Raw genomic sequence first — 115,343 nt, 5'->3', positions numbered from 1 at the left:
ACAAAGTGCAAGTATAAGCCATAGCCATCCAGTTTTTTTACGAACAAGCCAAAACGAAAAACAAATTGAAAAAAAGAGAATCGTATGGTCACTAGGAAATGAATTATCTACAGCATGGTCGACAAGTTTATTAACATCAGGCAATACTGCAAACGGTTGATAATTCAGATGGAATTTCCCTGCTATTTTCCCGATTACCTCAGCAATTACAAAAGCAACCATCGCTTGAATAACCATCATCCTACTTTTTCTGGATCCAGTAAACCAATAAGCTAAAATAATTAAAGCAAAAATATATACCATATATTCTGCCAAAAATACGATGGCCGGGTTTAGGAATGAATATTGTTTACCTAAATCATTAATTGTTCGAAAAATATCAATATTGAATTGAGAAAAAGACATTTCAAATCCCTCCTTTTTCACTTTAATAAAAAAAGAAAAAGGAAAACATCGAATTTCCTTACAAACATTCGTGCATTCTTACAGTTTTGTCATTTTCTCGTCACTTTGTAAATAGGTTCATCGTCTTGCCTTTTGCTATATTCATAAACTCTTATATCTACAACTACGGAAACGATAATTACACATAAAAAAGAGAAGAACCTTGGTAAGTTCTTCTCTTTTTTTATTAAATTGTAATATAATTACAGTATGTGAAATTATACTATTTTAACTTTAAAACAAATGAACTTAACGCAGGAACTTTAATTTTATTGTCATGAACAACATAAAGTGGTTTACTTCCCGCCTGCTTCCCGTCTACTAGTACTTTCCAAGGACCTTTCGATGGAAGTGTTATTTCAACAGCTTCTCTATTTGCATTGTGAGCCACCGTAAAGTATTCATTTTTATTCCCCTCTATTGTATAAGCTACAGTATTTTTCGGAGCATCAATAAATGATACATGTGTTTTTATTTGTTCTGCAGATGTCATTCGAAAAGCTGAGTACTTTTTGCGTAATTCTATTAAACCCTTCATATAATCTACTTCATTATTAAATGTTGCACGGCGCAGCCAATCCATCTGGTTAATTGAATCTGGAGATTTGTAACTATTATGATCACCGTATTTCGTCCGCATAAACTCTTGCCCTGCATGTAAAAATGGAATTCCTTGTGATGTTAATAAAATTGAAGAAGACAATTTGTGCATTTGTTTTCGCACTTCATCGCTATCACCTGAATTAGTTAACTCAAGTTTATCCCATAATGTATGATTGTCATGTGCTTCCACATAAGTTAATACCTGTTCCGGATCTTGATAGGTAGACGAATTTGTATCGTAGTCAATACCTGCCGTAATACCTTTTTTAATACGATCTTCCATGTTTTCCTTTCCATTTATAAAACCATTTTCCTTCTCCTCAAATACACTACCTTTCAATCCATCACGTATATTATCATTAAAATGAGCAATCCCTTTCATTTTCACTGCATTTTTTTGATTTGCTTTCAACTCTGCTGCAAGAGGTGTATTTAAATCCCAACCTTCTCCATGCAGTATAATAGAAGGGTTAATTTGATTAACAGCTTTACGTATTTCATTCATTGTTTCATAATCATGAATACCCATTAAATCAAAACGGAATCCATCTAAATTGTATTCTTTTGCCCAATATGTGACGGAATCTATCATAAATTTCCTCATCATTTTTCGTTCTGAAGCAGTATCATTTCCTACACCAGTGCCATTTGCAAATGTTCCGTCTTCATTGTAACGATAATAATAACCTGGAACTAACTTATGAAAATTAGATTCAGTAGCATTATACATATGGTTATAAACTACATCCATAACAACACGAAGGTTATTATCGTGCAGTGTTTGAATCATTTGCTTTAATTCAGTTATTCGAACAGTTGGCTCATATGGATTTGTAGAATAAGATCCCTCTGGAACGTTGAAATTTTTCGGATCATATCCCCAGTTATATTGTGGTTCGTTTACGTTCTCTTCATTTACTGAAGCATAATCAAATATCGGTAAAAGCTGAACGTGTGTAACACCAAGATCTTTTATATGATCAAGTCCTGTTTTTACACCTTCAGGCCCTCTTGTTCCTTTTTCTGTTACTCCTAAATATTTCCCTTTCTGCTTAATCCCACTTTCAGGTTGGATGGAAAGATCGCGTACATGCAATTCATAAATAATAGCATCTTCTGGATTTTTAAATTTAGGCTTTTTATTAGCGTTCCATTTTTTCGGATTTGTTTCTTCTAAATCAACAACTGCCCCTTTATCTCCATTTACAGAAGCAGCACGTGCATACGGATCAACGGCTTCAATCCACTTATCACCAATTTTTACCTTATATGTATAATAGAGACCTTTTTGATTCCCTTTAAGTTCCGTTTTCCAAGTGCCCTTTTCACTTTGTTGCATGTTTATTTCAGTACCTATTTTATCGTTCCATTTTTTATATGTAACTAACTTCGCTTCACTCGCAGTAGGAGCCCATACACGGAATTTTGTATGTTGTGGTGTATATATATTACCTAAATCGTTGCCACCGTAATAAAATAATTTATCAAACTCCTCACTACGAATTACTTTACCGATTTCAGTATTCGTATCAGCTACGTTTTCGATTTTAACTTTGTATGTCTGTTTTAAATCAATTTTCTGCTCCGTAATTATTTTAAACTTATTCGTAATATTCCCACTGTTTCTATCATAAGGACTAATATTCTTAATTTTAATGCCTTCAATTTCAATATTTCGTTCCTTAATATGAAACGGGACATTAGTCGTTACAGTAATTTCATGGAAACTATCAATAGATGCTTTTTGGATTGATAGATCCGATGACGGCTTAGAATTATATACTTTTTCATCACCCGAAAGAATCCATACTTCAGCACGACCATCCTTTATATTTTCAATCCAACGATCGCCACCATCTTTTTCCCACTCATTTGTACGAATGATAAATCCTACACGATTATAGTCACCATCTATATTAATCTTTGCGTACTTTCCAAATTCATCTTCACCAGTAAATTCATATGAGTTACCATTTGCATTTTCTCCCCATATCCAAAGATTCCAGTCTTTTGTATTTCCAGACTGTTCTTTGTAATGAATGATAACTTCAGTTGTTTTCGAATTTGAAATTGCCTTTACACTTTGAAAAGAGAAAACAGATGATAACATAACGATTATAGTAAGTAATAAAACTGATTTGTTAATTAATCTTTTTATCATTTGCACCACATACACCCTTTCTTTAAATAGCATGAACGTTATATTCTGCTCTTACTACATTACAACTACTTAAATTAATCTAAAAAATCTCTTTTATTTCACCCCCATATTGGCTGATTTCACATATGTATTTCAATGATCTTTTGGATACGAAAACGTTTGCATTAATGTTTTAAAAAATAGGGTTGTTTATCTCTTCATATATTTGTAAATACTAAAAGATCAGGGAAAACATTATAAAGCAACCGTTTGTTATCGCTTTCATTCTATAGCACTTCCCGTTAAAAGGTCAATATATTATTAATTTTCTGTTTTTATACACTATAAACCTTACATATTTGACGTAACTTTTAAAGATACCCTCCCTAATTATTGTTAAGTAAGTATATTTTCACTAATACATAGTTACGTAAAAAAACAGCTAATGTCCTTTAAGGATGTTAGCTGTTTTTCATAATGTAATAATAAATGAATAATAACTATATTTCTAACTTACTTAATTTTTGCTGCATCAAATGCCTTTTGTACTGCTTGAACCTCCGCTGTATTCGCACCATATTTATTTGTTGCCACTCGAATACATGCTGATCTTAATTCTTTGAAATTAGAAGTCATGTTTAACTCATCTGTATTTGCGTAATAGAAGATATCGAACATTTTATCTTCACCAATTCCTTTAACAGTTACACCGTTATGAGTTCCACCTTTTGCAATGAGATACGCAACTTTATTAATAATACTTGAGTTAAAGTGAACGCCGCCTTGATCCCATCCATTAAAATCGTTAAATTCACTGTAATCATCTGGATAAGGTACTCCAAGTGAAGATGGAACAGAAGCTGGGTTTTCCATATCACGGAAGACAGATCCAGTTTGTTCTCCCATCGTCCAGTTAAAGCTTCCATTATTTACGTATTTCTCAATAGATGTTCCCATAATATCAGATAGTGCCTCATTAATCGCACCAGATTCACCGTAATATTCAAGATTAGATTCACTAGAAGTAACAGCATGTGTAAATTCATGCCCAGCTACGTCATATGCTTTGACGATAGGATCCCCATATACAAGCATACTACCATTATTAGCACTTAATGCATTCTGCCAATTTTTCGGATCATTCGTATCTCCAGAATCCCAGGCATGTACAACTGAAACTACCTTTTGTCCCTTATTATCAAAGCTATTACGATTGTATTTATCTTTATAAAAATCAAAAACTTTTGTTGCTAAGTAATGAGCACTTACTGCTTTTGGATCGTTAAATGTTGTCGAAGTACTAGTTGCTAATGTACCAGGATAATAGCTTTCTTCTTTAGTAATATCTCTGTAATTCACATCATATGTTTCAATTCCTTGCCCTCTTGTATAATCAGCAAGAGCGTATTTGCCATTACTTTGTTTAGAAATACCAAATGAACGAGAGATACCTAAATCATCTTTTCCAGTGCCCGTTAATGATGTAAGACTGCTTTTTTTATTTTTCTTTAAGGCTCCAACTAGTTTTTCACTTGCTTTCAAGTTAGATTCTTGCACCATATTTTTTAACATATCACCATTTTGTGCATTTATTAAATATGTTCCAGACACATAGTTTGGTGTGGCAGCTTCAAATGTAACCTGGTACGCATTGCTAGCTTGTCCATTCTTTTCATCCACAAAAATAACTTCCTTAACTTCTGGCTCAGAAATAAAATTGATATCGTTCCCGTACTTCTTATAAATATATTGTTTCGCTTCATCTTTTGATAGATTGATAGGTTTTTTTAATTCTTCTTGTTTTAAATTTTGCGCGCTATCACCTGAAACACTTTTAATAACACCGTCATTATCTACGTGTGCAGTTAATTGATGGCCATATACTTCTTTTCCTTCATATGTTTGTTGTATACGTACAAGTGTAGTCCCATCATATGAACCGCGTTTTTGAAGAACTTTATAATCCACTCCTGTTTCTCCATTGACTTGCTTTGGAGAAAGGGCTTGTTTTGTTTTCTCCTTAAGAGCATCTTTTACTACATTCTCTGGTGCCTTTTGTGACGGTTGTGTAAGTTCACCTGATCGGAATGATTCCTCCTGAATTTGAACTTGTAGTTGATCTGTTTCCTCTGCATGACCTACTCCGTATGGTGCTACTGCTGTTAAAGCTAAACCTGTTGTTAATGCTACCTTAGTTAACGTCTTTTTGTTTTTCATTTTTTCACCTCGTATAATTTTTGAAATAGAAAGCTTGTACAAAGTATACTTGCTGTTTCTGTCGAAAAAAAGGGAAAATACACAATTTATGTAACATTATGCAAAATTACATAATATAAGGACGATGATATACATAAAGAACAACTTATATATGTGCAGGAATTTCAATAAAAAAAGAGCACTTTAAGGTGCTCTTCAAATACGATTATAAACTATGCATTGTGTCATTTATTAGTATATGCTCGTCTCATTTAATTGTTTATTTAACGATTTCTCTACCCAATAACCTTTTAAAAATACATCATCCAATACACCGTTATCCTCCGTTACTATTTGATTAGCAAATAAAAAAATATAGTTAAGATAATACTAGCAGGAAACATACTACTTATTTGTATTAATATTTATTGGTACTTTTTTAATTGGCACAAATAAATCAACCTTTAACTTTCCTTCTAGATCTTCCGCTACATTATTTAAGCAAAACTCTAAATTATCTCTATTATAATCTGCATCATACTCACTATTTAGTAGCCACTCTGCGTACATGTATTGATATGCTGCACTTAATTTATGAGGTTCATCATAGAACTGGTATAGAGCGTATAGACCTCCATCTACACTTTTAAATTGCACATCCTGATGTTGTTCTTTTTCAAAGTTTTCAGGTATGGTAACGCAAGCGTCATGTCGGCACATATGGCTTGCAACAAGTTCAGGATTATCTAATGAGATTCCGATAAATGATTGCTCCGGTGGATAAAGTTTATTTTCATTTGCCCACTGTAATAACCTTCCCCAGTGATCTTGTGGTTCAAAATAACTACCAGTTCGTCTTATAAAGGCTACTTTTAATGGTGGTACTTCTTTTATAACTACTTTCATTTACATCTTCTCCCCTATAAATATGTACACTGTTTATTTAGCTTTCTTTAATATTTATTCCTTCTTAAATAAAAAGAATTCTCTAATCACATAAATTTCAATTGAAGTTTAATTGATTACTACTACTAAAGTAGTATGTACTTTCATACTTTTATTTGATTTTAAATTCCTTTTAAATCGATATATTAATTGTAAGAAAATAAGAAGGTGGAGGATTTTAATTGATTAAAGGAATATACGAAGCGCATTTACCAGTGAGTAATTTACAAAAATCTATCGAATTTTATGAAAAATTAGGATTGAAGTTAGCCTGGAGCGATGAATCAACAGCATTCTTTTGGATTGAGGAAAGGAAAAGTTGGCTAGGATTATGGGCGGGCCCTGAATACGAAACAAAATATCATCCTTCTTTACGTCATATTGCATTTAGGGTTTCATATGAAGATTTAAAAGAATCATTAAATTGGTTACATTCACTTCAAATTAAAGCTGTTCCGTTTGGGAGTAATGAATCTATTGAACCTTTTGTCCGTCCACATCAAGGTAATGCATCTGTTTATTTTATTGATCCAGATGGTAATAGTTTAGAACTTATTTGTCATATTGTTGTACCTAATGCACTAAAACATATAACTGATAAATTATCTTTTAAAGATTGGGAAACACTATTAGCTGATACGTTTGAATGAATATTAGCTATAAATCATAATAGCTCACCTTTACTTTTATAACATGTATAACAATCCTGAATAATAATTTCCTATCAATTTATCATTAAATAAATGTAAAAAATGACCCTATTTATTCATTTTTCATGCGTATGTATGTACATTTGTTAATTTATTCGATATATTATGTGTATTGAATGATTACGAAAAACTTATAGGTCGCTAAAAAACACCTTATATTTTTATATCCGTGAAAACTACAAAATGTATAAAATTCCATTTGTCAAATGAATTTAATGCGGAAGGAGGTTTGTGGTTACTTCATCGGGATATAATAATCAGTTTTAAACTGATAAAAATATAGGAGGCGACATTATGTTTCGTACGATTTCAAATTTCATGAGAGTAGCTGAGATAAGAAGGAAAATCCTTTTTACATTAGCGATGTTAATTGTTTTCCGAATTGGCACGTTTATTCCAGTTCCTCATACTAACGCAGAGGTATTAAAAGTACAAGATCAAGCTAATGTTTTAGGTATGCTAAACGTATTTGGCGGAGGAGCACTGCAACACTTCTCAATCTTTGCTGTAGGTATTACACCTTATATTACAGCTTCCATCATAGTACAATTACTACAAATGGACGTTATACCTAAAATTTCGGAATGGGCAAAGCAAGGAGAAATGGGCCGTAAGAAGTCAGCTCAATTCACTCGATACTTTACAATCATTCTCGCATTCATACAAGCCATTGGGATGTCTTATGGCTTTAATAATATAGCAGGTGGACAATTAATTACAGATCAAAGCTGGACTACATACTTATTTATTGCGACAGTTTTAACTGCAGGAACTGCATTTTTACTTTGGTTAGGTGAACAAATTACCGCTAACGGAGTAGGTAATGGTATTTCGATGATTATCTTCGCAGGACTTGTTGCAGCGATTCCAAATGTTGCGAACCAAATTTATTTGCAACAATTTCAAAATGCAGGCGATCAATTATTCATGCACATCATAAAGATGGTCTTAATTGGTCTTATAATTTTAGCGATAGTTGTTGGCGTTATTTACATACAACAAGCGGTGCGTAAAATACCGATTCAATATGCAAAAGCTGTTTCAGGCAACAATCAATATCAAGGAGCAAAAAATACTCATTTACCTCTTAAAGTAAATAGTGCTGGTGTAATTCCAGTAATCTTTGCTTCTGCATTTTTAATGACGCCGCGTACAATTGCGCAGCTTTTCCCTGATTCAAGCGTATCAAAATGGATAGTTGCTAATCTGGATTTTGCACATCCATTTGGAATGACACTTTATGTCGGTCTTATCGTTGCTTTCACATACTTCTACGCATTTATTCAAGTAAATCCTGAACAAATGGCTGAGAATTTGAAAAAGCAAAATGGATATGTGCCTGGTATTCGTCCTGGTAAATCAACAGAACAATATGTAACCAAAATTTTATACCGTTTAACATTTATCGGCGCGATTTTCTTAGGTGCAATTTCAATTTTACCGCTCGTATTCACGAAAATTGCTACATTACCACCTTCTGCACAAATTGGTGGTACAAGCTTACTAATCATTGTCGGTGTGGCACTTGAAACAATGAAAACGTTAGAAAGCCAGCTTGTAAAACGTCATTATAAAGGGTTTATAAAAAAAGCGAATTAAGTAAAAAAACACAGTTGGTTATTTTTCCAACTGTGTTTTTAATTCTACTGCATCTAATTTTTCTACTAATGTACCAATGACCTTTTCCAAGTTCATTATTTTTTCTTCTAACGCTCGAATACGTTTATTGCTCTCATCTACATCATTATATTTTAAACTGTTATTAGAGACTTTGAACTGCTCTCCTAATTCGGAAGTGATATCTTCAATTGTTGATTTTTCATTATTACTGGTAGTATTTGTATTTGATTTTAATTCAAATTGAATTTCATATGTATTTCCAGTTAACTCTTTAGCTATTTGCGAAATTAAATCTTTATAAGACTTTTTAACCCACTCTTGTTGGAATTCGTTTTCAAAATAAATGATCAATGAATCTTCATTTATTCTAGCTGTCGTTTCTTTGACCCAAGTTTCATATGACGGTCTCGAAATTTTTAATTGTATTTTATCTTTTATTTTATTCCAAATTGTTTTTGATTCCTCTTGTCCGGAAGTACGTTGATTATTTTGTACGTGATGAACCTGTGCTTTAGAAGTAGCGCTTGATTCTATTTCGAACCAAATTTGATATTCTTTATCAGTTATTTTCTGTACGGTACTTGAAATTATATTTTTATACTCCCCTTCAAGCAAGTCACGATGAAACGCATCTTCACAAAAGATTATTAATTTATTATCTTCTATCGTAGCATTTGTATTTCTAATCCACGTCATAAATGTTTTCTCTGCTAATTTTGGTCTTAACGCTTTCTTTACTTCATCCCAACTACTAAGCCTTGCTTTTTGAATATCTTTCAACTTAGATGGTTCGCCATTACATAGATCAAACTGAAGTTCAAACGTCGTATTAAACATTTCTCTTAATGTATTAAATACTAATTCTTTATAATGAGATTCTAACCAGTCACGTGCAAATTCATTTGGACAATAAATTGTTAATATATCATCCTCTAAATAAAGAGTAGTATTCGTAAACCAAGTTTCATATGATGGTTTTGAAATTTGCGGTCGAATTTTTTCCTTGACTTCAGTCCAATTTATTTTCATAATAACTCCCCTCTTCTTGCAGATCTCTTTCATATAGCTTAATAATATTACGCCTTTCCAATAAATAAAGTCAATCCGTATCATGAATAAAATGAAAGCAGCCCTGCTATATACAGGACTGCTTCTTTATATAATTACATTTCTTTCTCAAATAATCTCCCTTTTCTGAAATAAGACCGGAGTGTGGATCGATTAGCTAAAAATACACCAACCAAAATGAAACATGCACCTATTCCCATTGTAGGGTTTAAAGGTTCTCCTAATATAATATATCCTACTATAATAGCAATTAACGGTGATACGTATAACCATGTTGACGGGAATACAGGATTTGTTTTTGATAAGAGCCAATAATATAATCCGTGCCCACCAATTGATCCGATAAAGATAAGATATAAAATAGGCCACTGTACACTCCAAGAAGCTAGTGTAGTTACATTCGGTTGTTCTACTATGACAGACACGATTAGTAGTAAAACGCCTCCGTAAAACATTTGAATACCATTAATAAGAAATGGCGATACACTTTGTAAATCCGAAAGTATTTCTTTTGAGTAAATAGAGCCTATTCCGTAAAATAATTCTCCTATTATTAAAACAAAACAAGCGATACTCCATATAAAACTTACTTCTTGGTGCATTCCTGGTAAAGAAACAAAAACAACGCCTATTAGCGCAATGATTAAAGCAAGAAGTTGCTCCTTTTGTAATTTTGTCTTATTTCTCTTTGTCTGTAATAACAAAATCATCATCGGTCCTGTAGCAGATAGCACAGCAGCTAGCCCTGAAGAAATATATTGTTCCGCCCAGTACAAACTTGCGAATGTCATAAACGTTAAGCAAAAACCAGCATATATAATACGTTTTGAAAATATATGTGGCATAATTTCTTTTCGCTTTAGCTTAAATATAATCATTAAGATTACTCCCGCTAGAAAGAAACGAATTCCTGCCGAAAATAATGGGGGTGCACCTGCTTCAATTCCGATTTTTATTGTTAAAAATGTTGTTCCAAAAATTATACATACTAAAATATAATTGAAAATGACCATTTTTCTTCCTCCTTTTTACTCTTAACATGAGTATAGAAGGTATGGTGTATAACAGTGTATTTATGTATATAACAGTTTCCTAAAATCGTAGTTGATTCTCTTTATATTTTCCGCTTAAATTAAATAAAAAAGAAAAAGGTGAAACCATGAAGATTGTCCTTCGTAAAGAATCCAACATACCGTATTACCAGCAAATATATATGCAAATCGTTGAAAGAGTACAAAGCGGCATGCTTTCACATGGTGACTCACTTCCATCTTTACGCTCGATGGCCGAAGATTTACAGATTAGTCTATTAACTGTTCGTAAGGCGTATAAACAGCTAGAAAAGAAAGAATATATACGAATTGAACAAGGTAAAGGGGCTTATATACAAAAACATGTAAAGAAAAATTTCAAAACAATTCCGTATAAATGGCAACAAACGAAAACGATTAATGTTATGCGATCTCAATATGCAATGAATCAGCACCGGAAATATTACGATTTTTCACAAGCGATTTTATATCCTCGTTTATTGCCAAATCCATTCTTGGCAGACGAAATGCATAAAATACTTAATAAAGACCAGATGATTCTAGCAACTTATGGACCAGTTCAAGGAGATTATGAATTGCGAGTTGAAATAGCAAATCACTTAAATGAACACCAGAAATTATTGACAGATCCATCTCAGTTATTAATTACAAGCGGAGCACAACAAGGAATTGATTTAATTGCTCAAACACTAATAAAACCTGGTGATATTGTATTAGTGGAAAGTCCTTGTTATAGTGCTGCGCTTGATATTTTCATCAATAAAGGGGCTCGAATTATACCTGTTTCTCTTGATAATTATGGAATTCGCTCTGACTTAATCGATGATATTTGTCAAAGTAAAAATCCCGTTTTATTGTATACGAATCCAACTTTTCAGAACCCAACAGGTACAGTAATGAGTAAAGAACGGAGAATGGAACTTATAGAATTGGCAGAGCTATATGAGTTTTTTATCATTGAAGATGATTCTTTCGGTGAAATATATTTTGAGGGCGTGACTGTTCCCCCTCCTATTAAAAATTTTGATACAAACGGTCACGTAATATATATAAAAGGATTTAGTAAAACGTTAGCACCAGGACTGCGTATCGCATCACTTATTGCCGATGGCCCTATTTTCGAATGGTTATATGCTGTAAAAGGTTCAATGGATATCGGTAGTCCTTTATTAACACAAAAAGCACTTCTACCATTTTTACGTGCAGAACGTATGAAAAATCATTTAGAAAAATTACGTACGGCTTTACAAATTAGACGTGATATAACGATTGATATGTTATCACCACTTAAGGAAATGCACTTTGAAATACCAAATGGCGGCTTTAATTTATGGATTACTCTTCCTGATTCGATAGATCCCTTTACCTTATTACAAAAAGTAAATGAAGTAGATGTGTCTTTTTTACCAGGTACAGCTTGTCTATTAAATCCCGAAACAAATAATAATCATTTAAGAATTAGCTATTCGATGTTAAATGAAAAAGATATGATAATTGGATTAGAGAGATTACATGATATAATGCGAAAGTTTATGCTATAAAAGCAAATACCCCAAAATATTTTGGGGTATTTGCTTTTTATTACATAAAACTCACCATATAAATAATATTTTCATTATCATTCCATTTTAATTACAATCTTACCTCTAACATGCTGACCTTCACTCAAAATATGAGCTTCTCTAATCCCTTCCTCACTAAACGGCATAACTTTACTTATAATTGGTTTTACTTTTCCATGTACAATTAAATCTGATAATGCTTCTAATTGTTTTCCGCTTGGTTTTAGCCATAAAAAACCTGATTTTATCTCTTTTACTTTTTGAATTGGTTCATGGACAATCGAAACTAATACACCACCAGGTTTTAAAATCTGAAAGCTTTTTTCTTGTACTTCCCCACCTATTGTATCTAATACAATATCAAAATCTGATAGTAATTCTTCAAATTTATCTTTTTTATAATCAATAACGAGATCTGCCCCTAAAGACTTTAAAAACTCTTCATTCTTACTACTAGCAGTTGTCGCAACAAAAGCTCCAAATGATTTTGCGATTTGGATTGCCAAACTTCCAACTCCACCAGCTCCAGCATGAATAAGTACTCGGTCATGTTCTTTTATTTTTGCGTAATCTACAAGACTTTGCCATGCAGTAAGTCCTGCAAGAGGAATAGAAGCTGCCTCTTCAAAACTCAGATTTGTAGGCATATAGGATACTAAATCCGATTTTACTGTAATGAATTCAGCATAAGAGCCCTGCCCTATATTTTCAGGTTTCGTATACACCTTATCTCCTATTTTGAAACATTCTATCTCTTCCCCAACTTCTTCAATAACTCCTGCTACATCTAGCCCTAAAATAATTGGAAATGAAAAACGCAACTGTTCTTGTAAGTCTCCTTTTCTTATTTTCCAATCAACAGGATTAATAGATGTTGCGAGAATACGTATTAATACCTCATTATTCTTAACAACTGGTTTTAAAACTTGTCTTTCTTTTAATTCTTCAACACTACCATATTGATCTATAACAATTGCTTTCATTTCCTCTCCTCCTTACTGTTTATTTTAATAACATACAAATATTTCTCAAAATTTTTTTCCTTAAATTATCATAAACTTATTTTTGGGGGTAATTATGCAAGAAACATAGAAAATCTTACACACACCTTAGAGTCATTCAAAACTGTGTTTTTAATTAAATTCAAAAGAAATGGAGAGAACTCTATGACTGAAAAGATATTTAAAATAAACGGGATTGATATATGTACAGAAAGCTTTGGAAACCCTAAAAATCCAGCTATTTTATTAATTATGGGTGCTACGTGTTCAATGGTTTATTGGGATGAAGAATTTTGTGAACAGTTGGCGAATAGCGGGGCATTTGTTATTCGTTTTGATAACCGTGATGTGGGACGCTCCGTCGCATATGAACCTGGAACTTCTAATTATTCCGTTACGGATATGGCTGAAGATGCAATTGGGGTACTTGATGCTTATCATATTGATCAAGCGCATCTATTTGGGATGTCTTTAGGAGGGATGATCGCTCAAATTGCTGCTGTAAAACATCCCGAAAGAATTTTATCGTTAACATTATTAGCTACAAGTATAATAGGCTCTGACGATAACACGCGCGATTTACCTCCGATGGATGAAAGAATTTTAACACATCACGCAAATGGCACACATTTAGATTGGACAAACGAAAAAGTTGTAGCAGAATATTTAGTTTCAGGGTCCCGTCTATTATGCGGGTCCAAACGAGCCTTTGATGAAAAAAGAGTCTATAATCAAGTGAAACAAGAAATTAAACGAGCTAACAATTTATTAAGCATGTTTAATCACGCTTTACTTCAAGGCGATGATGCATATGAAGGGGTGCTTCACTCCATACAAGCACCTACATTAGTCATTCACGGAACAGACGATACCGCACTCCCTTTTGAACATGGTCTCGCACTTATTGATGAAATTCCTAATTCAGTTCTATTAACACTTGAAGGAGCTGGACATGAGATTCATCCTGATGACTGGGAAGACATCATTCATGCTGTTACTGAACATACAGCTAAAATAATAGAAAAATAATGCATAGGAGGAGCACACCGCAATTTGTACCCCCCTATCTTTACATTTAAAAAAGCCCATCACTGTATCCGTATGTATAGTGATGGGCAATACTTCTATTTTTCTATGTTTAAAAAAACGGACAATCTAATTGGTCAACAGCTTCCCATGATTTTTTTTTTATATTATCGGTGGATTTATTTGCTTCTAGTGGTACGCTTTTAAAAGGATTAACTTCTACTTTTAATAAGGATGATGGCTCCACGTATAACGAGAAAACATGGCTACTTGGTATAGCTTTTGACACATCAATATCTCCTACTTGTTTAAAAAGTTGCTGCGCTGCAAAGAAAAAGAAGTTGGTTGGATTTGATTGTTTATTCAGCCATGCAAGCATTTCAGGTGATACTGACTTATGAATATTAATTTTTACTCGGTCACCACGTTTATATCGCCTAGATCGCATACTTCCACCAACTAACTTATTGTTAAGTTTGTAAATCCTAACTCTTTTTGCTTATGCTCTCTATATTTTGGTGAACAAGTGTAGACTAATAATCCACGTGCATTTGTAAATAATGGATTATCTACAAAGATTACATTTGTTAAACGCCCTTTTTGTTTTAAAATCATTTTCAGGCTATTTTTTATGATAACTGCGCCCCCGCCATAAATAAATACATATGGATCGTCTTTCATATCATCAATTTTGTTAATAATATCCGTTGCAACACGCGCTGCTAAACCTAATAGTGCTGGTTGTGATTCCTCAACTAATAATGCATTTCTAGGATGTTTATCATTTAAATAAATTTGATTGAATTCTGTAATACTATCAATTGTCTTTGTTGGATACTTCCGGTTCCATCTCGTAATAATTTGTAGTAACGTTTCTTTCACACCGTACGATAAACCCTTACTTAGTTGTGGTCTAAAGTTTACACCTAGTGAAACGACTTCTTCTGTTGTCCCTGCACCAATATCAAAAGATAATAATGTTTTATCAACAAAATCAATTTCTGACACTTTATTTTGTTCACATTCTATTTTATGTTTTACAACATTTCCTTCTTCATCATATACAATGCCCCACGTCCCAGAAGCACCTTCAGGTAGGCATTTACAATATTCGATGGAAATATTAATTGTAACATCACGTCCGTTTGGATAGTGGAACACAACCTTATGATTCCCCATATAACGTTTCGCATTTTCCGCAGCTATTTCTTGTGTAATAAGCTGCATAGGGAGAGCAACAGATAAATCATAACGAATGTTAATATGACTAGAAGTTGGACTTTGACGCATAGCACTCACCGCTAAACCAGATAGAATCGTAATAACCATTAACTCATCAGTTGACTTATTCGATTTCTTCTCAACTTCAGTACCTTTTAATTGATCTTGAATGACTTTTTCTCCAACGATATACCGCACATTATTTAACATTAACGATGGAGAACTAATGGTCACGTCAATGTGATGTTCTAATTCAGATAATGAAACATCTCCCTCATCTAACAATCCTGTAGGCTCTCCTATATATAAAGCATATATACTCGGAATAAAAATAGGATCTTGCCCTTTCACCATTAACTTCAAACCATTATTTCCTGCATCAGCACCAGCTTTTAAAAGAATAGACATAACTACCCCCTAAATTAATCTGACATCCCTTCCAAATATATGCGAGCCCATTCTTTTACATTCAAATGTAATGTAATTTTTTATTAATCGCAAAAACAAAACATTATATTATTACACCTTTCATGTAAAAAATATTTGACATGAAGGTTTTCCAATTTTACACTATATATGTAAAGAGTTTTTTACAATTATGGAGGTGCTATTTCTAAATTGAATCATAAAAAATTTATTTTCATGATTATCGTTTTATCATTAATCGTAGTTCTCATACATGGGGCGTATAAATATGTAACGGAAGGTTCGATTTTAGGAGGAACAATATTCGCTTTTTCGTTAATTATCGGTAATTTAATTAATCAAATTACTTGGGGAGATCCAAACGGAGTATCGAAAGAAAGCCAAGATGAAATGGGCCAGCAAATTAAATATAAAAGTTTTAAAGTTGCTTATTTTGTACTTATATGCCTTATGTTTTTTATTTTAATAGTATCAGAAGGATTTGCCTTCCTATCACTTGATGAAATAAAGAATCTGCCTCTTTTTATCGCCCTTTGCTCTTCATTCTTTATTTATCCTATTGTCGAACTTATAGTCGCAAAACAATATAAATAAAAAGATGAGATTTTCTGTATAAAGAAAATCTCATCTTTTTATATTTACATCCCCTCAACTATCACTTTTAATTTATTCACAGTCCGCCAATTCCTTACTGTAGCTGGTGTATGTAACTTCTGAAACTGATTCATTAATTTTGAATTTCGAATGCTATTTTTGAAAAATAAATACACAACTTTTTCATGTATATAACAATCTTCAGTCTCATTTTTTTGCATAAGTAGCTGATCTTTTTCTAATTCAGAAAGTTCATTTGCTAAGAAGGCAACATGTATACTTTCGCCTTTTCGCAATGAATCGACTTCATAGGGACATCTTTTTATAACATTTATAAATTCCTCATGTTTTCTTAACATAACCGGAACATCAAAACCAAAAACGTTTTTAATTTCAGATTGTATTCGTTTTTTTAGAAAATCAATATCTTTTTCAGATTCGAACACGATATTACCACTTTGAATATATGTTTTTACTTGTTTTAGCCCTATTGATTCAAACGTTTGTTTTAAATCAGCCATTTTAATTATCTTATGACCGCCTACATTGATTCCTCTTAGTAGTGAAATATAAATTGTCATAGCAATCCTCCACATTTTAATGAACTGAACAATTGAATTGATTTTCATCCTCATATTTCTCAAATATTTGTTTTAATTCCTCTAACATATCATGTATAGATAATACCTCAAAAAAAATGATAGATTCACTTGAAAAATGATGATGATATTGATTCGGTTTACAATGGACTAAATCATTTTTATAATTCCAAAATTGCTTGTCTAATTCATCAATCAGTTTAAAATGTTCCTCATCTATTTTATTACAATGATTTCTTAATATTGAAATTATAGAATGAATTGTTCGTCGTAAAATCTCTTTTTCATTTTGCGACCAGTCACATGTTTCAATTGGTGCTCGAGCTAGATTATCTATATGATAAATAATTTGCTGTAATAAATGAAGTTGCTTTTGTACAAGTAAAAAACTTCTCATTTCTTTTTTTGTATGTCGATGATATTTCCAATCTTTTTGCTCATATTGAACAAATTGTACCGCTTTATGTAATAATAAATTCACTTTAGATAGATTATGAGTTGTCTCTTTGGTTATCACTTTCCCTTCAATTAATGCATTAAGCCATTCCTCCATAATATGTGCCGTTTTAACAAATAGCTCCTCTGTACATCCCGAAATTGTTTTAACATAATGTGGTGGTAAGATGAAAAAATTTACTAAAGTAGACACTATAATACCAGTAGATGTAGTAGCTAATCGAATTAAAAATGCAGTAAAATAGTGATCTGCCGTAATTGGGATCATTGCAACAGCAGTTAATGTTGCAACTAACGTTCCCGCATGTAACTTTAGTTTTTGACATGTAACGATTGTAAACATCGCTGCTAACGCATAAGAAAGCGCCTGATGACCTAGGAAAAATGTGAAAGTCATTGCATACGCTGATCCAATTGTTGAAGCTGGAAAGCGAACCAGTCCTTTTTTTAGAGAATCCGTTGCAGTTGGCTCAATCGTTACAATTGCGGTGATAACAGCAAATATAGTTGGAATATTGAAAAATTCACAAACTAGAACTGTAAGAAAAACCGCAATTCCTGTTTTTATCACCCTTCCACCAATAATATTCCGTTTTCTAACTTGATTCATTTTGTATTTCCTTCATTTCTATTTCGTTTATTTATATATTCTACATTATATATCTTTCTAAATAAAAAACTTACTACTTTTGTACAAGAGTAAGTTTTTTCTCGTTATTTTATGATAGGTAAATACATTATGATTTGTTGACCAATTGGACCCATTCTTCTAAAACCTTTATCTTGGAAGCCAACTTTTTCATATAAATTTTGTGCAGGAATATTTTTTTCATTCACAGCAAGTACAACTTCATTTTTCATCGGAAAATAACGTTGTACAAACTCTTGTAATAGTGCCAGTGATTTTTTAGCATATCCCTTCCTTTGTCTATTGTGATTTACAGAAAATGAAGTTAAAAGTAAAGCGTTCTCATTTTCTGTGAACTCCTGCACTCTATCTCCTGTTTGCAATGCAAAAAGACCAACAGGTACCCCATTGTAATCTAAAATAACAATCACATTTTTTGTACGATCACTTTTTGCTTTTTCCAATAATTCACCTGGGTCCGATGTAAATTGAACTTGTTCACTTGGTAAAGTAAATGTTTGTATGATTTCTTTAAATTCCTCTTTATACGGAACTAATTGAATTTCCCCTGTATGTATGTTCATGATAAACTCTCCCATTTTCAACTTATTAACTTAAGCCTTGTTGCGCTTTAGAATGCACTTTTCCATCTAAAAAGGTAATTTCAACTAATGCAGTTGGATTGCTTCCCTTCCAAGCAAAAATTTGTTTAATTTGTGTAGAATGTTCTACGCCTTCTTCTATAAGTAAATCCCCTTCAAAACCAATTAAATCTTTCACTTCTTTATAAGTCATTCCTTCATTTATATTTGAAAAATGATTTATATTGATAGATTCTTTCTTCTGATTTTCCATCACAGTAGAAGAAGTTGCTGTTTGCTTTTTTACTTCTTTCTTCTGTTCACACGCTGTCATACTGAAACCTAAGCATAAACTACATAATATTAATGTGCTTTTTTTCATCATAACAGTTGTCCCTCCCATAATAATTAAACCATATATTCCCTTAAAAATAAACTGAATATTTAATATTATATTGAAAAACCCTGTACAATCTAGTACAGGGTTACGGTTAAATTTATTTATTTAAATGATTATTTGATTGGTCATTCTGTTCTTTTCTCAGTTCTTGTTCTTCATCTTTTGGTAATTGTTTATCATTATCTTTTATTGGATTCGTTTCTCGATTTTCAATCATGTCATTTGGAACTTGTGGCATTACTCGGCCAACAATTGCTGCTAATTCATCCAGTATACCTTCACCTGTTTTTCCTTTTTTAATTTGCTTTCCAATTTGTTTCAGTCGTTCATACGTATCAACATCTGCTACAACTACTGCATTAGCACCATCTGGATCGTTTTTTAAACTTTCTGCAACAGAGTATTTTATGGACTCAACACGTGTTCGATCTAGTTTCGCTTTTACATCAATTCCTACGATAGCATATTTCCCAACTACTACCGCTGTCGCATCATTTACACCTGGCACACTTGCTGCTAAAGATGCTAAATGGTCCGCTGCTTTTTCATTTGGCTTGTTTGACTTATTTGTATAATTAACATTTTTCATTGAAACATTTTTTTGCTCGGGCTTTTCGTTTGGATTATCCTTTTTTCCAATACTGCATCCAGTTATTAATAAACAAACCATCAATAGATATATTAAAATCTTCATTACTCTCACCACTTTACCATTAAAGTTTAATCATAAATTTTTTCAACAGCTTGCATTTTCTTCACTTTTTCTTCTGCTCCGCTATTTGCATTAATGAAAATTTGGTACGTATCTTTCCCTAAAGTTCCTACAAATTCATAGCAAAGTACTTCGTTATGCAAATCATTTACTACCATTGCTTTTCGCTCTTCCATTACCTTTACATCAGGATTTATTTTTTTTCTTGCTTCTGCTGCAGTTAGCTTTGCCGAAGGGATTGTTCGTTTTTGGTGTGATGCTAAATATTCTTTCGCCGAAAATCCGACGATAGAACCGTCATCTAAAGCAATTTTCATTTGAATTGCTTCTGGATAAATTCGTACGCCATTCTCATTTACTACATACGTAAATACTCCAACATTATCATATTGTGAGCTATCATAAAGCTCCATATTATGAAACTTATGGTCCTTTAAGAATTTCAATCCTTTACTTCCTGCATCGTTTAAACTAATTTTCTGTTCTTTAATTTCTCGATTATTCATAAGCCAAATTGGATATCCACCTTTTCCGGTAATATCCATATAAAACTCATTATTCGTTGCCTCATCTTTAATTTTCACACTATAGAAAGATTCTTTCGCACCTTTTCCGCTTTTCTCGACTTCTACTTTTTCATTTCCTTTTAAATTTAAAAATGATTTTGCGATTTTCGCTGCTTCATCTTTAGAAATTGTTTTTCCTTCTGCTTCAAATCCGCCTTTTTTATTTTTTTGTGCACTTGTAAAGGTCGGTCCGAAGTTTGTAGATGAATACGAAGTTACATTTTTTTCTACTGTCTTTAATCCGTCAATAATTGTATTGTCTGCAGGATCACGATTAGATGCTAGTGCCATCTCAACATCCATCCAGCGTAAATTGTTTTTCAATACAAGATGTTGCACTTTTCTTAGTTCATCTTGTATATTTCCTGCATTGGAATATAAAGTTTGCAACGTTTTGTATTCTTGATCATTTAATGGCTCTTTTTCTAAATCACGAATCGCTGCACGGTAACTAAAATCACCGATATTCGCTAAAAATTCTTCCGTCTTATTAAAAGGCATTAATGTTAAAGGAAGTTGCCCTACATCCGAACGAGCTTCCGATGTTAATCTCCATACATCTGCTAAAGCAGGCGATAAAGATGCGCGTGAATTCATCGCAAGCGTTGTTCCAATTTTGTCGTGCAATAAATCAACCTCATATGCTAAATCATGAAACGCACGTTGATAGCTATTTTCTGCCCGAATTAATACTGCATTCTTCTCTTGATGCTCTTTATAGCCCCAGTATCCTGTCCCAACTACACCAACTGTTAATAATACGATTATAATACCTCGTAACATAGTTCCACCTCCGCTCTATTTACAGAAAATATGTTTCCCAATCTTTTTAATTTGTGGACGAGTCCAGATCCATTTACTTGTTGCAGTATCTGGATTGAAATAATACAATGCGTTTCCTGTTGGGTCCCATCCATTAATTGCATCTAATACAGCTTTTTTCGCTGTTTCATTTGGCGTTAAATATATTTGTCCGTCTGCTACCGCTGTAAATGCTCTTGGCTCAAAAATCACACCCGAAACAGTATTTGGAAATGATGCACTTGTAACACGATTTAAAATAACTGCAGCGACTGCAACTTGTCCTAAGTACGGCTCACCACGAGATTCTCCATATACTGCGTTTGCCATAAGCTGAATGTCATTTTGGGAATAACCATTTGGAACATTTGTCCCTTTATTTTGAGGTGGTTTATTTTCTTGTGCTGTACCACCACTATTTCCTTTATTCGTTGTCGTTCCTTTATTAGCAGTTGACTTATCATACTTCGTTGCCTTCACGAGCATTTGCTTCGTTTTAGCTCCAGCTAAACCATCAACCGGTAAACCAAATTTCTCTTGAAAATTCCGAAGCGCCCAGTATGTACCCCATCCGAAAACACCATCTACTTTTCCCGTATAAAATCCGTTATATTTCAAACGAGATTGCAGTTCAATGACATCTTCACCAGATGCTCCCCTTTGAATGACTTGATTAGAAAAGGCTTCTACATTCTTTAGTTGTATACTACTGACCATCAAAGATAGTCCTATGAACGCAAGTAAAACCGCTATTTTAAAAATAGCTTTTTGGCGCATAATTTTCCCTCCTTAATTATGTAAATGATTTCTTGGTTATGTTTTGTAAAAGCCTCGCTTTTATGTAAAGAAGACAAAAAAATCCAAACTAATATCGTTGAAAGAATATGTAAACAATATAAAGTGAAACTTTAATCAGTGGGGGTTTTCTTCATCCCCACTGATTATTAGTTGAACCAATCGGACTTTTATGGGCAGTTGATCCCCCACCTAACTTCTTTACTTTCGCTGAATTTTGAGATGGGGGGCTTACTGCCCATTAAAGTGGGATAAAAAAGGATAAAAGGAGTTCATCATGAAGAATTTGTTAAAGCGTGTCGCATTCGTTATTCTGTTTCTAACAATATGTTCAAATGTATATACAAGCTCATCAATTGTTCATGCACAGCCGCCGTATGCCAAATGGGGTAAACTTGCTGTAGAAAAAACGAAAGAACAGTACCCCAAAGCGGAGATTATTGATTATCTTCATATAGGTAGAAAACCAAAAACCGTTCAAATAACAGTTGAAAAATTCAAATTGTGGCTACGTGAAGACGGAAAGGAATATGGTGTTTTTGTTGATGTAGAGTTTGAAACGAAGACGGATAAGTTTATAAAAATGTCGTTTCAGAAGACGAGTAGATAAAATGAAACTTTAATCAGTGGGGGTTTTGTTCATCCCCCACTGATTATTAGTTGAACCAATCGGGCTTTTACGGGCAGTTGAGATCCCCACCTAACTTCTTTACTTTCGCTGAATTTTGAGGAGGGGGTCTTACTACCCGTTAATGCGGGATAAAATGAAAGAACCCGACTGTTTATATTTTAAACAGTCGGGTTCTTTCATTTCTAAAATTCATTCCTAAGGTTTCGATTCCCTAAAAATCTTACCAATATACAAATAGCGCCAATTACAACTGCTATTCCTATACTGTATAAAAGTACTCTACCATATCCACTTATTCTCGGATCTAAAAATGGATAAGGATACCAATTAACGATTGGACCACGTATTAAGCTATATAAAACGTAAAAAAACGGGAATAAGAGCCAACTTGCGGCTTGTTTCCAAGTGATTTTCTTACTAGGCGGATTTAAAATCCAATCTAAAAGCATGGCAATTGGCATGATATAATGTAACACCGTATTTACCCATGGTATTGCAGTTTGAAGTGATTCTTCTAACCCTCTTAATAATAAAAAATAAATGAATCCAGTCGTAAGTATGTATACAGTTGCTGTACCACGAAGTATACCAAACTGTTCTGATTGACCAAATGTAGCTGTTCCGATACTACTTAAAAGGAGAATACATGCAACTAAAATGTTACTTTCGATAGTGAAGAAACTAAAAAAGTTAACTGGATTGAACGGTTTCACTTGTGCCCGTATTATAAATTGCGTAATGATTGCACTAAATGCTAGAAGGCTTAAACATAGTCTAAATAAAGATAATGTTTTTACATCCCCCATACAATCCCTCCTCTTCTTATACAAACTTATCATTCTCCTGTACATGCTCGATAAATAACTTTAATGGAATGAGCCCACGTTTAGGCATATGACTACTTATTACAGCAACTACCTCTAACTGGGGAATGATAACGATGTATTGCCCGCCATATCCCATAGTAAAATACATACAATACGGTATGTGAAATCTTTCGTTATTCAATACCCACCAGTGATATCCATATGCCCCGACATGTTCATACGTTTCAAATAGAGGTGTACTTGATTCTTCTAACCATTTCGATGATACAATTTCATTCCCCTGCCAAATTCCATTCTGCAAACATAATATTCCGAGTTTTAATAAATCTTTAGATTTCATTTTCATACCGAAACCACCGACATATATTCCCTGGGGATCTTGTTGCCACTCATATTCAGTAATTTCTAATGGATCAAATACATATCTTTTCGCAAACTGTTCTGTCGGCATTCCAGTAGCTTTTTGGATAATGTAACTAAGTAAATGCGAAGACCCTGAGTTATAATTCATTTTTGTAGCCGGTTCTTCAATTATTGGTTTTTCTAATATGTACTGCACCCAGTTATCCGATTCTACAAAATCGTTTGGGAAAACGACCCCATTCCCAAACTCCTTCCAATCTTCTCCTGTAGTCATCGTTAATAAATGATACAGAGTCAAATCCTGCTTTTCCTCAGATACATTTTCAATCCACTCTGTAATCGGTGTATGTATATCATTTATATAGCCTTTATCGATTGCAATACCAATTAATAAAGATACGATACTTTTTGTAATTGAATTTATTTTATATAAGTTATTTGCACATTCGGATGTTTTATAATACTCGGTTGTTAATTCCCCTTTTTGATAAACAAGAAATGTATTTACTTTTTTCTTTTCAAATTTATTTTCTAGCTGCTTGAAATCCAATACTTTACCTCCATTTAAATAGTAACTCAATTATTATATCTTGTAGCTTCTATTAAAACATAATTGAATTCAAATAAAAAAACAAACCTGTCAGTTAAACTGACAGGTTTGTTTTTTATAATTTCGTGCGAACATTCCAAAGCTCTGGGAAGAATCGTTGATCAAGTACTCGTTTTAAATAAGATACACCAGAAGAACCGCCTGTTCCCATTTTATGTCCGATAATTCGTTCTACCGTTTTCATATGACGGAAACGCCATTGTTGTAGCCAATCTTCAATATCGATTAATTTTTCAGCAAGTTGGTATAAGTTCCAATACTTTTTCACATCGGCATACACTTCAAGCCATGCCGCTTCTACCGTGGCATCTTCTTCATAAGGCTGCGTAATATCACGATTCAACACATCTTTATGAATAGGGAATCCTTCTTTTACAAGTGCTTGAATTGCGACATCATACAAACTTGGTGCATGTAGCGCCGTATGAAGTCGAGCGTGTAATTCTGGATCTTTTTCATAAATTTTTAATGCATGCGGCGTTTTATAACCTAGCGCATACTCAATCATACGATATTGATACGATTGAAAACCTGAAGCTTGACCGAGCGAGTCACGAAACTCAATGTACTCGGATGGTGTTAATGTCGCAAGAATATCCCAAGATTGAATAATTTGAGACTGAATTTTTGATACACGTGCTAACATTTTAAAAGCTGGTTGTAATTTATCTTGTTTAATAGATTCAATTGCTGCATGTAACTCATGTAAAATAAGCTTCATCCAAAGCTCACTTGCTTGGTGAATAACGATGAACAACATTTCATCATGGTGGTCTGATAATCTCTTTTGAGAAGATAGTAAACTATCTAATTGTAAATATTCCCCGTACGTCATATTCTCTTTAAAGTCCGTATGAATCCCTTTTTCCATAATTACCTTTTCATTTTCTTTCATATTAGCCAAACGCCCCTTTTATATATTTCTACTTATATTGGTCTAATAACTGCTCGAACTGGACTTCCATCTGCATCTGTTAAGGCAAGTGGTAATGCAATCAATTCATAATCGCCGTCTGCTACGTGATCTAGTACGACATTTTCTAAAATGTGTATGCCATGTTTAAACAATTGATGATGCGCTTCTAATTCTTTATCATCTAGTGGATCAACTGACGGTACATCCACCCCGATTAAACGTATACCTTTCTCTGAAAGAAATGGTGCTATATCTGCATGTAAATGCGGGATTACATCTGGGAATTCATTCACTTTACCATGTGAAGATGTGCGTAATAATAAGCGTTCTACTCCTTCTAAATGAAAGTTTTCTAATTCCTTTTTCCCAATGCTTTCAAGATTAGAAACGTCAATGATTCGTACTGGGCCGACATAAACTTGAATATCTAAATCTATTACTTTCTTTCCTTCATTATCAAAATGAAACGGCGCATCAATATGAGTACCTGTATGAATACTCATCGTTAATTTTCCAACATTTACTGAGCCACTCTCTTCTTTTGGCCATGATACTTCATATGAGAACGGTGTGTCCCCTGGCCAAGTAGCAATATCATTATTTAGCGGTTGTGAAATATCAATCCACACTGATGTTTTCATACCTATGCCACAACCTCTCTCTTATTTTCAAACTGTTTATATTCTTCATCTTTCATGATTTTCTTTAATATTTGTACAGATTTCCACACTTCTTCGTATGTGTTATATAAAGCGACTGGCGCAAGTCTTACTCCATTAGGTGCACGGAAATCAGGGATAACTCCATTTGCTTTTAACGCTTTACATATGCGTGCTGCTTCTGCATGCTCTAAATAAATATGCCCACCTCGTTTTTCATCCTCTAATGGATTTCCAATTGTAAATTCAAAATCACTTAATTCATGAGCAATTAAATTAAGCATGTATCTTGTAATATGTAAAGATTTTTCACGTAAACGTTCTATACCAGCCTCTTTAAAAATTTCAAGAGAACCGATTAACGGCGCTGTACTTAATACGTGAGGGGTACCAATTTGATATGCACCTGCATGATCAGCAGCTGTTAATGTATGTTCCATATCAAACTGCTTATCTTTTCTAGAGCTGAACCATCCAGACAATCCTGGAAGTCTATTACAATGCTTTTTATTTACATAAAGACCAGCAACACCACCTGGTCCTGCATTTAAGTATTTATAATTACACCAAATAGCGAAATCAACATCCCATTCTTTGAAATGATGCGGAATAGAACCAATCGAATGACATAAATCGAATCCGATATGAATACCACGCTTATGTGCTTCCGCTGTTAAACGTTTCATATCGAGAACTTGGCCACTTCTATATAGTACAGAAGGTAATAAAATTAACGCGATATCATCTGTCATTGCATGAATAATATCATCTTCAGAAAGTGTTCTACCATCTCGGCTCTTCACTCGTACTAAATGCTCATCTGGATCTAAGCCTTTTAAACGAATTTGACTTTGAAGTGCATATATATCGGACGGGAATGTTAACTCATCCGCAAGAATTTTTGTGCGAATTCCTTTCGGCTCATAGAAAGTTGCGATTACTTGATGAATATTCGTCGTCGTGGAACCGGTTACAATAGTTTCTTCTGGTAAAGCTCCAATAAGAGGCGCAGTCAATTCACCTAATTTCTCCGAAAGGAAAAACCACGGATGCTCACCCTCGGTCCAGCCGTCAATACCGTACTCTTTCCATGAATCTAGCAAAGTAAGTAATGATTTTTCTGCTCTTTTTGAAAGTAGCCCTAATGAGTTTCCATCTAAATATATTGTTCCTTCTTTTTTATAAAATTCAGTTTGAAAATCCTTCAGTTCATCGTGTTTATCACATTCAAGCGCATACTCATAAGTTGGTTGAAATGGTTCTGTATACATGGTGTCACCTTCTCTTAATTTTCTTTTTATTCTAACTAATTGAAATATATCACCTTAGTTGATATAACGTCAATGATATTATGTCAGTTGACTTTATATATGAATTTCTTTTACAATACAGTTATATTTTCAGATATTTCAGTATAAAGAGGTGATTCTTTGAAAAACACTACTCTTTCATCAAGAAAACACCGCTCCTTAGAAACTAAAAAGAAACTTTTACATTCCGGATACATTGTTTTTATTAATAACGGATTTCAGAAAACAACCATTACGCAAATTATTAAACATGCAGAAACTGGTTATGGAACGGCATATGTATACTTCAAAAACAAAGATGATCTCCTCACCGTTTTAATGGAAGATGTTATGAATCAATTTTATGATATTGCTGAGCGCTCTTTTTCTCCTCAAACAAAAGAAGAAGCACGTAATATGATTCAAAACCAAGTGAGGGCATTCCTCCAACTAGCAGAGAAAGAACGGGCTATTTTACAAGTTGTAGAAGAAGCAATCGGGTTATCAAAAGAGATACGTCAAAAATGGGATGAGATTCGAGAACGATTTATAAACAGCATTACGCAAGATATTACATACTCTCAAGAAAATGGGTTAGCGCATCCTGAATTAAATAAAGAAACTGTAGCACGTGCTTGGTTCGCAATGAATGAGATGTTTCTTTGGACGATTGTGAAAAATGATAAAAAATTGGAGTTAGAAGAAATCGTGCATACATTAACGGAAATGTATACGACGGGGTTATATAAATAGCACACCTTCAATAAATAAGGTGTGCTATTTTACATCTATAAAAATATTTTATCTGGGTATGGTAGTGCTAAAGGAGGCTTTTCAGATAATGAGAAATATTGTAGTTCTAAAGATTCACCATCTATTGATTTCAGTTTTCGACTAGTAATTTCACACTCAAACACAACAACAATATATTCTACTTGATCGCCATTCGGATATGTATGGCGATACTCTTCTCCTCCAAACACTCCTTTTTGTTTTTTCACTTGCACTTTCAATCCTGCTTCTTCCCACACTTCACGAACTACTGCTTCTTCTGGAGTTTCTCCAGGCTTAATTGCTCCAGCTGGCAAACTCCAGTATTCTCCTCCAGGATATTGAAATAAAATATCTTCTTGTTCATTTTTTATAACCGCAGCTACACTCGGCATAAAAATTAAATCATGACCTAATTGCTCCCGGATCTTTTTATAATATAGGGACATAGACATATAATTCTCTCCCACTCCATTAATAAATACCTGTATTTCCTGACATCTATTGTATAATAATACCAAAAAAGATTTCTATTTAGAAAGGATCAGAAAATGTCTCAAGAAAAACTAGTAAATAAATTTCTATCATTTTTAGGTACTACAAATCAACCTACTAGCTTAAAGTTTTTAAATGAGCTTATTAAAGCTCATCAAGAAAAAATAAAGTGGGAAACTCTTACTAAAATAATTGACTGGGAAAAAGGTAAGAAAAGAGAACAAAGCCTTACATCTTCTGAGCTTAATTATTGGATAACAGAAAGATTTTGTATTGATAAAGAAATATATGAAAGAGCTATTGAGGTTTTCAATAAAAAATCTTTAAACAGTAAAAGCGTTACTCATGAGATTGAGTAACGCTTTTACCTTCATACATATCTTTAATATTAATCTTCTTTATGATAAGCAGCTTCTACACATTCTGCTAGACGCTCAATTTGTTCCATAGTTAAACCTCGTGAAATCCAGCCTGTTAATTTATACATAATTTTATAGTAAAGATTACTAGGTTCATATTCTGAAATTAATGTAAGTGCTGTACCTTCCTCATCTTCTTCTAACATATAAGTCATTGCCGAATAACCTTGCTTCATTTCACTGCCAAGTGAAATAATATGGGGTGCATCGTATTCAAGGATTTCTACTTCAGCCTCGAATGTTTTCTTACCGACTTTTTGAACAGTAATATATTTATCTCCTACACGTGGATTCTCTTTATCCATATTTGAAGGATAGCGATTTTCTATTATAAACGTATTCCATTCTTTTATTTTTTCATCTTCTATTATGTAGTCACATACAACATCCATTGGTGCTTTTATTACTATTTCTATTGCAAAACTCATTATACTGCCCCTCTCAAATACCATATCCATTTCTATTTTAACTAAATCATTATGCCATATTTTATATAGTGAAATACAAGTAGAATTTTAATTTTTTATTAATTTAAAAACTTATTCATACAAAATATTTTATTAAAGATACAACAATTAAAAACAAAGCCACAAGTAATAAAGCTATCCCTATACTTCTATTTTCTTTTTCGTTATTTTTTAAATTTCGCACCCCTAAGCTAACTAACATAAAACCTAAAAGCGTTTGTAAAATTAGCATACTCATTTCCGAAGTATCATTCCAACTATAAATGGAATACCCCATTATAATAATTGCAAGTAAAACCGTTACGATCCTATTCATACGAAAATCCCTCCTATTTAAAAAGAAACCGCTAAGTTTCCTTAGCGGTTTTATTATCAATTTATATTTGTAAAAATTGCTTTTCATGAATTTGATATAAGTCAAAAGGATTTTCTGGTCAATATAACTACGTATGTTAGTACACTTTTTCTTTATTCAGTCTACTTACAATTCCAACTATAAATTTATAATCAATCCTCCTCTTCTTAACCTTTTTAAACCCTTCTTTCGTATCAAAAATTAAACACGTTTTCCGAAACCACATTCGTACGTACAGTGACTCAAAATAAATAGGTTTTATAATTCCTCTTTCCTCAAATTCAGTTCCATCTTTATTTTCAGTTTCTGTTCGAACAAACCACGTATTTCCGAAGCCAATTTCAATATACTTCACATAAGTCCCCCTTTCGGAAATTAATTTCTAACTATTCTATTATTTCCCCGGTAAGCGCACATTCCGACAGAACATGAGCCCACAAAGAAAAAGTAGATTACAAAAATCTACTTTATAACTTATATTTTTGCATTCGTTTATAAAATGTACTTCGAGGTACATCTAAAAGTTTTGCAGCTAACGAAACATTTCCATTCGTCTTTTCTAGCGCTTCAATCATGCTGTCACGCTGTATTCTTTCGCGGAAATTTAATGTGTTCTCTATTTTATTTTCTGCTTGCAATGCAAGTTGATGTTGATTTCCCATCATTGTTTGTAATAAAAAAGAGATTTGTTTTTCGCATATTTCCTGTCCTTGCGATAAAATGTAAATGCGTTCTAATACATTTAATAATTCTCGAATATTTCCGGGCCATGTATGCTGATAAAATTGATTACAAATACTTTTTGGAAATATAACATTCCAATTCTTTCGTTTGCAAAAATGTTTTATGAAGTATGGAATATCCTCTTTTCTTTCTATTAACGTTGGAACATAAAGCGGATAAACATGTAACCGATAATATAAATCTTGACGAAATTTCCCTTCTTCTACTAATCGCAATAAATCTTTATGTGTCGCAGTAATAATACGAATATTTACCGGTACCTCTTTTGAACTGCCAATTGGGGTTACTGTTCGTTCTTGTAAAACACGCAATAATGCGACTTGCATCTCTGGAGGCACTTCACCAATTTCATCTAAAAATATTGTTCCTCCATCTGCTTGTTGGAATTTCCCTTTATATCCTTGGCGCCGTGCACCTGTAAACGCTCCTTCAGCATAACCGAACAATTCACTTTCCATTAATTCTTTCGGTAATGAACCGCAGTTAACAGCTATAAATGGACCATTTTTTCTTGGACTATTTTCATGAATCGCTCTCGCAACATATTCTTTTCCTACACCTGTTCCACCACAAACATATACACTTGCGTCAGTTGGTGATACAAGCTTAATTTCTTCTAATGTATGTTGAAATGCACTACTTGTCCCAATCACTCCAGGAAAAGTGATGCCATTTATAAATGGGGACGTTGAAAATGATTTTACTTGTTTATTTTCCTTTACATAAATACATTTCCCAATCATTCTATTATTACTGTATACTGGAACTTCTAATTTAAACTTCAATCCATATTGCATTAAATCTGCAAGTTTCATTCGTGACCAATTACATACTCGTTCCCGAACACTCTTGCTCGCAGAAACGATAACATCGCGATGATTACAAATAACCACTTGTTCATCACTGTCAATTACATCTAAAAAACGATGGATTAACTGCAGTTCATTTTGATGTACTCGAATACTACATTCACGTTCAATCGCATGTGCAATCGAAGTTACCATACCGAGCATATATGGATGCGAGAACTCAATCGGACAAGAGAAATCTAGAACGCCTATTAATTTCCCATCATCATTATGAATAGGAGCGGCCGCACAGCTCCAGCTATGAGATGCGACAGAATAATGCTCTGTACCACTTATCATAATAGCCTCTTCAATTTCTAACGCTGTTCCTATCGCATTTGTACCAACAGCCGCTTCCGTCCATTTCACACCTTCAACGAAATTAATATGTTTCGCTCGTTGCAACGTTTGTTTATTTCCACTTAATGATAGAACGTAACCGTCTGGATCGATTAATAATGCCATCATTTGCAGTTCATCAATGGTTTTTCTCATATTTTGTATTTGAGGTATTGCTATATCTAGGAAGATTTCACTCTTTTTCTTTTGATCTTGAAAAATATTAGAAGACAAAATTTTCTGACCTTTATTCATATGAGGATTCACATTTGCTTGTTTACATCGATACCATGACTCTGAAATTTTTTCGTTTATACGGTTCGAATCAAGGACACCTTCATCAACAAACTTTTTCCATGTATGTAAGTAAAACGGTGAAGCTAGCATTGTATCATCTCCCTATTCATTATTTTGGAGATTTGTAAAAACATACTTTTATTATAAAACTGAATAAAATCGTTTTCAACAAAACTAGAAAGACGACACAAATATGTTAAAAATTTGAATATCTTAATGCACTTCTTTGTTCTTTTTTAGTATTACTATATTTTGTATAATGGAAGCAAAAAAAATACATAACCAAAACCATTTTTGTGGATTGCCGTTTATAAAGAAAATAATCACGGCTATTGCAAATAAAATTGTGGATGCTACACTAAAATATAATTTTGTTTTCATTCCCATTATCCCTCACCTCTCTATCACTTTACAGTACACACTAACTCTTCATTTTTCATCTCTACTATGTACTCCTGAAAAACATATTGTTTCCCGCCATGTTTTTCATACCATTCATGTATTCTTCTAATATGCTTCTCGTCATTTCTAATCTTTGATTCTATTTCTTTATATTGTTCATAACTATCATATTCCCATATGGCAAACACTTCAGTCGTATCATTCTTATTATCTTTCATCCAGCGTCCTATTAGCCTGGAACCATGCTTTAACTGATTCGGTAAGTTTGTTTTATTAAAATGCTCATTAAATATTTCTATAAATTCATTCTTTACTATATAGTACTTTCTTCTATAAAACATACATTCCCACCTCTTTTATGCGCAGACTCAAATACACCTTCCCATTACAACCGTATTATAATACTTCTCATCCGACAGCCTTTTATCATTTTTCAAAATTCCTTCTACTTCAAAACCTAATTTTTTATAAAGTTGGATCGCTTTTTCGTTTGTCTCTAATACTTGTAATGATATCTTTTTAATCTCATTTTCATCAGCCCAATGAATAGATTGTTGCAATAGACTTTTACCTATTCCATATCCCCAAAACTCTTTTAAAATACAAACGCCAAATTCTACTTTATGAGATAATCTCTTCAAATTTGACCCTTCGCACCTTGAAAACCCAACGATTCGGTTGTGCACTTCTGCAACTAAAAACAAATTCTTTGTCTCGTCACTATCTGCTTTTATTATTTTTTGAAAACCTATCTTATCTATAAATCCCTCTCCAGCTTCTCTATCCATGTTTTCAGTTTCTCCATCAATCTGAACCCTAATTTCCGATAACTGTTCCGCATCTGTTTCAGTTGTCAAACGAATTGTATAAACTAATCCATTTATGTGGTTTTTTTTCCTTTTATAATCATTTCAAGCTCCTTTTAAAAGTAGTCTATTGATGCTATTACAATTTCTTTACCTTGTTTCTCAAATTGTTGAATCGTTTCTTTACTAGCCTCTGAATCTGTTATTATAAGGTCAATTTCAATCAGTAATTCTCCTTTTATAAAGTAGTCTATTCCAAGTTTATTGTGAGGAGCTAAACAAATATTTCGTCTAGCAATCTTATTTACTGTTTTACTAAAATAAGCAACTTCAGGCGTTGCAGTACTTATACCATTCAATGAAATGCCACCACCTGTAGAGAAATACAGATCAATAGAGAATCTACTTATCAATTCTGAGGCAAGTGTATCTGTCATATTTCCTGATGGTTTCACCTTTCCACCAATTAAGTACGTATCAATGTTCTTATATTCCCGTAACGTACTAGCAATTTCTATAGAATTCGTAACAACTGTAAATGATGTTTCAGGTAAATATTTTAACATGACATAATGAATGGAAGTCCCACCAATAAAAACAGAATCTCCTTCTTGTATATAAGAAGCTGCAATTTTTGCAATTGCGTCTTCATATACAGAACCATTACTATAACGCTCAAATCGCTCAACAGCTAAATTCCTTACTCGAGCAAGTTCAATTGCACCTCCGTGCGTTCTTTTTAATAAGCCATCCTTCTCCATAATAGACAAATCTCTTCTTATTGAATCAATTGACATATCAAAACTTTCCGCAAGATCTTTAGCAATTACCCTTCCATTTTTCTTAAGTAATTCCAAAATTTTCTCTCTACGCTCTTCAGTAAACATGTTCTCACCACTATCATTGAATATTCGGAAATTTTATCCATCTTTTAATTATATGCATGTTTTTTCTATTTTACAATATTTTTAATGCTTCTTTATTCAGCTCTATACAGGTTTTCTCTCTTTTTCTATCCCATTAAATTAACAACTAAATAAATGCATATTTGCATATTTCACAATTATACTTCCGTTCATCCTTCTATTAATGTAAAATTATTCCTATGTTTTACTTTTTAACACAGAAAGGAATTATTATGAAATCTATAATAAAAGTAACTTGTACAGCATTATTATTTACAGGACTAATGGCAGGATGTCACGGGAATACTGCACCAAAACAAGAAAAGAGCGCTCTTGAAAAGAATGCAATGCATTATGGGGAAATAGTTAAAAATGAATACTATAGAGCAACTGTTGAAAATGCTAAATTCGAAAAAATAGACAAAGAATGGCGCATTACTACTCGTGTTATGATTAATAATGTTCGAGATGATGGACAAACTATTGATCTTTCGGAAATAAAATATTTCATACAAGATGAAAAAACTGGTCAGAAATATGAAGGAGAAGCTCATCCGATATATGACGAGCACTATAAAAATGTTCCACACGAATTCTCTTTAACTACTAACGTTGTATTTGAACTGAAAACTTCACCAAAAGATTTAAATAATATGTATCTATACATAGATAGCAAAGCCGCGCCGTTAACAGATACATATTGGAAACTTGATAATTTAGCAACTAAATAAAAAACAGTCCTATAAGACTGTTTTTTATTTGTAAAGTTTACTAGTTACTTATCTCAAGCAGTACGCCTTTTGCACAAATCGTTACTTCTTCAAATGGACAATCAAATAAAACACCCAATTCGAACCCTTCATTCGTAAGAACTATTTCATGACATAACCACCAAGCACCTTCAAAATCTTCCGGAATAGAACATTTCGTTACCCCTGTAAAAGTTACTTGCAGTTTATCAAATTCACTGAACGTACCGCTGCAATCCAAAGCAATAATTAGCTTATCTTTTGATAATCTCTCTACTGATTTGACCACACTATCATGTAGTGAGTATTCATGTAGTTTAACGACGTTCTGCGCGAGCTTTTCTTTTATAATATTATAATTATCTATATAATCTTGTTCTAAATCATTCATTCTTTTCTCATAATCTTCAGTCCACTCCAACATAAGTTTTTTTAACTTTTCCGATGGGTATTCTGAATTAATTGTATTGTTATGAATGTATGGATGTAATGACTTAGGTAGAAACTTTAATAAATCGTCTTTCTTTTCTTCCACGTCTTCTCTTAAACTTTGCTTATAATCTATTCCTATCTTTTCGCTCTCTCGTAACATCTCTTCCCATTCTTCTACTGTTTCTGGGAAAATTAAAAATCCAGACACTTGCATTTCTTTATACCAATCTTTATTAAAATACTTCAAAGACTTTCCCCCTAAAACATTTTAAGATTCAACAAAAGCGATATATCTATTTATTATATCATTCCAATAACTATTTTTTCTAAAGAAAAAATGCAAAACTGTAAATATTCCATCTTTTATTTCTAAAACTTCAGAATATTTACAATAGTTGATAATTAGAATACATTTTACTAGTACAAAGATTCACCTGTACAAAAATCTAAACAAAAAGGGATGGTTATATGTTGAAGAAATTAGTAGCAGGTACATTAGTAGCGGGATTTGCATTAACTGGAGGACTAGGAGTAGCAAGTGCTGAAGAAAAAGGTAACACAATTAAGTCTTTTGATTATTTAAAAGTGGATGAACAGAATGTTAATTCTCTTACAAAATTAAGTGATCAAGATAAGAAAGACATTCAAATTACTATGGTATTACCAGAGCAAAATGAAAATGGAGATTGGCTAGCTTATGGTTTTACTAGCCGCGAAACATTAGATGCTTATATTGAAAAGGATAAAAAAGTACTTAAAAATAAAATCAATCCTTTAGGTAGCGGTGCTGGTAGTACTGATTTTTATGAACATAAAGATAAAGGTGGCCAATATATTTACTGGAGCAGCGGCTTTAAAAACTTACCATCTAGCTGGAACGATAGAATTTCCTCTGTAAGTACAGCATCACCTTCTGCAAGTTATTCAACGACACTTTGGGAGCATACTTCTACACAAGGATATGGAAAAGGTGTTATATTTAAACACGCTGATTGGTACGGTAAAACTGCTAATTTAGCTGCTGATTGGAACGATATTACTTCAGCGATTGACGTAAAAAAATAATAGGATATTCAATTTCTTTTGTAAAAATTCAAACCACTATTCTCTCATAAATTTAGAGAATAGTGGTTTATTACAATTTCATTTAAGCATGTACAGCATGTCCTACCGCTTGCAATAGCGCTTCATGAATCGCTTCAGATAAAGTAGGATGCGCTGCAATATAATCTCTCATAATATCGGCAGTAACTTCTGTATGAATCATTACAGTTCCTTGTCCAATCAGTTCGGTTGCACGTGGACCAATAATAGAAATCCCTACAATTTCTTGATATTTAGGTTCCACAATGACTTTTACTTTACCCGTTTGTTCTCCAATAATAAGCGCTTTTCCATTTGCTGAAAAAGGAAACTCTCCGATAAGAATATCACCATATTGCTCTCTTGCTAATTTTCCACTTAAACCGACACTAGCAATTTCTGGAGCTGTATAAATACAGCGAGGTACAGCATGATAGTTTACTTTTACATCTTCTCCACTCGCATGTAATGCTGCTGTCGTTCCTTCATGGAAAGCAACGTGAGCAAGCTGGATTCCACCAATCACATCACCCGCTGCGTAAATATGTGATACATTGGTTTGCATATGTTCATTCACAGAAATTCCTTTATTTGAATATTGAATGCCTGCTTTTTCTAAATCTAATTGTTGTACACGTGGTTTTCGGCCGACAGAAACGAGAACAAATTCCGGATTAACTTCTTGGATACTTCCTTCATATTCAAATGAAGCCTGTTTCTTATAATTATTTAATCCTTTTAAAACTGCTCCTGTAAATATTTCTACGCCATCATTTTCTAGTTTTCCTCTTAAAATGTATGCGATATCTTCATCTTCACCAGGTAATAATTGCGGTGCCATTTCAACAATCGTAACTTTTGTTCCAAGACGACTATAAATACTTGCAAACTCGCATCCTATTACACCACCACCAACAATTAATAATGATTTCGGTATATTTTCTAGGGACATTGCATGGCTACTATTTAAAATCCATTTCCCATCAAATGTAGCAAAAGGTAATTCAGTCGGTTCTGAACCTGCTGCAATAATGAACTGTTCTCCATCTACTACAATTTCTTTATCACCTTGTGTAACTCTCACACGATGATCCGTTTCAAATCTTGCTTTACCTTGTATAACTTTTATTTTATTTTTCTTCATTAAATATTGAATTCCTTGGACGAGCTGTGTTACAACTTGTGATTTCCTCGCCTGCATTTGCTTCCAATCAACTGAAATACTTCCTTCGTTAAGCATAACTCCATAATGATTCGCTTTTCTCACAATGTCATGCACTTCTGCACTTTCTAACAATGATTTTGTAGGCATGCACCCAACATTTAAACAAGTCCCGCCAAGATCAGCTTCATCAATAAGAGTGACTTCTTTTCCACTTTGAGCCGCGGTAATTGCTGCTACATAGCCAGCAGGTCCGCCACCAATAACGACTAGTTTACTCATTCTCTCACCTTCTCTTTATAAAAGAATTGTTACAGGTTCTTCTAAATAACGTTTAATTGTGCGTAAAAATGCAGCTGCTGGTGCACCATCTAATACACGATGATCGAATGTTAAACTTAAAGGTAACATACTGCCTTTTTTTATTTTCTTTCCTTTATATACTGGAACATGTTCAATTGCACCTACACCTAAAATACCAGTTTCAGGTGTATTTAATACTGGCGTAAAATATTCAATACCGAAGCTACCTAAATTACTAATTGTAAAGGTTGTCCCTTGCATATCATCACTACTTAAACTACCTTCTCTTGCTTTTTGTGCAACATTTTTAATTTGTTTAGATAACTCTACTAAAGATAGATGATTAGCAAAGCGAATAGCTGGAACGACTAATCCTTTTTCTAATGCGACTGCCATGCCTAAATGAACATGTTCAAATTGATGAATTGTATCATCCATATAAGCGCTGTTCATTTCTTTATGCTCTCCAAGCGCTAATACAACAGCACGAGAAACGAAATCCGTAATAGTTAGTTTGTTATCGTATCGTTCTTGTACAACTGCCGCTATTTCTTTATGTAAAGCAACTAAATCTGTAACATCTACTTTCATCGTTATTGTTAATTGCGCACTATTTTGTAAACTTGCATGCATACGGTTTGCGATTGCTTTCCGCATACCAGTAACAGGAATTACTTTACTTTCTTCTTGTTCAAGTACTTCTGGAATTGTTACTCTTTCTTCAATCGCTTTTAATACGTCTACTTTTGTAATCCTTCCGCCAGGGCCTGTACCAACTAATGCTTTGATATCTAGATTTTCAGACTTTGCAATTTTCTTCGCTACAGGTGAAATTTTGATTCTTTGCTTCGCCACTTCTTTCGCATATGGTTCTGGATGTTGGACCTTTTTAGGCTCTAGATTAGGTGCTTTTTCTTCTACAACATTTATACTTTCATTGATTTCTACTTTTTCGTTCAGCTTACCGATATAGCAAATGACAGTGCCAGGTGGAACCCCCTCATCTTCACTTACAGCTATATCAAGAACAGTTCCATCCGCTGGTGCTTCTATTTCAGTTTCGATTTTTTCCGAATTAATACTAGCAATTAGTTCACCTTTTGATACATGATCGCCTGCTTTAATATTCCAGCTCGTAATAATACCTTCTTTCATCGCCATACCTAACTTCGGCATTACAACTTCTACAGCCATGCTTCTCTCTCCCTTCTCATCGTTTTATTACACATGTAATAAAGATTGGTCTCCGATCATTTCTGATACAGTTTCAATTACTTTTTCCGGCGTTGGTAAATATAACTTTTCAAGTGGTGGCGAGAACGGAACTGGTGTATGTGGTGCTGTAATTCGTTTAATAGGTGCATCTAACAAATCGAATCCTTTATCCGCTACAATTGCCGCAATATCCGTTGCGATACTACATCTTGGATTTGCTTCATCAATAACAATAAGGCGATTTGTTTTTTCAACTGATGCTAAAATCGTATCTTCATCCAGTGGTGATAAAGAACGTGGATCAATTACTTCTACTTCAAGTCCTTTTTTCGATAATTGCTCAGCAGCTGCAAGTGCTGTATGAACTTGTTTTCCAATGGCGACGATTGTTACATCAGAACCTTCACGTTTTATATCTGCTTTACCTAATGGAATTGTATAATACCCTTCCGGCACTTCACCTTTCATATTGTAAAGTGTTTTATCTTCAAAGAAGATTACTGGGTCATCATCTTCAATTGCCGCTAATAATAAGCCTTTTGCGTCATATGGAGTAGAAGGAACGACAACTTTTATACCTGGAATGCTCGTAAATAACGCATACAAACTTTGTGAATGTTGTGCAGCTGCGCTAAAACCTGCACCATGCATCGTACGCACTGTAACTGGCACTTTCGCTTTACCACCGAACATATAGCGGAACTTTGCACCTTGGTTTAATACTTGATCAAGACAACTACCGATAAAATCATTAAACATTAATTCAGCAATCGGACGTAGTCCTGTTGCCGCAGCTGCCATTGCTGCTCCCATGTAACCCGCTTCTGAAATTGGTGTATCTAAAATACGATTTCGGCCAAATTCTTGTACAAGGCCTTTCGTAACACCGAGTACACCGCCCCATGCTTCATCATCTTGCAAGTGATCAACTTGTGCACCACCTGCAACGTCTTCTCCTATTAAAATTACGTTTTCATCACGACGCATTGAGATTTTCATCGCTTCATTAATCGCAGTTGACATACTTACTGTTCTAGTCATTATTTTTCACCCTCCTCTTATTTGTAAGAAACGTATACATCTTTTAATAACTCTTCATCCTCTGGATATGGACTATTTTCACTAAATTCAATTGATTTTTGAACCGCTTCATCTACTGCCTTTTCCATATCTACAAGCTCAGATTCAGTTAATAAAGCTTCATGAATTAAATGCTTACGGAAATTCACAATCGCATCTTTTTCATTTAAATGTTCTTCTTTTTCTTCTGAAGTTTTATACGTTTGTGCTTCACCTTCGAAATGACCGTAATTACGATATGTCATACATTCAATTATTGTTGGACCACCGCCATTACGAGCACGTTCTACTGCTTCTTCCGCTGCTTTATACACTGCAAGCAAGTCCTTTCCATCCACTTGAACACCTGGAATATTGTAAGCCTTCGCTCGATCTGCAATGGAATCACAACTTGAAGCATATTCAAATGTTGTCGCTTCACCGTAACCGTTATTTTCTGCGATAAAAATAACTGGTAATTTCCAAATCGCCGCTAAATTAACCCCTTCGTGAAATGTTCCTTCATTATTTGCTCCGTCACCGAAGAAACAAACACTTACATCTTTCGTTCCTTTATATTTAGCTGTTAATGCTGAGCCACAAGCAAGTGGAAACCCACCGCCTACAATCCCATTTGCACCAAGCATTCCTTTATCTAAATCAGCAATGTGCATGGAGCCGCCTTTACCTTTACATAACCCTGTCGCTTTCCCAAAAAGTTCAGCCATCATACCGTTTAAATCGCAACCTTTTGCGATACAATGCCCATGTCCTCTATGTGTACTTGTAATACTGTCACGATCCGTTAAGTGGGCACATACACCAACTGCTACTGCTTCTTCACCCGCGTATAAATGGACGAAACCTGGCAGCACACCTTGAGCGAACAATTCATGTACCTTATCTTCAAACTTACGAATCTCTAACATTTTTTCATACATCCAACGAGCTTGTTCTTTCGTAATTCCATTCCCTTTACTTTCAGTTGTTTTTAACATGTCCAGCCCTCCTATTTTCTTGTTCATCTTTTATATTGCAAGTACTGTGCCAAATTCTAATTCTTGATTTAATAGGGTTTCTCTTTTCTTCCAAAATAAAAAAGTGGACAAATTGAGACATCTGTCTCGTTTTGTCCACTTTTGTTCACCTAGTTTGAGAATCATTATTTTATTCATGATCAAAACTCTTCTGTAACTTCCGAATGTAAATAATTTGACCAATATGATAAGCATTATGAGTTGTGACATTTGCTAGCACTTCCCACCACTTTGCACATACTGGAAATCCAACTACATCACTTTCAACCTTTTCTTTATTTATTAGCTTTTGCCATAGTAACAGTTTCTCAAGTAGTTTTTCTCTTAATTCATCGAAAGATTGATTATCTGAAAGCATAAAACTTTTGTTATTATCACCAATAGCGGGCACGGCATTCACATTTGATTCTTTATACCTAGTTTGCCACGTTGAGTTCCAATACAGTAAATGTTGTACAATTTCAGCTATACTATTACTCTCTTCATTCGGTTTCCAGAAAGCTTCTCTCTCAGATAGATCTTTCACTGCATCTGAAAACGGAATATACCAACTAGGATCGTTTGCATTCGCTAATAACTGATCTGCTAATATATCTTTCACATGGGCCATTTTTCTTCCCTCATTTCATAAACGTATTCATACTCACTTCTCTATATACGATAAGTCCGTATAATTCCCTCTTTAAAAACCATAGAATATTGAATTAACATGAATAGCTTTCAAAGAAAGTGTAAGAATAATAGATTTTCTTATCATAACTCGTTATGATAAAAGAAAAAGAAAGCTGGCAGAAAATGAATAAACAAATCGCGGTTATTACAGGAGCTTCAAGTGGATTCGGACTATTAACTACACTCGAACTCGCAAAAAAAGATTATTTAGTTATCGCAACAATAAGAAACCTTGAAAAACAAGGAAACTTATTATCTCAAGCTACTCAACTCAACTTACAGCAAAACATAAAAATTCAACAATTAGATGTAACCGATCAAAACTCTTTACATAACTTTCAATTATTTTTAAAAGAAATAAACAAAGTGGACCTCCTCATTAATAATGCAGGATATGCCAATGGGGGCTTTGTAGAAGAAATTCCAGTAGAGGAATACCGTAAACAATTTGAAACGAACTTTTTTGGAGCTATATCAATTACTCAGCTTGTTTTACCTTATATGAGAGAACAACAAAGCGGAAAAATTATTAATATAAGCAGCATTAGTGGTCAAGTTGGATTCCCTGGTCTATCTCCTTACGTTTCTTCAAAACATGCATTAGAAGGATGGAGTGAATCCCTTCGTTTAGAAGTAAAACCGTTCGGAATAGATGTTGCTTTAGTGGAACCTGGTTCTTATAACACGAATATATGGGAAGTTGGTAAACAACTAGCTACAAACCAATCTGATACTACTTCTCCTTACAAAGAATATATGGACAAAATACAAAAACATATTAATAGCGGCAGTGATACATTTGGCAATCCGATAGATGTTGCTAATAAAATTGTAGAAATTGCTGAATCTAAGCGTACGAATTTACGATATCCGATTGGAAAAGGTGTGAAATTTATGATCTTTGCAAAGAAAATTCTTCCTTGGAGATTGTGGGAATATCTTGTTTTGAGAAGCTTTAAGAAAATGTAATTACTTTTATTGAAAACCATTTTAAAAGAGGTGCTAAACAAATGCTAGGTTTACCGTACGGGAAAGTATTTTTAGTTCCGTGGACTGAGGAATGGGAATTGGAGTTTATGAAAGAAAAACAATTCATTGAGAAACAAATTGGGAAACATATTTTAGCTATACACCATATTGGCAGTACTGCAATTCCACATTTAAGTGCAAAGCCAATTATTGATATTGCAATCGAATTAGAAGATTATAACGATGGTTTAAACTGTATTAACAAGTTAGAACTGCTAAACTATAAATATAGAAAAGATGTACTGCCTGAACGATATTATTTTAATAAAGGTGAGCCAAGAACTCATCAAATTCATATGTATGAACAAGGGAATTCATATTTAATAGAACAATTACAATTTCGAGATTACTTAATAGACAATAAAACTGCTCGTATACAGTATGAACAGTTGAAAATTCAACTTTCACAAGCTAATCCTAATGATAAACATCGATATGCAGAGGATAAAACAAATTTCGTTACATCTATTTTAGCTAAAATAAATACTTAAATAAATAAGAAACCATTTAGCGATAAATGGTTTCTTCCTTTATTAGTTATTTCATTATTTGTACTATTATTAATGAATTTATTATGTAGCAGGTGGAACGAAATAAAATAGTATCGAGAGCATCAATATAAAAGAAATCATTCCCGTTATCGAAAGTATATATTCTTTTGATTTTCTATCATATTTCCATTCCATCCATGCTCTTAAAGTCCATGATATCCCTAAATAAGTAAACATGACATAAGCCATTTTAGCATTTTCAAATTTAAACATATAATAACAACTACTTATTACATAAATAATAATAAGCCCTATTTCTAATTTTACATGTAAACTATTCACATGCTTATATCCAAAGAAGCCTCTTTTCTCCATATTTAATTTTCTTCTTAAAAACTGTTCTAAAAAGTAACCACCTATACCCAGTCCAATAATAATTAAAATTGTAGAGGTATCCATTGTTATCCCTCCAATTACTTTATATATTTTTAGAAACAAAGTGGACTATATTATGGTTATTCTCTTCTAAATAACTTACAATTCCTTCAGGATATGTTGGCTTCTCCTTTAATTCCTCTATGCTCTTCCATATTAATATAATATTCTCATGTTCTTTATGCCTTATTTCATTTGTAACCATCTCTTGAACAGTTCCCCAATGTACAATGATGTCCTTTTTCGTTGTTCCACTCGAAAATATGCTCATTTACAACAGCTAGCCCTTGGACATCAATTTTCAAATCGTATTCTTCCATTAATTCTCGTATTATCGCTTCTTTTGCTGTTTCACCAAATTCAATAGAACCTCCTGGAAAACGATAAAATGTTTCACTTAAATCACATTGTACTAGTACTTTAGAATGATCTTTATTTACAATCATTGCTTCAGCACGTAATTTAGGCATTTTCATTTTGTCTCCCCATTCATTCCATATATAATTAAATCCAATATCTATAAAAGAAAAGATTAAGCATAATTCCTGTTATTATTAATAACGGAACCGTTCCGAAAGAAATGACATATTCCCTCGATTCTTTATCAAATTTCCATTCCATATATGATTGAAAGCAGTATAAGGTTATTAAAAATAAAATGGGTAAATTACTAATATAAATAGGATTTAAAGTAGCACATATCAGCGTAACAATTATATAAGAAATGATAAGAGCCCTAGTGCCCCATTTATGAGCGTTGTTTACATATTTACTATTCCAGTCTGTTTGTTTCGGTATATTTAATTTTTTTCTCACTACTTTTTCCAAAACAACTAAGAATATGATCCATACTATTAATAAAATTCCTTTAACTAAAAACAGTGATGTCTCCTCCTTTACTTTTTATCTGGCTGATCACTCGGATAAGTAGCTTTTCCTTTATTATCATTGTCCCAACTAATAATTGTCGCACTATCGCGTCCGAATTGATGATGAACGTGCTCTAATACATGATGAACACTTTCTTCAAGTTTTATATTATTTCTATTCATATCACTATACAGATTTACAGGAGTTTCATACCGACGTTCCCCGCATTCTAATACTCCATCTGTCACCATTACAATTCGATTGTTGCCATTACGTAATTCACGAATGCCTGTTGAATAACAAGGAACAGGTAAATCAAATGTGTTTACATTTCCAATCCATTCGTAAAAATGACGTTGATTTAATGCGTATTGTCCTAATTTGTGTAATTCATCATGAAATACATACACTAAACAGTCGCCAATAGATAACCACCATATGTAGTTTTCTTTTCTTACACATAGTAAGCAAGCTGTTTCACCTTTAATTCTTTGACACTTTTCCTTAAATGAAGAAGATTGAAAGATAGTAAGAATATGATTTTCAATAGACCGGAATACTGTATCAATCGATTCATTCATCATTTCTTTTATATTTTCATATTCTTTTTGAATTGTATTTACTACTAAATCAACACTTTCTGCACTATTATGTCCATCTAATATAGCTGCACATTCCCAATCACCATTTGACCAAACTAACGCACCATCTTCGTTCTTTTTTGCTCCAGCACTTATATTCCCACCATATGTACCGAGCACGATGTCACCATATTGTTTTACTGAAACTTCGTCTAAACACATTTCACTACTTCCAACCCATGAATGTTGTCTATTATTTGTTGTATGCATATTCACTCACCATATACTTTCGTAATCTTTCGCATAGTTTTTTGATTTTTTCTGCGTCACCATAAGGCGCACCGTTCCATTTCGCTACTTCAGTCGGTGACCAAAACTCTTTTGGTGTATTTTCATAACGCGGTATGATGTGCATATGTGGTACACCATTTCCTGAAACAAAAGTGTAAATATGTTCCGCACCTTCACTTTCTTTTAGTGCTTTACTTACTCTACTTGATATAAGTCCGAACCTTTTCGCTTCTTCATCTGTTAGTTCAGCAAGACCAGGTACATGTCTTTTTATATCTATCATTACATAACCAAGATACGTTTCTTCGCTATCCCAGTGGACATGTCCAACGTAAACGAGTTCATCTTCGTAAATAGCTCCACCTGGAACTGTAATATTTCCTTTATGTTTTTCACAAATGAAGCAATTTTGTTCTTCTTGATTATTTGTTGGCATATCCATCACCATCCTTTTTATATATAATATCATAAAAAAAGGAAAAATAGGATTTATATTCCGAAAATTCATTCTTTTAATGCAACAATTTTGAATTGAATTTACACCTCATTTTTTCTTCAAAACCACAACTCCAATTATAATCCCAATCACAATTCCGATTACTAAATTATTTGTAAAATAACCTTGGACTACACCAATTACAACCCCTATACCGACGCCTATTGCCAAGGCATCATTGCTTTTTTTCTTTTTAGACAAAATAGCATCTCCTCTCATAATTTCTTCCAAAATAATATCTATTTACATGACTTCACTGTCTCCTAATATATTCGCTATTCCACTTAATAATTTCCAAAAAATGTACTTTATTACTTATACTTTTCCACCACATAATCCTCTTCTTAAGAAGAGATTTTCAAGTCGCTATTAAACAAACATATCGTTATTCATCGAAGAATTAAATCAATGAAATAAAAAAACAAGTTTTTGCGTCAGCTGACGGTTCTGTTATCGTTCGAATATAATCTATTCAAACAAAAAACACACTTTGTATAATAAAGTGTGTTTTTTGTTTATCTTCTTTTTTGATGAAATCCTTGTGTAATGCGGTCTAATATAATCGCAATGACAACAATAGCTAGTCCAGCTTCAAATCCCATTCCGATATTAACTTGTGTTACAGAGCGATATACATCAACTCCAAGACCTGGTGCTCCTACAAGCGATGCTGTTACTACCATTGATAAAGAGAGCATAATACTTTGGTTCACACCAGCCATGATCGTTCCAGTTGCGAGTGGTAATTGTACTTTAAATAATTTTTGTGATGCGGTAGAGCCAAACGCATTCGCTGCTTCTATTAAATCTTCTGGAACTTGTCTAATTCCTAAGTCAGTAAAACGAATTGTCGGTGGCATTGCAAAGATTACCGATGCAATAATCCCAGGTACTACACCTACTCCAAAAAATGTAATCGCGGGAATAAGATATACGAAAGCCGGCATTGTTTGCATAAAATCTAATGTCGGTTTTAAAAATTTTGAGAAACGTTCATTTTGAGATGCTAATATACCAATTGGAATTCCGACAATAATTGAAATAATAACAGACGTAAGTACGAGAGCTAATGTTTGCATCGTTTGTGCCCAGTAGTTAATATTCAAAATAAATAATAACCCAATCAGTGTAAAAATGACTAAAGATACTTTTCTCGTTGTGTACCAAATGAGGAAACAAAGGATGATAATCATCAATATGGCCGGTATTATTGTTAAAAAATTAGTGAGTAAATCAACGAATCCGCCGATAATATAAGAGAACCCTCGGAATAACCCTTCAAAGTGCTCATATAAACTTGCAACAAATGAGTCGACCCATTCCCCTAAAGGAATACGTGGTATACTATTCATCGTCTTTCACCTCTTCTTCAATATTACCTGCAAGAGCTTGAATGACACTTTCACGTTTAATAATTCCTCTTAACCTTTTCTTCTCATCAATTACTGGTAACGGATATTTCATCTCCGCCATTTTCGCATACGTTTCTTCCAGTAAAGTATCTAAATACACGTGTGGGATATCGGTAAGTAATAAATCAGCAATGGGCCACTGTTTTTGAACTGCTTTACTCGCATCATCTGCCGTTAATATTCCTAAAAACTCATACTTTTTGTTAACAACATACACTGTAGAAACGCCGGCATTTCTCATAATTTGAAGTGCTACACGTGGTCCACGGTCAATTAATAACGTCTCTGGTCGTTTTAATATAGATTCCGCCGTTATTACTTTTCCTAAATTCACATCCGCCACGAATTTCTCTACAAATTCATTCGCAGGACTCATCATAATTTCTTCTGGCGTTCCAATTTGGACAACTTCTCCATCTTTCATTAACGCAATTCGATCACCAATTCGAAGGGCTTCATCTAAATCATGCGTAATAAAAATAATTGTTTTTTCCATTTTATCTTGTAATTCTAACAGTTCATCTTGCATTTCTTTTCGAATCAGTGGATCTAATGCACTAAATGACTCATCCATAAGTAAAACATCCGGATCATTCGTAAGCGCTCTCGCAATGCCGACACGCTGTTGCATACCACCACTCAGTTGACTTGGATAATTATCTTTATGATGGTCTAATCCAACTAATTTCAAGGACTCTAACGCTTTTCTCTCTCGTTCCTCTACTGGAACTCCTTGTATTTCTAAACCATATGCAACATTTTGCAAAACGGTACGATGAGGGAATAGAGCGAATTTCTGAAACACCATGCTCATCTTCGTTCTTCTCACTCTTCGCAACTCTTCTTTGCCCATCGTTGCGATATCTTCTCCATCTATGTATATATGTCCCGCTGTTGGTCTAATCAGTTGGTTTAACATACGAACTAACGTCGATTTCCCGCTACCAGACAATCCCATAATAACGAAAATTTCTCCCGTATATACTTCGAACGTCGCCTTTTTTACGCCAACGTTCATTCCTGTCTCTTTCAAAATTTCCGATTTACTTTTTCCTTCTTTTAATAAGGTAAGCGCTCTTTGCGGGTGTTTCCCAAATACTTTTGTTACGTTTTCAACACGTACCTTTGTATTATCCATGTCACTACTCCTTTTCTACCCATCTATTCACATAGTGTTGCGATTTTGCAAAGAAATATTACATAAAAATAACATTTATAAGATTTCTTTAAAATTCTCGTTTCCGTTCATAATAAGAATGCTTACTTATACATTTATTTAAAAAGCAAACGTTTCTTAGGAGGTTTTTAATGAGAAAGAAAATATGGCTCATATGCCTTGCATTATTTATTACTATGATTTTCTCTTCATGTAATGCAACAAATGCAAATTCGAAAGGAAAAATTAAACTAGGTGTAACAAGTTGGAAAGAAAACATTGCAACAGCAAACATGTGGAAAGTTCTATTAGAACAAAAAGGCTACAAAGTTGAGCTTATGTATTTAGAAAAAGCGGCAATTTGGACTGGTGTTGCTCGCGGTGATGTTGATGCTAATTTAGAAGTATGGCTACCCGTTACGGATAAACCACTAAATGATCGTTATAAAGATGAAATTGTCTTAAAATCAAAATGGTATGAAGGAACCGGACTAGGTTTAGTTGTCCCTTCTTATGTGAAAAACATAAACAGCATTGAAGATCTAAATACACATAAAGATGAACTAGATAATAAAATTGTCGGAATTGAACCTGGCAGCAGTCTAATGAATTTAACAAATAAGGCGATGAAGGAATATGATATTAAACTAAAACTTGTCCAATCTTCTGAAGCGGCGATGATGAGTGAACTAAAGAAAGCATATACGAAAAAGAAACCAATCGCTGTTACGCTTTGGAATCCGCATTGGGGCTTTTCAGAATTTGATTTAAAATATTTAAAAGACCCTAAGAAAGTATATGGTGAAAAAGATGACATTTATTACTCTGTTCGTAAAGGTTTCGAAAAAGATCATCCAGATATCATAAAATACTTTGACAAATGGAAAATGAACGATGAACAGCTCGGTACATTAATGGTCGAGTTAAATAAAACGAAAGATCCCGAAGAAGCGGCGCAAAAATGGATTAAAAAGAACCAACCGTTAGTTGATAAATGGATTAAAGATTAAAAAACCAGGCTAGAGAATGAGCATATTCTCTAGCCTGGTTTATGTTATTTTTTCTCAACGACCCCATCAACAATCCCATATTCTTTAGCTTCCTCTGCTGTCATAAAATAATCTCTTTCCGTATCATGTGCTATTTTTTCGATTGGCTGTCCTGTTCTATCAGCAATAATCTTATTAATGTCATGCTTTAATTTCAATATTCTTTTTGCTGTAATTTCGATTTCTGTTGCTTGCCCTTTTACACCGCCAAGTGGCTGATGAATCATGATTTCACTATTAGGAAGCGCGAATCTTTTTCCTTTTGCACCAGCTAATAGTAAAAGGGCACCAAATGATGCAGCTAAGCCCATACAAAGCGTTTGCACATCCGGTTTAATAAGATTCATTGTATCTAATATTGCAAATCCCGCTGTCGTTGAGCCGCCAGGACTATTAATATACAGGAATATATCTTTCTCCGCGTCTTCCGCTTCTAAAAATAATAATTGCGCTACTACACTACTCGCAACCTGATCATTAATCTCTGAACCGATTATAATAATGCGGTCTTTCAATAACCTTGAATATATATCATAGGAACGTTCTCCTAATTTTGTTTGTTCTACTACATATGGAATTGCATTCATTTTAAATCCCTCCAATAATTATTATGCCGCGCAAAGCATACAACTGTAGGAAGAGGATTGTTTCACATTAAATAACAAGACTGGCTGTTTAGATGGTAACTTAGTAAAATCTATTGTCGGAAGCAGTTTCGTTAATAATTCCGGTCTCTCTTCTCGAATAGACGTTACTACAACTTCCATATCATCTGTGAATTCAACAATCTCAATCCCTTCTTCACTTACAGTTTTCAACCTATTTCTACTCCGAAACAAAGAAGCTTTTACTGCCCCTTCCGATACGGAACATACTTTAGCAATATCAGCGATACTATATTGAAAAACATCCTTTAATAATAAAATCGTGGATTGCTGTACATTTAATGAAGATAATACCTTCCCTACCATTTCATGCAAATCTGCAATATTCTCTTGTGGCTCTTCAAAAGTGATTTGTTTTCTTATTTTTTCATGAACAGACTTAGATTTCATCTGATCTAACCAACGATTTCTTGCTATTTTATAGACGAGTGTCATACAAATATCTTTATTACTATATTTTTGAAGAACTTTACAAACTGTTTCTTGGGCGAGATCTTCCCCATCCCATTTGTTTTTCGTTAAAAAAGTACAGTATCTTTTTAACTCTCCATATTGCTCAATTAAAAAATTTATATTTGAATGATTCATATCGATATGATTCTTTAAAATATGAGTAACTTTTGTGCACAAAATAACCACTCCTTTTCAGCGCTTACTTAATTAACGATTCAACAAATAAAAAAGTTACGGGGCAAATAAAAAAATTATGTTTATGTTCAATAGTTCGCGGTCATAAATATGTTATGTACCATTTTACGTGAGGAGGAATAAATTTGCCAAAATTAACAATTGAAGGTGCGGGAACTTTTGATGTAAAAGAAGGCACAAAGTTAGTATTAGCGATTGAAGATAACGGTGTAAACATTCTCCATCGCTGCGGCGGGAAAGCACGGTGCACAACTTGTAGAGTTGAAATAATAGCAGGTGATTTTTGTGAAGCGAATGCAAATGAAAAAAATGCGATTACAGAAAAAGGGATTGAAGATCATTTACGATTATCTTGTCAAATGCGTGTACATAAGGATATAGTAGTTCGTCCGGTACTTACAGTTGAAAATTCAGGTCTTGATGCTGGACCACGCCCGGCGGAGTAAATCGATGAATTTAAAACAACTCGCTGGTGAATATGCTGCGACTTTCGTAAAAGATGGAATGAAGATTGGGCTTGGTACAGGTTCTACCGTATACTGGACGATAGAAAAATTAGGTGAACGTGTAAAAGAAGGACTATCATTTCAAGCTGTCCCGACATCAAAAGAAACTGAAGTATTAGCTCAGCAACTAAATATCCCACTAATTTCATTAAACGACATACAAAGTCTTGATCTTACAATTGATGGAGCGGATGAAATTGATTCAAATTTACACCTTATAAAAGGAGGCGGTGGCGCATTACTTCGTGAAAAAATCGTTGCCTCCTCCTCTAAAGAACTACTTATCATTGCTGATGAATCAAAACTTGTAACGCATTTAGGTACTTTTCCATTACCTGTTGAAATCATACCTTTTTCATGGAAACAAACCGAAAGTAAAATTCAATCTTTAGGTTGTCAAACAACGTTACGCTTAAAAAATAATGAAACATTTATAACCGATAATAATAACATGATTATTGATTGTGTATTCCCTCATAACATAACGAATCCTGCCAATTTACACAATCATTTAAAAATGATTACTGGTGTAGTTGAAACCGGATTGTTTGTTAATATGACTAGTAAGGCGATTATTGGAACAAAAAACGGGATACAGGAATTATAATGGATGCTGACTCTTACAGTCAGCTTTTTATATTTCTCTTTACTACGTATCATTATGATATACTATGAAAATAAAAGTACATTACACTAGAAAGGGCTGAACAAATTGCACTCCAAACTCATAACAGAACTTACAGATTTAGAAACTGCCTTCTACATTCGAAAAGAAGTATTTGTAAAAGAACAAAATGTCCCTCTTGAAGACGAATTCGATACATTCGATGAAATTGGTGAGACATGTAAACATATTTTAGTTTATTATAATGAGTTTCCCGTTGGTACAGGTCGCATACGATTTGTTGATGGCACTGGTAAATTAGAACGTATTTGTATTTTAAAAGACTATCGCAAATATGGATTAGGAAAAGTAATTATTCAAGCGTTAGAAGAAATTGCTCGTGAAAAAGAATCTACAAAAGTAAAACTACACGGTCAAACACAGGCTGAAGGATTTTATAAAAAATTAGGTTATCAAACTTCTTCTGATATATTTATGGAAGACGGTATTCCACATATACTTATGACGAAAATATTATCATAATAAAAAAGGTAGTATATGAAACTACATTATGTATTCATATACTACCCTTTTTTATTAATAGAAAAATGAATTCTCAAGATGTCCTTTTGCATCAAAGCCCATTATCTCTTAGTTTATATCTTAGGAAAGCTTATACTGTTTTCCATAATGATAAGGCATAAATCCAGTTTGGGTCCCCATTTCCTTTATAACTCTGGACTGCTTCATATACTTTTCCCTCGTATAGAACTCTATCTCCCTTTTCATATGCTTTCGTTGCATTCCATTCTTCATATGAAGCGCTTTCAGTTTTTGTAGTAATTGTGAATATATCACTCTGTACAGATTCATTTCCAGCTACATCAACAGCTTTTACTACATATTTATAAGTAGTATTAGAGAGTAAATTTTTATCCATATAAGAAGTCGTATTGGATGTTGCAATCTTTTTCATTGATCCTTCTTCTTCTCTATAAATATCGTAATGGTCTACACCAATGTTATCGTCAGAAGGACTCCACATTAGATCCACACTTGAAGATGTTGTTCCCATACTATGTAATCCTTTTGGTTGTGTTGGTGCTTCTGTATCGGGAGCCTCAACTGCCGTTTTTACTGTAAGCTTTGCACTTTCTTTCGAAGCATTTCCAGCTGCGTCAATTGCTTTTACAGTATAAGAATATTCCGTGCTTGGTTGTAATTTTTTATCAATAAAATGCGTGCCCGGTACTGTATCGATCATTTCTCCGTTACGGAAGATTTGATATCCTTTTACCCCTACATTATCCGTAGAATCGTTCCAAGCTAGTTCTATACTATTCGCTGTTACTTTTTGTGCCTGAATTCCATTTGGAATACTTGGAGCCTCCGTATCTGGTTTTATGTCATTTATGAGATTAACATCAATAACATTATAGAATGCATTTGCTGTATCAGCTACATCCCATACTGCTAAAATCACATGATATCCACTACGATCAGTAGGCACATTGATTTTGTGCGTTAAATGATTTGAAGCCGCAGAACCATCATGTTGTACAGTTCCAATTGGTTCAAAATCTGCTCTTGTTAGCGCTTTATTTGGGTTCCATCCTTTTTTAGTAATATAGTAATGCCATTTGCTCGTTAAGTGAGGCGCTGTATACTTCCAAGTAAATGTATTTTCTCCACCAGTGATTGTATTTTTAAACCAACGATCTGCTGTTTGTTGATCTAAAATACCACCAAATTTGCCGCCTGCAGAAGCAATTTTTCCATCAATTGGGCCAGCTTGTGGAAATCCTTTTGGAGCTTCTAAACTTTGTGGTTCATACATAATACTTCCGCAATTTACATTCAGTGCACCATAGGTTGGGCTACATAAAGCAGATCGGCTGCCAGGTTTTTCAACAAAACCGTGCGCGTATGCGTTTTGAGGAATAAGTGTTGTGCCAATAATTCCAGCTGTTAACGCAACAGCTCCTAGACTTTTTTTGTTCATTTTCATGTTTTGTAGTTGTTTTAATAATCGATTATTCATATTCCTGTCCCTTTCTTGTTATACTTTGTAGTGTAATGTGGGCTTCGATGTAAAAGAATAACAAGAGACAATCTTGCATCGATGTATGTGTTACTTATGCATACACCGCAGTGAAAATATATTTCTTTTTATGTGAAATATTTCACTTAATGAATATATCATGACATAGAAATCACCAAAACATGTGCAGAAGTTGTGCAGAAACTGTGAAAGCATTACTAACATGTAAAACTATGGCCAGAATTTATAAAACAAGATATTTAATCTTTCAAAACAATTGATTCTCCGCTTCATATAACAGAAGAGTGTCTATATTATTTCATATAGACACTCTTCTCATGTATAATATTCCATTTATTACTGACCTATAAATGTAAAAATCTCATTAGTAGCTTCCTTATAGCCACCAGATTTCCGGAAAGACTCCTTCAAATGCAATGCAGCTTCTTTATATGATGGATTATTTAATACAAGTTCTACACTTTCACGTAGTTGTTCTACAGTTAATTCTTTCATAGATAACTTAATCCCAACTCCTAGATTCTCTACTTGCTTTGCAATTACTGGCTGATCTGCACTTTGCGGAATTACAATGAGTGGAATCCCGTTATTTAATCCTTCATGTGTACTGTTCATTCCGCCATGTGTAATAAACAACTTTGTATATGCAAGTAGTTTCGTTTGTGGCACATAATTTTTTACAATGAAGTTTTTAGGAATTTCACCTAAATCACTTATGTTCGTTTTATTACCAATAGACATCACAATTGTATGATCACTATTCTCGAACGCCTTCATACAAAGTTTATAAAAATCAAGCGCTTCATTAAAAACAGTGCCTAGCGAAATGTAAATCGGGCTTTTTTCTTCAATTGAAGTAAAATCAAAGTCTTCATTTTTTACTTGTGCAGAAATAGATGGGCCTACAAATTTATATGTTTCATTAAACGTATCACCGAAAGGTTGAAACTCTTTAACCGTATACACAATAGTGAGTGGTGCTGGGTTACAAAAAACTTCATACGGTGAGTTTATTTCAACACCATATTTTTCTGAAATTCCTTTTGTTAAGCGTTCAAAATCATTATGTATGTTATCTTGAACTTCCACTGGTATATTTTTAGACAAGTGATCTAACATTTGTTCAAATGATCTTTCATCCTGCGCAAAAGATGTACAAGAATTTATTGCTGGAAGCTTTAAAATTTGAGCAATTAAACGACCGCACCCAAACATCGAATCGTGAATGATGTAATCAAACTGCTCTCCTTCAATTTGCTCTAGAACACTAGGTATTACAACATCTGCTGTATATAAGAGACCATTTATTCTTTCTTGCAAATAATTTCGACCGCCGGAAAGAAATGCTTTTATAAATCTTTGGTCGTCAATTGTTCTTACAATAGCCCCTGTTTTTTCAATACGTTCTCTGAAAGCTTCTATTGAAAAATAAACCACCTCTTCCCCGCGTGAAACTAATTCTTCTACAACTTGCAACGTTGGATTTATATGTCCTTCTGATCCAGCATTAATGAATAAAACACGTGCCACTTAAAACACTCCTTAATTTAAATCTTCTCTACATTATTTTGCTCTTATAATTCTTCTAAATGGACTTAGCGAGCCTAAATCCAAGGTCATCTATGTAAAATGTTGGATGACTACGGCGACGACAAGTCGCGCCACAACCTCTAGCTTCTTCAGCCCAACTACCACCTCGAAAAATCCGGTATGATCCATACACCTTTTCATCATACAAATCATAGCACCATTCCCAAACGTTCCCTAACATATCATACAAGCCCCATGCATTCGGCTCTTTTTTACCGATGTCTTGAATTTGTCCGTTTGAATTTTCATTATACCAAGCAATCTTTTTCAGTTCACCGTATATGTATCCAGTAGTTCCTGCTTTACACGCATATTGCCACTCTGCTTCTGAAGGTAATCGGTACCCATTTGAATCTAAATTACAACTAACAATTTGACCACCGTCATTAATAGAATAATATTCTTTTAACCCCGCTTTTTTTGAAAGTAGATTACAAAACATAATGGCATCATTCCATGAGATATTTACAACTGGTTTGTTTTTATCTTTGGATAAATTTGATGTACGATTCGTAATCGTATCATACAATTCCATCGTTACAACATACTTTGCAAGAAGAAACGAATTAACTTGGACTTTCCATTCTTTCTTTATTCGATCATCTCTTAATTCTACTTTTCCTGCTGGAATTTTCACCATATTAGAATCAACTAGCCTAATAAATCTATCCAATTCTATACCCCCAGGTTATTTCTTTTTATAATCTAACTATTTATAGCATTGTACTTCTCTAAAAATAGTCTTACTTCATTTGTAGATTTTAAAATAATAACATCTTTATCCTTACTCAATTGATTTAACTTCTTTAAAATTGTAGGTCGCTTCGTCTTAGGATATTCCCATATCCATTTAAAAAATTGCAAATCAAATCTTTCCTTACATCCCGCGCCCATATCCGGTCTTGTTTTATTCCGATATTGTACAACTCTTTTAAAAGCACGAGAAACACATATTGTTCTATGAATATCAAGAAAGATAATTGTATCCGCTGCGTTCATTCTGATGTCCATTGTCCCGCCATAATTCCCATCAATAATCCACTCATCTTCTTTAACTAATTCATTTTGAACCTTTCTTTGCTCCTCTTTCGAAACACCCTCCCAATTCGGTTTCCAAAATAACGCATCAAGATGATGTACTTTAATATTTAATTTATTTCCTAACTGCCTTGCTAATGTAGATTTCCCTGAACCACCAGAACCTATTAATATAATTTTTTTCATATTTGTACACTCCTTTCTATTAATTCTTCAATAGTTTCTTTATTAGCAAAAATCCTGAAAAACATCTCTTCATTTAACTTTAATAAATCCCCCCATTTAAACTCACTTATTTCTTCCATAAAATCAACTCAAAAAGAAATCCTATTCCAACACCAATTGTGTAAGCCACTAAATCACTCCACAAAAACCCATAACCTAACACGAGTCCACCTAAAGTCGTTGCACGAATACTATCTATCCATTCGGCATGGTACAATTGGCTCACTTCAATCCCGTAGCAAAACATTAAACTAATAAAAGCCAATTTCTTCGTTTCTATTTTAGGAAATAAAAATCCGAATCCAATGAAAATCATTAACGCCCATAAAGCATCACCTAAATAATCATTTAATAGAGCCGGCAGCGCAAAAGCAAACTTTCTTGAACTAAGCCCTAAAATAATAACAAGGATTGTAAACATTGCGTATAGTAATCTATTTCGTTTCGTATTCATTTCAAAACTCCTATTTCATCATTTAAAACTGCAAAATAGCTAGTAAAATATAATCATTTTACTAGCTATTTATTAACTGCTTTAACAATAAGAAAATGTGGATTTGTATTTAAATAATGATAAGATTTTTCATTTACTTCCTTCATCTTTTCAACGGGCCTCGGTTCAACCATTTTTTCTAACACAAAACAATTTGTTGTTTCATTAATAATGTCTTGAAGTGACCTTCTAAAAAATTCAACTTCAATTGTAATATCTGGTTTAACCCAAGTATCTACTAATAATTGTTTTTCGAAATAATTTTTACAAGTAAACTTTGTAAAATCCATAAAAGGATGATGAATGGAGTATATAAATTCTCCACCTGGCTTCAGTACGCGACGAAACTCCTGAAATACTTGATTCCAATTTTCTAAATAATGAAGGGTTAACGAACTTACAATTACATCAAAAGTATGATCTTCAAACGGTAATATTTCTTGCAAGTCATGACAAAGAAACGTTGCCTTATCACCCATACTTTCCTTTGCAGCTTTTACCATTTCAGAACTTACATCAATTGCAGTAACATTTGCTCCACTTTCTACAAATTGAGAAGTATACCATCCAGCTGCACACCCAGCATCTAGTACGCTCTTCCCTTCTAATTTCTTTGGAATCATCTCCATCATCGCTGGTCTTTCATAATAGCTGTTATATGGATTTGCCACATCTAGATTTTCTTTATATGTACTCGCTAATTTATCATATGTATCTTTAATCGTGTCTTTCAATACACCCACCCCTTATACATATTAATCTAATAACTCTTGCTGCTTTTTCTTTGAAAATGACTGCAGAACTAAATCATACGACCAATCAATCATCTTATTAATTTGCACCTGTTCCACATCTTTATGTATATACACTGTATTCCAATGTCTTTTATTCATATGATACCCTGGAATGATTGTTTCTGGATACTCTTCTCTTAATCTTAGCGCAAGTTCTGGATCACATTTTAATGTTATTGCCGCTTTTTCGCCTTCTTCATGGTTCAATATCGCAAAGATTTTATTATTAAGTCTCATACATGTTGCATTCCAACCATCAGGAGAATCTTCTGTCGCTTTTCTTTTCGATAAACAATATGCTCTTGTTACCTTCATTCTAATTCTCACCTCATATTTCTTTCACTATTTGATTACGATGCATCACAATTTGGTTCGTCGCTTGAAGTTGCTGTTGACCATAAAACTTTATAAGTTTCTCTCCACAAAATAGGCTCACAATATCGATATGAGATATCTCTTCAAGCAACATTGTAAGCATCTTCTCACCAATACCTTTATTTCTTACACTCTCATGCACAACAACATCTTCTAAGTACGCTCGAAAAACACCGTCTGAAACAACTCTAGCAAAACCAATTAACTCATTTTCTTTCCATACCCCAATTGCTATACTGTTTTTTAACATTTTTTTGAATATCGATTTCTTTTCTTTCTGGCCACCAACCGACAGAATCGTAAAGCCTCTTTAATTTTTCTGAACAGATTGGTTTCTCATCTTGTAATTTATACGTATACATTTTCTTTCTCCCATTTAACATAATATAAATTATTATAAATGATTTTATAAATTTATAATATGGATTTTACAATTGCAATATAAACAATTCTCTAATACCTTTCCTATCCCCTCTATTAAGTTAGATTATTTCAAATTAATGAATTTATGGAAATACAAAGAAACTAATAAAATATTTACCTATTAAACTTTGAATTACTTGTAAGAAATGGTAAAGTTAATAAGGTAAAAAATACATTAAGTGAGGCGATTTTTTGAAAAAGTTTAGTTTATTACTAACAGCATTTGTCATGATTTTAACATTGTTCATTCCAAATCTTACAAGTGCTAAAGCTTTCCCAGATGTCCAATCTAATCATTGGGCAATTAAGGAAATTAACTATTTATCGGATAAAGGTATCATTAAAGGTACACCAGAAGGAACTTTTAAACCGGGTGATGATGTAACTCGTGGACAAATGGCCTTAATGCTAGATTTATCATTAAAATTAGAAAAACCATCTAGCTATAATCATATTTTTTCCGATGTAGCCAAAGGTATCTATTACTATGATTCTGTACATAAGTTAGCACATAATAACATTGTACAACGTGAAATAAACTATTTCCCTGACCGTTCATTAACTCGTGCAGAAATGGCAGTAGTTTTAGTTAAAACTTTTAATTTGAAACCTACAGGTGCAGACGTCAATTTCCCTGATGTTCCATCTAATCATTGGGGTTACAATTATGTCAAAATTTTAGCTCAAAATAATATTACAGCTGGATTTCCTGATGGTACATTTGGTCCAGATGTAAAAGTAACTCGTGAACAGTTCGCTGCATTTTTAGCTCGTGTATTAGAACCTAGTTTCCGTCCGGCTCTTCCTAAGCCTAAAGGCGAGTTAGAAGTTCATTATATTGATGTAGGACAAGGTGATGCTACTTTTATTAAATCTCCAGGTGGCGAAACAATCCTTATTGATGGTGGTAACAACGGAAAAGGTAAAGTAGTAGCAAATTATTTAAAAGGATTAGGATTCCAAACTATCGATTATATGATTGCCACTCATCCTGATGCCGATCATGTAGGCGGATTGGATGAAGTACTTTATGCTATGAATGTAAAAAACGTTTACGCACCTAAAGTAAGCCATACGACACAAACGTTTAAAGACTTTTTAACTGCAGTAGCTAACAAAGGGTTAACTATTAAAGAAGCGAAGTCTGGGGTAACTTTACCAATCAATGGTTTAAACTCACAATTTTTAGCTCCTGTTAAAGAATACGGTAACGATCTAAATGAGTGGAGTGCTGTATTAAAAGTAACACATGGCAGCAAATCTTTCTTATTTACTGGTGATGCTGAATCTAAAAGTGAAAAAGATATGCTTGCAACATATGGTTCTAACCTAAAATCTGATGTATTAAAACCTGGTCACCATGGAAGTAAGACTTCTTCTTCTCAACCATTTTTAGATGCAGTGAAACCAAGTATCGCTGTGATCAGTGCAGGTGCAGGTAACCGATATGGCCATCCCACACAGGAAACTTTAGCAAAGTTAAATGCAATGTCTGTTAAAGTATACAGAACTGATTTAAACGGAACTGTAATTATTACTAGTAATGGTTCTAACATTTCTGTAAGAGCGGAGAGATAATTATGAAAAGAGGTATTATTGACCGTTTTGAAGGCGAACTAGTAGTTATTGAAGTGAATAACGTAACAATTGATGTACCTAAATCCAAACTCCCTTCCACTGCAAAAGAGGGTGATGTTCTTATAATAGAGGATGATACATATACAATTGATAAGGAAGAAACAGATAAAAGAAGACGTGAAATACAAGATTTAATGAATAAGCTATTTGAATAGTAAAAAAAGAAAATCCTTGTAATACGAATCGAACTATTTCTTCGCATAATTGTATCAGATTGATTAGTTTCTATAAGCTAAAAAAAGCATCGCCTTATTGGCGATGCTTTTAAAATCCACTTTTATTGCAAAACACGAATACTATAACCTCTTCTCTAAAAAGTGTTGACTATGCCCTTTAGGATGATCTTCAACAACACCATATTCTTGGTAGCCATGCTTTTTATAAAACTCTGGCGCTTGAAAACTAAATGAATCTAATAATATTAATCTACAACCTTTTTCCTTCGCAATATCTTCAATTTTATGTAATAGTTGACTACCATAACCATCATGACGAACTGAATCATCAACCCATAAAAAATCTATATGAAGATGATAAAAATACATCGTTCCTGTTACCCCGCCAAAGATTTTCCCAGCCTCATCTTTCAGAACAAAACTTACTTGTTCCATCGGCTGTTTTGCTTCATCTGTTAAAATAGACATGTTATATTGAATGACCTTATTTTTTATGTATTCTCCTTCAGCGCGTGTACCATTCTCTATATGTTTCATATATTTCTTCCTTTCAGCTTATTAAGCTACCTTTCATTTTTATTTTTCCTTTTTAAAATACTAATACATACGAATCCACCATAAGTAATAAAGCATGAAAAACCAATTATCCCTGGCACAGAAATATAACCTATTCTTATATAACCTATAACTGCAAAAGAAGCGATAGACAGTAAAATAGATGGCCAAAATAAAAGAGCTGTTTTTCTTCGTCTCTCTTTCGATGTACTTTCTTTCTCTTCAGAAACTCGTGTACCAAAAAGTAATACAATACAAATGAGGATCGCTGCAAAATAAATAGTATCTAATGACAAATTGTGATCGTATAGTGCGATACCCACTTCAAGAGCAATAATCGTTACAATTAAAATAATGATTGTTGATGTCTTTAAGTTTCTTTTCAATTGCTCACTCCTAGCATACTTTAACTATATTCTTTGTATATGTACTTCAAAGCTACTGCAAAAGCTTCATCTACCTCTTTATTTTCACGTCGATTAGGTAAATCTTTTCCTCCAATAACATAAAGAAACGGGAATTCATTGAATATTCCTATTATACCAATATTTATTGCAGCTGAAGATAGTCCACCTGTCATATGAGCTAAGTGATATGAATGTATTCCTTCATATTCACCTTGCTGTCTTACCATGCCGCTAATAATTGGTTCCCATAATTCTGCTTCTGATTTATACCCCTGAAAAATATGTACTAAAAGTGAAAGAACCTCATTTAATTCTCCAACATTTTTCTCATCCCTAGCGTCCTCTTGTATATGAATTTTTGAAAAGTACGTTTGGGCATACATTTTCACAGCATCCCATCCACCACAGTACATTACAACTGACTGTGCAACGTAACTATCATGACATGCTATCATTACTTCTACTGCTTTACTAAGTGTTAAAGTCCTTCTTCCTTGTAAATGTGGATACAACTGCGCACTATCTTCATTTGGATTAAATTTAACATGCTGAAGTATATCATTCCAATTACATGTATTTTCCTTCACCATTTGCGCTACTACAAATCCGATTACTACTTTTGCTGCCGATGCTAACGGAATATTTATTTCACTATTATATGAAGCAACTATACGATTGCTTTTTGTAGAATAAATAGCTATTCCAACATGATCAGATTGTATCTCTTTCATTTTTTGAATGACTGTTTCCATTTTCATTCCTCATTTCATATCGTTTTATCACCTTTAATCATTCAATATAGAATGTAAAAAAACCTTTTTAGCAGATTAAATAGGCTTTTACAATAAGAAAAAGGTAGCATGAATTACTCCTTGCTACCTAAAAGATACATGTTTACGAAAAATCTCTATTCTTCTAAAGGATTTTTAGGCCCATTAAGCTCCAATTGATAAAAAGCTAAATCTAGCCATTTATTAAACTTATAACCAGCCTTTTTAATCGTCCCTGCATGAACAAATCCATAGTTTTCATGTAAAGCAATACTTTTCTCATTTTCCGCATCAATTCCAGCAATTAAAGTCATATATTCTCTTTCTTTGGCAATTGTGATTAATGCCTTCAGTAAAGAAGTTCCAATTCCATTTTTTCTATACTTCTTATGAACATACACTGAATGCTCAATTGAGTATTTATAAGCTGGCCAAGCTCTAAACGGACCAAATGTTGCAAATCCTACTACTTTATTATCTAGTTCGTATACAAAAATCGGATAACCATCAGCCTTTTTCTGTTCATACCAATCTATTCTATTTTTAAGGGTTACAGGTTTATATGCATATACAGCTGTTGTATTTAGTATGGCATCATTATAAATATCTAAAATGTATGTTACATCTTTTTCCGTTGCTTCCCTTATCATCGTTTTCTTCCTTTCATATACGTTCTGTTTTTAACTACCTATTTGTTACACAAACACTAGCTTTTCGAAAACTATCATAAATGTTTAATGCAGCAGATAAAACGTAAATGAGAATACCCCCGCCAATTAGCCCCTTTTTAAGTTCTTCCGGAGAAATAGTGAACACATTTGCCACGAACGTAATAAATCCATCGGTAAATATGTGCGGATTTACTACAATTATAATGAATACTATCGTTCCAGCTATTTGAAGAATAGTATTCCCGATTGCCAATCTTTTCGTCCATTGTCCCTGTACTAACTTATAAAGAGATATCGCTATTTCAAAAACAATTATCATCACAACGATTGGCCAATACTGAAATAACACATCTTGATTAAACGTTGGCGCGACAAACTTCAATCCACTTCCCGTACCACTGTATACGCCAACGAGATGATTCGCATAAAAGTAAAGTGTAGCCCAAATTGCCGTCCACATTAACCCTCCAAAAACTTCAAACTTGGAAATTGCTCTTTTCTTTGGAATATGCGAAATGTTTTTCAAATCAGCTGGCGTCCACTTTTTTAAACTTGTCGTCAACGGCTCAGTATCTTTGTTTTTATCTGTTCTTTCTAAAATAGCAAATACAAGTGTTAACCAGAAAAATACATGAAGAGCTACTTCAAAAATTTCTCCAATTCCTTTACCTATTAATTGTAAAATAACATTTAATACTGCTTGATCACCAGTATAACTTATAAAATTTTCTGCAACCATTGCAATGAATGTGATAACAACTGCAATTGGAATGATCATTTTTAATAATGTCATATATACATCAAAATAACGCGGTCCAATTAAATGCATCGGTCTATCCAAATATCCATTAGCTAATGAAACCGGACTCCCCAATTTTTCAAGAACTCTTTTTTCATCATCTTCATTATAATCATCAGGCAACATATCCTCAATTGTTGACCGTAGCTCAAGAATAATATCTTCACGATTTTTTTCAGGTAATCTCTTCGCTACTTCCTCGACATAAATATCAATCAAATTCATTCTTGTCCTCCTCCATTAATAAGTTATAAAGTTCTTTCGAATCCTTTATCCATTCCTTTTTCAACTGTTGGAATATATCTAATCCGTATTCACTCAAAACATAGTACTTACGAGGCCTACTCTCTGTTTTATCCCAACTACTCGTCACTAGCTCTTGCTTTTCTAACCGGCGAAGTAGTGGATATAAAGTACTTTGATCAATTGCGATTCCTGATTTCTCTAATAATTGGACAAGTGAATATCCATACTGCGGCGTTCTTAATTGGCTTAAAACTGCTAATGTTAATGTGCCTCTTCTTAGCTCAGTAATTAATGAATTTAATAAAGCATCCATGTATTCACCTCATTTTCGTTACTATATGTCATACAGTATATGTTTTATACTATGTACCGTACAGTATTAAGGTGACAAATACAATTTTTTACTAAAAAATGGATAATAAAAAGCGCAAATTTGTAATTTGCGCTTTTCTAGCTTACTTATAACACGCTTAACTTTGTAACTCTGGTAATATAAATTCCCCTTTTTCCTTAGGAAATGGAACAACATCTATAATTGCATCTATATTAATTGCTCCGTAAACATGCGGATATTCTTGGCCGTTAGAAGCAAGTTCATATTTTATTTCTGCTTTCACTAAGGATGGATCAATTGTCAGTAATAAAACATCTTCTTCATGAATGAAATATTTTTCCGCAACGTTTAAAGCTTGTTCTAAAAATGAACAGTGTATAAATCCCTCTTCTTTTAGTGAAACTTCATTAATCTCTCCATTTATCTTTGCAATTTCCCAATTTCTCTTTGTTATTACTTTTGTAATCATTATCATGTCTCCTATATATTTATAAAGTGAAACTTTAATCAGCCCTCACCAATCGGGCTGCCCATTAAAGCGCGATAAACTAAGAGGCTTTCCTATTCATTACTAGAAAATCCTCTTGAATTTTCATTTCTTAATTAACGAAGATGCTTCCCCGCTATGGAAAATCCATAAATCATGAAGCGACCTTGTACATCCAACATATAATAACTTCGCATCATGTTTCGTATTTTTATAATGTTCTGCATCAACATCAATGAGTAGAACAGCGTCAAATTCTAGCCCTTTCGCCAAGTACACAGGTACTACCGAAATACCACCTTCATATTTACTTTGATTTGCTTCAATGAAGTTTACAGCCAATCCTGCGTTTATTAAATTCTCATATATATCGCGGCACTCACCGTCTGTTCTTCCTATTACCGCAATTGTTTTCACATCTTCACTTTGTAGATGTTTTAATGTCTTTACAATTTCAGTAAACTGTTCTTCTGTATGAATTATTTTCACTTCTTCACCACTACGGAAAACTGGCATTGCAAGCCCTACTGGAATCTCTGCATTTTTAATTATTCCGTTCGCAAATTCTATAATTTCTTTTGTAGAGCGGTAACTTCTCGTCAGTTCATAATAACCTGTTTCTTGGAATACTTCCTTAAAAGCACTCCAATCTTCAATCCCTTGATAATCATAAATTGCTTGAGATAAATCACCTAATATAGTAAAAGAGTTACCTAGTGTAATTTCTTTTAATACATAAACTTGAAATGGTGAGAAATCTTGCGCTTCATCAATAACAACATGATGAAATTTCTGTCCGATTTCAATACCTGTTATGCGATGATGTATGTAAATTAAAGCTGGTAAATCTTCTACATACACTTCTTTTTTACGACAACTCTTTTCAGTTTCTTTCACAAGTTCCTCGGGTAATACTTCGAGTATTTCTTTGCTTTTCAATATTGAACTATATATTGAAAGCGAGCTCATTTTCGGCCAAAACTTCAGATAGTTGTTCAATCTCTTTGTCGCTTCTTTTTTTAATAATTTCTTCTCGTTTGTTTCCCCATACTTTTTTAGTTCAATTTCAATCCAGCGCTTCATTCGGCCAACTAAACGTTCTCTTCTTTTCTTTAATGGATAATGTTTATACTCAACTTGCATCCATTTTTTTATATCTTCCACTGGAATAACAGCTTTATCCCATGCCTCAAAATTACTTGTTGGCACTAGTTCTTTTTCAAATTGAACCATTTGCTCTTCAATAAAGGACTTAAATTCTAGCGTACCTTTCAATTTACCAAGCATAATCTTTCTTTCATCACGATTAATAGAAAATGCTTCTTTCAATTTTTCTTCTGTCTGCTTCAGTTTCACCGAATCATCTAACGTACGTAATGCCCAGTCTGGAAATGTTGTTTGACTAATATTCCCGACACCTAATTCAGGAAGTACACTCGAAATATAATCTAAAAACAGACTATTCGGAGCAAAAACAATCATTCTCTCCGCTTCTAATTGCTCACGATATTCATAAATTAAAAAAGCAAGACGATGTAAAGCGATCGTTGTTTTACCGCTTCCTGCAACCCCTTGAATAAGTAGTGGTAAGTTTCTTTCCGCACGAATAATATCATTTTGCTCCGATTGTATCGTCGAAACAATATCTTTTAGTTTATTATCTTTATTCTCACCTAATCGATATAGAAGAAAATCATCGGCATGCGAGACATCTTCATTTCCTTTCACATATGTATCAACAACACGTTCTAATTCTCTTTTTCTAATAGAAATGTTTCGCTTTAAATAAACATCACCTTCTACTAATCCATCTGGTGATTGATAAAACGCTAATTCATCACCGCCGGTAAATGAATAAAACATACTTGCGACAGGTGCCCGCCAATCAATTACAATTGGTTTCATCTTATCTTTATCTGAAACACCTACTTTACCGATGTAAATCGGCATAACATCTTCCTTACCATCCTCCTGAAAATCTAATCTTCCAAAGTACGGCTCTTGTACACCAATACGTAAGTTTTGTCTATTAGACTCCCTCATACTTTCAAGAATTTGTTCTTTAAAATCATCGCCATAATAAACCGGAATGTTTTCGAGCTGTTCTAATTGATCATCCATCGTACGTAATGTGTCTTTCATTCTTTGTAACTCTTCTTCAAAAATGTTGTTCATATGATGATTCCCTCCTGTCCGTTCTAAATTTTCAGTCGAAATATAATTGTATTAAAAATCCATTTATAAAGTCAAGGTTTTTAGTGGGAATTTTCCGAATAAAAAAAAGAGTAGAGATTAATCCCTACTCTTTTCTATTTTAATTCGATACGCCAAACATTCGTTTAAAGTTGCTAATTCTTTATATTTTCGCTTTTCAAAGTCATATTCTCCTCCTGGAAAGAATCCTACAATACTTAGACCAGCTTCAGCACATAGATTACTAATCTCATCTACCGTATAACAACGTAAAGACTGTGTAACTATATCATTTGGATTATTAGGATGCCACCAATGATCTAACATTCTTTCATTTATGCTATCATATTCATATTTTCGCATAGCTGAACTTAAGGGCATTTCTTGTCCACTTACCTTTTTCCAATACAATGGTTGATAAATATCAATAAGTGCACATCCATCATCCTTCATCCAATTTTTAATCCGTTTTAATAGAATCAATTGTTCATCATCTGTTCCTACACCAAACCCATCTAAATAACTAACAACATCAAACTTTTCTTCAAAATTAATTTTATAAAAATCAGTGCAATGAATAGCAATATCATTAGTAGAATGCTCTTTTGCAAACATAACTAACTCTGGTACAAGCTCAACAGTAGTCATCTTTACACGTAACTTAGACATCGCCCTTGCAAAACCGCCATTTCCTGCTCCCAGTTCTAACATCGACTGAAATGGATGTCCAATTTGCTCTTTAACTTCTTTAGCAAGCTGCTCTAACCAGCTTTCTGTATTTATATCGTAATTCGACAGTTCAAATTGTCTTTGATAAAACTCCCTCACATCTAATTCGTTCATTATTCTCCTCCTGTAATAAGTTTTCACGCTGTAGGTGACCGACTAATTTTCTGACACCTATGGAAAAACATATTGTATTTCCATATATTTTCAATTTATCAAAATAATAAGAATTTTGGAAGTGGTAAAACAAAAAGCAGATAATGGGAAATCCCACTATCTGCTCTACGGCTGCTCTTATTGTCCTTTTTGATATTCTACCCAATCACCAGAAATGATAACTTTCTTCAGCATCTCTTTGTCTTGAGAAACATACACAAATGCACGTATTTCGCTATCACCAAAGTATATTGTTTCGGTGATTCGGTCATATAAATCACTCTCTGCATTACCTGTGTATTCTTCCAGTTCATCTAATTTTTGCAGAACATCATCATTTACTTCATAAACTTCTCCATATACCTTATCTTTATTTGAACAAATCATCGCTGGATACCCTTCGTTTGTATCAAATAATTTGCCATACGTCCATGCTTCGTCTGCAATGCATATTACACCTTGCATATAATGAGCATTCGTTTGCTCTTTTCTTAACGTACCATACACAAAAACGTGATGCATAAATCCCTATCCCCTTTACATGTCACTACTTTCTAATTTGTAAATAAGCACGAATCATAAAGTAACTCACTTCATTCGGAAGTTGTTCCTTAATCGATTTCAGACCACCATCAGCATTTTGCACAGCAGTTTCAATCAGTTGTTCGTATTCTGCAGGAACAAAACTGTTCCAGTCTACTTCCATTCCATCTTCAAAACAACGAATTAAATGATTTTCAATCGTTTGTCTTGATAATCCACGTTCTTTCGCAATTTCATCTAGATTAATACCTTGTTTATACATTTCATACGTTTCCAAATGAGAATTTGCTGAAGCTTTCCCTGATTTCTTTCGCTCTGTCACCACTTCTGTTTTAATAGTTTCAGCATAATTTGGGTTTTCATCAATAAAGTGCTGAACTGCTTGTAAGAAGTGCGAACCATACTTCACAAGTTTGTGTTCACCAATCCCTTTCACAGTTAAAAGTTCAGAGTCGCTTTGCGGCATTTTTGCGCACATATCTTTCAACGTTTGGTCAGAGAAAATAACGAATGGAGGTACCCCTTCTCCTTGCGCAATTTCTTTACGTACTTCGCGAAGCACTTCAAATAAAGGATGATCTTGAACGATTTGTCTTGTCTCTACTCGTTCTTTACGTAAAACATTCTCTTTACCAAGTAACACTTCTTTCCCTTTTTCCGTTACTTTTAGTGTCGGGTAAGTACCATGTTCAACTGCAATTAGCTCGTCTGAAATTAAAAACTCAATAAATTCACTCACTTCTTTTACACTACGATTTGATAAAAGTCCGTAAGTTGGCAAAGTATGAAAATTAAATTCAATGACTTTCTTATTTTTAGATCCAGTTAGTACTTGTGCAATCATTTGTTTACCAAATCGTTGGTTCGTCCTAATCATACAAGATAAAACCATTTGCGATTCTCTCGTCACATCGATACTTTCTCGGTCGTCTGTACAATTACCGCAACGACCACAATCTTCTTTTGGTTCTTCTCCAAAGTATTGCAAAATAAATGATTGTAAACATTGTTCTGTATGACAGTAGTCAGTCATATTTTGCAGTTTTTCAAGTTCATTTGAAAAACGAGACTCTCCTGTCGATTGATCAATTAAAAAGCGCTGTACTTGTACATCTTGAGAAGAATAAAGCAATATACATGCACTATCTAATCCGTCACGGCCAGCACGTCCTGCTTCTTGGTAATAACTTTCCATATTTTTTGGAAGCTGATAATGGATAACGTAACGAATATTCGATTTATCAATACCCATCCCAAACGCAGATGTGGCTACCATTACACTCACTTCATCACGTAAAAAGAGTTCTTGTTGCTCATTTCGATCGTTATCACTCATACCAGCATGATATTTGGATACAGAAACTCCCGCTCTCATTAAATCCTCATACAACTGATCAACTACTTTTCTAGTAGCTGCATATATAATCCCAGATTCCTTTTGATTTTGACGAATATAATCCGCTAAATATGCATTACGATCTTGTCCTTTAATAACAGAAAATGATAAATTCTCACGCTCAAACGTTGTCATAATCGTGTTTTCTTGATTAATTCCAAGCGTATTGCAAATATCATCACGAACTTGTGGTGTTGCCGTAGCAGTTAATGCTAATACGAGCGGCTTTTCTGGAAGATAATCTAATATACGGTGTATATGTAAATAGCTCGGACGGAAATCATGTCCCCACTGCGAAATACAGTGCGCCTCATCAATGGCAATCATCGGGATTTTCATATCGATCAGTTGGTCAACAAACTCCATTGAATCAAGTCGCTCTGGCGCTACATAAAGTAACTTATAATGGCCCTGTTTCGCTAATTGAATTCGTTGATTCGCTTCTGTAATCGAAATAGAACTATTAATATATGTAGCTGAAATACCATTTTGTACTAATGTATCTACTTGGTCTTTCATAAGCGATATTAAAGGCGATATAACTAACGTTGTTCCTTCAAATACTAATGCGGGAATTTGATAACAAATTGACTTACCACCACCTGTAGGCATAATACAAACTGTATCTTTCCCATCTAATACATTTTTAATTGTTTCATCTTGTCCTCTTCGGAATGACGAATAACCGAAATAAGACGCTAAAAGTTCTTGTGCTTTTGTAAACAAAAAAGAGTCACCTGCTTTTCTTTAACTTTCATCTACTCCTATTATATCATCTCTTATGCGTCATGAAAGTGATGAATACACGACTAATGTCCTGCTTTTTCATTATTTTATGCTTCTTTACGTTTTAGAGATGGATTAACAACTATAACGAATTTTAAAATAAATACACATTTTATTGATTCTCCTTGAATACTACTAATCTTATACATATGAATTCAGGAGGTTACTTTATGAAGCATCGTAATATTAGTTCCATCAAACCGAAAACCGTATCGAACCAACTCCAATTCTCAAATAATGACGCATGGAAATATGAATCATATTATAAGTATCAACCATTATTTTCTTATAGAAAGCTTTTTCATTTTCTTTCTCGACTTTTTAAACGTTAATACACGTACGTAATAGATCGTTCATAATAATTTTCTCAATATGAACCTTATAGACTTAATACAATACAGTTGTTAACATATGAAATATTCTGTTGGATAAACCCCTTAAGTTGACCTGCTTATTTATGCAGGTCTTTTTTGATTTATATATATTTCAGTACACTTTTAGATGTGATTGTAAATCTTTTCCCCATTTTATAACCATACTCCACTCACAACAAATGATGATAATAGCAAGAAGTAAAATATAAGTTCTTAACATTTAATAAAGTAAATCTTTTTTTCTCAATACACAAAACGAATTTCACTTGTTACTATTAAAGTACTCCAGATGAGTTTTTGCTCATCGACATTATCTAGTTAAAGGGATCTGCCGCAGGAAGCAGATCCCTTTGACTTTATTAAAGATACACTTTCATTTGGACACATTTACCAGGTTTTTTTAAGTGAATTTTATGATAATATTACGTAGTCGAGTCCGACATCTCGGCAATACCCTTTTGGTGCTCTGCAACTTCCCTTGCAGAGCATCTTTTATTTTATATTCGTTTTATCTATATATCACAATCAAAACACTCAATTTTTAAAAATAAGCGAGGACACGTAACTAAATATAAATTCCCATCATACTTTGAGTTATACATGTTCAAAGGAGTGTTACCGTTTATGTATCCTTATTGGCAATCGTATTACTCCCCCTATCATAACCCTTATATACACTTTGATACATCTGTACGTAATTCCCGAATTAGTAAAAATGAGAATTTTTTAAAAGGTTATATGCGTTCCTTATGGGAACAACACGTTGCTTGGACGAGATTAGCTATTATAAGTATTGTTTTCAATTTACCTGACGTAAACATTACAGTTGGGCGGCTTCTTCAAAATGCAACACATATGGGACTGTCACTTGAACCATTCTATGGTGAGGATGCAGTGAAAAAATATAGTGCACTAATTAAAGACCACTTAGTAATTGCAGCGGATCTTGTTAAAGCAGCAAAAGCTGGTGATCAAAATTCAGCTACTGCTATAGAGAAAAAATGGTACGCTAACGGAGATGAAATTGTTGCGTTTCTTACTAGCATTAACCCATATATTGATAAAGAAGCATTTAGAAAAATGTTTTATGAACATTTAGCACTAACTAAGGCAGAAGCACTGGCATTCCTAAATAAAGATTATGAAGCAGGCGTAAAACTGTACGATAAAATTGAAAAAGAAGCTTTAGAAATGGCCGACATGATAACAAACGCAATCGTAAAGCAATTCCCGCAAGTATTTCAATAACAATAAGCCGATTTGAAAACCAAATCGGCTTATTGAACTTTCTATCAATGATATTTCACCTGTCCTCTTTACATTTAACGTATATCGATATATTTTATTAATATCCGTTTTTTATAGGAGGAAACAGTTTGATTAACGCCATTGGTCTCGTATTTATACTCACAAATAAACATGAGAAAAAGAAGAAAGTTTATCTAAATGAAAAATTCGCATTAATAGACATTATTGATTCTAAGGAAGTAATTGATGATGAAGGAAACTCACTAGTAGAACTAACATGTAAATACAGTATATATTTAGATGAAAAATACTACTGTAAATCTCTTGATGATTATACTGGACAAGTCTTTCCTTTCTTAAGTGCTAAAATAGGAAAAGGAATTCTCAGAAACTTAAATTATTATTTTTCTTACGTTGATGTATACGATAAAAAACCATCAGTTAAAGAAATAAGACCGCTTATGAAACAAGTAACTAACAGATAGCAAAAAATACAAAAAAAGAAAGCATCTAACTCTGGATGTTTTCTTTTTTATTGAAAACTCATCAAATTTCATCCTCTTCTAAAAGTATGTATCCAAGCATATTTTAAATTAAAAACATTGGAGGATTAGACTGAATGAAATACTCAGAAACTATTGTAAGTAAACGACTACGAATGCTTAAAATGACGGGTATATTTTTCATGCTAGTATTAATAGCATGGATTGGATATACAAAATTACTTTATGAAAACGGATTTCTTCAAGAAAAAAAGAATTCAGTAGAAGTAATGCATACTAGCATTACAGGAGAAATAGAGCAGCTTTTTCATATAAACTTGCAAGGTTATCAAAAAACAAGTCTTGATGCTGTTATAGAAGCAAGTAAAACAGATCCAAGCGAACTATCCCTAATTGAACTAGTCAACAAATCCTGCTCGCGAGATTGCATAGGCGAACCAGTCACATATGTAAACTCAAACAATGGATATATTTTTTATAAGGAATCTAATGGAACTAATGTAGCTATAACGATTAAAAAGAAAGACACATGGTTAATTGTAAAGAAATCTGTTCAAGATGGAATATAATTACCCCCAAAAAGAGTACGTATCGTACTCTTTTTTATTATTAATATCCTTACTCTTCATGCCTACAATGGCATTTCGCTTTTGTTTTACAATGACATTTTTCACACTCACACTTCGGTTTCTCTTTGCAACAACACTCGTGAAAATCATTGCGTTTACATCTATATCTCCCAAACATCAAATCATCCCAAAATTTATTACAATCTTGAAAATGTCCACAATGACAAGTATTTCTCATAAATATGCTTCCTCCTTGATAGAATGCACCATATTCTATGTTTGAAAGTATACAATGGCTTGTTTGTTAGTCTATTTTCTCCATATTATAAGTAGAGTTAAAAGATTACATAAAAATAAAAAACCGTCACATGACGGCTTTTTATTTAGCAAACTATTCTTGTGTATAAAAATATTTAAGTCCTTTAGCATCTAACCACGCTGTCGCTCGATCTAATTCATTCCCTTGGCGATATGCTGTTTCAAATCTAACTAATCCTTGTTTATCTCCATATGAGATAATACGAGATTCATACCCAAGAGCATCCATCATTCCTAACATTTCTACTACTAACGCTGTACCAAATTCATACGTAACAACTTTACTAAATTTATTCACTATAATTCCAACTCCTTCTTGTTTTGTCGATTGTTCAACAGTTTGATTAGTAAACCAAACTAACGGTTTATTTCCCATTAACTTATTTAAATCACATTTTCCTATGCCGGCTACATTCCCTGTTTCTGTGTATTGCCAAATATCACATGGGTAGGCTGGTTTGTTACCACCATAACGAGGAATCCATACAAAATCACAATTGACATTTGCCATTCCAAATGGAGCATACATATGATGAGCGATGTATAAACCGACTTTCTTAGCTCCTAATCTTCGTAATTCATCAATAAAGGCTTGTGTACCTGCTCTCATATCGTTCATTGTTTTTACTTCTACATCAGCTACCCAAACTGTCGCATTTTTATCACCACGGTTCCAAAAGTCTCTCGCCTCTATCCGTGCATCCTCTACTGAAACGAAACGACAGAACGCATAATTACCAAACGGAATATTTCTTACTTTCATTGCTTGTACATAATTTTTATATAAAGGATCTACATAATTTGAACCATCTTGCACACGTGCAATTACAAAATCTAATTGTGGAGCCGCGATATCCCAATTAATGTTGCCATTCCATTTCGAAATATCTACAATGTAACCCATTATTTAACATCTCCTTTTTCGTTATTATATTCAAAGCTTGTTTTTTTGCTATTATCATCTAATAAATAGTATGAGATGTATTGTATTATTTAGTAATAATTTAAAATTCGGCTTATGTATTGAGAAAATAAAATATTATTACGGGTTTAATAAGTAAAGACTTACAAAGTTCTAAACTATAATCAGTAGGAGGCTACAAACAGTGCAATTCCCAGCTAATTTCTTAGCTTCATCCAAATTTTGAGGTATGAATTTTACTGCCCATTAAAGCGGGATACACAAAACCACCTTTCTGACAGGTGGTTTTGTGTACTACTTTACATATACATTATTCATATTTACAGTTACATAATTATTAATTACTTAATATACTTGTTAACTAAGAATAAGACAATTTTTAGTTTTTAATCAAACTAGTTTTCGTTTTATCTCAAGTACTCATAGTACCATTTACGTGCATCTAACCAAGCTGTAAATTTATCGATATTTCCGGACGGATAGCCATTCGTTATAGCATAACCAATGCCATCTTTCTGAACGACAATTTGTCCATCAATACCCGCATCAACCATCGCCTGAGCCAAAGCTTGTAAATTGCTAAATGCTACACCACCAGTTTTTACTTTGAGCAAGTCCGGTGCACCTCCTCCAGTTTGTCCTGTAAGAGCAAATACAATAGAATTAGCGATTTTATCAACATTCCATTTTGCCATGTCGGATTCATTATCAATAAAACCTAATTCAATAAGAATAGCCGGTGCCTTCGTTCCATTTAATACCGCTAAATCTGTACGTTGTTTCGCACCTCGATCACGCCATCCAATATCTTTTGCTAGTTGAGCTGATATTTTAGCCGCCAAATCTTTCTGATCATAATACAAAACCTCAACACCCTGTCCATTTCCATCACTTGCATTAAGATGAAAAGAAATAACTAAATCCACAGCATGGGAATTGCTATTCCGAATGATATTATTTAAATTTTGTGATTGAGTTGTCCCTACCTCATCCGTATCGTCATAAACCGTGTGTCCTAGGGATCTTAACTTAGTCGCCACAGCATCTTTAACTTGCCTATCTAGAACGTGTTCTTTCCGATTCCCAAAATTAGCCCCTTGAACAATACTATTGTGTCCTCCGTGCAAACTATACCTGGCCATTATTTATCAACATCTCCTTTCTTAATATCATATTCAAAACTTGTCTTATTGCTATTCCCTCTTACAATCTTAACTGTCCCCATACGTCCTACATTTTCTAAAGGTGAAGGCAAATCGTTTTCAATATAAAGTTCAACTAATAATCAGTAGGGGTTTTGTTCATCCCCCACTGATTATTAGTTGAACCAATCGGGCTTTTACGGGCAGCCCAACCCCCACCTAACTTCTTTTCTTCCGCTGAATTTTGAAGTGGGGGTCTTACTGTCCGCAAATAGCGGAATGAAAAGTAATGTCACTTCACAAATCTGATGCTTCGTTCTCTAAATTGCATTAACTTGAATGGTGACACGAACAAAAAGCATCACCTTTTTGGCGATGCTTAAAAACTCTATTTTACGTTTTAGCTCCCTAAATAAAGTTTAAGATCATGGTAACCGAAAACTATACTTATATTTCCTTCTCTTCCTTCACTGCCCCTTTTAACCTCTGCAACATATACCCAATCCCTTTACAACCTGCTAACGGATACGTTATGATTCCTTCTGGATATAATTGTGTTACTACTTTCTTATGCTTATTGCCTGCAAGTAAAACGATTTCATCAAACTGAAGCAAGTCTTTTTCAATCATTTGTTGTTTTAATTGTTCCATACTAATAATCTCATCACTCTTTGAATTAAAAGCAAGATCATAGTTTTCTAGTACAATATCATTTGGCCTTAAAAATCCATGCTTCGCCGATAATATAACCCAATTCTCAAAAAACATCGTTGCATACGCCTGACACGCTTTTCCGAACGGGCTAATATATACATCTTTTGCCTCCATAGGCCCGTAATCCGGATACTTATCCCAAATTTTCTTCTTTCCGCATGGAATTATGCATAACCTTTTCATTTATCTCTTACCTCTTCTCTTGCATAAGTAAAGTTAACTATTTTACACATTTTTCTCTCAACATGCTATATAATGATATTAAAAATAAAAAATACATCTTTTACCATAAAACCATCGTTTTTTACTTATAATTCACTTTTTTAAGATTTGAAATCCCATTGCCCTATTTAAACATAGTACACTTTTTGTAAATATTATAATACTACAAATAATGGTACATTTACTTTTCAAGGATCTTAATATTAATTAAAATATATGAATGATAAAATATTTTATCTTTAGAAGGAGGTGAACAAGTGAAAAATATACTCCCTGCACTAGTACTCTATATTATTGTTTGCGTAATCGCTATGATTGCTCCAGCATCTCAAGGTTATAATCATGTGGGCTGGAAGTTGTTTGTTGGGCAAGCGTATGCTATACCTATTTTTCTCATTACAGCTATTATTACATTTTATATAAACAAGAAAAAATCTACGAACAAACAGCTATAAGGATAGCTAATGCTATCCTTATTTTAATTCATTAATCAGATCAACAATTACACTAGCAGTACTTTCTATCCTTTCTTCCGAAAAATCAAACGTGACACCTGTTTTTTCATATATTTCTTGTATATGTAGGTTCCAGTCTGCACTCGCTCCCTCTTTAAAGAAAGTAATCGCTTTTTCTGGATCCTCTCGATAAATTTGAAACAATTGCATTGCTCCTATTTGCGCAATTGCATATTCAATTTTATAAAAAGGAAACTGAACAAAGTGAAATGACTCTAACCAACTCGAACCAATTTCATCCTCTAATCCGTCAATATCGACTGATGAATATTGATACCTTTTGCATAGTTCGGCGTATTTCTTATCACGCTCTTCTGGTGTATGGTTTGGATTTGTATAGATCCAATGCTGGAATACATCTCCTGCAATTGACGATATTAATAAAGACAAAGTACGATATAATTGTACGCGCTGCACTTCTTTATATTCTTCTTCTTGCTTGTAAAAGATATTAAGCTTTTCCATTACTAGTAACTCAAGACTGAGGGAATAAAGCTCAGCCACCTCTTCACAAAGATACCTTTCCTGCATGCTACTATCATTTTTAAATTGTTTATAAAAATGAAATGCATGTCCCACTTCATGTATGAGCGCGTTAATCGCATAAAATGATGGACTAAAATTAGAATACACAAAAACCTCTTTACTATGAGGCAAGGTAAAACAAGCAGCTCCTGGTGCTTTATTTTCACGTTCTTCTACATCAATTAATCCCGCTTTTCGTATATGGATAAATTCCTCATAAAAATATAAATCTGTCTTCCGAAATATTTCTTCCACCCCATCCAATAAATCAATGGCATTTTGAAATGGAGCTTTTGATATATTACATGGAGTAAGATCCCAAGGGCGATACGTTTTTACACCGAGATTCTTTTTAGAAATACTACCTAATTTTTTCCAAATCGGTACAACATACTTTTCTATAGATTCATGGAGCTTATAGCAATCTTCAATACTATAATCTCTATTTTTTTGTTTAAAAGCATATTCACTATAATTATGAAATCCTGCATTTAAAGCGATCTCATTCCGTAATTGTACGAGCTCATTCATAATACAATCTATTTCCATTTTCACTGCACTTCTTGCTTCACATAAAGCGTACCAAGCTTTTTCACGAATAGCTCTATTAGAGGTATCTAGCTGTGCTTTAACGTATGCATACGTCTTTTGCTCTCCCTCCCAATTAATTGTTATGTTAGACATTATTTCTCTATACTTCGTAATAAGCTCTTGCTCTTTAATAGAAAGAGCAAGATTTTCTTCATTAAACATTCTACTCTTCACAAATCTTGCTTTTTTCATAAATCCATATTTCTGCTCATCTAATAAGTCAGAAAACGGACATTCTCTAAATTTCTCGTCAAATTTTGCAGTGTATCTTTTTAAAAGTGGTTGAATTATATTTTGATTATACAAATGTAAATCACGCATATTTCTGTCATCTGTATCTCTATACGTGGCGATTAAACTACTTGTTATCTCCTCTTCTACTTCAGCGGTTACACGCAGTTCATCGAAAAGCCAACTTTCTAATTCTAAAACAGAAGTAATATTTCGCTCTAAAAGTGACTGTAATTTACTTTCGAATTCATTAAGCATACACAACCCCCCCTGTAAAAATTTGAATTTTCTGTTTTATGCAGATAGAAAAAGACAAGTAGCCAATCCGACTACTTGTCTTTTTCTATCTGTACTCAATAAAATTAAGCTTGGAATGCTTCTGTTAATACTGGTACGATTTGTTTTTTACGAGATACTACACCTTTTAATGTAGCAGTGTTATTTTCTAGAGATACGTTGTATGCTTTCTCAACAACGTTTGCTGCTTTACCGATTGCAAGACCGACAGAATCGTTTGTTAAGATATCAGTTACAACAAATAAGAATAGGTCTAAACCTTTTTCTTCTACTACTGCAGAGATAACTTTTTCAAGTTCTACTTGGTGTACAAGAACGTCGTTCGTATCAACAGCGTTTACTTGTGCGATTTCAACTTTCGCATTACCCATTTGGAATTCTTTAGCGTCAAGAGAGATTAATTGCTCCATTGTTTTTCCGCTTAAGTCAGCACCAGCTTTTAACATTTCTAAGCCGTAGTTATCAGCATCTACACCAGCGATTTCCGCTAATTCACGAGCTGCTGCTACGTCCTGCTCTGTGCAAGTTGGAGATTTGAATAGTAAAGAATCTGAAATGATTGCAGATAACATTAAACCTGCAACTTCTTTACGAATTGTAATGCCGTTTTCTTTGTACATCTTGTTTAAAATTGTAGCTGTACAACCAACTGGCTCACAACGGTAGTAAATAGGATCGCTTGTTTCAAAGTTAGCAATACGGTGATGGTCAATAACTTCTAACACACGAACAGATTCGATATCGTTAGCACTTTGTTGACGCTCGTTATGGTCAACTAAAATAACGTTGTCCACTTCGTTTGCAACTGTCTCAACAAAACGCGGTCCTTCTACTTTAAAATAGTCTAACGCAAATTGAGTTTCACCGCTGATTTCGCCTAAACGTACAGGCTCAGCATTCATTCCTAATTCTTTTTTCAATTCTGCATAAGCAATTGCAGAACAAATTGCATCTGTATCTGGGTTTTTATGCCCGAAAACTAGTACTTTTTCCATGTTTTCCACCTCTTCATGAAAAGGATATCTTAAAGAAGCAAATATGACAATATTTAAAGCATAATTTTTTATAAATAATTGCACTTTCTTCTATATTTTTCATCGTTTTTCGTAAAAAAGATCATCTAAAATGAATTAGATGATCGAAATGTATATTTTATCCCGCTTTAATGTGCAGTAAGACCCCCACTGATTAAAGTTTCACTTTATTTAAAATAAGCTAGGAGCTTGCACTACATGATTTAGCGGAAAATTCGATGCCAAACCATTATTTACAAGGTTAACATCTATAACTTGATAAAATGCATTTCCAGTATCTGCGATTTCCCACACAGCTAAAATAAGGTGATATCCATTTCTATCAGTTGGTACGTTTGCTTCATGTGTTACCGAAGTTCCTGGTCTAGCTCCACCATCATTTTTTACATAGAATGGTACTAAATCTAAATCAGATCTTGTTAAAGGTTTATTTGGATTCCAATCTTTTTTCGTAATATAGTATTTCCATTCTTTCGTACTATGAGGTGCGGTTAATTTCCACTTAAATGTATTCGCGCCGCCGTTTAACGTAACTTTCTTCCACCTATCAACTGTTTGAACGTCTAAAGCAGGGAAATGACCAGCTCCTGCAATTTGTCCATCAGAAGGTCCTAATTGCGGGAATCCACCTATTCCTTCTACACTTTGCGGCTCATATTGAATTGGTCCGCAGTTTACATTTACCCCTTGCTTACATAAATAAGAACGACTCGCTGGTGATTCAACATATCCATGAGCTGAAGCTTTTTCTGAAAAACCGAAAGTTAACAATCCCGTAAGTAATATGCCACCACTTAATATAACTTTCTTCACCTTCTGTAAACCTTTCGTTTTCATCTCTTCATCCCCTTTCCCATAATAAAGCGAAAATAACTATAGTTGCCTAGTCATCTTCTCTACATCCATTATAAGTCGAGAGACCATACAAACAGAACCCTCTAAAAACTTTCTCAAATTCAATTTGTACATTAAATAAATTCAAATAACACCGCTAGAGAAATATAGACGGTGTTAAAAATGGTGGTTTATTATTTTGAGCATGATAGCTTTTTAATCGTAACTTATAAAACTTTATAATAAATAACTGTGGCATCTAAATTACCATTTGGAGAAATCGCGTATTCTGGTATTTTTCCAACTTCTTGATAGTCTAATGATTTATACAATCTATTAGAAGGGTCTCCTTCTCTCGTATCTAACACTAAAAGAGACCTATCTTCTTGCTTCGCTCGTTCCTCTGCTTTTTGCATAAGTAAACGTCCAATACCATTACGTCTAAAGTTGGGATGAGTCATTAACTTACAAATCTCGGCTCTATGAATTCCGTTAGGCTTTGTAACTAAATGTAATTGAATACTCCCTGCCAATTCATTGTTTATTTTAGCGACATATAATATCACTTCTGGCGCTAAAACAGTTTGCCAATACTTCGTTGATTCTTTTTGTTCCAGTGGAGGTAAAAAACCAATTGACGCCCCATCATCTACAACTGTTTTCAAAAGGTTAGAAAGCTCTTCCACCTCATCTTTTATTTGCTTAATCTCTTCAATTACTAAATTTTGCATTATTAATCCCCCTTTTGTTTCATTGTACCAAGTTTTAAAGAAGGAATAACAGAATACTAAAAGGAAATATATATTTAAATAGAGCATACTTTTAGAATGTATGAATGATGGAGGGATTAATCATTAGCAAAATAGGATTTGACTTAATACATCATAAGGACGACTTTGATCTTGGATATGAGGATATAGAAGCGATATCTAAGAACTGTAAATTTTCTAACTGCTCTCATACAAATGAACCACATTGCGCAATTAAAAAAGCTATTTCCGATGGAATTCTTACAAAGGAAATAATGAATAGTTATTATCGAGATAAGAATGAATTCAAATATGTATGTAATCAAAAAAACAAAACAAAAGCTATTGATTATATGAAACAATTGAAACTTTTTAGAAAATCTTAAAAATAAATAGTTGTTTCTCATTCCCACTATATTTAAGAATCTTACTTTGCTACATCACATACAAGCTAATTTTCATACTCAAATTTAATCTCACGTAAAAGAACGTTTTAAACATAAAGTTTAAAACGTTCTTTTCTATTCAATGCTTATGATTTTTCAGTTCTGTTAAACACTCTTGTACTAAAGTTACTGCTTGACTCATTGCAGCTCCACCAGCAAATGCTGCTGATACACCACACGCTTCCAGAATTTCTTTATCTGAACACCCTTGATCAAGACAACCTTTTGTATGATAAACGGTACAATATTCATCTTGCGTTGCTAGACTAATTCCTAATGCGATAAGTTGTTTTTCCCTTTTTGTTAAAGAACCCTCTTGAAAACAAGCTTGCGTGAATGCATTATATGTTTCAGCAATTTCAGGAATTTGGTTTGTAAAACTACCGATACCTTCTTTATAATGATGTAGAACGTCATTTACTGAACTATGTTGTTCGTGCGCCATTTTATTATTACCTCCATTCCAATTATATGTACCTATTGTAGTATGTGATGAAAAGAAGGCAATATACGCCACCTAAAAAGAATGAATATTCAGTTTATTATAACTACAATTTCAGACTATCATCCACTACTGATTGTTCTTTATAGTTTTTCCTTTCAATCTCTTTACTTCTTTCTTCCCAAAAAGTTAGTCCTTCAATCCCTATATTTTTAGGATCAAACACTGGATCTTTCCCTTCTTTTTTCTGTGCTTCATAATCTTTTAACACTTTTAATGCAATTTTGCTTAATAGTAGAATCGCGATTAAGTTTAACCATGCCATACTACCGATTCCTAAATCTCCAAGATTCCATAAGAGCGATGCTGATTCTACACTACCGATGTAAACCATAATTAAAAATCCAATTTTCAAAACTGGTTTTAACCAACTATGTTTAAGCTCACGATCTAAATAAGTAAGTGTCGTTTCAGCGATATAGTAGTAAGCGAGTAAAGTTGTAAAAGCGAAGAAGAAGATTGCGATTGAAATGAATAATGGACCAAACCCAGTCATAACAGTTTCAACTGCTTGTTGAGTATAAATTGGGCCAGCATCAACATTCCCTATATTTTTTACAATAGCGCTTTTCCCTTCCGGTATAACATTATACATACCTGTTATTAAAATCATAAGAGCTGTCGCTGTACATACGACAATTGTATCAATATATACAGAAAACGCTTGAACTAACCCTTGTTTTGCTGGGTGAGATACTTCAGCCGCAGCAGAGCTATACGTCGCTTCTCCAACGCCAGCTACATTTGAAAATACAGCGCGCTTTACGCCCCATGCAATTGCTGCACCGACGATTCCACCAAACATTTCATTTATACCGAAAGCACTAGAGAAGATTAAAGCAAACATACTTGGAATTTCCGTTACATTCGCAATTAATACGATACATGTAACAATTACATATCCAATTGCCATAAATGGAACAAGCATTTGTGAAACGCCTGCAATTCTCTTTACGCCACCAAAAATGATTGCTGCTAATAATAAGACTAACAATATACCCGTTATATATTTACTAATACCGTTAGAGTTTTCAAATCCCACTGCGATACTACTAGATTGAATACCTGGTAATAAAACGCCATATGAAAGTGTTACAACGACTGCTACAATGATTGCAAACCATTTCATTTTCAAGCCTTTTTCAATGAAATATGGTGTACCACCGCGATATTCATTTCCAACTTTACTTTTATATACTTGAGATAATGTTGATTCAACGAATGCACTAGCTGCTCCTAATAGAGCCATTACCCACATCCAAAATACAGCTCCAGGCCCGCCGAAAGCGATAGCTGTTGCAACCCCTGCAATATTACCTATTCCGACCCTACCTGATAAGGCTAAACAAAATGCTTGAAAGGATGAAATTCCCGTCTCCGAGCTCTTCCCTTCAAATAATAGTTTAATCATCTCTTTAAAATAACGAATTTGTAGAAAACGAGTTACAATTGTAAAATACACACCTGCCCCTAATGCGAAAACAACTAAGCCTATACTCCATACTTGCCCTACTAACCACTCTACTAATTGATCCATTCAAATCCCCCTTATCATTCTTTTGAAAATTATTTTATATGTAAGAAAACGGACAACTATTATTAAATCTTCCAGTTGTCCGCCTATCTCATTATTTCATTCCTCTATTTATTAACAGTTAACTTCTCTATTACTTTATATTTACCCAAACACTCTTCACTTCTGTATAGTTATCAAGCGCATATGAACCTAACTCACGGCCGATACCAGATTGTTTAAACCCACCAAATGGTGCCGCTGCATTTTCTAAGTTATAATCATTAATCCATACTGTTCCTGCCTTTAACTTATTGGCAACTTGATGTCCTGTTTTAATATTTTGTGTCCATACGCCCGCTGCAAGCCCATATGACGAACGATTTGCTCTTTCGATGACTTCTTCCGTTGAATCAAATGGAAGGATAACGACAACAGGACCGAAGAGTTCTTCCTTAACTATCGTCATATCGTCCGTAACATCTGTGAATACTGTTGGCTGTACAAAATAACCTTTTTCAAATGCACGTTCACCACCAGCAGCAACAGTCGCGCCTTCAGCTTTTCCTTGTTCAATGTAATGTAGTACACGCTCTTGTTGCTTTTTAGATACGAGTGGACCCATTTCCGTTTCCTTCTCCATACCTGCTCCAAGTTTCACGTTATTCGCCATTTTTACTAGTTCATTTACAACTGTTTCGTAATGTTTTCGGTGAACGAACACGCGAGATCCAGCACTACAATTTTGGCCGTGATTATACATAATACCTTGGAATGCGCCGTTAATCGCTTCTTCTAAATCAGCGTCTTCTAAAATGATATTTGGTGATTTACCACCAAGCTCTAACGTTACATGTTTAATTGTTTCTGCAGATTGACGCATAATATATTTTCCTGTAACTGTTGAACCTGTGAAGGCTACTTTATCAATATCATGATGGTTTACAATTGCAGCTCCCGCTTCAGGGCCGAAACCTGGCACAAAGTTTACAACACCTTTTGGAAAACCTGCTTCTTTAAAAAGTTTCGCTGTATATAATAACGATAAAGGCGTTTGTTCTGCTGGTTTTAATACGATCGTACAACCTGTCGCTAGTGCAGCTCCCATTTTCCAAGAAGACATAACGAGCGGAAAATTCCAAGGAATAATTTGTCCTACAACGCCAACAGGTTCATGGCGTGTATAATTTAAATAATCTTTTGAAATCGGAATTGTTTGTCCGATAATTTTCGTAGCCCATCCCGCATAATAGCGGTAATTTTCTACAGTCGCTGCAATATCATCATCCAGTGCTACTTGATATGGTTTCCCGTTATCTAAAGCTTCTAACTGCGCCAATTCTTCTCCATGCTCTTCAATTAAGTCTGCTAATTTATAAATAAGATGTGCTCTTTCAGCAGTAGTCATTTCTGCCCAAGGTCCTGATTCAAATGCAGATCTTGCCGCTTTTACTGCGACATCAATATCTTCTTCTTGTGCTTCGCATACGACAGCTAAAACATCTTCAGTTGCTGGATTGTATGTCTCAAATGTCTTTCCACTAATTGAAGGAACAAATTCACCATTAATAAACATTTTAATTTCTTCATTTAAAAACGCTTTCACTTTTGGTTTTAGTTCAATGTTTTTCGTTAACATATATGCTCTCCTCCTTATTTAAACAGCTGCATGAGCTGCAATTTTTGAAATAATCATTTGAAGCTTTTGATCCTCTTCTTCAGTTAATCCGAGTCTCGGATAGCGAGAAGGCCCTCCAGCTTGCCCGTGTAATTCCATTGAGCGTTTAACGATTTGTACATATTTTCCGGACCCTTCAAGAAACTCACAAAGAGGTAAAATCGCATCGTTTATTTCCCAAGCTTTTTCTAATTCACCATTTTGGAAATGCTCATACATTTTCGTAACAAGTCCCGGTACGATATTACCTGCTACTGAAACCCAGCCCGTCGCACCAACTAAATAAGATTCCATAACTAAATCTTCAGATCCACAGAATACTTGAAAAGCACCTTCGCCTTGTCTTACTAAATCTCTTGCTTTTCGAATATCTCCGCTAGATTCTTTAATATGTGTAACATTTTCACACTCTTTTCCAATACGTAGCATGAGTTCTGTACTCATATCAACACCAGATGTAAACGGGTTATTGTATAACATAATTGGAATATTTACAGCGTTTGAGATTTCTTTAAAATGAAAATATATTTCCTCTTCTTTCGGTTTACAATAATACGAATTTATAATTAATGCACAATCCGCTCCATGCGCTTCTGCATGTTTCGTATATTCAATCGTCTCTTTCGTCGTCTCCGCAGCAGTTCCAACAATAACTGGAATACGACCATCAACTTCTTTTAATACTGTTTCTACCATTTTAAATCGTTCTTCTTTTGACAAACTCACAAACTCTCCTGTGCTTCCGTTTATAATAATGCCAGCCACTTTTTGCTCAATAAAGTAGTTTACATTTTGTTTTACACCGTTCCAATTAATTTCTTGAAACTCATCCATCGGTGTGATTAATACTGGAAATGCCCCTTTAATTTTTTTCATATTTGTCTCTCCCTTTACCATTTTATTTTAATAAAAATCCTGTCGGAAACGGATCTGTAGAGTCTAATAGAAACGTCTGCATCCCTGTAATAAAACCTCTACTTTCAAAACGGAAAATGTAACCCAGTTCTTCCTTTTTCACTTTTTCAACTGTTATAAAACTATTACATATACTTTCATTTATAAAAGGTTTATCCGCTATATAATCATTTTTAAATAACGCGTGAACATAAGACACAATAGTAGAAACAAAACCTGGCGATCGTACGATAAAGTTATCTTCATGAAAGGTAATCGACTTTATATTGTTCTTTTCTTTTTGCGAAGAATCTACTAAAATAAGCCTTTTTATTAACGACTGTTTTTGTATAGCTTGTAGTGTACTTTCTCCCCATTTTTTCAATTCAGAAATGTTTTCAATATGAATTTCTGGTGAATACGCATCTTTTTCTACAACTGCGTATACTTTATCTGCCTGTATGAGAGAGTAACTTATATTTTCAACTTGTAAATTTTTCTCAATCATATAACATAATTTACTTTCAAACGAAACAGATACAACTTCATCATTCTCTACATACGCATGGACTGAAAATATGCCAGATAACGTTTCGATTTTGTATTGATTCGTCTCTCTCTTTTTTAAATACCCACTTTCTAGTAACATCGTTATGACTGCGACAATACCTCCGTAATGAAGAGGTATTGACCCTTCATGATTAAAAAACAATACAGCTGCATCAACTTCCGTATGAATAGAAGGAACGACGATACATCCATTTAAACCGATAAAACCACGTGGTTCATTTAATAAAAGCTGCATTTCTTCTGCTAATTCACCTGAAAATTGTTCGTTTAATTGTTCTAAATTGTAGTAGTACTTGCATGGTACATCTTTTATTACACGGAATGCCTCGCCATTTACGTGTACGTCTACTGCTGTATACATTTTTTGAATGTTCATTTTACATCCTCCGTTTCATGTTCCATCGGCGGAATTAGCAAAAAGCCTTCTTTCAGTGGATCCTTTTCATTGTAAAAAAATCTATGCATCCCCATAAGCCAAGCTGAACCTGTAATTTTCGTTACGACCGCTTCAATATTTTCAACATTTGTCGTATTTATGACACACCCTTTAAATAAAGAACCAACGATACTCTCATGAACAAACTCTTCATCAATCTCAATTTTTTGATTCGCATATAATACCGCTAACTTCGCTGATGTTCCTGTACCACATGGAGAACGATCAATTCCTCCAGGCGGAACGACAACTGTATTTTTTACATGAGCGCTTTCATGAGTAGGATCTGTATAAAATTCAACATGGGTTAATCCTCTAATAAACGAATGCTCTGGATGAATGATTTCAAATTTCTCATTAATGATATTTCTTATATGAATTGCCTTATCTATGATTGTAGATGCGTTTTCTGGTACTAACTCTAACCCTACTGATTTCGCATCGATAATGGCATAAAAATTCCCTCCATACGCAATATCAGCCTCTACAGTTCCAATGTCTTCGACGTCTACTGTAATATTTTTCAGTAAAAAAGCTGGAATGTTACAAAAGGAGACTTCTTTCGCTTTTCCATCTTGAACAGAAATATTTACTTCAACTAAGCCGGCGGGCGTATCTAACTTTAGCGAAGTAATCGGTTCAACTACCGGAATTAAACCTGATTCAATTAAAGCTGTACATACTCCAATTGTATCGTGGCCACACATCGGTAAATATCCGCCTGTCTCTATGTATATAACACCAATATCTGCTTCAGGATGACATGGATCTGTTAATAGTGCTCCTGACATTACATCATGACCACGCGGTTCATTCATTAACAATTTGCGAATCCAGTCATACTCCTTTTTCATATGTAACATCTTCTCTGCCATCGTCTCTCCTATTAACTTAGGCAGGCCGCTAATCACTGTTCTCGTTGGATTCCCTCCCGTATGTGTATCAATCGTTGTAAATACTCTTTGTGACCTCATCCGTTTAACACCCTTTCTGTAAAACGACTCAAACGAAGTGGTTCAATAGGAATGATTGTTTCTTTTTCGTTTAATAACTCTTCAATCACTTTTCCTGTAACTGCAGCAAGACTAATGCCATCCCCTTCATGCCCTGCCGCTATAAAGTAGTTCGGGATATGTTCCACACGTGAAATGATCGGCAAATGATCTTCTGTCCACGGGCGTAATCCAGCATAGGAACGAATCACCATCATATCCGCCATTTTTGGATAAAAACGTATCGCTCTATTCGCAATGCATTTGATAACCTCGTTGTTTATCTTCGTATGAAAACCTACAAACTCTCTACTACTACCAATTAAAAAATTTTGGCTTTCTGTCGGCTCAAATACAAGGGCTACCCCATATTTTTCAGTTAAAGCATCCACTTTTCGTTGTCCGCCAAATTTAGAAATTAAATAACCAAATTCCATTACTTTACGGCAACCAACGTGTTGTTGCCTTGAAGCTACAATAATATGCCCTTTTCTCGGTTCAATTGGGATATTTACATCCAACATTTGTCCGATTTTCGGAGCCCACACACCCGCTGCGTTCACCACTTGCTTCGCAGTAAACGTCCCATTTGTCGTTTCTACAATAAATGAACCGTCTATATCTCTTTTCATTTCTTTTACTTCCGTATGATTAAAAGCTTTCGTACCAAATTTCTTCGATTCTGCAAGAAGTGAAAAAGCAAGAAGATATGGATTTACAGTCGAATCCGTTGCGCATTCTAACCCACCTAATAAATCATCTGCAAAAAATGGCGATTCCGCTCTTATATCTTGCCTATCAAGCATTCGAAACGGTAAACCAGCTTCTTTTTGGCGATTCACCCATTGCTGCGCTGCTTCCATTTCTTCGTCTGACTCACATACGAGAATACTTCCTGGCGCCCTATATTCAAATGAGTGCTCTAACTCTTCACTTAAATCAGTTACTAATTTTTGACTTACTAACGACATTTGACTATCAAACCCTGGGTCTTTATCAATAGCCAAAATATTTCCGTCACATCGTGAAGACGTCCCACTGACAAATTCTCCTTTTTCAATAATTGTTACGTCTCTTCCGTATTTTGAAGTGTAATAAGCGATAGAACAGCCAATAATACCACCGCCTATTATTAAAACGTCACAGTGCCTCACGTAGCATCCTCCCTCCTTTTTACTCCCTCACTTTCTTTTATGCAATTGACGTGCCAACTGTACATATATACACTTTTCACAAAAAATATTTTTATTTGTAAAAATATTTTAAATTTATCGTAAATAGGTGTATTATTTTTTTATCACTGTCAAAATTTTTATACATAACAGGAGGACAATATGGCATTCTCATTTCCCACAATAAAAGAATTTCTAAAAATTTTATCCATTGATCATACATGCAGCTTGCAACACATCCAGCAAGTTAACGAAAAGTATTATTACCGCCCTTCTACTGCAGAAGAATATAACTGTGCAGTAATATATGAAGATGACTCATTCACCGCATTAATTGACGCGTTTTCTAATGAAATAGTCGTTATCATAATGAACGAAAATAAAGAGCCTTTATGCTGTATCACGACTCAGCAAATCATTCCGTTTCTTGTTAAGTCATACAATGAACTCCATTCTTTTTATAACACCGTAATACAAACAACGGATTCTTCCGTTACAGTCATCGATGATAAAGAACGCGTTTGCACCTGGACAGATGGCGCCGAAAAGATCTTTTCAGTCAAGCATAATGAAATTATTGGGCAACCTATCACTCGTTTTTTTGACTATAAAGATTTGGAAATTTTGCAATCATTACATGACGGAAAAAGTATAATCGCTCAGTTCCATCAACCTCGTCCAGATTTGTTCGTATTAATTAACTCAAATCCAGTTTATTGTAACGGTGAAATTATAGGAGCAGTCGTTTCAGAAACTGACGTTACAAATCAAGTCGCATTAAATGAAAAACTATTCAATATGTCACATGAAATGCACCGTTTAGAACAAGAAGTAGCAAAGTATAAAGATGAATCAGATCCTTTTCTTGCGATGAATGGAAAGAGCCCCGTTATACAAAGAACAATACAATTAGCTAGAAAAGTTTGTTCGGTGAAATCAACCGTTTTAATACTCGGTGAAAGTGGTGTTGGAAAAGAAGTATTTGCGAAAGCAATTCATGAAGCTAGTGAGGCAGCGAAGGCCCCTTTTATTTCGATTAACTGTGGTGCCATTCCAGAGGCGTTATTTGAAAGCGAATTATTCGGGTATGAGCGCGGGGCGTTTTCTGGTGCAAATAGTAAAGGTAAGAAAGGTAAAATAGAGCTCGCCCAAGGCGGCACATTATTTCTTGATGAAATAGGAGAAATGCCGCTAGATATGCAAGTGAAGCTTTTGCGCGTACTACAAGAACGAAAATATTACCGAGTTGGTGGAGAAAAAGAGATTCATATTGACTTCCGTATTATCGCTGCTACCAATCGTGATTTACAAGAAGAAATGAGAAAAGGCACGTTCCGAGAAGATTTATACTATCGCCTAAATGTAGTTAGTTTGCATATTCCACCGCTGCGCGAAAGACGCGAAGATATTATTGAATTAACCTATTCTTTCCTAAACGATTTTTCAATCAACTATAACAGACCCATTCGCGACTTACCTTCAAGCATTATGCATGAACTGCTTCATTATAATTGGCCAGGTAATATTCGCGAGCTCCGTAACGTTATTGAAAGACTTGTCGTATTTGCGACTGACGGTATTATAAAGCAAGAATATTTACCATTTCATACAACCGAAACTTTAGATAATCATGCGGCTCATTCCTTATTACTCAGCAACAATCATACAATCCTCTCTTTGCAAGAAGAGATGGAGGAACATGAGAAAAAAGTCATTGAGAGGGCTTTACGCATTTTAAATGGGAATAAATTAGAATGCGCAAAACAGCTTGGTGTTACGAGAGCCACCTTATATAATCGTTTAAAAAAGCTTGGGTTACAATAAACCTTCCCTCCTCTATATTGGCATAGTTTTTGCATTAAATAATTTGTGCAAATCGAACTAGAGGAGGAATACATATGACGAATAAAGATCACTTAATTGTTTGTCGATGTGAAGAAGTTACATACGGTCAACTTCAATCGACAATTGCTGATTATAAATGCTCGGCAAGAGAATTAAAACTAAGAACACGTGCTGGCATGGGTTTTTGCGGTGGCCGCACATGTAGAATGATGATAGATCGAATGATTGAAAATGCAAATCCAGGCGTAACTACAAATGATATTCCATTGAAATACCAACCACCAGTACGAGCAGTTACTTTTGGATCGGTAGGTGAAAGTAAATGAGTAGAATTACACATCACCCTATTTTAGGGAGTTTACATAATAGTAATCGCATCACTTTTCAATTTAACGGTCAACAATATGAAGCATATGAACATGAAACGATTGCAGCTGCTTTACTTGCGAACGGAATAAGAACATTAAGAGTGCATGAAGATAGCGGGACACCACGAGGTATTTACTGTAATATTGGACATTGTTCTGAATGCCGCGTCACAGTAAACAATCAAGCAAACGTACGAGCATGCTTAACTGTTGTAGAAAACGATATGGTTGTTATTAGTGGTAAACAACATCCAAATATCGTGAGAGAGATGGTGAAAAAGCGATGAACGATGTCATTATTATCGGTGCTGGACCCGCGGGTTTATCAGCCTCTATCTCTTGTGCACGCTTTGGACTAAAAGTACTTGTTATTGATGAATTTATGAAGCCTGGCGGGAGATTGCTCGGACAATTACATCAAGAACCTACTGGAGAATGGTGGAATGGGATAAAAGAATCAAAACGCCTTCACGAAGAAGCACAATCTCTTTCAGTTGATATTCGATGTGGCATTTCCGTCTATAATTTAGATAAAGATGAAAGTTCTTGGTTCGTCCATACGAATATCGGTACGTTAGAAGCACCTTTCGTTTTACTTGCTACTGGCGCTGCGGAGTACTCTATCCCTCTTCCTGGTTGGACACTTCCTGGGGTGATGTCAATTGGAGCAGCTCAAGTTATGACGAATGTACATCGTGTTCAAGTTGGGAAAAAAGGAATCATTATTGGTGCTAACATATTGTCATTTGCCATTTTGAATGAATTACAATTGGCAGGAATTAAAGTGGAACATATCGTACTTCCTGAAAAAAGTGAATTAAGTCAACAGGCTGGTGAACCAGAAGAAGTTTTAAATTCTCTCTTACACGCTGCACACCTTGCCCCGTCACCTTTATTACGTGTAGGTAGTCGCTTCATGAAATATAACTGGGCTAAAAAAGCTGGATTAAATTTCTATCCAAATAACGGTATGAAAATAAATGGCACACCTCTTCACCTTCGAAAAGCAGCTCTTGAAATTATCGGTACAGATCAAGTTGAAGGTGTACGCATCGCTAATATTGATACAAAAGGAAACATCATCACTGGATCGGAACAAATATATGAGGCAGATTTCGTTTGTATTGCAGGTGGCTTATACCCTCTTGCTGAGCTAGCTGCTGTAGCTGGCTGTCCTTTCCATTACATTCCGGAATTAGGCGGGCACGTTCCTCTCCATTCTGAAACAATGGTAACCCCTCTTCCTGGTTTATTTGTAGCCGGTAATATAACTGGCATTGAAAGCGGGAAGATTGCTATGGCACAAGGAACTGTTGCTGGATATTCAATCGTAAAACAAGCAAATAAAAAATCCCCTTCGGTGGAACAACAATTGCAACAAGCAATCCAACATGTACATGCCGTACGTCAACAAGCTGCCATTCAATTTAACCAGGGTGTTGATGTCGGTAGACGGAAAATGAATGAAATTTGGCGTGATTATTCCCTTGCATTTGCACATACTAAAAAGAGCTGTTGAGAATACTCTCAACAGCTCTTTTCGCTACTCATCTGAGTTATTAAATTTCGCTAACGCGTAAATGCCCTCTTCATCATCCAATTCAAGTTGTAATCTTGCCGCAAATGAATTGACGTTATATTCTCTGTCAAGTAATAAGCGTAGTGCTTCGATTAAGTTCGCTTGAATTAAAATTTGCTGGCGACCATTTACCTCTACTTCAGCAGAGAAACCATAGTCATCGTCGTACATAAGTTCAACTAAAACTTCTTCTGGACCAACTTGTCTTTTTTCAGCGATATATACGCAAAGGGCATTGATCAGTTCTTGTTCAGAAATTTTTATCGTTTCCATGCTACTTCATCTTCCTTTTTCTTACGTTGATCTTTGAAGTATTTAAATGCACGAATTGCTAACATTACGATACCAGCCATTACTAACATATTTACCATAAACGCTAATACAGAACCAAGAGCTCCCATATTTGCAAATAAGCTACCCATTAGTAAACCACCAAGACCACCTAGTAATAAACCTTTCATAAAGCTTCCTTTATTACTTTTTGGTGCTGTATTTGTTGCTTTTGTTTTTGAATCTGGAGTCGTTTTTTGAGAATTTACATTTGAGTCTTTTTTGTTTAAATCAACTTTTGATTTTTGACCTGAACTTGGTGTAAATGACTTTTTACCAGATTTGTAACTCTTCGCTGCTGCGTGATCTACAAACATGAAGCTACTAGCTCCAAAGATAACCATGAATGCTGTCATGACTGCTACAAGTTTTTTCAACATATTATATCCATTCTCCTTTTATATAGATATATGTGAAATCTACCTTTCTAGTAAATTCAGAATGATAGATTTATTTTTAAAAACATTTTAAAGGTTCTTATGAACTTATTATATGAACTTTTGTCGAAATATGCAAGTGTTATTTACTTCCGACAGTTTGGTGACAAAGGAAAAATTAAGCAAAACAGAATTGACTTTAAATGAAACAAAACATATTATAGGTTCATAAGAACTTTTTATTATTTATGGAGGTGAAAAGATGGAAACATTTCATCTCACACGAAACGAAATGGCTACCCTTCTTCTATCATTAAGAGGATGGAATACGAAAAAGCCTCTCGGTATTTTACAAGAAGCTTGGGCAAAGTCACATAAAAAAGATATTGAAAGCGGACAAAGCGTAACTGCTTTTATTACTACCGCACTTTCACCTATTTTTGAAAAACTGATAAAAATTGACGATACAGACGTCGGTTTCTCTTTAAATGAAATAGTCGCGCTTGGCAATCAGATTGAAAACACAAGTTTCTCTGTAACTGCTATGCAAAACTGGGTGAAACGAGATATAAAAGAAATGATTGGCTCTCCTCAAAAAGGAAAAAAATATTCAATTGAACAAGCAGCCTTACTATTCATTGTTGAAGATTTAAAAACAGCACTTGATTTTGAATCCATTCGTAAGCTATTACGCCTTATCGTAAATGATCCAGCCGATCGAAGTGATGACTTAATCAATCCTGTTCATTTATATGGAGCATACTCTTCTCTATTTGAAGAACTCAATCAAGGGAATTGCTTACAATTAAATGCAACAGATACAATCCATACAATTGAAAACATCGTAAAAGAAAGAGCTGATAAAATTGCAAGCAAGTTCGATCAGGTTAATAACGAGCAACGCGAAGCAATCCGTAACGCCATTATTATCGCCACACTTTCTGTACATACCGCTTATGTACAAATGTTAGCGAAACGTTACGTAACAGCAACTTTATTTTTACAGAACTTAGATGTGAAGCCGTAAAAAATAGGAGCAGAAATGCTTCTATTTTTTTATAACGAAAACAAGCATCAACCTGTTACATACTTAGAACAGGTTGATGCTTATTTCTCTAGGTATTAATTATAAAAACCATAATCGCCTATTATATTTCGAACAACTTTTCGCGATAGATTTAACGCCTTCATCTTCGTAACTCTTTATAAATTTCGATTTGAGCTTTTGAGCTATTAGCAAAACTTAACCAATCCTGTCTCACATTACTAATGTTTTCAGTTACCAAAAGTTCAACGATATCTAAATGTGAAACATTCGTTGTTATCGGTTTATTTATACCATTAACTTTAGCACCTGACATATATTTAGCAATCTCAGGGTTTAATGCGAAAGCAAAATCAATTACAGTTGAACCTTGCGGTAAGTTCACGGAATCTAACTTAGGAGTAAATGCTACAATGTTATCTTGAAATAGTTCATATGAAACTAAATCATAAAATTCAATCGCATCTTGAGTTACTAGATCATTTGTCTTAATAAAATGATCCATCAATTTATGAATTATATTTTGCATATCCTTATCAGTTATACTTTTTGTAAGAATATGAAATACCCCTTTATATCGTCTCTCCTGATTTATTTTTGTTTCAATCCATATCACTATTTCATGGTTATCGATTACCACTTTGGTCTTTAAGTATTTGTTTAACACATCACTTTCAATTGCTATATTATCTTCAAATTGATATGGAATTGGTTGGTATAGTTGATGTATAACTCCTAATATTTTATAACAGTCTAAATTATTTGAGGCCGTGATAATTATTTTTGACACCGCTGTAATGTCTTGAATATCTTGGAGACGAGAATAGGCTGTATAAATAGGGCTTACTTCATAGTTAACTTCAAATATTAAAGATGGATTTAGAAAATTATTTATATCTTGCATGATATTTTGAGACAAACCTTCTAATAACTTAACATAATTTTGTAAAAGAATTTTCATTCCCTTATATTTAGAATGGTTAAGGTAATAAAAACCTAAATCTTCTAACTCGTGTTGAATATGTAATAGCCCTAGTCTTTTACAAATCGGAGCGAAAATTTTGAGTGTTTCATTTGCATAAGGAACTTGTTTCTTTACAGCTTTCACCTGTAAAGTTCTCATGTTATGTAGACGATCTATCACTTTTATAATAGCTACTCTTATATCTCCTTGCGTAGCTAACAATAATTTCTTTAAATTCACTGCTTCATACTCTTCTTTATTAGGGGTTTGTTTTTTATCAATTTTAGTTAACCCTTCTACAATATCAGCCACTTTTTTACCGAATATATCACGTATATACTCGATTGTATAATCTGTATCCTCCACCACATCATGTAATAATGCTGCAACTAAAGTTATTATATCTGCCTTACAATCTAACAAAATTTCTGTAACTGCAAATGGATGAGTAATATACGGCTCACCAGAAACGCGAAATTGTCCTTCATGCGCTTTCTCGGAAACTAATATAGCTTTATGTAATTGTTCTAATTCTGCTTTATGTAGATATGAGGACTTTTCTAATAATGTTTTTTTCATATTTTCACCTTCATCACGTTAATTTTCTATAAAAATTTTATTACCATTATAATTCGTTATTCGAAAGTGAAGTACCTGTCTAGGTGATAAGGGAATTTCTAAATCAACTCAAATTGAATACGCACATTTTTTTGTAGGTAACCTTACTATCTCTCGAATAAAAGGTGATTTTCTATAATATCCTCGTCCAACATCGTGTAGAAGGGCTATAGTAGATACTAGCTTTCGTTCATATTTAGATAAATGTATGTCACCAATCTCAGTAAGATGTTCTATCACTTTATTTACTAGCACATATACACCTATCGAATGTTCTTCCCTCGTATGTATGGCGTTCTCATGTAAAAAATAAGTATGTCCTTGTTGTTTAATATTCGCCAATCTTTGAAACTCTTTTGTATCTATCAATCGAGGGATATCTCTATCACGAATAGAGATTGGTCCATATATCGGCTCTGTAATATACATACGTTCTCCTCCTATTTTTATAAATTAAAGACTCGTAAAATCATACTTAATTTTCAGTTTACTTTAATTAATATATGAGAAATTTTTAATAAACTTTTCATTATCTCTTCATGAAAATTGAACTTATATGCTTTACTATAATACTTATAAAGGACATAAAAGAATTGAAATAGCAATCCCCTATACAAATAAGGTATAATCTACATATAGTGAACCTTTTATGTAGTTAAATAAAGGGGCATATATTCAAAAATACATAAACTAGAAGGTGCAACAATGGTAAGTAGTTTTATTCATTCAGTATTAACGTTTTTTGAAGGATTAGGTTATTGGGGCATTATGCTTGGACTTATGATTGAGATTATCCCAAGTGAGATTGTCCTTGCTTATGCGGGATACTTAGTATTCAATGGTAGTATCTCATTTTTAGGCGCAATTGTATTTGGTACAATTGGCGGTGTTATTGCCCAAATCTTTATTTATTGGATTGGACGATACGGTGGACGACCTATATTAGAACGATACGGAAAATATATTTTCATTCATAAAAAACATATAGATGCTGCAGAAGATTGGTTTAATCGTTACGGAACTGGCGTCATTTTTACAGCACGCTTCATTCCAGTAGTGCGCCATGCGATTTCAATTCCTGCTGGTATTACAAAAATGTCATTCCTACGTTTCACTACGTTAACAGCACTTGCAATCATCCCTTGGTCTATCATTTTCATTTATTTAGGTGAAAAACTAGGTGAGAATTGGGAAAATATTAACGATGTTGCTGGACCATATGTGAAATCATTCGCAATTGGTGGCGTCATACTTATTCTTTTATACTTCGTTATAAAAAAATGGACAAAAAAGCGTAAAAATCTTGCATAAAAAAATATATAAAAACCGCTATACATTCATTACGAATGTTAGCGGTTTTTATTATAGGCTTGATTTTGTATTAAAAATTGTATTATTTCTTCTTTATGCTTTAAGTCATGCTGAATGAGTGAGAAAAAATAATGGTTTAGCCTCACTTTTTTAGTACCAAATTGATAGTCATTATAAAAATATTGGGTTGGAATTCGCTCAATTTGATCTATTAATTTTTTACGAGTAACACTAAATTGATCTAATATTTCTTTTTTTGAAATACCAGATCTCGCATATTTTATTGCTCCCTTATTCATTTCCTCAACATCTATTGGAACATTTGGTACAGATTGTCCACTTATAAAGTATGGAATTCTATGCTTTATTAAAAACGTATCCCAAACGATAAAATGTGAAATCACATCTGCAATTCCCCACGAACCATTTTTAAATGATCGAAGCCACATATCATCACTTAATCCCTTCAATGTTTGACACCATTCTATTAAATTTAATTTTTCTTCCAAAACATTCTCTTTTTTCATTATTCAACCCTTTCTCGCACTTATAATTCATTCATATTAATATCTTCTAGAAATTGTATAAAAAGCCTTCATACTTATGTGGATAAGCTACAATTCACTCATTCATTTCGTATATTATCTCAAAAAGGAGTGATGCCCCCTATGCATTGGCAACAAAAAATACAATACTTAATCGGACGCCCTATCGGTATTTCCTTCATTAATGGGCAAGGAACCTCTGGTGTATTATGTTCAGCACATGATGGTCAATTGTATGTATATGAATACCTTTATCAAGCGCAGTTCGCAATGAAACATTATGATTTTAGACAAATTCAAGATATACACGCCTTTCCGAATTGCCCACATCAAAATACTCTATACTAAAAAAGAACAGCTTATAGCCGTTCCTTTTTCTCCACACTTATTTCTCAGTATAAAAGTTTTGCACTGCTTCATCAAAGTAAATCCAGCCTTTCCACCCTAAATGAATTGTATCTTTTAAGAAATACTTATCATATTCATGGCCAGAGAAATCGACTACTGGATACCCTGCTTTCTCAACTTGTTCCCGAACTTTTTTATAATACACTTCGCGGCGTTCTTTAGGGAAGCCAGCATAATCATACCACGGTCCGTTTACAGGTACAGAAATAAAGAGCGGCTTGACATTTTTCTCTTTAAAAATATTTAAAACAATTTGTAAGTCATCATATTCTGGTGATTCTTCATACGATTCATTTGCTCTAAAGTTTTTTAAACCTTTTAATTTTTTCTTTAAATTATGTTTATAGTAATACGGATTTTCAATTCCGAATGTGTTTGTAGTAGATTCCGCTTTCCCTTCTTCTTCCGCATGTTTACGTGCATCTACCCAAGAAATTGAACGTAGTCCCACATTTGTTTTTTCTTTCATCGGCTCAATCTTAAATATGGAGTTAAATAAATCTCTATGATCTAAAATATTTCGATGCATATAAGCAAGTGGTTTAACTAAGCCCGCTTTTACGTTATGTTTCGTATCATTATATACAATACCTTCTAAGGAATTTTTTAATATATCATCTTCTTGAACAACTTTATAATCTAATAGTCGTTTCGCAATTTGCTTCTTCATTTCTACATTTATTTTATCATTAAAAATAAAATGATATGCTTGTTGTTTGGAGAAATTGTTCGTAAAATCCCCTTGGGAAACCCCAGTCTTTGTAAACCATTGTGGCGATAAAACAAAGACTACTTTTTTACCTTCTAACTTATCCATAGTAGACGTCATATTTAATATATGAGCTAAACTTTGTGTACCGCCAATTCCGATTAAATATGGCGTAAAACCTGCAGGATTCACTTTGAAGTAATTAGATGGATGATATGCATCCATTCGTAAAAATTCAGATGAACCGTACATCGGTAAATACTGCGAATTCTCTAACATTTTCTGTTGCAAGAATACACTTTGTAATTTTTCTTTTTGCAAGGAAGTTGCCGCATCTTCTACCTTCTTATCACTAATAAGTGATACTAAACTTTTCGATGGGATGAGTATGATAATGAAAAAAAGCACACACGCTAAAATTATCGGACCAAAAGCATGCTTCATTTTCATCGTCTCTTCCTCTTTCTCTCACGATTAAATTGTAACCCTTGTCTTTGACACGTCATCATTTCTCTCCTTTTTCTCTATACATGTTCCATTCTATTTATCTATCATATACATGTATGCATTTCTTTCCTTGTTCTATTAAGCCCTACATAATAGCACAAGAAAATGTTTCCATAGAAACACGTTAATTATACAAGATTCTACATAAATTTCACACTGCAAATTTACTAATAATTTTATTTTTAAGACATGAAAAAATATATGAAATGTCCATAATCCATCAGGTGTTATATTAAATTCAAAATAAGATAAAAAATAAACCACTTAGACAAGTGTCCAAGTGGTTGGAAAGAGACGCTATAGCATCTCCTTTTTATTACTATTCTTTCAAATTCAGTATCATATGTAGTAGATAAGCCGAATTTGGAAAAAACTATCTGATATACATAGAATCAGGTACGGACATTAAATAATAGAAAAAGACTCCAATTATTCCACTAGTAAAAATAATAAATCCCATATTGCGTATGCCTTTAATTTTTGACTGTAAACCTATAAGTCCTGATAGTAGCCCAGTTAAAGAAAATAGGATCCAATATAACTCGGCTGGGACGTCAAGATATTGACTACCCTCAACGCCCAGCCCCCAAAAAATATAAGGCAGTACGACAAAGGAAACACTGAGTAATCCCATAATACTCACGAGTAATTTATGATATTTGACCCCTGTTATTATTAAATAAATCCCACCCGCAAATCCGCATAATACGAGATAAGGTGTGTATAGTATCCAAAGAAGACTTAAGATGAGCATATGTAAGTTCCTCCTATTTTTTGGTCATTGTAGTCTATTGATTTTCTGAATCTGCTACTAATTTTTCAAGATGACCGAGTGCTTCTTCTAAATCAAACGAGTTAAACAAACGATAATCTTGTTTATCTAAAATACGATAATGCTGACTAATTAGATTTTGTTGTAAACGAAAGTTCCCTTTTTCTTGAATCTGTTTCCACCAGACTTTTCCTCCTAGTGTTTTCTGTTTGGTATTGTTCATATTTTTATGTGCTAAAGTTGCAATGACTACTAATGGATCATCTCCTAGACTAGACTGTAAAACCTCGCTATCCCTAAACAATGCACAAATTGCTACGGTATTGGTCCACCCTGCATTTGTTCGTCCCTTCTCAATTTGAACGAGTGTTTTTTTTGAAATACCAAGAACTTCAGCCATTTTATCCTGTGTGTATCCTTTCTCCGTACGAATTAACTTTACTTTTGTTGATATGAGTTCGATTGTGAGCTCTTTATTCAATTCCTTAACCTCCATAAGTAACTTTTGTTTTATTTAGTGTAATTTTACACCACATCTATTTTGTTATCAACTTATTCCCTTTACGTTAACTTCAATGTATTGAAATCGATCCTCATTTACGATTATCATCTTACCAATTATTCTTTTTACTCACATAAGCTCTATTGCATATTAAATGGATTTTTTTGCTACTCCTGACGCATATCCATTCCCCCAATATTTCGAATCAAGTAGATTATATCGCGAGCAATTTATATAACTTTACATAAGAAAAACAGACCACCACACGTGGAGTCTGTTTTCTCATCCTTTATTTTTGTACATCTGCCCACTTTAAACTTGTTGCTGGTCCAAATTGATGTACGTATAAATCTTTCACATACGGCTTTTGTAAGTAAGATAATCCACGCTGAAATACTGGCGCAATTACCGCATCATCCAGCAACATCTTTTCAGCATCTTGCAATGCTTTCCAACGAGTTTTTTCATCATTACCTAATTCTGCTTTAATCTTCTTAATTAACGCATCATATTCTGGATTTGCATATTCAGTATTGTTCACACTGCTTCCAGAAAGGAATACTTCTAAATATGTCATTGGATCTGGATAATCTGGCAGCCAACGTGATAATGACATTTCATATTCTTTCTTTTTCTCTAGCGCCAGCTTTTGCGTATGTGGCTGTAATTTTACATTTACCTTTAAACCTGGTAAGTTTTTCTCTAGCTGTTCTTTAATGTATTCTCCTACTTTCTTAAAGTTTTCTAAATCGTAGTTTAATAACTCAAGCGTTACTTCATTTGTACCAGTCTCTTGCTTCGCCTTTTCCCAATATTCTTTCGCCTGTTTCACATCCGTTTTATTAAACTCACCTGCCGTACTTCTAAAATCTTTCTTATCTGGACCTTTTAAAAATCCTTTTGGCACGTAATAGTTTGCAGCAACCGATCCATCATTTAAAAATGAAGTCGCAAGTCCTTTCTTATCAAACACTGTACTAAGCGCAAGACGTGCATTTTTATTTTTAAGAATCGGCACATTTTCATTAAATCGGAAGAAGTACATAACTGGATCTGTATATTGTTTAAGCTCTTTATTATTTTTATATTTATCTACGAATTCAGTTGAAATGACGGCTCTATCAACTTTATCTGTTTCATATAAATTTACCGCAGTTGAAATTTCTTTAACAATTTGATAGTTTACTTCATCTAACTTCACTTCTTTTTTATCCCAATACTTATCGTTTTTCTTCATTGTAAAGCTCGCTTCATGCTTCCAATCAGATAGTGTAAAAGGCCCATTATATACCGCTTTATTTGCTTCTAATCCGTATTTATCACCTTGTTCTTTCGCATATTTTTCGTTAATCGGATAGAATGATGGTAAAATAAGTAATTTTGTAAAATACGGTACAGGATGTTCTAACTCTACAACGAACGTTTTATCATCCTTCGCTTTCACTCCTAATTCCTCTATCCCTAGCTGTTTCTTATTTATTTTCTCCGCATTTTTCACATCGTATGCAATGTATGCATATTGAGAAGCAGTATCCGGATTAATAAGCTGCTTCCAAGCATATACGTAATCTTGCGCTGTTACTGGATCTCCGTTAGACCATTTCGCATCACGTAAGTGGAATGTATATGTTTTTCCATCTTTGCTCACTTCATATTTTTGTGCTCCAGCTTCAATCACTTCATCATTTTTCGATAAGCGGAATAATCCTTCCATTACGTTATTTAAAACGTTAAATGATACTGCATCTGTTACTTTCCCTGAATTTAATGACGGAATTTCACCCGTTTCTAGTAACTGTAATACTTTTTTCTCATCTTTCGGCTTTGTCGCTGTTTTTTCTTTTGCGCAGCCAACTAAAATTGAAGAAACTAATAGAGTACTAACTAATGAGTAACGAACAACTTTTTTCATTTGAAAACCTCCCTCTATTTTTTAAGGTAAGTAACGACGAGCACCAGCGTATTCTTCTATATATCCTGGTGTATTTAGTGGTATAATCTCTACCGATCTTTCAGCTCTTGGTGAGTGAATCATATTTCCGTCACCAATATACATAGCAACGTGATGAACACTACCTTTCCCTTGATCATGTGCGAAGAAAATTAAATCTCCTTTTTGTAAATGTTCTTTATCAACTGCAACTCCATTTCTCGATTGCGGTCCAGAATCTCGCGGAATGGTAATACCGTGCGATTTATAAATTGTATGTGTAAATCCAGAGCAATCAAATCCGAAGCCACTTGTACCAGCCCATATATACGGTAATCCTAAAAACATTTTCCCTGTGTTTATTAAATCATCGGCTGCCGGAGTTGGAATATCATTTTGAGAACGATAAACCGTTCCATCATTTTTTCGTAGCCAAGCTTTCTGTCCATTTGGTAACAACACGCGATATGAAATTGTATCTTCACTTAGTAGCGGCAGTCGCGTATTATAGCTCACTTCAAGCGATTTATGTTTTTCAGAAGGATTTATATATAAAATTGCTGTCGGTTTCGTTACTAATACGAAAGGTTCATTTGTTTTATCTGCAAATTCTTGATTATATGTTAACTGTTTTTCAGGCATCCACCCTGGGTAACCTTCCTCATTTCGTGGTGTTGGCTGACCATGGACTAACACTTTCACCCAGTCCCCTTTTTTATCAACAACCGTTACTTCTTGACCTAATAGCGCTTGCGTTTCTAATTTATTTGCATTTGTTAACCAAAGTTTTTCATCAAGCGTCATCGATTTCGTCCACTTCCACAAATCAACTGGATTTGTAGCGCTTGGTACATCAATTGGCCGTAATGAATCAGGTGCAGTCCAAAGTGTTGCGGCAGACACATCGATAAACGCCGTACTATCTTTCTTCTCTTCAGCATGTGCTGATGTAAACGATGAAAATATAAATAAAGTTGTTAAAAATGCAGTTCCTACTTTTTTCATACATATCCCCCTTAAAAGATAGTTTACTAGTCTTTTCTCCTAAGATTTACTATTCACTGTCGATTGAAGGTTTACCTTTGACCCAGAATAAGTCATTCCTTCTGGTTCTTCCATTAACCAAAGCGGTGCATCGAGATCGAAGTAATGAATATTAGGATGGGCAGCTGCTAAATGGGCTACAGCACTAACAGAAAGTGAGGATTCCATCATACTTCCGACCATACATTTTACACCAGCTGTTTCAGCGATATCGGCAATACGCCAAGCTTCACGTATACCACCGCATTTCATTAATTTAATATTAAGCAAGTCTGCATATCCTCCTTGAACGATTTTCAATGCATCACCCGCTGAAAATATGCTTTCATCTGCCATAATAGGCGTTTGTACATGATCTTTGACGTACTTTAAACCATCCCAATCTTTCGCATGAACAGGTTGTTCAATAAATTCAATATTTAAATTACGATTTTCCATCTCTTTAATGATAGAAACTGCCTCTTTTGGATTCCACCCTTGATTTGCATCTAATCGTAACGTCGTATTTTTTGGTATGCTATTTCGAATCGCTTCAATACGTTCTAAATCTAAAGGGGCAGATTTCCCCACTTTAATTTTCAAAGTTTGAAATCCTTTTTCTACATGTTGCTTTGCCTCTTTCGCCATAATGAACGGTTCATCTACACTTACAGTAATATCTGTGTGAATTTCTTTTTTTCCACCTAATAATGCGTAAAGTGGAACGTTATGATATTGACAATACACATCATATAAAGCGATATCTACCGCCGCTTTTGCACTTGGATTTCCAATACAACTCATTTGAATGTGCTGTAGTAACTGCTGAAACTGAATAATATCTTGACCAATTAAACTTGAACGCATCGGCCCTAAAATTGCTTCTTCAATCCCACTAGCGAAATCCCCCGTAATAACTGGTGTTGCAGCTGCAGCACCCTTGCCAATAATTCCTTCATCTGTATGAATATATACGTCTATACTTTCTATTTCGGTTACAGTACGAAGCGCCGTTTTAAACGGTGTATGCAGATTTACACGTCTACGATTTACTTTTACATCAGTAATTTTCATTTTGTTCATCCTTTCATTGTCTGGCAAAATGGAACCTTAATTCTCAATGATTTTGGAGCAATACATCTCCTCTTTTGCCTACTTTTCATGTAGAAGGTTAGTGGGAAATAAAAAAATCCAGCCATAAGAAGATTCTTACGGCTGGATTTTGTCTAGGAATGTGTAGACAAAGCAGCGATTTGATTATATTTTTTCTGTGCATCTTTTAATGCTACAAGTAGTGCTTTTTGAGACGAACCGAAATAACGATCTTTTATTTCCGTTACTAATTCTGGGTCATTAATATTTTTATGTAGAAATAAATATTTAACAAATTGAGATGTTAATGCAATTGTCGCTGAGCAATCTGCATCTACAATTTCCCCAGTCTCCTTAACAAGTACAAACGCTACAAAATAGCTTTTAAACTTTTCGGTAATGGGATTATTTTGAGGTGCTTTCGCATCCCCTACGACATAAATTGTATTTGAATCGTACACAGCTCTCTTCCTTTCTAATACGGGATAACGGTTTTTTTAATAGTCGTATGAGTGATAAACTCAACATAGATTAAAAAATGTATCCGCTTACCTTGTATTATAATACAATTGACAGAATTTTAACAATATTTATTTTCGTATATATTCCATAAATACAAAAACAGCTCGAGCTCTTCATTTTTACAATATGTAATTGTTTCTTGTACCATGACATTCATACATGAAAAAACAGCTAGCTATTGCTAACTGTTCTATTACACTACTTCGGCAACATAAATATAGTTTCATTTGATTTAGAAAATTGATATTCTTTTCTCGCAAAATTTAAAATTTCTTCTTCATCGTCTGTTAAATTTTCTATGTTAGTCTTTAAAGAAGCCTCATCTTTCTTTAAAGAAACCAATTGTTTTTTTTGGTTCGTTATTGTATCTTTTTTTTCTACAATTATTTCTTGTTGTTTCGTTAAAATAAATTGAACGTACAAAGTAGCCGCCGCAATAAATATAAACATGAATATAAATCGCCTTAGTTTTTTCTTATTAATTGCTCGATTCTCATTAGACTGTGATAGTTGTTCTTGTATATTAGGAACATTTATTCGCTTGAGTTTCCTCATTTTGAAATCCCCCTAACACATATATTTTCACTACCATCGACATGATTTCTTATTAACTTTAATTCTATTCTTATAAAATAAGCTCCTTCACAAAAATATCTCACTAATTAACCAATTAAAGATAGCATTCGACGACATTTCTATATTTTTGTTGCATTTTTTTATGTATACTGCCATAAAATAGTAGTTTCTGTTATTCTTTTTCTACTATTGTAGAAGAGTTTTTTTACATACAAATTTCTCCTTGTTTTAACATGATTACAAGGAGAAAAGAAATGCATTGTCGTACATTTGATAAAACCAAAATGACTATTTAAGAGCTTAAGCTTAGAGCATAGATCATACCTATATACACTTAAAATAAGAAAAAAGCCCAATTTGGGCTTTTTTAATTTTGTAAATCAATATCATATTCCATACTTTTTGCCGTATCCTCAGCAACCTCCACACCTAACAAATTTTTCACAATATGAAATGACATGTTAATACCTGCTGAAATCCCTGCCGATGTAATAATGTGCCCTTCATCTACAAATTTCACATTCTCCATTACTTCTACATTCGGAAAATCTTTTTTGAAAGTTTGAATACTAGCCCAATGTGTTGTTGCTTTTAACCCTTCCAGTAAACCAGCTTTCGCGAGTAATAACGCTCCAGTACAAACTGAAGTCATTAGCTTTACTTCTTTCATTTGCTGACGAACCCAATTGATTATAATATCATTTTTCACTTCATTTTCCCGAACACCTTTACCACCTGAAATAAGTAAAATATCAACTGGTGGTAAATCTTCAATACTATAATCCGGCTGTACCTTTAATCCGTTTCTTGCTGTAATCATTTCTCCATTTTGACTAACTGTATAAACAGTAAATGGTTTTTCTTCATCCGCTTCGGTTACAGAAAAAACTTCAAATGGCCCTGCAAAGTCTAACACTTCTACATCATCAAATAAAAATATACCTACACTCCATTTATTCATCATATGTTCACTTCCTGGTGCAAATAATGTAAAAGGTGCTCATGTCCTTTTTCTAATGCAATATCATAGGCTGTTTTTCCATCATTTTTCTCAATCATCTTATTAGCTCCATTTTTAAGAAGCAATACAATAATTTCTTCATTCCCTAATAATGCTGCTTCGTGGAGACCCGTCCAACCACCACTTTGTATAACATTTACATCTGCTCCTTTTTCAATTAAGAAAGCAACAAGTTCAATTTGCTTATTCGCTATTGCCGCTTGTAAAGGTGTATTTTCGTTTTCGTTCTTTGCTCTAATATGTATATCTGCACCACTTTCTAAAAGAAAACTCGCTAGCTTTTTTTGTCCAAAATAAGCCGCTAAATGAAGTAGCGTCCACCCATCTTCACTAAATTCATTAACTGCACTTGGATTCGTCTTTATAAACTCCACCACTTTTTCCTTATTACCACTTATAACAGCTTGTGTTATTGATTGTAAAATTTCCATAATAATCTCCCATCATTCAAAATATTTAATTACACTCTTCTATATGTTCTATTGATTATTATATTTTCCTGTCAACACAATAGTTTACATAATAATATTATCTATCTTTTGTTTTAAATATTAAAATCTTCTGTTAAAATACTAATAATCATGTTTTATAAGGAGGAGAAATTATGTTGCAAGTAATGCCTTTAAATAGTGAAGACTATAATTTAATTACAGCTGCTGAAAAAGTAATCGAAAAAAACTATAAATATGGTCGTCATCATATCGGTTCAGCTGTACGAACTAAAACGGGTAATATTTATGCAGCAGTGCATGTTGAAGCGAATGTTGGAAGAATAACAGTATGTGGTGAAGCCATGGCAATAGGAAAATCTATTTCCGAAGGTGATCATGAATTTGATACCATTGTAGCAGTTGCACACCCACACCCTCATGAAGATATAGAAAAATGTTGGGTTGTTGCTCCATGTGGTATGTGTCGAGAATTAATAAGTGATTACGGAAAAAATACGAATGTTATACTCTCTTATAATGGTGAACTTGTAAAATGTAACGTAATGGAATTATTACCTGAAAAGTATACAAGTGAAGTAGAATAATCATTCCTGTTTTCCATTCATTAAATAATATTATTCCAATAAAAAACAATCCATTTTAAAAACGGATTGTTTTTTTATTTCTGTTTTTTGCAGTTTATTTTATTTTTCTATTTTCAATACTGATAGAATTACATCAATAAAAATGAAATTCGAATATGCAAACGAGCCTTGCCCTGTATTTTTCATTTGAAAACCAAAATAGAATTTACCCTTACATTCAAAAGAACATTAATATATGATCTCTAAAATGAGGAATCTTATCATACCAATCTATAACAATTCTGTCTTCTTCCCTTGCCTGTTTCCTTTAGTACATATGATTTTAAAACTAGCGCTGTTAATGAATCCGTTAATGTTTTATATGATAAATTAGATAATGCTAATAGATCGTTCGTATATAACATTCTATGCTTCTCTAATAATAATAGTACTAATCGTTCAGACGGTTTTAATGCCTCATCACTTTCTAGTATAAAGTCGATATTTTTCATTTCTCTAATTATTACTCCTTATATAAAAAAATACTTACACAACTAATTTAATATAAAAATAATACACAACAAAATCTGAAATATATTAAAATAACATTGTTTTGAAACACTATTATACTATAACATAGAAAAAGCATTTCCCGAAATAGGAAATGCTTTTTCTATGTTACTTATAGGTTTCTTCTCAATTAACTCCTTAAATATTTCTTGCGATATGCGGCTTACTGTAATGACTTGTTCCACCGCCACCTACTACTACTTTACCGCCTTTTTCAAAAATTAATAATTTACTTGAACCATCTGCAAGAAGTACTGTTACTTCAGCATTGTTACTTGTTGCTACATAAATTACATAACCACTTTTTGATATACACGTTTCCCAATTCGCATCAAATTCTGATCTTACTACACGATTTGAATACACTTGATTCTCAATTCTATCTTGTTCTACGTTTTCCAAATTTATCCCCCCACTTCTCCAAAATAACATTTATAGAAAAATAACAGTTCTATTTAAAATAGTGACTGTCTCTAATATAAATAGCATATGTAGTTAATAGAAAGATGCTTGGACGATGAAAACGAAATAGTATGTAAATAATATACAATTAAAATAAGGCAATCGATATTATGTCGATTGCCTTGTTTTCTTAGGTAGTTCTTCATTTTTCTTTTCGTACGGCTTCAAAAGTAAACATTTGATTAGCATTTGACGGTTCTTTTTCATAAACATAATCAGCAGAACAAGTAATGTTAGAGAAACCTATACTTTCTAACAGAAGTTTAAACTCTTCTATTCCATACCAGCGTACCGCAAAGCGTTGTAGTTCTGTTTGTACTAACTGTCCTTTACTCCATTTTTCATATTTTAAATATGATAGAGTAACTTGGTTCAGCCAATCTATTTCAATTGATTTATTTTCTAATGTAATTCCGTCTCCGCTCGGCAAAGAAAAAGTCGATGTATGAATTTCTCCAGTCTTCCAGTCATGGGGAAGCATAATATCTACGATTAATCGTCCGCCTGGATTAAGATGTTCATAAAAACATTTCAATGCGTTTATAGAATCCACACGATTTTCAATTAAACAAAAAGATCCAGTAGGAATGATAATTGCCTCGTATTTATGTGGCAGTGAAAATTGTTGTAAGCTTCCTTCATATAAATTAGGATATAAGTTTCTCTCTTTACATCGCACGCGGCACGATTCTAGCATTTCAGGTGAATAATCTATCCCATCTACTTTAAATCCAGCCTCTAGAAGTGGGATGATGACACGCCCTGATCCTACCGCTGCTTCGAGAATTCTTCCCCTACAATTTTTTAAACGTTCTTCGTAATACTCAATATCACCATTTAAAGAATAACCGACAGGCTTTGTGAAATCATAAAGTTCCGTGCAAAGTGTACTATAAAAACTAAACATTTATTTTCTCCTCCGTTTTTTACGTACGGAAGATTTTAATTCAATTAATCTTCCTGTACCTTTACTTTTAATGAAAATTCGAAAGAGCTGACTGTCATAATATATCACTCGCTTTCCATAGAATATAATCATATTATATAACATCCCCCCACGAATGAAAATTCAGAATTTTATAGAAAGGAGAATATGATGAATTCATTCATTATATTTCTTTTACTTCTTATTGCTCTTAATGCTGTAATTTTCTTTATTGCAAAGAAGTATAGACGAATATGGAAAATTACCAGTGGCATTTTCATTCTTTCTTCCCCCATCGTTTTCTTCGCCACTTTGCATGTAATTGGTGAAAAAGTAGGAGATGGATTCGCTGGAGGTTTTGCTGGACTTACATTTAGTGGCCTATTGATCATAAATGCAATTTTTTTATTTATTGTAAGCCTTTTTGTATCTACCAATAAACATTCACATTAAACTCCCCCTTTCAAAATGTAAAGAGCTTACTTTGTAGTAAACTCTTTATCCATAACTATTTATTTCACAATTGGCAATGTCACTTCACTTAATTTCACTGTAAGCTTCGTGCCCGCTTTTGGTCTAATTGTATAATCATAATCACTTGCAATTAAAACAACTCCAATTTGATGCCCAGCTTTAAAGACATATTCATCTGGCTGCATGTCCCATGTAAATGTATAATCTTTGCCCGGTTGAATCGCTGTTGAAGTTTCTATACTCTTTAAGTTTTGTGGATCCATCCAGCCCCTTGTTACGATTTCCGGCTTCGTTCCTCCATAGTCAACAAGTAAAGCAGTTAAATTTGATACAGATCGATCAATATTTCCTGTAATTGAAATCTTTGGTGTGCCACTTATGCGCATATCTTTTTGTAGTACAGGCATTGTATACACTAATCGATTGGCTACTTCTAATTCTGGGTTTGCTACTAATTCGTTTGATTTCATTTTTGCATCATCTACGAATGAAAACACCTTATTAACAACCCCCATGCTCAATGGTAAATTAACTGTTTTGTTACTTAAATACATACGAATTTTTGACGGTACAGCTGCTGGATCTGGCCAGTTTTTTAATTTTTCCCATGTTTTATTTTCACGTTGTACATCAACCATTGGTTCATTCATAATGCCATTTTCAATTCCATATAGCCAGTAATCAAACCATTTATTTTGTGTTTTTTGCCAGTCATTCGTTGATGTCCCACCGTGTCCACCTTGATGTAACCACATTTTACGAGGGACACCATTCTCTCCAAGCGCTTCCCACCACTGCGCAAACTGCTTCGTCTTTACATTCCAATCATTTAAACCATGAACAACAAATACACTCGCTTTTACATTTTTAGCATCTTTTACATAATTACGTTTGTCCCAAAAATTATTATAATTACCAGTTTTCCGGTCCTGTCCTGCTGTTAACTCTTTTATTACTTGTCCACAAACTTCAGGATTTTCTCTTGTTAGTACTGCTTCTGCCATATTATCTGTATCTTCTCCTTGGTATCCACCTGGCGCAATGACTGCACCGTTTGCACGATAATAATCATACCAACTACTAATCGCTGCAATTGGTATAATTGTTTTTAACCCTTCAACGCCTGTCGTTGCAACAGCATTCGGTAACGTACCATTATAAGAGACTCCAGTCATACCTACATTTCCTGTTGACCAATCGGCTTTAACTTCCTCACCATTTTCTGTATATGCTTTCGCACGTCCATTTACCCAATCAATGACAGATTTCGTCCCTAATATTTCTTGTTCGTCCCCAGTAGTCGGACATCCATCTGATTTTCCAGTTCCAATACTTTCACCTAAAATGACTGCATAGCCTCTTGGTACATAATAATTTCCGTATGAACCAAGATTAACAGCTCCATACGGTTTACCTTCATACGCATACAATTCTTCATCTACATTATATACAGGAACGTCTTTTAAACCAGCTCGATATGGACTCATTTCATATATAACAGGAACTTTCACATTTGGATCAGTTTTTGGACGCATAACTTTTACTGATACTCGATCTTTTTTTCCATCTCGATCACTATCTACTTCCGTTTCTACAAATAAATTTTCAACAATCGCTTCATCAAGCGAGTAAATCGGTTTTGTCATCCCATTCTCTAATTCAATCTTCGTGTTTGAACGTAACGCTTCTGAAATTTTTCCATTTAATTTAACGTCATTCTTATTTATGTAGTTTGTGTCTTTATTGTCCGCATACGCAGTCATACTAGAAACACCTGATGCAATTGATAAAGATAATATTGCTGATAGTGTAGCTATTTTCTTTTTCCCCATACTCTTTCCTCCCCATATATTTCTCCTTTTACTATACAACAAAATTACTGAAAATTCAGTTAATATTTTATGCAACCACTTGAGAAATTTGTAGAACACTCTTCCAACGATTTTTCGAAGTTATTTATTCTCCTTTACTACTCACATTTAATCAATTAGAAGCATCGCTTATTAATAGACGATGCTTCTAATTGTCTTAAATTATTCATTCTTCATAGTTATATAAAACCGTATTTCTCCCTCTATAGTAGATACACCATAGTCAAAACCATGCCTTTCTAAAATACTTTTCACGATTGCTAAACCTAGTCCTGTACCTGAATGGTCTTTACTACGAGAAGATTCTAAGACGTAAAAAGGCTCCCAAATTTTATCGATATCTATCATTTGTTCAGCATTCATACCATTTTGAATTTGAAAATATACACTTTCATTTCGATCTTCTAAAGTAATTTTTATATTTTGATTTGTTGTATATTTTATTGCATTAGAAATTAAATTTTGTAATACCATACTCATTTTGTTTACATCTGCATAAATAATTGCATCGCCAACATTATAATTCACATGCAAATCAATTTCTTTCGAATCCAGTTCAATCTTATGCTTATCTATAATACTTTGAAGTAGTGATTTAATAGAGAATTCTTCTTTTTGCAAAACATCTCTTTCCAATTTAGAAAATCGTAATAATTCTTCAATTAAATTTGATATTTGATCTGTTTGTTTAATGATTGTATCTATGTACGTACCATCATCTAGACCATCTTTTATTCCCATAGAATATGCTTTTACTAGTGCTATTGGTGTTTTTAATTCATGCGTCACATCACCCATAAATCGTTTTAAATGTTCATTTCGATCTGTTAAATCTTCATGCGCTTCATGTAGTTTTTCACTCATGATATTAATACTAGTGGCTAAGTCTCCTATTTCATCATTCGTTTTCACTTTTGTCTTTTTAAACTTTAAACGCGAAATATCTTCTGCGACATCACTTAATTCTTTCAGTGGTGTCGTAATTGTTTTTGACAATATCCATACAAGTAAAATAATGAGTAAAATCGTCATGCCTAAAATGAATAAATAAAATGTGTTTAACGTTTTTATTATTTCATTCGAATGTGCGATAGAAACCCCTACTAAAATCAACATATCGTTTTTCGCAATATATTTCACAAAAAAACTAGATTTGATTTTCTCTTGATCATATATTTTATTCAATTGTCCGAAGTTCTTTACTTTTATTATTTCACCTTTTGTAATCCAAAGTTTATTAAGGGCAACTCTTTTCCTTGTAAGTTGCATACGTAACTCATCATTAATATGATCTTCCGAATTGTTAATTGATGTATACGCAATCGTAACAGTTCCTTTATTATCAATGCTAGAAATTGCTTCATCTAGTTGTTCGCTCGGTATGGACTGTATTTGTGCTGTAATACCTTCTAAGCTTTCTCGCGTTTTATAAATGTTATATTTCGGTAAAAGATAGTTGATTAATAATAAAGAAATCGTAAAAATAAGAATAACAGTTAAAGAAATGCTGAGAAATAGTTTTTTTCCAAGTTTATTCACTCTGTTCCTCCAAACTATATCCTAGCCCACGATGCGTCTTTATAATATTTTCTCCAACTTTTTTACGTAATCTTCTTACATGTGTATCAACAGTTCGCTCTTCTCCAAAATAGTCAAATCCCCATACGATATCTAACAATTTTTTACGAGTCAAAATCATGCCTTTATGATTTAAAAAACACTTTATTAATTCTAGCTCTGTTTTTGTAATATCTAACTCTTTGTCATTTTTATAAACTTTATTTTTCGTAAAATCAATTTTCAAATCTTGAACTTGAATGACATCGTCATGCTGGACAAGCCTTTTCGCTCTAGTAATTAGTACGCCTGGATGA

General features: G+C 33.7%; 128 protein-coding genes and 5 pseudogenes (2 of these 133 cut by a window edge). 32 read left to right on the top strand and 101 right to left on the bottom strand.

Going from position 1 to position 115,343, the window contains the following annotated elements; genetic code table 11:
• The 4 genes from ACTFRS_RS04720 to ACTFRS_RS04705 all read right to left on the bottom strand — a co-directional run.
• A protein-coding gene (locus ACTFRS_RS04720; RefSeq protein WP_440024113.1) for an undecaprenyl-diphosphatase crosses the window boundary here: on the bottom strand, positions 1-405 show its 5' portion. 195 nt of this gene lie to the left of the window's left edge; only the first 405 of its 600 coding nucleotides appear in the window; it begins with the start codon at positions 403-405; its stop codon lies beyond the left edge, outside the window.
• A 262-nt stretch (positions 406-667) separates the two neighbouring features.
• Entirely contained in the window at positions 668-3,208 is a 2,541-nt protein-coding gene (pulA, locus tag ACTFRS_RS04715; RefSeq protein WP_242294850.1) for a type I pullulanase, read from the bottom strand.
• Positions 3,209-3,700: 492 nt separating this feature from the next.
• Positions 3,701-5,404 (bottom strand): M4 family metallopeptidase, encoded by a 1,704-nt coding sequence (locus tag ACTFRS_RS04710; protein ID WP_242294847.1) that lies wholly within the window; start codon positions 5,402-5,404, stop codon positions 3,701-3,703.
• A 384-nt stretch (positions 5,405-5,788) separates the two neighbouring features.
• Complete coding sequence (locus ACTFRS_RS04705) at positions 5,789-6,289, bottom strand: AraC family transcriptional regulator (RefSeq protein WP_139865771.1); 501 nt, start codon at positions 6,287-6,289, stop codon at positions 5,789-5,791.
• Positions 6,290-6,510: 221 nt separating this feature from the next.
• On the opposite strand from ACTFRS_RS04705, the gene ACTFRS_RS04700 reads away from it, so the two are divergent.
• Positions 6,511-6,978 carry a VOC family protein gene (locus ACTFRS_RS04700; RefSeq protein ID WP_440024116.1) on the top strand — a complete coding sequence of 156 codons (468 nt, stop codon included), beginning with the start codon at positions 6,511-6,513 and terminating at the stop codon, positions 6,976-6,978.
• Positions 6,979-7,332: 354 nt separating this feature from the next.
• Positions 7,333-8,637, top strand: coding sequence for a preprotein translocase subunit SecY (secY, locus tag ACTFRS_RS04695; protein WP_440024118.1), 1,305 nt, complete (start codon positions 7,333-7,335; stop codon positions 8,635-8,637).
• Between the two features lie 18 nt (positions 8,638-8,655).
• On the opposite strand, the gene ACTFRS_RS04690 is transcribed toward secY, so the two are convergent.
• A complete protein-coding gene (locus ACTFRS_RS04690; RefSeq protein ID WP_440024119.1) occupies positions 8,656-9,687 on the bottom strand; it encodes a DnaA N-terminal domain-containing protein in 1,032 nt (343 codons plus the stop codon).
• Between the two features lie 134 nt (positions 9,688-9,821).
• Positions 9,822-10,739 carry a DMT family transporter gene (locus ACTFRS_RS04685; RefSeq protein WP_242293400.1) on the bottom strand — a complete coding sequence of 306 codons (918 nt, stop codon included), beginning with the start codon at positions 10,737-10,739 and terminating at the stop codon, positions 9,822-9,824.
• A gap of 146 nt (positions 10,740-10,885) precedes the next feature.
• Between ACTFRS_RS04685 and pdxR the strand changes: the two genes are divergently transcribed.
• On the top strand, positions 10,886-12,319 hold the full coding sequence (gene pdxR / locus ACTFRS_RS04680; RefSeq protein ID WP_439194745.1) for a MocR-like pyridoxine biosynthesis transcription factor PdxR: 1,434 nt from the start codon (positions 10,886-10,888) through the stop codon (positions 12,317-12,319).
• A 77-nt stretch (positions 12,320-12,396) separates the two neighbouring features.
• On the opposite strand, the gene ACTFRS_RS04675 is transcribed toward pdxR, so the two are convergent.
• On the bottom strand, positions 12,397-13,323 hold the full coding sequence (locus ACTFRS_RS04675) for an NADP-dependent oxidoreductase (RefSeq protein WP_139865776.1): 927 nt from the start codon (positions 13,321-13,323) through the stop codon (positions 12,397-12,399).
• A gap of 183 nt (positions 13,324-13,506) precedes the next feature.
• Here ACTFRS_RS04675 and ACTFRS_RS04670 point away from each other — a divergent pair, with 183 nt between their 5' ends.
• A complete protein-coding gene (locus tag ACTFRS_RS04670; protein WP_229131061.1) occupies positions 13,507-14,370 on the top strand; it encodes an alpha/beta fold hydrolase in 864 nt (287 codons plus the stop codon).
• Positions 14,371-14,479: 109 nt separating this feature from the next.
• Here the strand turns inward: ACTFRS_RS04670 and ACTFRS_RS04665 are convergent, their stop codons facing one another.
• Positions 14,480-14,815 (bottom strand): hypothetical protein, encoded by a 336-nt coding sequence (locus tag ACTFRS_RS04665; RefSeq protein WP_029438566.1) that lies wholly within the window; start codon positions 14,813-14,815, stop codon positions 14,480-14,482.
• A gap of 11 nt (positions 14,816-14,826) precedes the next feature.
• Positions 14,827-15,996 (bottom strand): ParM/StbA family protein, encoded by a 1,170-nt coding sequence (locus ACTFRS_RS04660; protein ID WP_139865778.1) that lies wholly within the window; start codon positions 15,994-15,996, stop codon positions 14,827-14,829.
• A gap of 210 nt (positions 15,997-16,206) precedes the next feature.
• On the opposite strand from ACTFRS_RS04660, the gene ACTFRS_RS04655 reads away from it, so the two are divergent.
• Positions 16,207-16,608 carry a hypothetical protein gene (locus tag ACTFRS_RS04655; protein WP_001015813.1) on the top strand — a complete coding sequence of 134 codons (402 nt, stop codon included), beginning with the start codon at positions 16,207-16,209 and terminating at the stop codon, positions 16,606-16,608.
• Between the two features lie 44 nt (positions 16,609-16,652).
• Here the strand turns inward: ACTFRS_RS04655 and ACTFRS_RS04650 are convergent, their stop codons facing one another.
• From ACTFRS_RS04650 to sleB, 7 genes are all read right to left on the bottom strand, one after another.
• Positions 16,653-17,189, bottom strand: a complete 537-nt coding sequence (locus ACTFRS_RS04650; RefSeq protein ID WP_139865779.1) for a DUF1697 domain-containing protein — start codon at positions 17,187-17,189, stop codon at positions 16,653-16,655.
• Between the two features lie 16 nt (positions 17,190-17,205).
• Positions 17,206-18,273: an aromatic acid exporter family protein gene (locus tag ACTFRS_RS04645; protein ID WP_139865780.1), complete on the bottom strand. Its 1,068-nt coding sequence runs from the start codon at positions 18,271-18,273 to the stop codon at positions 17,206-17,208.
• Positions 18,274-18,377: 104 nt separating this feature from the next.
• Entirely contained in the window at positions 18,378-18,875 is a 498-nt protein-coding gene (locus ACTFRS_RS04640) for a GNAT family N-acetyltransferase (protein ID WP_440024123.1), read from the bottom strand.
• A 25-nt stretch (positions 18,876-18,900) separates the two neighbouring features.
• Positions 18,901-19,257: a hypothetical protein gene (locus tag ACTFRS_RS04635; protein ID WP_139865782.1), complete on the bottom strand. Its 357-nt coding sequence runs from the start codon at positions 19,255-19,257 to the stop codon at positions 18,901-18,903.
• A gap of 112 nt (positions 19,258-19,369) precedes the next feature.
• The gene (locus ACTFRS_RS04630) at positions 19,370-19,966 is read right to left on the bottom strand and encodes a YhcN/YlaJ family sporulation lipoprotein (protein ID WP_000697993.1); all 597 of its coding nucleotides are present in this window, start codon (positions 19,964-19,966) and stop codon (positions 19,370-19,372) included.
• 26 nt (positions 19,967-19,992) lie between these two features.
• A complete protein-coding gene (ypeB, locus tag ACTFRS_RS04625; protein ID WP_242293394.1) occupies positions 19,993-21,333 on the bottom strand; it encodes a germination protein YpeB in 1,341 nt (446 codons plus the stop codon).
• Positions 21,334-21,348: 15 nt separating this feature from the next.
• Positions 21,349-22,128 (bottom strand): spore cortex-lytic enzyme, encoded by a 780-nt coding sequence (gene sleB / locus ACTFRS_RS04620; RefSeq protein ID WP_001249053.1) that lies wholly within the window; start codon positions 22,126-22,128, stop codon positions 21,349-21,351.
• A gap of 295 nt (positions 22,129-22,423) precedes the next feature.
• On the opposite strand from sleB, the gene ACTFRS_RS04615 reads away from it, so the two are divergent.
• Positions 22,424-22,756: a DUF3889 domain-containing protein gene (locus tag ACTFRS_RS04615; RefSeq protein WP_242293393.1), complete on the top strand. Its 333-nt coding sequence runs from the start codon at positions 22,424-22,426 to the stop codon at positions 22,754-22,756.
• A gap of 203 nt (positions 22,757-22,959) precedes the next feature.
• On the opposite strand, the gene ACTFRS_RS04610 is transcribed toward ACTFRS_RS04615, so the two are convergent.
• From ACTFRS_RS04610 to kynU, 5 genes are all read right to left on the bottom strand, one after another.
• On the bottom strand, positions 22,960-23,583 hold the full coding sequence (locus tag ACTFRS_RS04610; RefSeq protein WP_139865785.1) for a Pr6Pr family membrane protein: 624 nt from the start codon (positions 23,581-23,583) through the stop codon (positions 22,960-22,962).
• A gap of 16 nt (positions 23,584-23,599) precedes the next feature.
• Positions 23,600-24,517 carry a serine hydrolase domain-containing protein gene (locus ACTFRS_RS04605; RefSeq protein WP_242293392.1) on the bottom strand — a complete coding sequence of 306 codons (918 nt, stop codon included), beginning with the start codon at positions 24,515-24,517 and terminating at the stop codon, positions 23,600-23,602.
• 115 nt (positions 24,518-24,632) lie between these two features.
• A complete protein-coding gene (kynA, locus tag ACTFRS_RS04600; RefSeq protein ID WP_074608709.1) occupies positions 24,633-25,472 on the bottom strand; it encodes a tryptophan 2,3-dioxygenase in 840 nt (279 codons plus the stop codon).
• Between the two features lie 32 nt (positions 25,473-25,504).
• The gene (gene kynB / locus ACTFRS_RS04595; RefSeq protein WP_440024127.1) at positions 25,505-26,134 is read right to left on the bottom strand and encodes an arylformamidase; all 630 of its coding nucleotides are present in this window, start codon (positions 26,132-26,134) and stop codon (positions 25,505-25,507) included.
• 2 nt (positions 26,135-26,136) lie between these two features.
• Entirely contained in the window at positions 26,137-27,423 is a 1,287-nt protein-coding gene (gene kynU, locus ACTFRS_RS04590; protein WP_062821645.1) for a kynureninase, read from the bottom strand.
• Positions 27,424-27,582: 159 nt separating this feature from the next.
• Here kynU and ACTFRS_RS04585 point away from each other — a divergent pair, with 159 nt between their 5' ends.
• Positions 27,583-28,194 carry a TetR/AcrR family transcriptional regulator gene (locus ACTFRS_RS04585; protein ID WP_016717658.1) on the top strand — a complete coding sequence of 204 codons (612 nt, stop codon included), beginning with the start codon at positions 27,583-27,585 and terminating at the stop codon, positions 28,192-28,194.
• Between the two features lie 35 nt (positions 28,195-28,229).
• Here the strand turns inward: ACTFRS_RS04585 and ACTFRS_RS04580 are convergent, their stop codons facing one another.
• On the bottom strand, positions 28,230-28,667 hold the full coding sequence (locus ACTFRS_RS04580) for an NUDIX hydrolase (RefSeq protein WP_440024130.1): 438 nt from the start codon (positions 28,665-28,667) through the stop codon (positions 28,230-28,232).
• Positions 28,668-28,763: 96 nt separating this feature from the next.
• On the opposite strand from ACTFRS_RS04580, the gene ACTFRS_RS04575 reads away from it, so the two are divergent.
• The gene (locus ACTFRS_RS04575; RefSeq protein ID WP_440024132.1) at positions 28,764-29,066 is read left to right on the top strand and encodes a hypothetical protein; all 303 of its coding nucleotides are present in this window, start codon (positions 28,764-28,766) and stop codon (positions 29,064-29,066) included.
• A 29-nt stretch (positions 29,067-29,095) separates the two neighbouring features.
• Here ACTFRS_RS04575 and ACTFRS_RS04570 read toward each other — a convergent pair whose 3' ends face one another.
• The 7 genes and pseudogenes from ACTFRS_RS04570 to ACTFRS_RS04540 form a co-directional block, all read right to left on the bottom strand.
• On the bottom strand, positions 29,096-29,554 hold the full coding sequence (locus ACTFRS_RS04570) for an SRPBCC family protein (protein ID WP_440024134.1): 459 nt from the start codon (positions 29,552-29,554) through the stop codon (positions 29,096-29,098).
• Positions 29,555-29,669: 115 nt separating this feature from the next.
• The gene (locus ACTFRS_RS04565) at positions 29,670-29,909 is read right to left on the bottom strand and encodes a DUF3953 domain-containing protein (RefSeq protein WP_440024136.1); all 240 of its coding nucleotides are present in this window, start codon (positions 29,907-29,909) and stop codon (positions 29,670-29,672) included.
• A gap of 136 nt (positions 29,910-30,045) precedes the next feature.
• Positions 30,046-30,303 (bottom strand): DUF3977 family protein, encoded by a 258-nt coding sequence (locus tag ACTFRS_RS04560; RefSeq protein WP_242293388.1) that lies wholly within the window; start codon positions 30,301-30,303, stop codon positions 30,046-30,048.
• A 112-nt stretch (positions 30,304-30,415) separates the two neighbouring features.
• Complete coding sequence (locus ACTFRS_RS04555) at positions 30,416-32,266, bottom strand: sigma-54-dependent Fis family transcriptional regulator (RefSeq protein ID WP_431084649.1); 1,851 nt, start codon at positions 32,264-32,266, stop codon at positions 30,416-30,418.
• 314 nt (positions 32,267-32,580) lie between these two features.
• Positions 32,581-32,919 carry an NIPSNAP family protein gene (locus ACTFRS_RS04550; protein ID WP_139865792.1) on the bottom strand — a complete coding sequence of 113 codons (339 nt, stop codon included), beginning with the start codon at positions 32,917-32,919 and terminating at the stop codon, positions 32,581-32,583.
• 27 nt (positions 32,920-32,946) lie between these two features.
• Positions 32,947-33,488 (bottom strand): annotated as a pseudogene (locus ACTFRS_RS04545) (N-acetyltransferase family protein).
• A gap of 12 nt (positions 33,489-33,500) precedes the next feature.
• Positions 33,501-34,271, bottom strand: a complete 771-nt coding sequence (locus ACTFRS_RS04540; protein WP_139865794.1) for a DeoR/GlpR family DNA-binding transcription regulator — start codon at positions 34,269-34,271, stop codon at positions 33,501-33,503.
• Positions 34,272-34,522: 251 nt separating this feature from the next.
• Between ACTFRS_RS04540 and ACTFRS_RS04535 the strand changes: the two genes are divergently transcribed.
• Positions 34,523-35,020, top strand: a complete 498-nt coding sequence (locus ACTFRS_RS04535; protein ID WP_242293386.1) for a hypothetical protein — start codon at positions 34,523-34,525, stop codon at positions 35,018-35,020.
• A 40-nt stretch (positions 35,021-35,060) separates the two neighbouring features.
• Here the strand turns inward: ACTFRS_RS04535 and ACTFRS_RS04530 are convergent, their stop codons facing one another.
• Complete coding sequence (locus tag ACTFRS_RS04530) at positions 35,061-35,717, bottom strand: DUF4085 family protein (RefSeq protein ID WP_139865796.1); 657 nt, start codon at positions 35,715-35,717, stop codon at positions 35,061-35,063.
• Positions 35,718-35,938: 221 nt separating this feature from the next.
• On the opposite strand from ACTFRS_RS04530, the gene ACTFRS_RS04525 reads away from it, so the two are divergent.
• Entirely contained in the window at positions 35,939-36,535 is a 597-nt protein-coding gene (locus tag ACTFRS_RS04525) for a hypothetical protein (RefSeq protein WP_087953488.1), read from the top strand.
• A gap of 82 nt (positions 36,536-36,617) precedes the next feature.
• On the opposite strand, the gene lpdA is transcribed toward ACTFRS_RS04525, so the two are convergent.
• The 5 genes from lpdA to ACTFRS_RS04500 form a co-directional block, all read right to left on the bottom strand.
• Entirely contained in the window at positions 36,618-37,997 is a 1,380-nt protein-coding gene (gene lpdA, locus ACTFRS_RS04520) for a dihydrolipoyl dehydrogenase (RefSeq protein WP_139865797.1), read from the bottom strand.
• Positions 37,998-38,012: 15 nt separating this feature from the next.
• Complete coding sequence (locus ACTFRS_RS04515; protein ID WP_139865798.1) at positions 38,013-39,212, bottom strand: dihydrolipoamide acetyltransferase family protein; 1,200 nt, start codon at positions 39,210-39,212, stop codon at positions 38,013-38,015.
• A gap of 27 nt (positions 39,213-39,239) precedes the next feature.
• Positions 39,240-40,274 (bottom strand): acetoin:2,6-dichlorophenolindophenol oxidoreductase subunit beta, encoded by a 1,035-nt coding sequence (gene acoB / locus ACTFRS_RS04510; RefSeq protein WP_000198893.1) that lies wholly within the window; start codon positions 40,272-40,274, stop codon positions 39,240-39,242.
• A gap of 17 nt (positions 40,275-40,291) precedes the next feature.
• Positions 40,292-41,290: an acetoin:2,6-dichlorophenolindophenol oxidoreductase subunit alpha gene (gene acoA / locus ACTFRS_RS04505; protein WP_000921303.1), complete on the bottom strand. Its 999-nt coding sequence runs from the start codon at positions 41,288-41,290 to the stop codon at positions 40,292-40,294.
• Between the two features lie 169 nt (positions 41,291-41,459).
• The gene (locus ACTFRS_RS04500; protein WP_139865800.1) at positions 41,460-41,939 is read right to left on the bottom strand and encodes a DinB family protein; all 480 of its coding nucleotides are present in this window, start codon (positions 41,937-41,939) and stop codon (positions 41,460-41,462) included.
• A gap of 185 nt (positions 41,940-42,124) precedes the next feature.
• Between ACTFRS_RS04500 and ACTFRS_RS04495 the strand changes: the two genes are divergently transcribed.
• Both ACTFRS_RS04495 and ACTFRS_RS04490 read left to right on the top strand, forming a co-directional pair.
• Positions 42,125-42,970, top strand: a complete 846-nt coding sequence (locus ACTFRS_RS04495; RefSeq protein ID WP_240795781.1) for an oxidoreductase — start codon at positions 42,125-42,127, stop codon at positions 42,968-42,970.
• A 41-nt stretch (positions 42,971-43,011) separates the two neighbouring features.
• The gene (locus ACTFRS_RS04490; RefSeq protein WP_139865802.1) at positions 43,012-43,521 is read left to right on the top strand and encodes a GrpB family protein; all 510 of its coding nucleotides are present in this window, start codon (positions 43,012-43,014) and stop codon (positions 43,519-43,521) included.
• 81 nt (positions 43,522-43,602) lie between these two features.
• Here ACTFRS_RS04490 and ACTFRS_RS04485 read toward each other — a convergent pair whose 3' ends face one another.
• The 8 genes and pseudogenes from ACTFRS_RS04485 to ACTFRS_RS04450 all read right to left on the bottom strand — a co-directional run bounded on the left by ACTFRS_RS04485 (position 43,603) and on the right by ACTFRS_RS04450 (position 48,744).
• A complete protein-coding gene (locus ACTFRS_RS04485; protein ID WP_440024141.1) occupies positions 43,603-43,980 on the bottom strand; it encodes a DUF4181 domain-containing protein in 378 nt (125 codons plus the stop codon).
• A gap of 19 nt (positions 43,981-43,999) precedes the next feature.
• Positions 44,000-44,432 (bottom strand): annotated as a pseudogene (locus ACTFRS_RS04480) (NUDIX domain-containing protein).
• A 28-nt stretch (positions 44,433-44,460) separates the two neighbouring features.
• On the bottom strand, positions 44,461-44,784 hold the full coding sequence (locus ACTFRS_RS04475) for a DUF4181 domain-containing protein (protein WP_087953478.1): 324 nt from the start codon (positions 44,782-44,784) through the stop codon (positions 44,461-44,463).
• A gap of 68 nt (positions 44,785-44,852) precedes the next feature.
• Complete coding sequence (locus ACTFRS_RS04470) at positions 44,853-45,677, bottom strand: PP2C family serine/threonine-protein phosphatase (RefSeq protein WP_440024143.1); 825 nt, start codon at positions 45,675-45,677, stop codon at positions 44,853-44,855.
• The gene (locus ACTFRS_RS04465; RefSeq protein WP_440024145.1) at positions 45,661-46,140 is read right to left on the bottom strand and encodes an HIT family protein; all 480 of its coding nucleotides are present in this window, start codon (positions 46,138-46,140) and stop codon (positions 45,661-45,663) included. Before ACTFRS_RS04465 ends, ACTFRS_RS04470 begins: the two co-directional genes overlap by 17 nt.
• Before the next feature lie 102 nt (positions 46,141-46,242).
• The gene (locus ACTFRS_RS04460) at positions 46,243-46,413 is read right to left on the bottom strand and encodes a septum formation initiator (protein ID WP_440024609.1); all 171 of its coding nucleotides are present in this window, start codon (positions 46,411-46,413) and stop codon (positions 46,243-46,245) included.
• Positions 46,414-46,709: 296 nt separating this feature from the next.
• Positions 46,710-47,546, bottom strand: a complete 837-nt coding sequence (locus ACTFRS_RS04455; protein ID WP_001084762.1) for an ABC transporter permease — start codon at positions 47,544-47,546, stop codon at positions 46,710-46,712.
• A complete protein-coding gene (locus ACTFRS_RS04450; protein ID WP_000370623.1) occupies positions 47,539-48,744 on the bottom strand; it encodes a quaternary amine ABC transporter ATP-binding protein in 1,206 nt (401 codons plus the stop codon). Before ACTFRS_RS04450 ends, ACTFRS_RS04455 begins: the two co-directional genes overlap by 8 nt.
• Positions 48,745-48,914: 170 nt before the next feature.
• Here ACTFRS_RS04450 and ACTFRS_RS04445 point away from each other — a divergent pair, with 170 nt between their 5' ends.
• Positions 48,915-49,772 (top strand): glycine betaine ABC transporter substrate-binding protein, encoded by an 858-nt coding sequence (locus ACTFRS_RS04445; RefSeq protein WP_440024147.1) that lies wholly within the window; start codon positions 48,915-48,917, stop codon positions 49,770-49,772.
• Between the two features lie 44 nt (positions 49,773-49,816).
• Here the strand turns inward: ACTFRS_RS04445 and clpP are convergent, their stop codons facing one another.
• Complete coding sequence (gene clpP, locus ACTFRS_RS04440; RefSeq protein ID WP_001992188.1) at positions 49,817-50,398, bottom strand: ATP-dependent Clp endopeptidase proteolytic subunit ClpP; 582 nt, start codon at positions 50,396-50,398, stop codon at positions 49,817-49,819.
• Between the two features lie 21 nt (positions 50,399-50,419).
• Positions 50,420-51,106 (bottom strand): RNA polymerase subunit sigma-70, encoded by a 687-nt coding sequence (locus tag ACTFRS_RS04435; RefSeq protein ID WP_431084653.1) that lies wholly within the window; start codon positions 51,104-51,106, stop codon positions 50,420-50,422.
• Between the two features lie 143 nt (positions 51,107-51,249).
• Between ACTFRS_RS04435 and ACTFRS_RS04430 the strand changes: the two genes are divergently transcribed.
• From ACTFRS_RS04430 to ACTFRS_RS04420, 3 genes are all read left to right on the top strand, one after another.
• The gene (locus ACTFRS_RS04430; RefSeq protein ID WP_139865810.1) at positions 51,250-51,570 is read left to right on the top strand and encodes a 2Fe-2S iron-sulfur cluster-binding protein; all 321 of its coding nucleotides are present in this window, start codon (positions 51,250-51,252) and stop codon (positions 51,568-51,570) included.
• A 4-nt stretch (positions 51,571-51,574) separates the two neighbouring features.
• Entirely contained in the window at positions 51,575-52,237 is a 663-nt protein-coding gene (rpiA, locus tag ACTFRS_RS04425) for a ribose 5-phosphate isomerase A (protein ID WP_001050000.1), read from the top strand.
• Positions 52,238-52,342: 105 nt separating this feature from the next.
• Positions 52,343-52,777 (top strand): GNAT family N-acetyltransferase, encoded by a 435-nt coding sequence (locus ACTFRS_RS04420; protein ID WP_139865811.1) that lies wholly within the window; start codon positions 52,343-52,345, stop codon positions 52,775-52,777.
• A gap of 130 nt (positions 52,778-52,907) precedes the next feature.
• On the opposite strand, the gene ACTFRS_RS04415 is transcribed toward ACTFRS_RS04420, so the two are convergent.
• From ACTFRS_RS04415 to ACTFRS_RS04375, 9 genes and pseudogenes are all read right to left on the bottom strand, one after another.
• Positions 52,908-54,275, bottom strand: a complete 1,368-nt coding sequence (locus ACTFRS_RS04415) for a lytic polysaccharide monooxygenase (protein WP_440024151.1) — start codon at positions 54,273-54,275, stop codon at positions 52,908-52,910.
• Positions 54,276-54,632: 357 nt separating this feature from the next.
• A complete protein-coding gene (locus tag ACTFRS_RS04410; RefSeq protein WP_440024153.1) occupies positions 54,633-55,826 on the bottom strand; it encodes a macrolide family glycosyltransferase in 1,194 nt (397 codons plus the stop codon).
• A 55-nt stretch (positions 55,827-55,881) separates the two neighbouring features.
• Complete coding sequence (locus ACTFRS_RS04405) at positions 55,882-56,526, bottom strand: formylglycine-generating enzyme family protein (protein ID WP_396022954.1); 645 nt, start codon at positions 56,524-56,526, stop codon at positions 55,882-55,884.
• A 65-nt stretch (positions 56,527-56,591) separates the two neighbouring features.
• Positions 56,592-57,110 carry a DNA topology modulation protein gene (locus tag ACTFRS_RS04400; protein WP_139865815.1) on the bottom strand — a complete coding sequence of 173 codons (519 nt, stop codon included), beginning with the start codon at positions 57,108-57,110 and terminating at the stop codon, positions 56,592-56,594.
• Positions 57,107-57,199, bottom strand: a pseudogene (locus tag ACTFRS_RS04395) (aminoglycoside phosphotransferase); the annotation flags it as partial. The gene ACTFRS_RS04400 and the pseudogene ACTFRS_RS04395, both read right to left, overlap by 4 nt.
• A gap of 17 nt (positions 57,200-57,216) precedes the next feature.
• Positions 57,217-57,603, bottom strand: a complete 387-nt coding sequence (locus ACTFRS_RS04390) for a DUF2809 domain-containing protein (RefSeq protein WP_440024155.1) — start codon at positions 57,601-57,603, stop codon at positions 57,217-57,219.
• A gap of 65 nt (positions 57,604-57,668) precedes the next feature.
• Complete coding sequence (locus tag ACTFRS_RS04385) at positions 57,669-58,376, bottom strand: class I SAM-dependent methyltransferase (RefSeq protein WP_440024157.1); 708 nt, start codon at positions 58,374-58,376, stop codon at positions 57,669-57,671.
• Positions 58,377-58,397: 21 nt separating this feature from the next.
• Positions 58,398-58,751, bottom strand: a complete 354-nt coding sequence (locus tag ACTFRS_RS04380; RefSeq protein ID WP_139865818.1) for an MmcQ/YjbR family DNA-binding protein — start codon at positions 58,749-58,751, stop codon at positions 58,398-58,400.
• 13 nt (positions 58,752-58,764) lie between these two features.
• Positions 58,765-59,173 (bottom strand): annotated as a pseudogene (locus tag ACTFRS_RS04375) (GNAT family N-acetyltransferase).
• Positions 59,174-59,426: 253 nt separating this feature from the next.
• Between ACTFRS_RS04375 and ACTFRS_RS04370 the strand changes: the two are divergent.
• A complete protein-coding gene (locus ACTFRS_RS04370) occupies positions 59,427-60,812 on the top strand; it encodes an S-layer homology domain-containing protein (RefSeq protein WP_139865819.1) in 1,386 nt (461 codons plus the stop codon).
• A gap of 2 nt (positions 60,813-60,814) precedes the next feature.
• On the top strand, positions 60,815-61,027 hold the full coding sequence (locus ACTFRS_RS04365; protein WP_242293375.1) for a DUF3006 domain-containing protein: 213 nt from the start codon (positions 60,815-60,817) through the stop codon (positions 61,025-61,027).
• A 141-nt stretch (positions 61,028-61,168) separates the two neighbouring features.
• On the opposite strand, the gene ACTFRS_RS04360 is transcribed toward ACTFRS_RS04365, so the two are convergent.
• The 11 genes from ACTFRS_RS04360 to recQ form a co-directional block, all read right to left on the bottom strand.
• Entirely contained in the window at positions 61,169-61,585 is a 417-nt protein-coding gene (locus ACTFRS_RS04360; RefSeq protein ID WP_242293374.1) for a GNAT family N-acetyltransferase, read from the bottom strand.
• Between the two features lie 26 nt (positions 61,586-61,611).
• Positions 61,612-61,989, bottom strand: coding sequence for a hypothetical protein (locus ACTFRS_RS04355; protein ID WP_242293373.1), 378 nt, complete (start codon positions 61,987-61,989; stop codon positions 61,612-61,614).
• Between the two features lie 20 nt (positions 61,990-62,009).
• A complete protein-coding gene (locus tag ACTFRS_RS04350) occupies positions 62,010-62,762 on the bottom strand; it encodes a serine hydrolase (protein WP_139865821.1) in 753 nt (250 codons plus the stop codon).
• 155 nt (positions 62,763-62,917) lie between these two features.
• Positions 62,918-63,430, bottom strand: coding sequence for a GNAT family N-acetyltransferase (locus ACTFRS_RS04345; protein WP_139865822.1), 513 nt, complete (start codon positions 63,428-63,430; stop codon positions 62,918-62,920).
• Positions 63,431-63,464: 34 nt separating this feature from the next.
• A complete protein-coding gene (locus ACTFRS_RS04340) occupies positions 63,465-64,475 on the bottom strand; it encodes an HAAS signaling domain-containing protein (protein WP_242293372.1) in 1,011 nt (336 codons plus the stop codon).
• Positions 64,462-64,809, bottom strand: coding sequence for a PadR family transcriptional regulator (locus ACTFRS_RS04335; RefSeq protein ID WP_139865824.1), 348 nt, complete (start codon positions 64,807-64,809; stop codon positions 64,462-64,464). Before ACTFRS_RS04335 ends, ACTFRS_RS04340 begins: the two co-directional genes overlap by 14 nt.
• Positions 64,810-64,966: 157 nt before the next feature.
• Positions 64,967-65,299, bottom strand: coding sequence for a DUF952 domain-containing protein (locus ACTFRS_RS04330; RefSeq protein ID WP_318160660.1), 333 nt, complete (start codon positions 65,297-65,299; stop codon positions 64,967-64,969).
• A gap of 123 nt (positions 65,300-65,422) precedes the next feature.
• Positions 65,423-67,492, bottom strand: coding sequence for a HelD family protein (locus ACTFRS_RS04325; RefSeq protein WP_242293370.1), 2,070 nt, complete (start codon positions 67,490-67,492; stop codon positions 65,423-65,425).
• A 117-nt stretch (positions 67,493-67,609) separates the two neighbouring features.
• Positions 67,610-68,353 carry a class I SAM-dependent methyltransferase gene (locus tag ACTFRS_RS04320; RefSeq protein ID WP_440024162.1) on the bottom strand — a complete coding sequence of 248 codons (744 nt, stop codon included), beginning with the start codon at positions 68,351-68,353 and terminating at the stop codon, positions 67,610-67,612.
• A 177-nt stretch (positions 68,354-68,530) separates the two neighbouring features.
• Positions 68,531-68,914 (bottom strand): gamma-glutamylcyclotransferase family protein, encoded by a 384-nt coding sequence (locus ACTFRS_RS04315; protein WP_242293368.1) that lies wholly within the window; start codon positions 68,912-68,914, stop codon positions 68,531-68,533.
• A gap of 25 nt (positions 68,915-68,939) precedes the next feature.
• Positions 68,940-71,057, bottom strand: a complete 2,118-nt coding sequence (recQ, locus tag ACTFRS_RS04310; protein WP_431084655.1) for a DNA helicase RecQ — start codon at positions 71,055-71,057, stop codon at positions 68,940-68,942.
• A gap of 1,058 nt (positions 71,058-72,115) precedes the next feature.
• Between recQ and ACTFRS_RS04305 the strand changes: the two genes are divergently transcribed.
• From ACTFRS_RS04305 to ACTFRS_RS04295, 3 genes are all read left to right on the top strand, one after another.
• Positions 72,116-72,739, top strand: a complete 624-nt coding sequence (locus tag ACTFRS_RS04305; RefSeq protein WP_440024165.1) for an acetylglutamate kinase — start codon at positions 72,116-72,118, stop codon at positions 72,737-72,739.
• Positions 72,740-72,867: 128 nt separating this feature from the next.
• Entirely contained in the window at positions 72,868-73,224 is a 357-nt protein-coding gene (locus ACTFRS_RS04300; RefSeq protein ID WP_242293365.1) for a cytoplasmic protein, read from the top strand.
• A 134-nt stretch (positions 73,225-73,358) separates the two neighbouring features.
• The gene (locus ACTFRS_RS04295) at positions 73,359-73,811 is read left to right on the top strand and encodes a hypothetical protein (RefSeq protein ID WP_440024167.1); all 453 of its coding nucleotides are present in this window, start codon (positions 73,359-73,361) and stop codon (positions 73,809-73,811) included.
• Here the strand turns inward: ACTFRS_RS04295 and ACTFRS_RS04290 are convergent, their stop codons facing one another.
• The 4 genes from ACTFRS_RS04290 to ACTFRS_RS04275 all read right to left on the bottom strand — a co-directional run bounded on the left by ACTFRS_RS04290 (position 73,812) and on the right by ACTFRS_RS04275 (position 77,090).
• Positions 73,812-73,985, bottom strand: a complete 174-nt coding sequence (locus ACTFRS_RS04290) for a hypothetical protein (protein WP_167496954.1) — start codon at positions 73,983-73,985, stop codon at positions 73,812-73,814.
• A 217-nt stretch (positions 73,986-74,202) separates the two neighbouring features.
• The gene (locus ACTFRS_RS04285) at positions 74,203-75,033 is read right to left on the bottom strand and encodes a GH25 family lysozyme (protein WP_139865833.1); all 831 of its coding nucleotides are present in this window, start codon (positions 75,031-75,033) and stop codon (positions 74,203-74,205) included.
• 425 nt (positions 75,034-75,458) lie between these two features.
• Positions 75,459-76,193 (bottom strand): N-acetylmuramoyl-L-alanine amidase, encoded by a 735-nt coding sequence (locus ACTFRS_RS04280; protein ID WP_242293362.1) that lies wholly within the window; start codon positions 76,191-76,193, stop codon positions 75,459-75,461.
• Positions 76,194-76,640: 447 nt separating this feature from the next.
• A complete protein-coding gene (locus ACTFRS_RS04275; protein ID WP_139865835.1) occupies positions 76,641-77,090 on the bottom strand; it encodes a DUF6884 domain-containing protein in 450 nt (149 codons plus the stop codon).
• A gap of 296 nt (positions 77,091-77,386) precedes the next feature.
• Here ACTFRS_RS04275 and ACTFRS_RS04270 point away from each other — a divergent pair, with 296 nt between their 5' ends.
• On the top strand, positions 77,387-77,584 hold the full coding sequence (locus ACTFRS_RS04270; RefSeq protein WP_000789868.1) for a DUF4017 family protein: 198 nt from the start codon (positions 77,387-77,389) through the stop codon (positions 77,582-77,584).
• Between the two features lie 18 nt (positions 77,585-77,602).
• On the opposite strand, the gene ACTFRS_RS04265 is transcribed toward ACTFRS_RS04270, so the two are convergent.
• From ACTFRS_RS04265 to ACTFRS_RS04250, 4 genes are all read right to left on the bottom strand, one after another.
• Complete coding sequence (locus ACTFRS_RS04265; protein WP_440024170.1) at positions 77,603-79,249, bottom strand: M3 family oligoendopeptidase; 1,647 nt, start codon at positions 79,247-79,249, stop codon at positions 77,603-77,605.
• 104 nt (positions 79,250-79,353) lie between these two features.
• Positions 79,354-80,283 (bottom strand): manganese-dependent inorganic pyrophosphatase, encoded by a 930-nt coding sequence (gene ppaC, locus ACTFRS_RS04260; RefSeq protein ID WP_242293360.1) that lies wholly within the window; start codon positions 80,281-80,283, stop codon positions 79,354-79,356.
• A 210-nt stretch (positions 80,284-80,493) separates the two neighbouring features.
• A complete protein-coding gene (locus ACTFRS_RS04255) occupies positions 80,494-81,159 on the bottom strand; it encodes a lytic polysaccharide monooxygenase (protein ID WP_242293359.1) in 666 nt (221 codons plus the stop codon).
• 224 nt (positions 81,160-81,383) lie between these two features.
• A complete protein-coding gene (locus ACTFRS_RS04250) occupies positions 81,384-81,887 on the bottom strand; it encodes a GNAT family N-acetyltransferase (protein ID WP_016717707.1) in 504 nt (167 codons plus the stop codon).
• Between the two features lie 107 nt (positions 81,888-81,994).
• On the opposite strand from ACTFRS_RS04250, the gene ACTFRS_RS04245 reads away from it, so the two are divergent.
• Positions 81,995-82,291 (top strand): hypothetical protein, encoded by a 297-nt coding sequence (locus tag ACTFRS_RS04245; protein ID WP_000398675.1) that lies wholly within the window; start codon positions 81,995-81,997, stop codon positions 82,289-82,291.
• A 139-nt stretch (positions 82,292-82,430) separates the two neighbouring features.
• On the opposite strand, the gene ACTFRS_RS04240 is transcribed toward ACTFRS_RS04245, so the two are convergent.
• The 7 genes from ACTFRS_RS04240 to ACTFRS_RS04210 all read right to left on the bottom strand — a co-directional run bounded on the left by ACTFRS_RS04240 (position 82,431) and on the right by ACTFRS_RS04210 (position 90,090).
• Entirely contained in the window at positions 82,431-82,868 is a 438-nt protein-coding gene (locus tag ACTFRS_RS04240) for a carboxymuconolactone decarboxylase family protein (RefSeq protein ID WP_011040414.1), read from the bottom strand.
• Positions 82,869-82,899: 31 nt separating this feature from the next.
• Positions 82,900-84,390, bottom strand: a complete 1,491-nt coding sequence (locus ACTFRS_RS04235) for an alanine/glycine:cation symporter family protein (protein ID WP_139865840.1) — start codon at positions 84,388-84,390, stop codon at positions 82,900-82,902.
• A gap of 130 nt (positions 84,391-84,520) precedes the next feature.
• Positions 84,521-86,005, bottom strand: coding sequence for an aldehyde dehydrogenase family protein (locus tag ACTFRS_RS04230; RefSeq protein ID WP_242293357.1), 1,485 nt, complete (start codon positions 86,003-86,005; stop codon positions 84,521-84,523).
• A gap of 18 nt (positions 86,006-86,023) precedes the next feature.
• The gene (gene dapA, locus ACTFRS_RS04225; RefSeq protein WP_242293356.1) at positions 86,024-86,941 is read right to left on the bottom strand and encodes a 4-hydroxy-tetrahydrodipicolinate synthase; all 918 of its coding nucleotides are present in this window, start codon (positions 86,939-86,941) and stop codon (positions 86,024-86,026) included.
• Between the two features lies 1 nt (position 86,942).
• Entirely contained in the window at positions 86,943-87,884 is a 942-nt protein-coding gene (locus ACTFRS_RS04220; protein WP_431084659.1) for a proline racemase family protein, read from the bottom strand.
• A complete protein-coding gene (locus tag ACTFRS_RS04215; protein ID WP_139865844.1) occupies positions 87,881-88,918 on the bottom strand; it encodes a proline racemase family protein in 1,038 nt (345 codons plus the stop codon). Before ACTFRS_RS04215 ends, ACTFRS_RS04220 begins: the two co-directional genes overlap by 4 nt.
• Positions 88,915-90,090, bottom strand: coding sequence for an NAD(P)/FAD-dependent oxidoreductase (locus ACTFRS_RS04210; protein ID WP_139865845.1), 1,176 nt, complete (start codon positions 90,088-90,090; stop codon positions 88,915-88,917). The genes ACTFRS_RS04215 and ACTFRS_RS04210 overlap by 4 nt, the downstream gene beginning before the upstream one ends.
• Before the next feature lie 180 nt (positions 90,091-90,270).
• On the opposite strand from ACTFRS_RS04210, the gene ACTFRS_RS04205 reads away from it, so the two are divergent.
• From ACTFRS_RS04205 to ACTFRS_RS04190, 4 genes are all read left to right on the top strand, one after another.
• Positions 90,271-91,932, top strand: coding sequence for a sigma-54 interaction domain-containing protein (locus tag ACTFRS_RS04205; RefSeq protein ID WP_440024176.1), 1,662 nt, complete (start codon positions 90,271-90,273; stop codon positions 91,930-91,932).
• A gap of 74 nt (positions 91,933-92,006) precedes the next feature.
• Positions 92,007-92,279 carry a (2Fe-2S)-binding protein gene (locus ACTFRS_RS04200; RefSeq protein WP_016717714.1) on the top strand — a complete coding sequence of 91 codons (273 nt, stop codon included), beginning with the start codon at positions 92,007-92,009 and terminating at the stop codon, positions 92,277-92,279.
• Entirely contained in the window at positions 92,276-92,608 is a 333-nt protein-coding gene (locus ACTFRS_RS04195; protein ID WP_242293353.1) for a (2Fe-2S)-binding protein, read from the top strand. The genes ACTFRS_RS04200 and ACTFRS_RS04195 overlap by 4 nt, the downstream gene beginning before the upstream one ends.
• Positions 92,605-93,840, top strand: coding sequence for an NAD(P)/FAD-dependent oxidoreductase (locus ACTFRS_RS04190; protein WP_440024178.1), 1,236 nt, complete (start codon positions 92,605-92,607; stop codon positions 93,838-93,840). The genes ACTFRS_RS04195 and ACTFRS_RS04190 overlap by 4 nt, the downstream gene beginning before the upstream one ends.
• 24 nt (positions 93,841-93,864) lie before the next feature.
• Here the strand turns inward: ACTFRS_RS04190 and ACTFRS_RS04185 are convergent, their stop codons facing one another.
• Together ACTFRS_RS04185 and ACTFRS_RS04180 are read right to left on the bottom strand one after the other, a co-directional pair.
• Positions 93,865-94,173, bottom strand: coding sequence for a YxcD family protein (locus tag ACTFRS_RS04185; RefSeq protein ID WP_000447759.1), 309 nt, complete (start codon positions 94,171-94,173; stop codon positions 93,865-93,867).
• The gene (locus tag ACTFRS_RS04180) at positions 94,161-94,610 is read right to left on the bottom strand and encodes a hypothetical protein (protein ID WP_000914477.1); all 450 of its coding nucleotides are present in this window, start codon (positions 94,608-94,610) and stop codon (positions 94,161-94,163) included. The genes ACTFRS_RS04185 and ACTFRS_RS04180 overlap by 13 nt, the downstream gene beginning before the upstream one ends.
• A gap of 259 nt (positions 94,611-94,869) precedes the next feature.
• Between ACTFRS_RS04180 and ACTFRS_RS04175 the strand changes: the two genes are divergently transcribed.
• Positions 94,870-95,634 (top strand): DUF1836 domain-containing protein, encoded by a 765-nt coding sequence (locus ACTFRS_RS04175; RefSeq protein WP_000447224.1) that lies wholly within the window; start codon positions 94,870-94,872, stop codon positions 95,632-95,634.
• 160 nt (positions 95,635-95,794) lie between these two features.
• Here ACTFRS_RS04175 and ACTFRS_RS04170 read toward each other — a convergent pair whose 3' ends face one another.
• On the bottom strand, positions 95,795-97,195 hold the full coding sequence (locus ACTFRS_RS04170; RefSeq protein WP_440024180.1) for an HD domain-containing protein: 1,401 nt from the start codon (positions 97,193-97,195) through the stop codon (positions 95,795-95,797).
• A gap of 174 nt (positions 97,196-97,369) precedes the next feature.
• Positions 97,370-97,663: pseudogene (locus ACTFRS_RS04165) on the bottom strand (HD domain-containing protein); the annotation flags it as partial.
• Between the two features lie 276 nt (positions 97,664-97,939).
• Here ACTFRS_RS04165 and ACTFRS_RS04160 point away from each other — a divergent pair.
• Positions 97,940-98,545 carry a DedA family protein gene (locus tag ACTFRS_RS04160; protein ID WP_139865848.1) on the top strand — a complete coding sequence of 202 codons (606 nt, stop codon included), beginning with the start codon at positions 97,940-97,942 and terminating at the stop codon, positions 98,543-98,545.
• Positions 98,546-98,583: 38 nt separating this feature from the next.
• Here ACTFRS_RS04160 and ACTFRS_RS04155 read toward each other — a convergent pair whose 3' ends face one another.
• The gene (locus ACTFRS_RS04155) at positions 98,584-99,072 is read right to left on the bottom strand and encodes a DinB family protein (RefSeq protein WP_440024182.1); all 489 of its coding nucleotides are present in this window, start codon (positions 99,070-99,072) and stop codon (positions 98,584-98,586) included.
• 141 nt (positions 99,073-99,213) lie between these two features.
• Between ACTFRS_RS04155 and ACTFRS_RS04150 the strand changes: the two genes are divergently transcribed.
• Positions 99,214-99,438 (top strand): hypothetical protein, encoded by a 225-nt coding sequence (locus ACTFRS_RS04150; RefSeq protein ID WP_000558704.1) that lies wholly within the window; start codon positions 99,214-99,216, stop codon positions 99,436-99,438.
• Positions 99,439-99,475: 37 nt separating this feature from the next.
• On the opposite strand, the gene dltD is transcribed toward ACTFRS_RS04150, so the two are convergent.
• The 10 genes from dltD to ACTFRS_RS04100 all read right to left on the bottom strand — a co-directional run bounded on the left by dltD (position 99,476) and on the right by ACTFRS_RS04100 (position 108,583).
• Entirely contained in the window at positions 99,476-100,657 is a 1,182-nt protein-coding gene (dltD, locus tag ACTFRS_RS04145) for a D-alanyl-lipoteichoic acid biosynthesis protein DltD (protein ID WP_139865852.1), read from the bottom strand.
• Positions 100,658-101,087: 430 nt separating this feature from the next.
• A complete protein-coding gene (locus ACTFRS_RS04140; RefSeq protein WP_139865853.1) occupies positions 101,088-101,468 on the bottom strand; it encodes an ammonia permease in 381 nt (126 codons plus the stop codon).
• A 34-nt stretch (positions 101,469-101,502) separates the two neighbouring features.
• Complete coding sequence (locus tag ACTFRS_RS04135) at positions 101,503-101,967, bottom strand: helix-turn-helix transcriptional regulator (RefSeq protein ID WP_242293349.1); 465 nt, start codon at positions 101,965-101,967, stop codon at positions 101,503-101,505.
• Between the two features lie 310 nt (positions 101,968-102,277).
• Entirely contained in the window at positions 102,278-103,900 is a 1,623-nt protein-coding gene (locus ACTFRS_RS04130; RefSeq protein WP_440024185.1) for a peptide ABC transporter substrate-binding protein, read from the bottom strand.
• A 21-nt stretch (positions 103,901-103,921) separates the two neighbouring features.
• Positions 103,922-104,923, bottom strand: a complete 1,002-nt coding sequence (locus ACTFRS_RS04125) for a C40 family peptidase (RefSeq protein ID WP_139865856.1) — start codon at positions 104,921-104,923, stop codon at positions 103,922-103,924.
• 39 nt (positions 104,924-104,962) lie between these two features.
• The gene (locus ACTFRS_RS04120) at positions 104,963-106,024 is read right to left on the bottom strand and encodes a dipeptide epimerase (RefSeq protein ID WP_139865857.1); all 1,062 of its coding nucleotides are present in this window, start codon (positions 106,022-106,024) and stop codon (positions 104,963-104,965) included.
• A 143-nt stretch (positions 106,025-106,167) separates the two neighbouring features.
• The gene (locus ACTFRS_RS04115) at positions 106,168-106,494 is read right to left on the bottom strand and encodes a DUF3870 domain-containing protein (protein WP_139865858.1); all 327 of its coding nucleotides are present in this window, start codon (positions 106,492-106,494) and stop codon (positions 106,168-106,170) included.
• Positions 106,495-106,753: 259 nt separating this feature from the next.
• Positions 106,754-107,110 (bottom strand): FtsB family cell division protein, encoded by a 357-nt coding sequence (locus ACTFRS_RS04110; protein WP_139865859.1) that lies wholly within the window; start codon positions 107,108-107,110, stop codon positions 106,754-106,756.
• A 388-nt stretch (positions 107,111-107,498) separates the two neighbouring features.
• Positions 107,499-108,095 (bottom strand): DJ-1/PfpI family protein, encoded by a 597-nt coding sequence (locus ACTFRS_RS04105; protein WP_440024189.1) that lies wholly within the window; start codon positions 108,093-108,095, stop codon positions 107,499-107,501.
• A complete protein-coding gene (locus ACTFRS_RS04100; protein WP_139865861.1) occupies positions 108,092-108,583 on the bottom strand; it encodes an ankyrin repeat domain-containing protein in 492 nt (163 codons plus the stop codon). The genes ACTFRS_RS04105 and ACTFRS_RS04100 overlap by 4 nt, the downstream gene beginning before the upstream one ends.
• A gap of 173 nt (positions 108,584-108,756) precedes the next feature.
• On the opposite strand from ACTFRS_RS04100, the gene ACTFRS_RS04095 reads away from it, so the two are divergent.
• A complete protein-coding gene (locus tag ACTFRS_RS04095; protein ID WP_062822383.1) occupies positions 108,757-109,188 on the top strand; it encodes a cytidine deaminase in 432 nt (143 codons plus the stop codon).
• A 260-nt stretch (positions 109,189-109,448) separates the two neighbouring features.
• Here ACTFRS_RS04095 and ACTFRS_RS04090 read toward each other — a convergent pair whose 3' ends face one another.
• From ACTFRS_RS04090 to ACTFRS_RS04080, 3 genes are all read right to left on the bottom strand, one after another.
• The gene (locus ACTFRS_RS04090; RefSeq protein WP_000789031.1) at positions 109,449-109,679 is read right to left on the bottom strand and encodes a hypothetical protein; all 231 of its coding nucleotides are present in this window, start codon (positions 109,677-109,679) and stop codon (positions 109,449-109,451) included.
• A 196-nt stretch (positions 109,680-109,875) separates the two neighbouring features.
• Positions 109,876-110,139, bottom strand: coding sequence for a hypothetical protein (locus ACTFRS_RS04085; RefSeq protein ID WP_000432426.1), 264 nt, complete (start codon positions 110,137-110,139; stop codon positions 109,876-109,878).
• A 202-nt stretch (positions 110,140-110,341) separates the two neighbouring features.
• Complete coding sequence (locus ACTFRS_RS04080) at positions 110,342-111,106, bottom strand: class I SAM-dependent methyltransferase (protein WP_139865862.1); 765 nt, start codon at positions 111,104-111,106, stop codon at positions 110,342-110,344.
• A 189-nt stretch (positions 111,107-111,295) separates the two neighbouring features.
• On the opposite strand from ACTFRS_RS04080, the gene ACTFRS_RS04075 reads away from it, so the two are divergent.
• On the top strand, positions 111,296-111,577 hold the full coding sequence (locus ACTFRS_RS04075; protein ID WP_139865863.1) for a hypothetical protein: 282 nt from the start codon (positions 111,296-111,298) through the stop codon (positions 111,575-111,577).
• 59 nt (positions 111,578-111,636) lie between these two features.
• Here ACTFRS_RS04075 and ACTFRS_RS04070 read toward each other — a convergent pair whose 3' ends face one another.
• The 3 genes from ACTFRS_RS04070 to ACTFRS_RS04060 all read right to left on the bottom strand — a co-directional run.
• The gene (locus ACTFRS_RS04070; protein WP_139865864.1) at positions 111,637-113,430 is read right to left on the bottom strand and encodes a Xaa-Pro dipeptidyl-peptidase; all 1,794 of its coding nucleotides are present in this window, start codon (positions 113,428-113,430) and stop codon (positions 111,637-111,639) included.
• A 201-nt stretch (positions 113,431-113,631) separates the two neighbouring features.
• A complete protein-coding gene (locus ACTFRS_RS04065; RefSeq protein WP_318160653.1) occupies positions 113,632-115,008 on the bottom strand; it encodes a sensor histidine kinase in 1,377 nt (458 codons plus the stop codon).
• Positions 115,001-115,343: the 3' portion of a response regulator transcription factor gene (locus tag ACTFRS_RS04060; protein WP_139865866.1), read on the bottom strand. The gene runs 305 nt beyond the window's last position; the window shows 343 of its 648 coding nt (coding positions 306-648); the start codon falls outside the window, past its right edge — the gene reads right to left on this strand; the stop codon is at positions 115,001-115,003. The genes ACTFRS_RS04065 and ACTFRS_RS04060 overlap by 8 nt, the downstream gene beginning before the upstream one ends.

Source organism: Bacillus cereus group sp. MYBK139-1, from assembly GCF_051916915.1.
In the GTDB taxonomy this organism is placed as follows: domain Bacteria; phylum Bacillota; class Bacilli; order Bacillales; family Bacillaceae_G; genus Bacillus_A; species Bacillus_A pacificus.
The sequence above is the reverse complement of the archived record's forward strand: the minus strand, read 5'-3'. Positions and strand labels throughout refer to the sequence as shown.

Coding starts and splice junctions, on each gene's coding strand:
- ACTFRS_RS04125 (WP_139865856.1), bottom strand. CDS start 104,923: ATGAAAAAAGTAGGAACTGCATTTTTAACAACTTTATTTATATTTTCA.
- ACTFRS_RS04130 (WP_440024185.1), bottom strand. CDS start 103,900: ATGAAAAAAGTTGTTCGTTACTCATTAGTTAGTACTCTATTAGTTTCT.
- ACTFRS_RS04245 (WP_000398675.1), top strand. CDS start 81,995: ATGGAGGGATTAATCATTAGCAAAATAGGATTTGACTTAATACATCAT.
- ACTFRS_RS04550 (WP_139865792.1), bottom strand. CDS start 32,919: ATGTTTTATAGAAGAAAGTACTATATAGTAAAGAATGAATTTATAGAA.
- ACTFRS_RS04190 (WP_440024178.1), top strand. CDS start 92,605: ATGAACGATGTCATTATTATCGGTGCTGGACCCGCGGGTTTATCAGCC.
- ACTFRS_RS04645 (WP_139865780.1), bottom strand. CDS start 18,273: ATGAATCAAGTTAGAAAACGGAATATTATTGGTGGAAGGGTGATAAAA.
- kynB (WP_440024127.1), bottom strand. CDS start 26,134: ATGAAAACATCAGTGTGGATTGATATTTCACAACCGCTAAATAATGAT.
- ACTFRS_RS04360 (WP_242293374.1), bottom strand. CDS start 61,585: ATGAAACATATAGAGAATGGTACACGCGCTGAAGGAGAATACATAAAA.
- ACTFRS_RS04610 (WP_139865785.1), bottom strand. CDS start 23,583: ATGGGGGATGTAAAAACATTATCTTTATTTAGACTATGTTTAAGCCTT.
- ACTFRS_RS04500 (WP_139865800.1), bottom strand. CDS start 41,939: ATGGCCCATGTGAAAGATATATTAGCAGATCAGTTATTAGCGAATGCA.
- ACTFRS_RS04415 (WP_440024151.1), bottom strand. CDS start 54,275: ATGAATAATCGATTATTAAAACAACTACAAAACATGAAAATGAACAAA.
- ACTFRS_RS04350 (WP_139865821.1), bottom strand. CDS start 62,762: ATGGAAACAGTCATTCAAAAAATGAAAGAGATACAATCTGATCATGTT.
- ACTFRS_RS04540 (WP_139865794.1), bottom strand. CDS start 34,271: ATGTTTACTGAAGAGCGTAGAGAGAAAATTTTGGAATTACTTAAGAAA.
- ACTFRS_RS04170 (WP_440024180.1), bottom strand. CDS start 97,195: ATGAAAAAAACATTATTAGAAAAGTCCTCATATCTACATAAAGCAGAA.
- ACTFRS_RS04275 (WP_139865835.1), bottom strand. CDS start 77,090: ATGAAAAGGTTATGCATAATTCCATGCGGAAAGAAGAAAATTTGGGAT.
- ACTFRS_RS04325 (WP_242293370.1), bottom strand. CDS start 67,492: ATGAACAACATTTTTGAAGAAGAGTTACAAAGAATGAAAGACACATTA.
- dapA (WP_242293356.1), bottom strand. CDS start 86,941: ATGGTAAAGGGAGAGACAAATATGAAAAAAATTAAAGGGGCATTTCCA.
- ACTFRS_RS04570 (WP_440024134.1), bottom strand. CDS start 29,554: ATGAGTTTTGCAATAGAAATAGTAATAAAAGCACCAATGGATGTTGTA.
- ACTFRS_RS04280 (WP_242293362.1), bottom strand. CDS start 76,193: ATGGCCAGGTATAGTTTGCACGGAGGACACAATAGTATTGTTCAAGGG.
- ACTFRS_RS04685 (WP_242293400.1), bottom strand. CDS start 10,739: ATGGTCATTTTCAATTATATTTTAGTATGTATAATTTTTGGAACAACA.
- ACTFRS_RS04705 (WP_139865771.1), bottom strand. CDS start 6,289: ATGAAAGTAGTTATAAAAGAAGTACCACCATTAAAAGTAGCCTTTATA.
- ACTFRS_RS04465 (WP_440024145.1), bottom strand. CDS start 46,140: ATGGATATGCCAACAAATAATCAAGAAGAACAAAATTGCTTCATTTGT.
- ACTFRS_RS04580 (WP_440024130.1), bottom strand. CDS start 28,667: ATGTCTATGTCCCTATATTATAAAAAGATCCGGGAGCAATTAGGTCAT.
- ACTFRS_RS04095 (WP_062822383.1), top strand. CDS start 108,757: ATGTTGCAAGTAATGCCTTTAAATAGTGAAGACTATAATTTAATTACA.
- ACTFRS_RS04185 (WP_000447759.1), bottom strand. CDS start 94,173: ATGGAAACGATAAAAATTTCTGAACAAGAACTGATCAATGCCCTTTGC.
- acoB (WP_000198893.1), bottom strand. CDS start 40,274: ATGACTAGAACAGTAAGTATGTCAACTGCGATTAATGAAGCGATGAAA.
- ACTFRS_RS04490 (WP_139865802.1), top strand. CDS start 43,012: ATGCTAGGTTTACCGTACGGGAAAGTATTTTTAGTTCCGTGGACTGAG.
- ACTFRS_RS04335 (WP_139865824.1), bottom strand. CDS start 64,809: ATGGATGCTTTATTAAATTCATTAATTACTGAGCTAAGAAGAGGCACA.
- ppaC (WP_242293360.1), bottom strand. CDS start 80,283: ATGGAAAAAGTACTAGTTTTCGGGCATAAAAACCCAGATACAGATGCA.
- kynU (WP_062821645.1), bottom strand. CDS start 27,423: ATGTATACAGAACCATTTCAACCAACTTATGAGTATGCGCTTGAATGT.
- ACTFRS_RS04215 (WP_139865844.1), bottom strand. CDS start 88,918: ATGAGGTCACAAAGAGTATTTACAACGATTGATACACATACGGGAGGG.
- ACTFRS_RS04660 (WP_139865778.1), bottom strand. CDS start 15,996: ATGTCTATTCTTTTAAAAGCTGGTGCTGATGCAGGAAATAATGGTTTG.
- acoA (WP_000921303.1), bottom strand. CDS start 41,290: ATGTTAAAAACAACTGAAAGTAAAGGGAATGGAATTACGAAAGAACAA.
- ACTFRS_RS04615 (WP_242293393.1), top strand. CDS start 22,424: ATGAAGAATTTGTTAAAGCGTGTCGCATTCGTTATTCTGTTTCTAACA.
- ACTFRS_RS04630 (WP_000697993.1), bottom strand. CDS start 19,966: ATGAAGATTTTAATATATCTATTGATGGTTTGTTTATTAATAACTGGA.
- ACTFRS_RS04460 (WP_440024609.1), bottom strand. CDS start 46,413: ATGAGAGGAGATGCTATTTTGTCTAAAAAGAAAAAAAGCAATGATGCC.
- ACTFRS_RS04140 (WP_139865853.1), bottom strand. CDS start 101,468: ATGCTCATCTTAAGTCTTCTTTGGATACTATACACACCTTATCTCGTA.
- ACTFRS_RS04120 (WP_139865857.1), bottom strand. CDS start 106,024: ATGAACAAAATGAAAATTACTGATGTAAAAGTAAATCGTAGACGTGTA.
- ACTFRS_RS04495 (WP_240795781.1), top strand. CDS start 42,125: ATGAATAAACAAATCGCGGTTATTACAGGAGCTTCAAGTGGATTCGGA.
- ACTFRS_RS04515 (WP_139865798.1), bottom strand. CDS start 39,212: ATGGCTGTAGAAGTTGTAATGCCGAAGTTAGGTATGGCGATGAAAGAA.
- ACTFRS_RS04075 (WP_139865863.1), top strand. CDS start 111,296: ATGAATTCATTCATTATATTTCTTTTACTTCTTATTGCTCTTAATGCT.
- ACTFRS_RS04640 (WP_440024123.1), bottom strand. CDS start 18,875: ATGAACATACATACAGGGGAAATTCAATTAGTTCCGTATAAAGAGGAA.
- secY (WP_440024118.1), top strand. CDS start 7,333: ATGTTTCGTACGATTTCAAATTTCATGAGAGTAGCTGAGATAAGAAGG.
- ACTFRS_RS04175 (WP_000447224.1), top strand. CDS start 94,870: ATGGAAACATTTCATCTCACACGAAACGAAATGGCTACCCTTCTTCTA.
- ACTFRS_RS04200 (WP_016717714.1), top strand. CDS start 92,007: ATGACGAATAAAGATCACTTAATTGTTTGTCGATGTGAAGAAGTTACA.
- ACTFRS_RS04250 (WP_016717707.1), bottom strand. CDS start 81,887: ATGCAAAATTTAGTAATTGAAGAGATTAAGCAAATAAAAGATGAGGTG.
- ACTFRS_RS04690 (WP_440024119.1), bottom strand. CDS start 9,687: ATGAAAATAAATTGGACTGAAGTCAAGGAAAAAATTCGACCGCAAATT.
- ACTFRS_RS04160 (WP_139865848.1), top strand. CDS start 97,940: ATGGTAAGTAGTTTTATTCATTCAGTATTAACGTTTTTTGAAGGATTA.
- clpP (WP_001992188.1), bottom strand. CDS start 50,398: ATGAATGCAATTCCATATGTAGTAGAACAAACAAAATTAGGAGAACGT.
- ACTFRS_RS04320 (WP_440024162.1), bottom strand. CDS start 68,353: ATGAACGAATTAGATGTGAGGGAGTTTTATCAAAGACAATTTGAACTG.
- ACTFRS_RS04525 (WP_087953488.1), top strand. CDS start 35,939: ATGTTGAAGAAATTAGTAGCAGGTACATTAGTAGCGGGATTTGCATTA.
- ACTFRS_RS04405 (WP_396022954.1), bottom strand. CDS start 56,526: ATGGTGAAAATTCCAGCAGGAAAAGTAGAATTAAGAGATGATCGAATA.
- ACTFRS_RS04565 (WP_440024136.1), bottom strand. CDS start 29,909: ATGAATAGGATCGTAACGGTTTTACTTGCAATTATTATAATGGGGTAT.
- sleB (WP_001249053.1), bottom strand. CDS start 22,128: ATGCGCCAAAAAGCTATTTTTAAAATAGCGGTTTTACTTGCGTTCATA.
- ACTFRS_RS04380 (WP_139865818.1), bottom strand. CDS start 58,751: ATGAAGGTAACAAGAGCATATTGTTTATCGAAAAGAAAAGCGACAGAA.
- ACTFRS_RS04675 (WP_139865776.1), bottom strand. CDS start 13,323: ATGAAAGCAATTGTTATAGATCAATATGGTAGTGTTGAAGAATTAAAA.
- ACTFRS_RS04650 (WP_139865779.1), bottom strand. CDS start 17,189: ATGACAATTTATATTTCACTACTAAGAGGAATCAATGTAGGCGGTCAT.
- ACTFRS_RS04080 (WP_139865862.1), bottom strand. CDS start 111,106: ATGTTTAGTTTTTATAGTACACTTTGCACGGAACTTTATGATTTCACA.
- ACTFRS_RS04305 (WP_440024165.1), top strand. CDS start 72,116: ATGTATCCTTATTGGCAATCGTATTACTCCCCCTATCATAACCCTTAT.
- kynA (WP_074608709.1), bottom strand. CDS start 25,472: ATGAAAGAAAATGAAAAGGTAATTATGGAAAAAGGGATTCATACGGAC.
- ACTFRS_RS04340 (WP_242293372.1), bottom strand. CDS start 64,475: ATGAATTTGATTGATATTTATGTCGAGGAAGTAGCGAAGAGATTACCT.
- ACTFRS_RS04390 (WP_440024155.1), bottom strand. CDS start 57,603: ATGAATACGAAACGAAATAGATTACTATACGCAATGTTTACAATCCTT.
- ACTFRS_RS04285 (WP_139865833.1), bottom strand. CDS start 75,033: ATGGGTTACATTGTAGATATTTCGAAATGGAATGGCAACATTAATTGG.
- ACTFRS_RS04315 (WP_242293368.1), bottom strand. CDS start 68,914: ATGCATCACGTTTTTGTGTATGGTACGTTAAGAAAAGAGCAAACGAAT.
- pdxR (WP_439194745.1), top strand. CDS start 10,886: ATGAAGATTGTCCTTCGTAAAGAATCCAACATACCGTATTACCAGCAA.
- ypeB (WP_242293394.1), bottom strand. CDS start 21,333: ATGTTACGAGGTATTATAATCGTATTATTAACAGTTGGTGTAGTTGGG.
- ACTFRS_RS04070 (WP_139865864.1), bottom strand. CDS start 113,430: ATGGGGAAAAAGAAAATAGCTACACTATCAGCAATATTATCTTTATCA.
- ACTFRS_RS04365 (WP_242293375.1), top strand. CDS start 60,815: ATGAAAAGAGGTATTATTGACCGTTTTGAAGGCGAACTAGTAGTTATT.
- ACTFRS_RS04555 (WP_431084649.1), bottom strand. CDS start 32,266: ATGCTAGCTTCACCGTTTTACTTACATACATGGAAAAAGTTTGTTGAT.
- ACTFRS_RS04100 (WP_139865861.1), bottom strand. CDS start 108,583: ATGGAAATTTTACAATCAATAACACAAGCTGTTATAAGTGGTAATAAG.
- ACTFRS_RS04635 (WP_139865782.1), bottom strand. CDS start 19,257: ATGATGAAAAAAAGCACATTAATATTATGTAGTTTATGCTTAGGTTTC.
- ACTFRS_RS04155 (WP_440024182.1), bottom strand. CDS start 99,072: ATGAAAAAAGAGAATGTTTTGGAAGAAAAATTAAATTTAATAGAATGG.
- ACTFRS_RS04205 (WP_440024176.1), top strand. CDS start 90,271: ATGGCATTCTCATTTCCCACAATAAAAGAATTTCTAAAAATTTTATCC.
- lpdA (WP_139865797.1), bottom strand. CDS start 37,997: ATGAGTAAACTAGTCGTTATTGGTGGCGGACCTGCTGGCTATGTAGCA.
- ACTFRS_RS04330 (WP_318160660.1), bottom strand. CDS start 65,299: ATGATTACAAAAGTAATAACAAAGAGAAATTGGGAAATTGCAAAGATA.
- ACTFRS_RS04535 (WP_242293386.1), top strand. CDS start 34,523: ATGAAATCTATAATAAAAGTAACTTGTACAGCATTATTATTTACAGGA.
- ACTFRS_RS04105 (WP_440024189.1), bottom strand. CDS start 108,095: ATGATGAATAAATGGAGTGTAGGTATATTTTTATTTGATGATGTAGAA.
- pulA (WP_242294850.1), bottom strand. CDS start 3,208: ATGATAAAAAGATTAATTAACAAATCAGTTTTATTACTTACTATAATC.
- ACTFRS_RS04445 (WP_440024147.1), top strand. CDS start 48,915: ATGAGAAAGAAAATATGGCTCATATGCCTTGCATTATTTATTACTATG.
- ACTFRS_RS04450 (WP_000370623.1), bottom strand. CDS start 48,744: ATGGATAATACAAAGGTACGTGTTGAAAACGTAACAAAAGTATTTGGG.
- ACTFRS_RS04670 (WP_229131061.1), top strand. CDS start 13,507: ATGACTGAAAAGATATTTAAAATAAACGGGATTGATATATGTACAGAA.
- ACTFRS_RS04400 (WP_139865815.1), bottom strand. CDS start 57,110: ATGAAAAAAATTATATTAATAGGTTCTGGTGGTTCAGGGAAATCTACA.
- rpiA (WP_001050000.1), top strand. CDS start 51,575: ATGAATTTAAAACAACTCGCTGGTGAATATGCTGCGACTTTCGTAAAA.
- ACTFRS_RS04180 (WP_000914477.1), bottom strand. CDS start 94,610: ATGTTGAAAAAACTTGTAGCAGTCATGACAGCATTCATGGTTATCTTT.
- ACTFRS_RS04090 (WP_000789031.1), bottom strand. CDS start 109,679: ATGAAAAATATCGACTTTATACTAGAAAGTGATGAGGCATTAAAACCG.
- ACTFRS_RS04345 (WP_139865822.1), bottom strand. CDS start 63,430: ATGATAAGGGAAGCAACGGAAAAAGATGTAACATACATTTTAGATATT.
- ACTFRS_RS04470 (WP_440024143.1), bottom strand. CDS start 45,677: ATGCATACAACAAATAATAGACAACATTCATGGGTTGGAAGTAGTGAA.
- ACTFRS_RS04235 (WP_139865840.1), bottom strand. CDS start 84,390: ATGGATCAATTAGTAGAGTGGTTAGTAGGGCAAGTATGGAGTATAGGC.
- ACTFRS_RS04295 (WP_440024167.1), top strand. CDS start 73,359: ATGAAATACTCAGAAACTATTGTAAGTAAACGACTACGAATGCTTAAA.
- ACTFRS_RS04195 (WP_242293353.1), top strand. CDS start 92,276: ATGAGTAGAATTACACATCACCCTATTTTAGGGAGTTTACATAATAGT.
- ACTFRS_RS04265 (WP_440024170.1), bottom strand. CDS start 79,249: ATGCTTAATGAATTCGAAAGTAAATTACAGTCACTTTTAGAGCGAAAT.
- dltD (WP_139865852.1), bottom strand. CDS start 100,657: ATGAAAATGAAGCATGCTTTTGGTCCGATAATTTTAGCGTGTGTGCTT.
- ACTFRS_RS04255 (WP_242293359.1), bottom strand. CDS start 81,159: ATGAAAACGAAAGGTTTACAGAAGGTGAAGAAAGTTATATTAAGTGGT.
- ACTFRS_RS04710 (WP_242294847.1), bottom strand. CDS start 5,404: ATGAAAAACAAAAAGACGTTAACTAAGGTAGCATTAACAACAGGTTTA.
- ACTFRS_RS04220 (WP_431084659.1), bottom strand. CDS start 87,884: ATGAACATTCAAAAAATGTATACAGCAGTAGACGTACACGTAAATGGC.
- ACTFRS_RS04110 (WP_139865859.1), bottom strand. CDS start 107,110: ATGAGGAAACTCAAGCGAATAAATGTTCCTAATATACAAGAACAACTA.
- ACTFRS_RS04665 (WP_029438566.1), bottom strand. CDS start 14,815: ATGCGATCTAGGCGATATAAACGTGGTGACCGAGTAAAAATTAATATT.
- ACTFRS_RS04455 (WP_001084762.1), bottom strand. CDS start 47,546: ATGAATAGTATACCACGTATTCCTTTAGGGGAATGGGTCGACTCATTT.
- ACTFRS_RS04150 (WP_000558704.1), top strand. CDS start 99,214: ATGCATTGGCAACAAAAAATACAATACTTAATCGGACGCCCTATCGGT.
- ACTFRS_RS04575 (WP_440024132.1), top strand. CDS start 28,764: ATGTCTCAAGAAAAACTAGTAAATAAATTTCTATCATTTTTAGGTACT.
- ACTFRS_RS04485 (WP_440024141.1), bottom strand. CDS start 43,980: ATGGATACCTCTACAATTTTAATTATTATTGGACTGGGTATAGGTGGT.
- ACTFRS_RS04230 (WP_242293357.1), bottom strand. CDS start 86,005: ATGTTAACGAAAAACATTGAACTAAAACCAAAAGTGAAAGCGTTTTTA.